The organism is Flexivirga aerilata (assembly GCF_013002715.1).
Classification (GTDB): domain Bacteria; phylum Actinomycetota; class Actinomycetes; order Actinomycetales; family Dermatophilaceae; genus Flexivirga; species Flexivirga aerilata.
On record NZ_JABENB010000001.1, the window covers coordinates 225,376 to 338,534 of the forward strand.

The 113,159-nt window shown below is 70.3% G+C and carries 106 protein-coding genes (2 of these 106 only partly in view); 43 read left to right on the plus strand and 63 right to left on the minus strand.

The window, feature by feature from the left end:
* From HJ588_RS01090 to katG, 4 genes are all read left to right on the plus strand, one after another.
* On the plus strand, nt 1-628 hold the 3' portion of the coding sequence (locus HJ588_RS01090; RefSeq protein ID WP_171151144.1) for a DUF5996 family protein. The gene continues 332 nt to the left of window position 1, outside the view; the window shows 628 of its 960 coding nt (coding positions 333-960); its start codon lies off the left edge, out of view; it ends in the stop codon at nt 626-628.
* Between the two features lie 70 nt (nt 629-698).
* Nucleotides 699-2,165, plus strand: a complete 1,467-nt coding sequence (locus HJ588_RS01095) for a bifunctional phosphatase PAP2/diacylglycerol kinase family protein (protein WP_171151146.1) — start codon at nt 699-701, stop codon at nt 2,163-2,165.
* Nucleotides 2,166-2,460: 295 nt separating this feature from the next.
* On the plus strand, nt 2,461-2,922 hold the full coding sequence (locus tag HJ588_RS01100) for a transcriptional repressor (protein WP_171151149.1): 462 nt from the start codon (nt 2,461-2,463) through the stop codon (nt 2,920-2,922).
* The gene (gene katG, locus HJ588_RS01105; protein ID WP_171151151.1) at nt 2,919-5,114 is read left to right on the plus strand and encodes a catalase/peroxidase HPI; all 2,196 of its coding nucleotides are present in this window, start codon (nt 2,919-2,921) and stop codon (nt 5,112-5,114) included. The genes HJ588_RS01100 and katG overlap by 4 nt, the downstream gene beginning before the upstream one ends.
* A 477-nt stretch (nt 5,115-5,591) precedes the next feature.
* Here katG and HJ588_RS01110 read toward each other — a convergent pair whose 3' ends face one another.
* Nucleotides 5,592-6,026 (minus strand): hypothetical protein, encoded by a 435-nt coding sequence (locus HJ588_RS01110; RefSeq protein WP_171151153.1) that lies wholly within the window; start codon nt 6,024-6,026, stop codon nt 5,592-5,594.
* Between the two features lie 162 nt (nt 6,027-6,188).
* Between HJ588_RS01110 and HJ588_RS01115 the strand changes: the two genes are divergently transcribed.
* From HJ588_RS01115 to menD, 6 genes are all read left to right on the plus strand, one after another.
* Nucleotides 6,189-7,481 (plus strand): CapA family protein, encoded by a 1,293-nt coding sequence (locus HJ588_RS01115; RefSeq protein WP_171151155.1) that lies wholly within the window; start codon nt 6,189-6,191, stop codon nt 7,479-7,481.
* 236 nt (nt 7,482-7,717) lie between these two features.
* Nucleotides 7,718-10,132, plus strand: a complete 2,415-nt coding sequence (gene treY / locus HJ588_RS01120) for a malto-oligosyltrehalose synthase (RefSeq protein WP_171151157.1) — start codon at nt 7,718-7,720, stop codon at nt 10,130-10,132.
* 5 nt (nt 10,133-10,137) lie between these two features.
* Nucleotides 10,138-11,949 carry a malto-oligosyltrehalose trehalohydrolase gene (gene treZ / locus HJ588_RS01125; RefSeq protein ID WP_171151160.1) on the plus strand — a complete coding sequence of 604 codons (1,812 nt, stop codon included), beginning with the start codon at nt 10,138-10,140 and terminating at the stop codon, nt 11,947-11,949.
* On the plus strand, nt 11,946-12,404 hold the full coding sequence (locus HJ588_RS01130; protein ID WP_171151162.1) for a flavodoxin family protein: 459 nt from the start codon (nt 11,946-11,948) through the stop codon (nt 12,402-12,404). The genes treZ and HJ588_RS01130 overlap by 4 nt, the downstream gene beginning before the upstream one ends.
* A gap of 194 nt (nt 12,405-12,598) precedes the next feature.
* On the plus strand, nt 12,599-13,255 hold the full coding sequence (locus HJ588_RS01135) for a MarR family transcriptional regulator (protein ID WP_171151164.1): 657 nt from the start codon (nt 12,599-12,601) through the stop codon (nt 13,253-13,255).
* A 30-nt stretch (nt 13,256-13,285) separates the two neighbouring features.
* Nucleotides 13,286-15,034, plus strand: coding sequence for a 2-succinyl-5-enolpyruvyl-6-hydroxy-3-cyclohexene-1-carboxylic-acid synthase (gene menD / locus HJ588_RS01140; RefSeq protein WP_171151166.1), 1,749 nt, complete (start codon nt 13,286-13,288; stop codon nt 15,032-15,034).
* Here the strand turns inward: menD and HJ588_RS01145 are convergent.
* Both HJ588_RS01145 and HJ588_RS01150 read right to left on the minus strand, forming a co-directional pair.
* Entirely contained in the window at nt 15,027-15,962 is a 936-nt protein-coding gene (locus tag HJ588_RS01145; RefSeq protein WP_171151168.1) for an aldose 1-epimerase family protein, read from the minus strand. The genes menD and HJ588_RS01145 overlap by 8 nt on opposite strands.
* Nucleotides 15,955-17,592, minus strand: coding sequence for an AMP-binding protein (locus tag HJ588_RS01150; protein ID WP_171151170.1), 1,638 nt, complete (start codon nt 17,590-17,592; stop codon nt 15,955-15,957). The genes HJ588_RS01145 and HJ588_RS01150 overlap by 8 nt, the downstream gene beginning before the upstream one ends.
* A 68-nt stretch (nt 17,593-17,660) precedes the next feature.
* Between HJ588_RS01150 and HJ588_RS01155 the strand changes: the two genes are divergently transcribed.
* Entirely contained in the window at nt 17,661-19,865 is a 2,205-nt protein-coding gene (locus tag HJ588_RS01155) for a helicase-associated domain-containing protein (protein WP_171151172.1), read from the plus strand.
* Nucleotides 19,866-20,001: 136 nt separating this feature from the next.
* Here the strand turns inward: HJ588_RS01155 and HJ588_RS01160 are convergent, their stop codons facing one another.
* The 3 genes from HJ588_RS01160 to HJ588_RS01170 form a co-directional block, all read right to left on the minus strand.
* Nucleotides 20,002-21,948, minus strand: coding sequence for a M13 family metallopeptidase (locus HJ588_RS01160; RefSeq protein WP_171151174.1), 1,947 nt, complete (start codon nt 21,946-21,948; stop codon nt 20,002-20,004).
* A gap of 98 nt (nt 21,949-22,046) precedes the next feature.
* Nucleotides 22,047-22,976: a hydroxymethylglutaryl-CoA lyase gene (locus HJ588_RS01165; RefSeq protein WP_171151176.1), complete on the minus strand. Its 930-nt coding sequence runs from the start codon at nt 22,974-22,976 to the stop codon at nt 22,047-22,049.
* A gap of 29 nt (nt 22,977-23,005) precedes the next feature.
* Nucleotides 23,006-24,517 carry a phytoene desaturase family protein gene (locus HJ588_RS01170; RefSeq protein WP_212755237.1) on the minus strand — a complete coding sequence of 504 codons (1,512 nt, stop codon included), beginning with the start codon at nt 24,515-24,517 and terminating at the stop codon, nt 23,006-23,008.
* Between the two features lie 132 nt (nt 24,518-24,649).
* Here HJ588_RS01170 and HJ588_RS01175 point away from each other — a divergent pair, with 132 nt between their 5' ends.
* The gene (locus tag HJ588_RS01175; protein WP_171151180.1) at nt 24,650-26,299 is read left to right on the plus strand and encodes a DNA repair helicase XPB; all 1,650 of its coding nucleotides are present in this window, start codon (nt 24,650-24,652) and stop codon (nt 26,297-26,299) included.
* Between the two features lie 135 nt (nt 26,300-26,434).
* Nucleotides 26,435-28,090, plus strand: coding sequence for a substrate-binding domain-containing protein (locus HJ588_RS01180; RefSeq protein ID WP_171151182.1), 1,656 nt, complete (start codon nt 26,435-26,437; stop codon nt 28,088-28,090).
* A 229-nt stretch (nt 28,091-28,319) separates the two neighbouring features.
* On the opposite strand, the gene HJ588_RS01185 is transcribed toward HJ588_RS01180, so the two are convergent.
* Nucleotides 28,320-29,792: an NCS2 family permease gene (locus tag HJ588_RS01185; protein ID WP_343036541.1), complete on the minus strand. Its 1,473-nt coding sequence runs from the start codon at nt 29,790-29,792 to the stop codon at nt 28,320-28,322.
* A gap of 35 nt (nt 29,793-29,827) precedes the next feature.
* On the opposite strand from HJ588_RS01185, the gene HJ588_RS01190 reads away from it, so the two are divergent.
* Complete coding sequence (locus HJ588_RS01190; protein ID WP_343036542.1) at nt 29,828-30,058, plus strand: DUF2530 domain-containing protein; 231 nt, start codon at nt 29,828-29,830, stop codon at nt 30,056-30,058.
* A 15-nt stretch (nt 30,059-30,073) separates the two neighbouring features.
* Here the strand turns inward: HJ588_RS01190 and HJ588_RS01195 are convergent, their stop codons facing one another.
* The gene (locus tag HJ588_RS01195; RefSeq protein WP_171151184.1) at nt 30,074-30,247 is read right to left on the minus strand and encodes a hypothetical protein; all 174 of its coding nucleotides are present in this window, start codon (nt 30,245-30,247) and stop codon (nt 30,074-30,076) included.
* A gap of 74 nt (nt 30,248-30,321) precedes the next feature.
* On the opposite strand from HJ588_RS01195, the gene zwf reads away from it, so the two are divergent.
* Complete coding sequence (gene zwf, locus HJ588_RS01200) at nt 30,322-31,767, plus strand: glucose-6-phosphate dehydrogenase (RefSeq protein WP_171151186.1); 1,446 nt, start codon at nt 30,322-30,324, stop codon at nt 31,765-31,767.
* A gap of 216 nt (nt 31,768-31,983) precedes the next feature.
* Here zwf and HJ588_RS01205 read toward each other — a convergent pair whose 3' ends face one another.
* The 6 genes from HJ588_RS01205 to HJ588_RS01230 form a co-directional block, all read right to left on the minus strand.
* Entirely contained in the window at nt 31,984-32,733 is a 750-nt protein-coding gene (locus HJ588_RS01205; protein ID WP_171151188.1) for a DUF3027 domain-containing protein, read from the minus strand.
* Between the two features lie 4 nt (nt 32,734-32,737).
* The gene (locus HJ588_RS01210; protein ID WP_171151190.1) at nt 32,738-33,121 is read right to left on the minus strand and encodes a cold shock domain-containing protein; all 384 of its coding nucleotides are present in this window, start codon (nt 33,119-33,121) and stop codon (nt 32,738-32,740) included.
* Between the two features lie 172 nt (nt 33,122-33,293).
* Nucleotides 33,294-33,899: an HAD family hydrolase gene (locus HJ588_RS01215; protein ID WP_212755239.1), complete on the minus strand. Its 606-nt coding sequence runs from the start codon at nt 33,897-33,899 to the stop codon at nt 33,294-33,296.
* Nucleotides 33,896-34,477 (minus strand): hypothetical protein, encoded by a 582-nt coding sequence (locus tag HJ588_RS01220; protein ID WP_171151192.1) that lies wholly within the window; start codon nt 34,475-34,477, stop codon nt 33,896-33,898. Before HJ588_RS01220 ends, HJ588_RS01215 begins: the two co-directional genes overlap by 4 nt.
* A gap of 158 nt (nt 34,478-34,635) precedes the next feature.
* Nucleotides 34,636-35,319: a hypothetical protein gene (locus HJ588_RS01225; RefSeq protein ID WP_171151193.1), complete on the minus strand. Its 684-nt coding sequence runs from the start codon at nt 35,317-35,319 to the stop codon at nt 34,636-34,638.
* A 35-nt stretch (nt 35,320-35,354) separates the two neighbouring features.
* On the minus strand, nt 35,355-37,226 hold the full coding sequence (locus HJ588_RS01230) for an ABC transporter ATP-binding protein (RefSeq protein WP_246241734.1): 1,872 nt from the start codon (nt 37,224-37,226) through the stop codon (nt 35,355-35,357).
* 92 nt (nt 37,227-37,318) lie between these two features.
* On the opposite strand from HJ588_RS01230, the gene HJ588_RS01235 reads away from it, so the two are divergent.
* The gene (locus HJ588_RS01235) at nt 37,319-37,789 is read left to right on the plus strand and encodes a MarR family winged helix-turn-helix transcriptional regulator (protein WP_246241735.1); all 471 of its coding nucleotides are present in this window, start codon (nt 37,319-37,321) and stop codon (nt 37,787-37,789) included.
* On the opposite strand, the gene HJ588_RS01240 is transcribed toward HJ588_RS01235, so the two are convergent.
* Both HJ588_RS01240 and HJ588_RS01245 read right to left on the minus strand, forming a co-directional pair.
* Nucleotides 37,748-38,341, minus strand: a complete 594-nt coding sequence (locus HJ588_RS01240) for a TetR/AcrR family transcriptional regulator (protein ID WP_171151195.1) — start codon at nt 38,339-38,341, stop codon at nt 37,748-37,750. The genes HJ588_RS01235 and HJ588_RS01240 overlap by 42 nt on opposite strands.
* Before the next feature lie 88 nt (nt 38,342-38,429).
* On the minus strand, nt 38,430-39,362 hold the full coding sequence (locus HJ588_RS01245; protein ID WP_343036543.1) for a 1,4-dihydroxy-2-naphthoyl-CoA synthase: 933 nt from the start codon (nt 39,360-39,362) through the stop codon (nt 38,430-38,432).
* A gap of 31 nt (nt 39,363-39,393) precedes the next feature.
* Between HJ588_RS01245 and HJ588_RS01250 the strand changes: the two genes are divergently transcribed.
* A complete protein-coding gene (locus HJ588_RS01250; protein ID WP_343036544.1) occupies nt 39,394-40,407 on the plus strand; it encodes an o-succinylbenzoate synthase in 1,014 nt (337 codons plus the stop codon).
* Nucleotides 40,408-40,416: 9 nt separating this feature from the next.
* On the opposite strand, the gene HJ588_RS01255 is transcribed toward HJ588_RS01250, so the two are convergent.
* On the minus strand, nt 40,417-41,241 hold the full coding sequence (locus HJ588_RS01255) for an inositol monophosphatase family protein (protein ID WP_343036545.1): 825 nt from the start codon (nt 41,239-41,241) through the stop codon (nt 40,417-40,419).
* Nucleotides 41,242-41,284: 43 nt separating this feature from the next.
* Nucleotides 41,285-42,031, minus strand: a complete 747-nt coding sequence (locus HJ588_RS01260) for an SDR family NAD(P)-dependent oxidoreductase (protein WP_171151202.1) — start codon at nt 42,029-42,031, stop codon at nt 41,285-41,287.
* A 31-nt stretch (nt 42,032-42,062) separates the two neighbouring features.
* On the opposite strand from HJ588_RS01260, the gene menE reads away from it, so the two are divergent.
* The gene (gene menE / locus HJ588_RS01265; protein ID WP_171151204.1) at nt 42,063-43,208 is read left to right on the plus strand and encodes an o-succinylbenzoate--CoA ligase; all 1,146 of its coding nucleotides are present in this window, start codon (nt 42,063-42,065) and stop codon (nt 43,206-43,208) included.
* Between the two features lie 48 nt (nt 43,209-43,256).
* Complete coding sequence (locus tag HJ588_RS01270; protein ID WP_171151206.1) at nt 43,257-44,141, plus strand: 1,4-dihydroxy-2-naphthoate polyprenyltransferase; 885 nt, start codon at nt 43,257-43,259, stop codon at nt 44,139-44,141.
* A gap of 52 nt (nt 44,142-44,193) precedes the next feature.
* On the opposite strand, the gene HJ588_RS01275 is transcribed toward HJ588_RS01270, so the two are convergent.
* From HJ588_RS01275 to HJ588_RS01315, 9 genes are all read right to left on the minus strand, one after another.
* Nucleotides 44,194-45,405, minus strand: a complete 1,212-nt coding sequence (locus HJ588_RS01275) for a S1C family serine protease (RefSeq protein WP_171151207.1) — start codon at nt 45,403-45,405, stop codon at nt 44,194-44,196.
* A 105-nt stretch (nt 45,406-45,510) separates the two neighbouring features.
* Nucleotides 45,511-45,753 (minus strand): DUF4229 domain-containing protein, encoded by a 243-nt coding sequence (locus tag HJ588_RS01280; RefSeq protein WP_171151209.1) that lies wholly within the window; start codon nt 45,751-45,753, stop codon nt 45,511-45,513.
* A complete protein-coding gene (gene ccsB, locus HJ588_RS01285; protein WP_171151212.1) occupies nt 45,753-46,775 on the minus strand; it encodes a c-type cytochrome biogenesis protein CcsB in 1,023 nt (340 codons plus the stop codon). The genes HJ588_RS01280 and ccsB overlap by 1 nt, the downstream gene beginning before the upstream one ends.
* Nucleotides 46,776-48,473 (minus strand): cytochrome c biogenesis protein ResB, encoded by a 1,698-nt coding sequence (gene resB, locus HJ588_RS01290; protein WP_171151214.1) that lies wholly within the window; start codon nt 48,471-48,473, stop codon nt 46,776-46,778. It lies immediately after the preceding gene.
* Nucleotides 48,474-48,486: 13 nt separating this feature from the next.
* Nucleotides 48,487-49,230: a cytochrome c biogenesis protein CcdA gene (locus tag HJ588_RS01295; RefSeq protein ID WP_171151216.1), complete on the minus strand. Its 744-nt coding sequence runs from the start codon at nt 49,228-49,230 to the stop codon at nt 48,487-48,489.
* Nucleotides 49,231-49,295: 65 nt separating this feature from the next.
* Nucleotides 49,296-49,895: a TlpA family protein disulfide reductase gene (locus HJ588_RS01300; protein WP_246241736.1), complete on the minus strand. Its 600-nt coding sequence runs from the start codon at nt 49,893-49,895 to the stop codon at nt 49,296-49,298.
* The gene (locus tag HJ588_RS01305; protein WP_171151219.1) at nt 49,892-50,551 is read right to left on the minus strand and encodes a histidine phosphatase family protein; all 660 of its coding nucleotides are present in this window, start codon (nt 50,549-50,551) and stop codon (nt 49,892-49,894) included. Before HJ588_RS01305 ends, HJ588_RS01300 begins: the two co-directional genes overlap by 4 nt.
* 79 nt (nt 50,552-50,630) lie before the next feature.
* Nucleotides 50,631-51,962 carry a glutamate-1-semialdehyde 2,1-aminomutase gene (gene hemL, locus HJ588_RS01310; protein WP_171151221.1) on the minus strand — a complete coding sequence of 444 codons (1,332 nt, stop codon included), beginning with the start codon at nt 51,960-51,962 and terminating at the stop codon, nt 50,631-50,633.
* Nucleotides 51,963-51,997: 35 nt separating this feature from the next.
* On the minus strand, nt 51,998-52,516 hold the full coding sequence (locus tag HJ588_RS01315) for a MarR family winged helix-turn-helix transcriptional regulator (protein WP_171151223.1): 519 nt from the start codon (nt 52,514-52,516) through the stop codon (nt 51,998-52,000).
* A gap of 135 nt (nt 52,517-52,651) precedes the next feature.
* On the opposite strand from HJ588_RS01315, the gene HJ588_RS01320 reads away from it, so the two are divergent.
* Entirely contained in the window at nt 52,652-53,182 is a 531-nt protein-coding gene (locus HJ588_RS01320) for a YceI family protein (protein WP_171151225.1), read from the plus strand.
* Nucleotides 53,183-53,363: 181 nt separating this feature from the next.
* Here the strand turns inward: HJ588_RS01320 and HJ588_RS19165 are convergent, their stop codons facing one another.
* The 11 genes from HJ588_RS19165 to HJ588_RS01375 all read right to left on the minus strand — a co-directional run bounded on the left by HJ588_RS19165 (nt 53,364) and on the right by HJ588_RS01375 (nt 65,751).
* A complete protein-coding gene (locus HJ588_RS19165; RefSeq protein WP_171151227.1) occupies nt 53,364-56,144 on the minus strand; it encodes a ricin-type beta-trefoil lectin domain protein in 2,781 nt (926 codons plus the stop codon).
* Nucleotides 56,145-56,320: 176 nt separating this feature from the next.
* On the minus strand, nt 56,321-57,340 hold the full coding sequence (gene hemB / locus HJ588_RS01330) for a porphobilinogen synthase (RefSeq protein ID WP_343036546.1): 1,020 nt from the start codon (nt 57,338-57,340) through the stop codon (nt 56,321-56,323).
* The gene (locus tag HJ588_RS01335) at nt 57,337-58,971 is read right to left on the minus strand and encodes a bifunctional uroporphyrinogen-III C-methyltransferase/uroporphyrinogen-III synthase (RefSeq protein WP_343036547.1); all 1,635 of its coding nucleotides are present in this window, start codon (nt 58,969-58,971) and stop codon (nt 57,337-57,339) included. Before HJ588_RS01335 ends, hemB begins: the two co-directional genes overlap by 4 nt.
* The gene (hemC, locus tag HJ588_RS01340) at nt 58,968-59,984 is read right to left on the minus strand and encodes a hydroxymethylbilane synthase (protein WP_171151229.1); all 1,017 of its coding nucleotides are present in this window, start codon (nt 59,982-59,984) and stop codon (nt 58,968-58,970) included. The genes HJ588_RS01335 and hemC overlap by 4 nt, the downstream gene beginning before the upstream one ends.
* A 120-nt stretch (nt 59,985-60,104) precedes the next feature.
* Nucleotides 60,105-61,409: a glutamyl-tRNA reductase gene (locus HJ588_RS01345; RefSeq protein ID WP_171151230.1), complete on the minus strand. Its 1,305-nt coding sequence runs from the start codon at nt 61,407-61,409 to the stop codon at nt 60,105-60,107.
* Nucleotides 61,406-62,101 (minus strand): redox-sensing transcriptional repressor Rex, encoded by a 696-nt coding sequence (locus HJ588_RS01350; RefSeq protein ID WP_171151232.1) that lies wholly within the window; start codon nt 62,099-62,101, stop codon nt 61,406-61,408. Before HJ588_RS01350 ends, HJ588_RS01345 begins: the two co-directional genes overlap by 4 nt.
* Nucleotides 62,102-62,312: 211 nt before the next feature.
* Nucleotides 62,313-62,552, minus strand: a complete 240-nt coding sequence (locus HJ588_RS01355; protein ID WP_171151234.1) for a glutaredoxin family protein — start codon at nt 62,550-62,552, stop codon at nt 62,313-62,315.
* Nucleotides 62,553-62,559: 7 nt separating this feature from the next.
* The gene (locus HJ588_RS01360) at nt 62,560-64,104 is read right to left on the minus strand and encodes a lysophospholipid acyltransferase family protein (RefSeq protein WP_343036548.1); all 1,545 of its coding nucleotides are present in this window, start codon (nt 64,102-64,104) and stop codon (nt 62,560-62,562) included.
* Complete coding sequence (locus HJ588_RS01365; protein ID WP_171151236.1) at nt 64,097-65,077, minus strand: NAD-dependent epimerase/dehydratase family protein; 981 nt, start codon at nt 65,075-65,077, stop codon at nt 64,097-64,099. Before HJ588_RS01365 ends, HJ588_RS01360 begins: the two co-directional genes overlap by 8 nt.
* A 143-nt stretch (nt 65,078-65,220) precedes the next feature.
* Entirely contained in the window at nt 65,221-65,319 is a 99-nt protein-coding gene (locus HJ588_RS01370) for a 30S ribosomal protein bS22 (protein ID WP_082775156.1), read from the minus strand.
* 231 nt (nt 65,320-65,550) lie between these two features.
* Nucleotides 65,551-65,751, minus strand: a complete 201-nt coding sequence (locus tag HJ588_RS01375) for a helix-turn-helix domain-containing protein (RefSeq protein ID WP_171151238.1) — start codon at nt 65,749-65,751, stop codon at nt 65,551-65,553.
* A 269-nt stretch (nt 65,752-66,020) separates the two neighbouring features.
* Here HJ588_RS01375 and HJ588_RS01380 point away from each other — a divergent pair, with 269 nt between their 5' ends.
* Both HJ588_RS01380 and phaZ read left to right on the plus strand, forming a co-directional pair.
* Nucleotides 66,021-67,748: a PHA/PHB synthase family protein gene (locus HJ588_RS01380; RefSeq protein WP_171151240.1), complete on the plus strand. Its 1,728-nt coding sequence runs from the start codon at nt 66,021-66,023 to the stop codon at nt 67,746-67,748.
* Entirely contained in the window at nt 67,745-68,584 is an 840-nt protein-coding gene (gene phaZ, locus HJ588_RS01385; protein ID WP_343036549.1) for a poly(3-hydroxyalkanoate) depolymerase, read from the plus strand. Before HJ588_RS01380 ends, phaZ begins: the two co-directional genes overlap by 4 nt.
* A 470-nt stretch (nt 68,585-69,054) precedes the next feature.
* Here phaZ and HJ588_RS01390 read toward each other — a convergent pair whose 3' ends face one another.
* The 5 genes from HJ588_RS01390 to HJ588_RS01410 all read right to left on the minus strand — a co-directional run bounded on the left by HJ588_RS01390 (nt 69,055) and on the right by HJ588_RS01410 (nt 73,442).
* Nucleotides 69,055-70,188: an acetoin utilization protein AcuC gene (locus HJ588_RS01390; protein WP_171155261.1), complete on the minus strand. Its 1,134-nt coding sequence runs from the start codon at nt 70,186-70,188 to the stop codon at nt 69,055-69,057.
* Nucleotides 70,189-70,304: 116 nt separating this feature from the next.
* A complete protein-coding gene (locus tag HJ588_RS01395) occupies nt 70,305-70,844 on the minus strand; it encodes a GNAT family N-acetyltransferase (RefSeq protein WP_171151242.1) in 540 nt (179 codons plus the stop codon).
* Nucleotides 70,845-70,914: 70 nt separating this feature from the next.
* Entirely contained in the window at nt 70,915-71,757 is an 843-nt protein-coding gene (gene proC / locus HJ588_RS01400) for a pyrroline-5-carboxylate reductase (protein WP_171151244.1), read from the minus strand.
* Nucleotides 71,758-71,762: 5 nt separating this feature from the next.
* Nucleotides 71,763-72,716: a proline dehydrogenase family protein gene (locus HJ588_RS01405; RefSeq protein WP_425483524.1), complete on the minus strand. Its 954-nt coding sequence runs from the start codon at nt 72,714-72,716 to the stop codon at nt 71,763-71,765.
* A gap of 243 nt (nt 72,717-72,959) precedes the next feature.
* Nucleotides 72,960-73,442, minus strand: a complete 483-nt coding sequence (locus HJ588_RS01410) for a MarR family winged helix-turn-helix transcriptional regulator (protein WP_171151246.1) — start codon at nt 73,440-73,442, stop codon at nt 72,960-72,962.
* 71 nt (nt 73,443-73,513) lie between these two features.
* On the opposite strand from HJ588_RS01410, the gene HJ588_RS01415 reads away from it, so the two are divergent.
* Nucleotides 73,514-74,023, plus strand: coding sequence for a carboxymuconolactone decarboxylase family protein (locus tag HJ588_RS01415; RefSeq protein WP_171151248.1), 510 nt, complete (start codon nt 73,514-73,516; stop codon nt 74,021-74,023).
* A gap of 2 nt (nt 74,024-74,025) precedes the next feature.
* Here HJ588_RS01415 and HJ588_RS01420 read toward each other — a convergent pair whose 3' ends face one another.
* Complete coding sequence (locus HJ588_RS01420; RefSeq protein WP_171151250.1) at nt 74,026-74,835, minus strand: sugar phosphate isomerase/epimerase family protein; 810 nt, start codon at nt 74,833-74,835, stop codon at nt 74,026-74,028.
* A complete protein-coding gene (locus HJ588_RS01425) occupies nt 74,835-75,761 on the minus strand; it encodes a Ppx/GppA family phosphatase (RefSeq protein ID WP_171151251.1) in 927 nt (308 codons plus the stop codon). The genes HJ588_RS01420 and HJ588_RS01425 overlap by 1 nt, the downstream gene beginning before the upstream one ends.
* A gap of 132 nt (nt 75,762-75,893) precedes the next feature.
* Between HJ588_RS01425 and HJ588_RS01430 the strand changes: the two genes are divergently transcribed.
* Together HJ588_RS01430 and HJ588_RS01435 are read left to right on the plus strand one after the other, a co-directional pair.
* The gene (locus tag HJ588_RS01430) at nt 75,894-76,736 is read left to right on the plus strand and encodes a DUF3109 family protein (RefSeq protein WP_171151253.1); all 843 of its coding nucleotides are present in this window, start codon (nt 75,894-75,896) and stop codon (nt 76,734-76,736) included.
* Nucleotides 76,733-77,446, plus strand: coding sequence for a class I SAM-dependent methyltransferase (locus HJ588_RS01435; RefSeq protein ID WP_171151255.1), 714 nt, complete (start codon nt 76,733-76,735; stop codon nt 77,444-77,446). The genes HJ588_RS01430 and HJ588_RS01435 overlap by 4 nt, the downstream gene beginning before the upstream one ends.
* 8 nt (nt 77,447-77,454) lie before the next feature.
* Here HJ588_RS01435 and radA read toward each other — a convergent pair whose 3' ends face one another.
* Nucleotides 77,455-78,840, minus strand: a complete 1,386-nt coding sequence (radA, locus tag HJ588_RS01440; RefSeq protein ID WP_171151257.1) for a DNA repair protein RadA — start codon at nt 78,838-78,840, stop codon at nt 77,455-77,457.
* Between the two features lie 101 nt (nt 78,841-78,941).
* Between radA and disA the strand changes: the two genes are divergently transcribed.
* Nucleotides 78,942-80,027, plus strand: a complete 1,086-nt coding sequence (gene disA / locus HJ588_RS01445; RefSeq protein WP_171151259.1) for a DNA integrity scanning diadenylate cyclase DisA — start codon at nt 78,942-78,944, stop codon at nt 80,025-80,027.
* Between the two features lie 23 nt (nt 80,028-80,050).
* Nucleotides 80,051-80,953 carry an HhH-GPD family protein gene (locus HJ588_RS01450; protein WP_171151261.1) on the plus strand — a complete coding sequence of 301 codons (903 nt, stop codon included), beginning with the start codon at nt 80,051-80,053 and terminating at the stop codon, nt 80,951-80,953.
* A 2-nt stretch (nt 80,954-80,955) separates the two neighbouring features.
* On the opposite strand, the gene HJ588_RS01455 is transcribed toward HJ588_RS01450, so the two are convergent.
* On the minus strand, nt 80,956-81,501 hold the full coding sequence (locus HJ588_RS01455; protein ID WP_171151263.1) for a gluconokinase: 546 nt from the start codon (nt 81,499-81,501) through the stop codon (nt 80,956-80,958).
* Between the two features lie 82 nt (nt 81,502-81,583).
* Between HJ588_RS01455 and HJ588_RS01460 the strand changes: the two genes are divergently transcribed.
* From HJ588_RS01460 to HJ588_RS01480, 5 genes are all read left to right on the plus strand, one after another.
* The gene (locus HJ588_RS01460; protein WP_171151265.1) at nt 81,584-82,387 is read left to right on the plus strand and encodes an ABC transporter permease; all 804 of its coding nucleotides are present in this window, start codon (nt 81,584-81,586) and stop codon (nt 82,385-82,387) included.
* Nucleotides 82,384-83,277, plus strand: a complete 894-nt coding sequence (locus HJ588_RS01465) for an ABC transporter permease (protein ID WP_246241737.1) — start codon at nt 82,384-82,386, stop codon at nt 83,275-83,277. The genes HJ588_RS01460 and HJ588_RS01465 overlap by 4 nt, the downstream gene beginning before the upstream one ends.
* Nucleotides 83,247-84,212: an ABC transporter ATP-binding protein gene (locus HJ588_RS01470; protein ID WP_171151267.1), complete on the plus strand. Its 966-nt coding sequence runs from the start codon at nt 83,247-83,249 to the stop codon at nt 84,210-84,212. The genes HJ588_RS01465 and HJ588_RS01470 overlap by 31 nt, the downstream gene beginning before the upstream one ends.
* Before the next feature lie 283 nt (nt 84,213-84,495).
* Complete coding sequence (locus HJ588_RS01475; RefSeq protein ID WP_171151269.1) at nt 84,496-85,878, plus strand: MFS transporter; 1,383 nt, start codon at nt 84,496-84,498, stop codon at nt 85,876-85,878.
* Nucleotides 85,879-86,049: 171 nt separating this feature from the next.
* Nucleotides 86,050-86,496 (plus strand): hypothetical protein, encoded by a 447-nt coding sequence (locus HJ588_RS01480; RefSeq protein ID WP_171151271.1) that lies wholly within the window; start codon nt 86,050-86,052, stop codon nt 86,494-86,496.
* Between the two features lie 36 nt (nt 86,497-86,532).
* On the opposite strand, the gene HJ588_RS01485 is transcribed toward HJ588_RS01480, so the two are convergent.
* Nucleotides 86,533-87,024 carry an amino-acid N-acetyltransferase gene (locus HJ588_RS01485; RefSeq protein ID WP_246241849.1) on the minus strand — a complete coding sequence of 164 codons (492 nt, stop codon included), beginning with the start codon at nt 87,022-87,024 and terminating at the stop codon, nt 86,533-86,535.
* A 158-nt stretch (nt 87,025-87,182) separates the two neighbouring features.
* Here HJ588_RS01485 and HJ588_RS01490 point away from each other — a divergent pair, with 158 nt between their 5' ends.
* Nucleotides 87,183-87,566 (plus strand): VOC family protein, encoded by a 384-nt coding sequence (locus HJ588_RS01490; protein ID WP_171151275.1) that lies wholly within the window; start codon nt 87,183-87,185, stop codon nt 87,564-87,566.
* Nucleotides 87,567-87,785: 219 nt separating this feature from the next.
* Here the strand turns inward: HJ588_RS01490 and HJ588_RS01495 are convergent, their stop codons facing one another.
* The gene (locus HJ588_RS01495) at nt 87,786-90,311 is read right to left on the minus strand and encodes an ATP-dependent Clp protease ATP-binding subunit (protein WP_171151277.1); all 2,526 of its coding nucleotides are present in this window, start codon (nt 90,309-90,311) and stop codon (nt 87,786-87,788) included.
* Nucleotides 90,312-90,554: 243 nt separating this feature from the next.
* Between HJ588_RS01495 and HJ588_RS01500 the strand changes: the two genes are divergently transcribed.
* On the plus strand, nt 90,555-91,772 hold the full coding sequence (locus HJ588_RS01500; RefSeq protein ID WP_171151279.1) for a hypothetical protein: 1,218 nt from the start codon (nt 90,555-90,557) through the stop codon (nt 91,770-91,772).
* Here HJ588_RS01500 and HJ588_RS01505 read toward each other — a convergent pair.
* Nucleotides 91,724-92,254, minus strand: coding sequence for an arsenate reductase/protein-tyrosine-phosphatase family protein (locus HJ588_RS01505; protein WP_171151281.1), 531 nt, complete (start codon nt 92,252-92,254; stop codon nt 91,724-91,726). The genes HJ588_RS01500 and HJ588_RS01505 overlap by 49 nt on opposite strands.
* Nucleotides 92,255-92,467: 213 nt before the next feature.
* Here HJ588_RS01505 and HJ588_RS01510 point away from each other — a divergent pair, with 213 nt between their 5' ends.
* Nucleotides 92,468-93,982: a tyrosine-protein kinase domain-containing protein gene (locus HJ588_RS01510; RefSeq protein WP_171151283.1), complete on the plus strand. Its 1,515-nt coding sequence runs from the start codon at nt 92,468-92,470 to the stop codon at nt 93,980-93,982.
* Nucleotides 93,983-94,085: 103 nt separating this feature from the next.
* Here the strand turns inward: HJ588_RS01510 and ku are convergent, their stop codons facing one another.
* A complete protein-coding gene (ku, locus tag HJ588_RS01515) occupies nt 94,086-95,144 on the minus strand; it encodes a non-homologous end joining protein Ku (protein ID WP_171151293.1) in 1,059 nt (352 codons plus the stop codon).
* Nucleotides 95,145-95,202: 58 nt separating this feature from the next.
* On the opposite strand from ku, the gene ligD (HJ588_RS01520) reads away from it, so the two are divergent.
* Together ligD (HJ588_RS01520) and ligD (HJ588_RS01525) are read left to right on the plus strand one after the other, a co-directional pair.
* Nucleotides 95,203-96,162: a non-homologous end-joining DNA ligase gene (gene ligD / locus HJ588_RS01520; protein WP_171155265.1), complete on the plus strand. Its 960-nt coding sequence runs from the start codon at nt 95,203-95,205 to the stop codon at nt 96,160-96,162.
* Entirely contained in the window at nt 96,155-97,069 is a 915-nt protein-coding gene (ligD, locus tag HJ588_RS01525; RefSeq protein WP_171151295.1) for a non-homologous end-joining DNA ligase, read from the plus strand. Before ligD (HJ588_RS01520) ends, ligD (HJ588_RS01525) begins: the two co-directional genes overlap by 8 nt.
* Nucleotides 97,070-97,083: 14 nt before the next feature.
* Here the strand turns inward: ligD (HJ588_RS01525) and HJ588_RS01530 are convergent, their stop codons facing one another.
* From HJ588_RS01530 to HJ588_RS01560, 7 genes are all read right to left on the minus strand, one after another.
* On the minus strand, nt 97,084-97,410 hold the full coding sequence (locus HJ588_RS01530; protein WP_171151297.1) for a histone-like nucleoid-structuring protein Lsr2: 327 nt from the start codon (nt 97,408-97,410) through the stop codon (nt 97,084-97,086).
* A 200-nt stretch (nt 97,411-97,610) separates the two neighbouring features.
* Nucleotides 97,611-97,793 carry a hypothetical protein gene (locus tag HJ588_RS01535; RefSeq protein WP_171151299.1) on the minus strand — a complete coding sequence of 61 codons (183 nt, stop codon included), beginning with the start codon at nt 97,791-97,793 and terminating at the stop codon, nt 97,611-97,613.
* 37 nt (nt 97,794-97,830) lie between these two features.
* Nucleotides 97,831-98,328 (minus strand): methylated-DNA--[protein]-cysteine S-methyltransferase, encoded by a 498-nt coding sequence (locus tag HJ588_RS01540; RefSeq protein WP_171151301.1) that lies wholly within the window; start codon nt 98,326-98,328, stop codon nt 97,831-97,833.
* The gene (locus HJ588_RS01545; RefSeq protein WP_171151303.1) at nt 98,325-99,860 is read right to left on the minus strand and encodes a DNA-3-methyladenine glycosylase 2; all 1,536 of its coding nucleotides are present in this window, start codon (nt 99,858-99,860) and stop codon (nt 98,325-98,327) included. Before HJ588_RS01545 ends, HJ588_RS01540 begins: the two co-directional genes overlap by 4 nt.
* A gap of 66 nt (nt 99,861-99,926) precedes the next feature.
* Nucleotides 99,927-100,787: a pantoate--beta-alanine ligase gene (gene panC / locus HJ588_RS01550; protein WP_171151305.1), complete on the minus strand. Its 861-nt coding sequence runs from the start codon at nt 100,785-100,787 to the stop codon at nt 99,927-99,929.
* Nucleotides 100,784-101,692 carry a Rossmann-like and DUF2520 domain-containing protein gene (locus HJ588_RS01555; protein WP_171151307.1) on the minus strand — a complete coding sequence of 303 codons (909 nt, stop codon included), beginning with the start codon at nt 101,690-101,692 and terminating at the stop codon, nt 100,784-100,786. Before HJ588_RS01555 ends, panC begins: the two co-directional genes overlap by 4 nt.
* Nucleotides 101,693-101,839: 147 nt before the next feature.
* Nucleotides 101,840-102,793 carry an alpha/beta hydrolase gene (locus HJ588_RS01560; RefSeq protein ID WP_171151309.1) on the minus strand — a complete coding sequence of 318 codons (954 nt, stop codon included), beginning with the start codon at nt 102,791-102,793 and terminating at the stop codon, nt 101,840-101,842.
* A gap of 122 nt (nt 102,794-102,915) precedes the next feature.
* On the opposite strand from HJ588_RS01560, the gene HJ588_RS01565 reads away from it, so the two are divergent.
* The gene (locus HJ588_RS01565) at nt 102,916-103,863 is read left to right on the plus strand and encodes an SAM-dependent methyltransferase (protein WP_171151311.1); all 948 of its coding nucleotides are present in this window, start codon (nt 102,916-102,918) and stop codon (nt 103,861-103,863) included.
* On the opposite strand, the gene HJ588_RS01570 is transcribed toward HJ588_RS01565, so the two are convergent.
* The 3 genes from HJ588_RS01570 to HJ588_RS01580 form a co-directional block, all read right to left on the minus strand.
* Nucleotides 103,856-104,770: a DUF8017 domain-containing protein gene (locus HJ588_RS01570; protein WP_171151313.1), complete on the minus strand. Its 915-nt coding sequence runs from the start codon at nt 104,768-104,770 to the stop codon at nt 103,856-103,858. The two genes, HJ588_RS01565 and HJ588_RS01570, sit on opposite strands and share 8 nt — an antisense overlap.
* Nucleotides 104,771-104,873: 103 nt before the next feature.
* Complete coding sequence (locus tag HJ588_RS01575) at nt 104,874-105,860, minus strand: DUF8017 domain-containing protein (protein ID WP_171151315.1); 987 nt, start codon at nt 105,858-105,860, stop codon at nt 104,874-104,876.
* 21 nt (nt 105,861-105,881) lie between these two features.
* Complete coding sequence (locus HJ588_RS01580; protein WP_171151317.1) at nt 105,882-106,421, minus strand: CGNR zinc finger domain-containing protein; 540 nt, start codon at nt 106,419-106,421, stop codon at nt 105,882-105,884.
* A gap of 87 nt (nt 106,422-106,508) precedes the next feature.
* On the opposite strand from HJ588_RS01580, the gene HJ588_RS01585 reads away from it, so the two are divergent.
* The 3 genes from HJ588_RS01585 to HJ588_RS01595 all read left to right on the plus strand — a co-directional run bounded on the left by HJ588_RS01585 (nt 106,509) and on the right by HJ588_RS01595 (nt 109,944).
* A complete protein-coding gene (locus HJ588_RS01585; RefSeq protein WP_171151319.1) occupies nt 106,509-107,471 on the plus strand; it encodes an EamA family transporter in 963 nt (320 codons plus the stop codon).
* A gap of 100 nt (nt 107,472-107,571) precedes the next feature.
* Complete coding sequence (locus HJ588_RS01590; RefSeq protein ID WP_171151320.1) at nt 107,572-108,732, plus strand: NADH-quinone oxidoreductase subunit D; 1,161 nt, start codon at nt 107,572-107,574, stop codon at nt 108,730-108,732.
* 174 nt (nt 108,733-108,906) lie between these two features.
* A complete protein-coding gene (locus HJ588_RS01595; RefSeq protein ID WP_171150725.1) occupies nt 108,907-109,944 on the plus strand; it encodes a DUF6801 domain-containing protein in 1,038 nt (345 codons plus the stop codon).
* A gap of 65 nt (nt 109,945-110,009) precedes the next feature.
* On the opposite strand, the gene HJ588_RS01600 is transcribed toward HJ588_RS01595, so the two are convergent.
* Entirely contained in the window at nt 110,010-110,759 is a 750-nt protein-coding gene (locus tag HJ588_RS01600) for a sugar isomerase domain-containing protein (RefSeq protein ID WP_171151322.1), read from the minus strand.
* 33 nt (nt 110,760-110,792) lie between these two features.
* Complete coding sequence (locus tag HJ588_RS01605) at nt 110,793-112,385, minus strand: class I adenylate-forming enzyme family protein (protein WP_171151324.1); 1,593 nt, start codon at nt 112,383-112,385, stop codon at nt 110,793-110,795.
* 116 nt (nt 112,386-112,501) lie between these two features.
* Here HJ588_RS01605 and HJ588_RS01610 point away from each other — a divergent pair, with 116 nt between their 5' ends.
* Nucleotides 112,502-113,134, plus strand: coding sequence for a TetR/AcrR family transcriptional regulator (locus tag HJ588_RS01610; RefSeq protein ID WP_343036551.1), 633 nt, complete (start codon nt 112,502-112,504; stop codon nt 113,132-113,134).
* Nucleotides 113,134-113,159, plus strand: partial view of a TIGR03084 family metal-binding protein gene (locus HJ588_RS01615; RefSeq protein WP_171151326.1) — the 5' end (the start) only. Its footprint extends 805 nt past the window's final position; the window shows 26 of its 831 coding nt (coding positions 1-26); its start codon is at nt 113,134-113,136; its stop codon lies off the right edge, out of view. The genes HJ588_RS01610 and HJ588_RS01615 overlap by 1 nt, the downstream gene beginning before the upstream one ends.

Genomic DNA, 113,159 nt, shown 5'->3' on the forward strand with positions numbered 1-113,159 from the left:
GCGCCTGCGCTGCGACATCGTGCCCAGCCCCAACGAGGTCGACCCGGCGGTGCCGTTCGCCGAGGACACCGAGGACCGCCCGTACGACGCGCAGGCGGTGCAGACGTTCTGGCGCCAATTGGTCGCTGTGCAAAGGAGTTTCATGATCTGGCGGGCCGGTTTCGCCGGCAAGGACAGCCCGATCCAGCTCTTCTGGGGGTCACTCGACCTGTCCTGCGTGCGGTTCTCGGGCCGGGGCGCGCCGAAGCCGCCGCCCGCGCTGCACGTGCCCAACCTGCCGTCGTGGGTGATGGACGAGGCGGAGAGCCGGGAGAACTTCGCGGCGGGCTTTTGGGCCGGGGGCTCGCCTGAGGGGTCGTTCTACTCCTACGCCTACCCCGAGCCCGACGGCTTCCGGAGCGGCAAGGTCAGCGTCGGCAGGTTCGACGACACGCTGGGCGAGTGGATCCTGCCCTACGACGAGGTGCGCACCAGCGACGACCCGGACACCATGGTGCTGACCTTCCTCAACGAAACCTATGGATTGGCAGCCGATCTCGCCAAGTGGGACCGCAAACTGCTCGACGTGGACCCCCACCGGCTCGACGCGGAGATCTATCACGGCGCCGACCGGTCGCCCCTCTACTGACCCACTCCCATTGACCCGTTCCCACTGAACCATTTCCTACTGACCTCTTACCCGGAAGGCGCCACCACCGATGCCCGACTGGACAGCCCGCATCGTGCAGGACGTCGACGACCTCGACGTCTCGGTGTTCGAGGCGTTGGCCACCACCGACAGCCCGCTGCTCGACCGCCTGATGCCCCGGCTCACCAATGCTGCCGACCACTCCAAGCTCTGGTTCGGCATCGCCGCCCTGCTCGGGGTGAGCCGCAAACGGCGCGCGCAACGTGCGGCGATGCGTGGTGTCGCGACCATCGCGGTGAGCAGCCTGATCACCAATCAGATTGCGAAACGGACCAATCGGCGCCCGCGGCCGTCGTTGCGCTCGGTGCCACTGAGCCGGATGTCGCGGCGACTGCCGACCTCGACCAGCTTCCCGAGTGGCCATGCCGCAAGTGCGGCCGCGTTCGTGACCGCGGTGAGTCTCGAGCTGCCGGCCCTCGCCTACCCGCTGCGCGCACTCGCCGGACTGGTCGGGGTGTCCCGGGTCGCGACCGGCGCGCACTACCCGTCGGACGTCGTCGCCGGCTGGTTCCTCGGCAGCACGGTGGCCCGCATCGGCGGCAAGCTCGTGCCACCGGCGGCGCCACCTGAGAAGCACCTGCACCACCGCGCTCCCCTGCAGCTCGGCGAGCGCCCCACCGGCCGCGGCGTCGTGCTCGTGGTCAACCCCGCGTCGCACAGCGGGCAGGGCGCCGACGTGCTGCGCAAGGTGCAACGCAAGCTGCCGGACGTGGAGGTCGTCGAGCTCCGCAAGGAGGACGACGTTGAGCAGGTGATGCGCCAATCCGCCTCTCGCGCACAGGTGCTCGGCGTCGCGGGCGGCGACGGCACCGTCCGCTCCGCGGCGTCGGCCGCGATCGCGGCCGACGTGCCGCTCGCGGTCTTCCCCGCCGGCACCTTCAACCACTTCGCCAAGGACGTCGGCGCGTTCGGCCTGGACGCCGCGATAACGGCAGTCAAACGAGGCACCGCGGACAAGGTCGACGCGGCATACCTCAACGACAAGATCTTCCTCAACACCGCGAGCATCGGCGCCTACACCGACTTCGTGCAGATCCGAGAGAAGTACGAGGGACGCGTCGGCAAGCCGCTCGCCGCGGTGTGGGCGGCGCTCGTCGTCAAGGACCGCACCCTGCGGGTGCGGGTGGACGACACCACCAGCGAGATCAACCTACTCTTCCTCGGCAACGGCAGGTATCAGCCGAGCGGCTTCGCGCCGGCCTTCCGGGAGCAGATGAGCGACGGCCTGGTCGACCTTCGCATGCTCGACGTCGCCGGACCGATCGGGCAGCTGAAAGTGTTGGCAGCGTTGCTGACCGGGCAGCTGGCGCGCAACAAGCGCTACCACGAACTCAGCGCGCCGGAGCTGCAGATCGACGTGCTGAGCGGGCCGGTCCGGGTCGCCCGCGACGGCGAGCTCGGCGAGACGACCGACGCGCTGCACGTGCGCGTCGACCGGCGCGCGCTCACGGTGTTCTGTCACGACGCGGCGTTCTGAGCGCGGCTCGTCTCGATAGGAGGCTGGGTCTCGATACGCCGTCCCCCGCTGCGCTCCTCCCGGCTACTCGACCAGCACAGCTTCGCTGATCGAGCGGCAGTCTTCGCTGATCGAGTAGCGGCGAGGAACGAGCCGCGTATCGAGATCAGCCCAGCAACGACCCCGCGAAAGCCGCCGGTGGTCTCGATACGCCGTCCCCCGCTGCGCTCCTCCCGGCTACTCGACCAACAAGACCCGGCTACTCGACCAGCGCAGAAGACTTGACTTGGTCCAGAAAACCCGAAAGGGTGATCACGTGCCGGGCCACTTCGAGGAGACGCTGCGCGGGGCCGGTCTGCGCGTGACGCAACCTCGCCTCGCGGTGCTGAGTGCCGTGCACGACCACCCGCACGCCGACAGCGCGGTGATCGCCGAGGCGGTCCGCGAGCAGTTGCCGGCCGTCTCCCGGCAGGCGATCTTCGACTGCCTCAACACCTTCGCCGACAGCCGGTTGGTGCGACGCATCCAGCCGGCCGGCTCCAGCGCGCGCTACGAGCTGCGTGTCGGTGACAACCACCATCATCTGGTCTGCCGCTCCTGCGGCGCGGTCGTCGACGTCGACTGCGCCGTGGGCGAGGCCCCGTGTCTGCACACCCCGGACGACCACGGCTTCCGCATCGACGAAGCCGAGGTCATCTACTGGGGGGTGTGTCCCGATTGCGCTGCCGCGCAACGAGTTTCGCCCACCCTTCAGCAGGACACCGAAAGGAAGTCATGAGCACCACCGACGAACAGCCTCTGGCTGAGATCAACGATGAGGATGCGGGCGGCAAATGCCCGGTCATGCACAACCTCATCCCGCCGACGCAAGGTGACGCCAACCAGCAGTGGTGGCCGGAGCGCCTCAACCTGAAGATCCTGGCCAAGAACCCCGCGGTCGCCAACCCGCTGGGCGAGGACTTCGACTACGCGGCCGCGTTCGAAAAGCTCGACCTCGCAGCGGTCAAGGCCGACATCAACACGATGCTCACCGACTCGCAGGAGTGGTGGCCGGCCGACTTCGGCAACTACGGCCCGCTGATGATCCGTATGGCGTGGCACAGCGCCGGCACCTACCGCGTCCAGGACGGCCGCGGCGGCGGTGGCACCGGTCAGCAGCGCTTCGCCCCGCTCAATTCCTGGCCGGACAACGTGCTGCTCGACCGCGCCCGCCGCCTGCTGTGGCCGGTCAAGAAGAAGTACGGCCAGGCGCTGTCCTGGGGTGACCTGATGATCCTGGCCGGCAACGTGGCGCTGGAGAACATGGGCTTCAAGACCTTCGGCTTCGCCGGCGGACGGCCCGAGGCCTGGGAGCCGGACGACGACGTCTACTGGGGCCCAGAGACCGAGTGGCTCGGCGACGAGCGCTACACCGGCGACCGCGACCTGGAAAACCCGTTGGCCGCAGTGCAGATGGGTCTGATCTACGTCAACCCCGAAGGCCCGGAGGGCGAGCCCGACCCGCTGAAGTCCGCGATCGACATCCGCGAGACCTTCAGCCGGATGGCGATGAACGACGAGGAGACCGTCGCCCTCATCGCCGGCGGCCACACCTTCGGCAAGACCCACGGCGCCGCCCCGGCCGACGAGGTCGGCCCCGAGCCCGAGGGCGCCCCGATCGAGCAGAACGGCATCGGCTGGAAGCAGCCCTTCCAGACCGGCAAGACCGTCGACGTCATCGGCTCCGGCCTGGAGGTCACCTGGACCTACCACCCGACCCGCTGGGACGACGAGTTCTTCCACATCCTGTTCGGCTACGAGTGGGAGCTCATGGACTCCCCCGCCGGCGCCAAGCAGTGGCGCCCGGTCAACAACGGCGGGGCCGACATGGTCCCGGAGGCGTCCGGTGACGGCAAGCGCGAGCCGCGCATGCTGACCTCCGACCTCGCGCTGCGCTTCGACCCGGCATACGAGAAGATCTCGCGCCGGTTCATGGAGCGCCCGGAAGAGTTCGCCGACGCGTTCGCGCGTGCGTGGTTCAAGCTGACCCACCGCGACATGGGCCCGAAGTCCCGCTACCTCGGACCGGAGGTGCCGGCCGAGGACCTCATCTGGCAGGACCCGGTGCCGGCGACCCAGGCACCGAGCCCGGAGGCGGTCGCCGCCGCCAAGCAGCAGATCGCCGACGCCGGCTTCTCGGTGTCCGACCTGGTCAAGACCGGCTGGGCGGCCGCTGCGTCATACCGCAACTCCGACAAGCGAGGCGGCGCCAACGGCGGCCGGCTGCGCCTGGAGCCGCAGAAGTCGTGGAAGGTCAACGACCCGGCGGCGATCGGCCCGGTGGTGGCCAAGCTGGAGCAAATCGCGCAGGACACCGGCATCTCCTTCGCCGACGCCACGGTGCTCGCCGGCAACGTCGGCGTCGAGCAGGCGGCCAAGGCCGCCGGGCACGAGGTCGAGGTGCCGTTCACGCCGGGTCGCGGTGACGCCACCCAGGAGCAGACCGAGGTCGAGTCGGTGGCCTACCTGGAGCCGCGCATCGACGCGTTCCGCAACTACACCGACTTCGAGCCGGTGGCCCCGCTGGAATACCACCTGATCGACCGGGCCAACCTGCTCAACGTGAGCGCCCCGGAGATGACGGTGCTGATCGGCGGTCTGCGGGTGCTCGGCGCCAACACCGGCGACAACAAGGACGGTGTCTTCACCGACCGCGTCGGCCAGCTGACCAACGACTTCTTCGTCAACCTGCTGGCGCTCACCACCGACTGGAAGCCCGGCGACACCAAGGGTTCGTATGTCGCCACCGGCCCGGACGGCCAGGCCTGGACCGGCAGCCGCGCCGACCTGGTCTTCAGCGCGAACTCCGAGCTGCGCGCGATCGCCGAGGTCTACGCCTCCGACGACGCCGCCGAGAAGTTCGTGCGGGACTTCGTCGCCGCGTGGGCGAAGGTCATGGACAACGACCGGTTCGACGTGAAGAAGAAGTAGTCGCACCACCTGCAACGGCGAAGGGTCCGCGGTATCCGCGGGCCCTTCGCTGTCTCCCCGCTGGTTTCCCGGCCCGTTCCCTCGCCCGTTGTCTGACCGCTTCCTCCCAACGGGTGGCGGCCGCGGCATATCGTCGGACGCATGACCGACAGGGGGAAATGTCAGCAGCCGCGCCGGCCCGGCGGTCCCGCATGGCGAGGCCAGTGCTGCGCGAGGGAGCCATGGCGGCGTCGGTCGTCGCCGGCGGCTTCGCCTGGGTGTCCGCGCGACGGATGCGCCCCAGGGCGGTGGACCTGCCGGGCGCGGTGCGCAGCGGCGTGATCGCGATCGTCATCCTGCTGATCGGCCCCAACACCCTCGGTGCAACACGATCGAGCTGCTCGCCCTGGTCGCGCTGGAGGTATGGCGCAGGCCGGCCGCGGAGTCCGCGACCGCCTGAAGCGCCGGGCGTCTACGCTGCGCCAAACCGCTGGGGGTCTACCGCTGGGCGCGGCCGTCGCGGTGCGCCACGTCGTACTCGTGCTGCTTCTCGGCTGCCCGGAAGAACAGCGCGCCGCCGCCGAAGCCGACGAAGAAGGTGGCGAGCGTCTGGCCGATCCACTGGGCGTCGCCCTGGAAGAACTCGCAGAGGATGACCAGCACCAGCACGACCCCGGGCACCACCCAGGACTGCACCTGCCAGCTGCGCGGCTTGACCAGCAGCGAGGCGATGATGCCGACCACGAAGCCGATCACCGGGCCGGTGAGCCAGGTCGGACCGGGCAGCGAGGACGTGTCCGGCTGGAAGATGAAGTTGAGGAAGAGCAGCAGGAGGAAGGAGCCGAGGGTGACGACTACCCAGAGGAGCCCCTCCTGCTTAGCGTTCAGGTCAGAGCCGGGCGCGGCCTTGACGGGCGAGCTGAAGATTCCCATGCGCACTCCTCGGACGGGGATCATCCCCCGTACTGATCGGTCACTTACCCGGAAGTTACCGCAGATCGGGCTGCTGTGGTGTGCCTTACACGTCCCGAGGCGGTAACGGCGCGCGTCGCGGGCGAGCAGTCCGGTCAGCCGGCCCGGTTACCATCGGCGGCCATGAGGGCACATTTCGGGGGAAGCCGCCGCGTGCTCGCGGCGGTCGCGGCCACCGGTCTGCTGGGGTTGACCGCCTGCAGCGGCGGCGGCTCCGGCGCGGGCGCACCGGCGTCGGCGTCGGGTGGCGGGGCGACGTCGCAGGGCGCCGCGGGCGGTCCTTCGACAGCTCCGGGTTCATCGGCGCCGGGTTCATCAGCTTCGGCGTCGTCGGGTTCGTCAGGTTCGGCAGAATCGTCAGGGCCTGCCCAGCCCGCTCCCCGGGTCACCGGCAAGCCCGCGTCGGTCACCGTCCTGGTGTCGGGCGACGAGTTGCCGCACCCGCAGCTCATCGCCGACGCGCGGCGCAACGCCGGCGGCAAGGGTTACGACTTCTCCCCGATGTTCGCGGGCGTGAAGGACACGGTGAGCGCGGCCGATGTGGCGATCTGCCAGATGGAGGCGCCGCTGACGCGGACCGACACCGATCTGTCCCACGGCATCAGCATCAACGGTCCGCACGAGTTCGCCACCGCGATCAAGGGCGCCGGGTATGACGGCTGCAGCACCGCCAACAACCACGCCTTCGACCGAGGACTGGCCGGGGCGCGGTCGACGCGGGAGATCATGCAGGAGGTCGGGCTGAAGGCGGCCGGGCCGGGGCCGGACGCCTCGACCCCGGGACAGCCGGTCTTCTACGAGGCCAAGGGGCTGAAGATCGCGCAGCTGTCCTACAGCTGGACGCTGGACAACACGATCGGCAACCAGACCAAGCTGCCCAACGGCGCTCCGTGGTTCGGCAAGAACCTTTACTTGGTCGTGGGGGTCGCGGGCATCGTCAACGATGCCAAGGCCGCCCGCGCGCAGGGCGCGGACCTGGTGCTGGTCTCGATGCACTGGGGCATCGAATACACACCGCAGGTCAGCCCCGAGCAACGGCAGTTCGCCACCGGCATCCTCAACTCCGGCCAGGTCGACTACATCATCGGCAACCACCCGCACGAGGTGCAGCCGTGCGAGAAGATCAACGGCAAGTTGGTCAACTACAGCCTCGGCAACGCCATCTCCTCGCAGGGTGCCGGCGTGCTGAGCCTGCCGGCCGCGACCCAGGACGGCGTGCTCATGAACGTCACCTTCAACCGGGACGCCGCCGGCAACGTCAGCATCAGCGAGAAGTTCCACCCGACCTACGTCGACCGTTTGCGCGGACACGTCATACAGCTCGTCACGCCCACCTCCAATCCGCAGTCGTGGCAGCGCACTACGTCGGTGCTGACCGCGAACGGCAACCCCTGCGGGGCGCAGGCGGTGCAGTAGCGGGGTAGTGCTGGGGCTGCTGGTTGCGCGGCGTCGCTGGTTGCGCTGGTTGCGCTGGTTTCGATACGCGCTCCTCCGCTTCGCTCCCCCGCGCTACTCAACCAGCGAGAGTGGTCGCTCCCCCGCGCTACTCGGGCCAGCGAGAGTGGTCGCTCCCCAGCGCTACTCGGGCCAGCGAGAGTGGTCGCTCCCCTGCGCTACTAGGGCCAGCGTCGGCGCTTCGGCATGATGGGCACATGGCTCGAGGAGTGACCGGCACCTACCGGCTGCAGCTGCACGCGGGGTTCACCTTCGCCGACGCGGCAGCGCAGGTGGACTATCTCGCCGACCTCGGCGTCTCGCACCTCTACCTGTCGCCGATCCTGCAGGCGGCGCCCGGCTCGATGCACGGGTATGACGTCGTCGACCACTCCCGCGTGAGCGACGAACTGGGTGGCCTCGCCGGCTTCGAGGCACTGGCCGCCGCGGCGCACGAGCGCGACCTCGGCATCGTCGTGGACGTGGTGCCCAACCACATGGCGTTCGTGGCCCCCGAGGTGCTCAACGGGCAGGTCTGGCAGGTGCTGCGCGACGGCCGCGACGCCGCGACCGCCGACTGGTTCGACATCGACTGGAAGGCCGGCGGCGGCCGCATCGGCCTGCCGGTGCTCGGCAAACCGCTCGACGAGGTGCTCGCCGACGGTGAGATCACCCTCGAGAAGGAGCCGGACGGCGACGAGCCGGTGTTGCGCTACTACGACCACGTGTGGCCGCTCGCGCTCGGCACCGACACCACGGACGACGTCGCCGAACTCCTGCAACGCCAGCACTATCGACTCACGTCGTGGCGCGACAAGGACGAGGTGCTCAACTACCGCCGGTTCTTCGAGGTGGACGGGCTGATCGCGGTCCGCGTCGAACTGCCGGAGGTCTTCGACCAGACCCACCGGCTCCTGCTGCAGCTGCACCATCGCGGGCTCATCGACGGCTTCCGCATCGACCATCCCGACGGGCTCGCCGACCCGACCGCTTATCTCGAACGCCTCACCGCGGCCTGCGCGAAGGGGACGCCGATCTGGGTCGAGAAGATCCTCGAGCCGGGCGAACGCCTGCCGTCGTCGTGGGCGTGCGCCGGCACCACCGGGTATGACGCGCTGCGCGTCGTCCAGGAGGCGCTCACCGACCCGGCCGACGCGTCCGTGCTCCGCGACACCTGGGTCGCCGCCGGTGGCGACCCCGACTACGCGCACGTGGTGGAAACCGCCAAACGTCAGGTGGTCGACAAGTCGCTCGGCCCCGAGGTGGACCGACTCACCCGGCGGGCTCGCGAGACGCTGCCGGACCTCGACCCGGAGCGCCTGCGGGAGGCGGTCGTCGAGCTGCTCGTGGCCGGCGAGGTCTACCGCGCATATGTGCGGCCCGACCATCGACTCTCGGCGACGGCGCGCGCCAGGCTGAGCGACGCCTTCACCGAGGCCGTCAGCCGCCGCCCGGACCTGCGACCCGAGCTCGATGCTCTCGTCCCCCTGACGACGTTGGCCGAAGACGAAGCATCCGCAACGGATTTCGGCGTCCGGCTGCAGCAGACCTGGGGTCCGGTGATGGCGAAGGGCATCGAGGACACCACGTTCTACCGCTGGCACGAGTTCATCGCCCTCAACGAGGTCGGCAGCGACCCGAGCCGCCTGCCGATCTCCTCGCCGGGAGCCCTGCACGACTGGGCACTGGACCAGCAGGAGCACTGGCCGCGCACGATGACGACCCTGTCCACCCACGACACCAAGCGCAGCGAGGACGTGCGCGCCCGGCTGCTGGCGGTGGGTGGCGATCCGCAATCGTGGCAGTCGATTTCGGCTGCCTCGCTGGCAGCTGCCGAGGCCGCGGGGGTGGACGGGCCGACCGCGCACTTCGTGTGGCAGACGCTGCTCGGCGTCGGGCCGATCGGCGAGGAGCGACTCTCGGCATACCTGGAGAAGGCGCTGCGTGAGGCGAAGCTGCACACCGCATGGGTCGACGGCGACCCCGAATATGAGCGCCGCGTCATCGATTTCGCGCTTGCCGCCGCGACCGGTGGACCGGTGCGGGAGGCGATCGACCGGGCGCTGGCGGCCAACGCCCGCGCGATCCGCGCCACGGTGCTCGGTGCCAAAATGCTGCAACTGACCATGCCGGGGATGGCCGACTCCTACCAGGGCGCCGAGCTGGTCGACCTCTCGCTGGTCGACCCGGACAACCGGCGACCGGTCGACTACGACCGGCGGCGCGAGTTGCTGGGCCGGCCCGGCGACGGATCGCTGGACGCGGAGAAGCTGCACGTGGTGACCACCGCGTTGCGTGCCCGCCGTGAGCATCCGCGCGTGTTCGGGGCCGAATCGTCATACCGACCGGTCGAATCCAGCTCCGAGCACCTGCTCGGCTTCAGTCGGTCGGCGCATGCCGGGCGGCTCGCCGAGGCCTTCGGGCGTGGCGGCCGCAAGACGTTCATGACGCTCGCGACGCGCGCTCCGGCACGGCTGTCACGCAGCGGCGGCTGGGCCAATGCGACCTTCCAGCTCGGCGCCGGCAGGTGGCGCGATCGCATCTCCGGCGTCACGCACGTCAGCGACGGGCATCTCGGCGTGGCCGATGTGCTCGGCACCTGGCCCGTCGCGCTGCTGGAGAACGAGGACTAGGACCGATGACCGCATTCGCAGTCTGGGCACCACTCGCCGAGCGTGGCGTCGATCTCGTGCTCGACGGCACGCGCGTCCCCATGGCGGGCGAGGACGGGTGGTGGCGCGCGAACGTCGAGGCGGCGCCCGGCGCGCGCTACGCGTTCAGCGTCGACGGAGGCGACGAGCGGCCCGACCCGCGGTCGCTGTCCCAGCCGGACGGACCGCACGCGTCGTCGGCTCTGGTCGACCTGGACGCTCATCGGTGGAGCGACACCGACTGGCCGGGCACTCCCCTGCAGGGCGCGGTCATCTACGAGTTGCACGTCGGCACGTTCACCGAGGGCGGCACGTTCGATGCCGCGATCGAGCGACTCGATCACCTTGTGCGGCTTGGCATTTCGATGGTCGAGCTGATGCCGGTGGTCGGCTTCCCGGGTGAGCGCGGCTGGGGTTATGACGGGGTGTCTCCCTACGCGGTGCACGAGGCGTATGGCGGAGCGGCGGGCCTGCAACGGTTCGTCGACGCCTGCCACGCCCGGGGACTCGGCGTGTGCCTGGACGTCGTCTACAACCACCTGGGACCGAGCGGCAACTACCTGCCGGTCTACGGCCCGTACTTCACCGACCGCTATCAGACGCCGTGGGGCTGGGCGGTCAATCTCGACGGACCCGAAAGTGACCAGGTCCGTGGCTATTTCATCGACAACGCCCTGATGTGGTTGCGCGACTTCCACCTGGACGCGCTGCGGCTCGACGCGGTGCACGCGCTCTTCGACGAGCGTGCGGTGCACTTCCTGGAGGAGCTCGCGGAGCGGGTCGACGACCTGTCGGCGGCGCTTCGCCGTCCGCTGTCGCTGATCGCCGAGTCCGATCGCAACGACCCGCGCACGGTGAGCCCGCGCGACGGCCACGGCGCCGGCCTCGGTCTGCACGGACAGTGGGCGGATGACGTGCACCACGGGCTGCATGTCGCCCTGACTGGCGAATCCCAGGGCTATTACGCGGATTTCGCGCACACCGACGCTCTGGCGAAGGTGCTCACGACGCCGTTCTTCCATGACGGCACCTGGTCAAGCTTCCGTGGACGACACCACGGCCGGCCGGTCGACCTGGCCACGGTCGCACCGTGGCGTTTCGTGGTCTCGCTGCAGACCCACGACCAGGTCGGCAACCGGGCGACCGGGGACCGGCTCTCCCAGCTGGTCGGCACCCGCCGCCTCGCCTGCGGTGCGGCGTTGCTGCTCACCAGCCCCTACACCCCGATGCTCTTCATGGGCGAGGAGTTCGGCGCGTCCACGCCGTGGCAATACTTCACCGACCACCAGGATCCAGAGCTCGCCGACGCGGTGTCCAAGGGCCGTCGCGCGGAGTTCAGTGAGCACGGCTGGTCGGCGGATGTGCCTGACCCGCAAGCACTTTCGACGTTTCAGGACTCCAAGCTCCGGTGGTCCGAAGCCGACGAGGGCGAGCACGCGCAGCTTTTTGCCTGGTATGCCGAACTCATCCGGTTGCGTCGCGAGATCCCGGCACTCGGCAGCGGACATCCGGGGCGTCCCGTTGCGTTGCCGGTCGTGCGCCTGGCCGGCAGCGGCGTCACCGTGCGCCGCGACGACTACCTCGTGGTGTGCAATCTGGGCGACTACGAGATGGCGTCCCCCGGTGACCTGGTCGCCGCTTTCGGCGACGTCGACGCGGCCGATGGTGCGGTGACGGTCGGCGCCGAGTCGGTCGCGATCGTGCGGCTATCCGACCACGCGAGTCCCGCGAGCGTGCAGTCCGACCACGCAAGTCCAGCGAGCGTGCCGTCACCCGGCACCGCCGATCCGGCCACGTGAGCGCGCAACTGCTGGTGCTGCACCACTCCCCGACGCCACTGCTGCGCGACCTGCTCGACGCGGTGCTCGCCGGGGCGACGCTCGATGAGATCGAGGGCGTCGACGTCCGCGTCGTCGAGGCGCTGTCGGTCACCATCGACGACTTCCTGGACGCCGACGGCTACCTGCTCGGGACGCCGGCCAACTTCGGCTACATGTCCGGCGCGATGAAGCACGCCTTCGACTCCACCTACGACGACACCCGCGGCAAGGTCTCGCGGCGGCCGTTCTCCTTCTGGATCCACGGCAGGTCGGACACCACCGGCGCCCGCCGCTCGCTGGAGTCGATCACCACCGGGCTGGAGTGGCGCCTCGCCGCCGAACCGGTCGAGATCCTGCGCGCACCCACCGACGCGCAACGCGAGGCACTGGTCGAACTCGGCGGCACCCTCGCCGCCCTCGTCGCGGCCGGCTGAGCGCTCTCCCACGCCGATCTCTCACCGGAGTCGGATACTTCTCGCCGCGATCCGCAACCTGGTTGCGCCGGCCGCAACCAGGTTGCCGATCGCGGCGAGGACTGCATCGTTCCGGCGGCCGCGCGGCCTGCTCGCGAACGCCGGGCCCTGTGGACAACCGATTTCGCCGGTCGCACCGGAGCACAATCGACGGGATGACCCACCACCCCGAGGGGCGAGGACCCGAGCTGCACAAGGCACCGGCGCTCGAGCCGATCACCGGGCCCGAGCCACTCCCCGGGCCGGCGCCGATCCCGATGCCAGAGGAGTTGCTGTCGCCGAACAAGCGATTCGTCATACCGGATGTCTGGGAGCACCTCGATCCGGCGGACCGGCGCGATGGCAATCTCGAAGAGCGGCCGACCCTGGACGACCTGCCCTTCTACCTGCGGGCGGCGCGGGACGCCCTGGACAACGCGATGCTGCAGGACGCCGCGACGTTCGTCGGCGCGGACGGCTCGACCTATGCGCAGCTGACGTTGTCCGATGTGCGCGTCATCGAGGCACTGGGCATCCGTAGCCGCGCCATCTCCGAACTCGCGCAGGGCTTGCGGGTCTCCCGGCAGGCGGCGGGCAAGCGCGTGGCACGCCTCGAAGAGTGGGGCTTGCTGTGGCGCAAGGAGTTCTACGTCGGCGCAGGCGACCGGATCGAGCTGACGCGGCAGGGTGACGCGCTGGCACGGCACCTTCGGCAGAAGCTGATCCGGCGCACTTCACTGGCGTGGAAGGCGCTGCCGATGGGTGCCGACCGGCTCGTGCTCGTCACGCTGGGACTGATCTCGGGGTGCGACTACCGCTGGGTGTCCGACTGACGCAGCGAGCCGGTGCGGCAGGATGCTCGGGTGAACCCTTCCACCGCGATAGCGACCGTGCTGCTCGACGAGTTGATCCGGCAGGGAGTCCGCGAGGTCGTCCTGGCTCCGGGCTCACGCTCGGCTCCGCTGGCGTATGCCGCGGAAGCCGCCGAGCGGGCCGGTCGGCTGCGGCTGCACGTCCGCGTGGACGAACGCTCGGCGGCGTTCCTCGCTCTCGGCCTCGGCAAGGCGACCCGCGTGCCGGTGCCGGTGATCACCACGAGCGGGACCGCGGTCGCCAACCTGCACCCGGCGGTGCTCGAGGCGGCACAGGGTTATGTCCCGATGATCCTGCTAACCGCCGACCGCCCGCAGGAGTTGCGCGGCACCGGCGCCAACCAGACCACCGACCAGGTGAAGCTCTTCGGCGGCGCGACCCGGTGGTTCCACGAGTTCGGCACCCCGGAGCGGCGCGACGGACAACAGGGCATCTGGCGGTCGGTCATCGGGCGCGCCATGGCCGAGTCGCAGGGGTATCCCTCCGGAGACCCGGGACCGGTGCACCTCAACGTGCCGCTGCGCGACCCGCTGGTGCCCGACGCCCTCGCCGATGTCGGCGACACCGAGCCCTCCGACTGGCCCGAGTCACTGAGCGGCCGGCCCCACGGCGAGGCCTGGCTCAGCCTGCGAAACCCGCACTCGCACAAGAAGTCCGCGGTCGAGGGACCGGGCATCGCGCCGGTGCCGCGGACCCTCGTGCTGCTCGGCGACCTGCCCGACCCGCAGGACGCGGCGGAGCTGGCCGAGCTCGCCGACGCGGCCGGCTGGCCGATGATGGCCGAGCCGTTCGGTGCCTACCGACGCGGCCGGGTCACCCCGCACGGTCCGCTGCTGTTGCGCGCACACGGCTGGGTCGAGCAGCAGCTGCCCGAGCGCGTGCTCGTCGGCGGCCGGGTCACGCTGGACCGTGCGGTCGTCGCGCTGCTGCGCAACCCGGCCGTCACCGTCGAGGCGGTCACCCCGCTGACGTCATGGTCCGACCCGGGTCACGTGGTGCGCCGGGTGCACGACTGGGACGACATCGAGCGCAGCCACGAGGCGGTGTCGTCGTGCGCCGACCGGGCGTGGGCGTCCGCGTGGCGCTCCGCCGGCCAGGTCGTCTCGGCCACGGCCGCGCCGCTGATCGAGGCGAGCTGGCCGAGCGGGCCGGCAGTCGCGCGCACCGTGGCGCGAAGCCTGCCGGAGCGCGCCGGCATCTACCTGGGCTCGTCCAACACGATCCGTGACCTGGATCTCGCACGGGACCCGCGCGAGATCGCCCGCGGCGTGGTCGCGGTCGCCAACCGCGGTCTGGCCGGCATCGACGGCGTCGTCTCGTCGGCGATCGGTTTCGCACTCGCCCGGGCGCCGCACCCGACCGTCGCCATGATGGGCGACCTGACCTTCCTGCACGACGGCAACGCGCTGCTGATCGGGCCCGACGAACCTCGCCCGGACCTGACGATCGTCGTCATCAACGACAACGGCGGCGGCATCTTCGGCACCCTCGAGTCCGGCAAGCCGGATCTCGCCGCCCCCTACGAGCGCATCTTCGGCACCCCGACCAACACCAGCATCGAGCAACTCTGCGCGGCGCACGGCGTGACCCATGAGGTCATCAGCGATCAGGAGACCATGAGCGAGCGGATCAGCAAGCCGGGCAAGGGGATTCGGGTGTGCGAGGTGCGCGTGCCGCGCACCGGGCAGCGCGAGTTCCGCGCGTTGCTCGGCGACGCCGTGGCCGCCGCGCTCAGCTGACGGCACCGGCCTGCACGCCCCATGCGGCCGACCAGGTCTGCCCCGGTTGAAGCACGATCAGCCCCTCACCGGTCGCGAAGGCACCCGCCGGGCAGGTCATCGGCTCCACCGCGACACCGGTATGCCGGGCACGCCCGGCCGGCAGGCTGTCTCCGGTGAAGACCTGCGCATAGCCGAAGTCGGCCGCGTCGGCCCACAGCGTGGTGCGCCACCGCTCGTCCGACACGCTGATCCGCCACCGCCCGTCGTCGCCGGCGGCCAGGCCGGTGAAGGCCGTGTCGATCACGGCTGCCCCGATCTGACGCGGCGACCGGAAGTCGACGTCACTTCCGGCGACCTCGGCCCGCCCGGTCGGCAACAGCCGGTCGTCCACGGTGAGATATTGCCCGGCCGGTAGCGAGAGGGTGAGCTCGTCCACCGACCCCTCGCCGACCGTCAGGTAGGGGTGCGCGCCGAAGCCGAACGGCGCCGGGCTCGTGCCGACATTGGTGGCCGACGGGGTGGCCGTCAACCCGTCGTCGCCGAGCTCGTAACGCACGGCCAGGTCCAGGATGCCGTCCCAGCCGGGGCTCGGCATTAGCCGGTGCGCGACGGTCAGCGCGGCATCGGTCTGCTCGACCAGCTGCCAGGTCGCCCACCGCACCAGACCGTGAGAGGCGTTGTGTTTGGCCGGTTCGGTCAGCGGCAGCTGCTGGTCCTTGCCACCGAAGGTGTAGCGCCCGTCGGCGATCCGGTTGGGCCAGGGCACCAGCAGCTGTCCGCGGCCGGCGTCCGCCTTCGCATCGGCCGGGTAGCCGAACAGTGCCGGGCGACCGGCCACGTCATACGAGCGGATGCCGCCTCCGACGCCGACCACCGTGAGCCGCTGGTCGCCGCGCTCGATGACCCACTGCTCCCCGGACGGCGAAACTGCTTGTGTGTCAGGCATTCCCGAGGATCTCCCTCGCCTGCTCGCGCATCTCCACCTTGCGGATCTTGCCGGTCACGGTCATCGGGAACGCGTCGGTGACGTGCACATACTTCGGGATCTTGTAGTGCGCGAGCTTGCCGTCGGCGAACTTCCGCACGGCATCGGCGTCGAGCGGCGGCTCGCCGGACCGCATGATGATCCAGGCCATCAGCTCCTCGCCGTACTTCGCGTCGGGCACCCCCACGACCTGCACGTCGGCGATCGCCGGGTGGGTATAGAGGAACTCCTCGATCTCGCGGGGGTAGATGTTCTCGCCGCCCCGGATCACCAGGTCCTTGATCCGGCCGACGATCGCGACGTAGCCGTCGTCGTCCATCGTGGCGAGGTCGCCGGTGTGCATCCAGCGAGCCTGGTCGATCGCCTCCGCGGTCTTGTCGGGCTGCTCCCAGTAGCCGAGCATCACGCTGTAGCCGCGGGTGCAGAACTCGCCGGTCGCGCCGCGCGGCACGGTCAGCCCGGTCGCCGGGTCCACCACCTTGACCTCGAGCATCGGCATCACCCGGCCGACGGTCTCGGTGCGGCGCGCGAGGTCGTCGTCGGTGCGGGTCATGGTCGACACCGGCGACGTCTCGGTCATGCCGTAACAGATCGCGACCTCACCCATGTTCATCTCGGCGATGACCCGCTTCATCACCTCGACCGGGCACGGCGAGCCGGCCATGATGCCGGTCCGCAGCGTGCTCAGGTCGTATGACGCCTCGCCCTTGTCCAGGAGCGCGAGCTCGGCGATGAACATCGTCGGCACACCGTAGAGCGACGTGCAGCTTTCTGCCGCAACGGCTTCCAGTGTTGCGGCCGGCTCGAACGACGGGGCCGGGATGACCATGCAGGAGCCGTGCGAGGTCGCCGCGAGGTTGCCCATCACCATGCCGAAGCAGTGGTAGAACGGCACCGGCAGACAGATGCGGTCCTGCTCGGTGTAGCCGACGAGCTCACCGACGAAATAGCCGTTGTTGAGGATGTTGTGGTGCGACAGCGTCGCGCCCTTGGGGAATCCGGTTGTGCCCGAGGTGTATTGGATGTTGATCGGGTCGTCGGCGGACAGGCCGGCGGACCGGGTCGCGAGGTCGTCGTCGGTCGTCGACGACGCCTTGGCCAGCAGCTCGTCCCAGCTCGGGTCGCCGATGTATACGACCTGCTTGAGGCCGCGCACGTCGGGGCGCACCTGCTCGACCATCGCGCGATAGTCGGAGGTCTTGTGCTGGGTGGCACTGACGAGCATCGACATGCCGGACTGCTTGACGACATAGGCCAATTCGTGTGATCGGTAGGCCGGGTTGACGTTGACCAGGACGGCACCGATGCGCGCGGTGGCATATTGCAGCAGGGTCCACTCGGGGCAGTTGGGCGACCAGATGCCGACGCGGTCGCCCTTGTCGATGCCTGCCGCCATGAGCGCCTTGGCGAGCTCGTCGACCGCCGCGTCGAACTCGGCGTAGGTCCAGCGACGACCACTGGGCAGATCGACGAGCGCGTCACGCCCGGAGTGCTTCTCGGCGGTGCGCCGCAGGTTGTCGGCGATCGTGTCGCCGAGCAGCGGGGTGTCGGAGATGCCGCTGCTGTAGGACGGCTGGGCGGTGGTGGACATGCTGACTGCTCCTCATGTGACCGGCGACACGTTCAGCTTAGGCGCGGTCGGCGGCATAGGCTTCCGGGGTGCCCCGATCCGCACGCAGCTTCGCCGACGACATCCGGGCGCGCAGTGACGACCAGCTGCGCGCCCTGCTGCGCGCACGCCGCGACCTGGCCCGGCCCGCACCGGCCGACCTGACCGCACTCGCCGCGCGGGCGGCAACCCGCGCCAGCGTGCAGCGCGCACTCGAGAGCCTCACCGCCGACCAGCTCCGGGTGCTCGAGGCACTCGTCGTCGGCGGCCCCGACGATGTCGCGAAGCTGCTGGACGCACCGGCCCGGTCCGTGCGCGCCACCCTCACCGCGCTCTGGGACCTCGCGCTCGTATGGCGCAGCCCGGAGGGCTTCCGCGCCGCGCGGGCGGTCCCGGAGATCCTCGGCGCGCCGGCCCGGCTCGGTCCGACCGCCCGTGAGCTCGGCGTGCGCGACCGGAGCGCCGACGCATCGGCTGCGGCCGAAAACCTTTCGCCTGCAGCCCGATCGGCGATCGACCGACTGCGCTGGAACCATCCGCGCGCGAGCTTCGACGGGGAGTCGGCCCGGGCCATCCGGGACGAACTCGTCCAGGCGGGTCTCGCGGCGCCGACCGACGACGGCATCGTCATACCCCGGGAAGTGGGCGTGGCCCTGCGCGGTGGGCGGCTCTACCGCGACGGGCTGACCCCGCCGACCGCGCCGGAAGCCGTGCTCGCACAAGCGGATGTCGATGCGGCGGCCGGCGCCGAGGCCCTCGAACTGCTCTGGCGCGTGGAGGCGCTGGCGCTGCGGTGGGAGGCCGAGCCACCGCGCGTGCTGCGCTCCGGCGGCCTCAGTGTGCGCGATCACCGGGCGGTCGCCACCGCGCTGGAGGCGACACCCGAACTCGCCGCATTCGTCATCGAGATCGCGTATGCCGCCGGCCTGCTCGGACCGGACGGCGACTTCGAGCCGAGCTGGCTGCCCACCCGGTCGTATGACGAATGGGCCGCGGCCGCCCCGGCCGAGCGCTGGGCGGCACTGGCGGAGGCGTGGCTGGACACCGCTCGCGCGCCGTCTCTGGCGGGCACCAGCTCGGCACAGGGCGGCGTGATCAATGTGCTGAGCACCGACGTCGGCTGGCCGATGATGCGCAACCGTCGCCTGGATGTGCTGCACATCCTCCACGACCTCGACGAAGGCACAGTCGCGGCAACGGAATTCACCGACGCGATGCTCCACTGGCGCAGGCCGCTCCGGCTGCCGGAGGGAGCGCCGACGCGCGCTCACGAGGTGTTGCGGGAGGCGGCCTGGCTCGGCGTCACCGGGCGTGGCGCGCTGTCGACCCCGGGTCGTGCGCTCATCGACGGCCGCGACGCCGCAGCTGCCATGGCTGCCGCGTTGCCGGTCGCGGTGGATCACGTGCTGTTGCAGGCCGACCTGACGGCGATCGCTCCCGGACCGCTCACCGAGGACCTGCGGCGGCTGATGCAACTTGCTGCCGATGTCGAATCCCGAGGTGGCGCAACGGTTTACCGCTTCACCGAGGGCAGTGTGCGGCGGGCACTCGACACGGGCCTGCCAGCCGCGGAGTTGATCGCCAAACTGACCGATGCGAGCCGCACCCCGGTGCCGCAGCCGTTGGAATATCTCGTGCTCGACGCCGGCCGCCGGCACGGTCAGACGCGCATCGGCGCGGCCGGCTGCTACCTGCGCAACGACGACGTGGCGGCACTCGACGCGGTCGTCGCCGACCGGCGACTCTCGCCATTGCAGCTGCACAAGATCGCGCCCACGGTGGTCGTCTCCCCTGCGCACCCCGGTACAGTGCTGGAAATGCTGCGCCAGCACGGATATTCGCCGGTCGCCGAGGGCGCGGACGGGCACGTCGTCCATGCCGGCCGGGACCACCCGCGCGCGCCGCAGCGGCGGGAGAGCGCGGCAGGCATCCGCCTGGACAGCGTCGACGACCGGGTGATCGACCAGTTGCTGACCCGGCTACGCCAGGGCGACGCCGTTGCGGCGCAGGCCGCGCAGAAGGAAGGTCCGCGCATCCCCTCGACCGACCCGACCGTGACGCTCACCCGCCTGCAGGACGCGGTGGCCGACCGGGCCCCGGTCTGGATCGGCTACGTCGACACCGACGGCGAACTGCGCCGCACACTCTTCCGGCCCGAGCGCGTCGAGGGTGGCCGGGCGACCGGGTCGGTCGGCGAGGGCAACGACCGGCGGACCTTCTCGATCCACCGCATCTCCGGCGTGGTGCCCGCCTAGCGCCTCCCCGCGCGGCCGGCCGTTCGCCACGGGTCAGCGACTGACGCCCTTCGCCGCCCACTGACGTCCGCGGCAACGAGTGACGTCGTTGCACGGACGTCACTCGTTGCGAACGACGTCACTCACCGGGCAGCCCTCAGAAGATGCGCACGCGCTGGTCCTCGGGCAGGGCCATGCCGTCGCCCTCACCGACGCCGAACGCCTCGTCGAACTCCGTCAGGTTGCGCGCGACGTTGGCGCGCGCGTCGATCGGCGAGTGCGGGTCGATCGTGAGCAGTCGCTTGGCCTCCGCCTCGCGCGCCTTGCCGCACCAGACCTGCGCCCAACCGACGAAGAACCGCTGCTCGGGGGTGAATCCGTCGAGCTCGGGCGACTTCTCGGCCTCCTGCGCGATCTGGAACGCCTTGTAGCCGATCGTCAGGCCGCCGAGGTCGCCGATGTTCTCGCCGACGGTGAGCGCGCCGTTGACGGTGTTGCCCGGTGCGTCCCGCGGCTCCACTCCGTTGAACTGCTCGATCAGCTTGCCCGCCAACGCATCGAAGCGCTCACGGTCGCCGGCGGTCCACCAGTCGGTGAGGTTGCCGTCGCCGTCATAGCGGGACCCCTGGTCGTCGAAGCCGTGGCCGATCTCGTGCCCGATCACGCCGCCGATGCCGCCGTAGTTGACCGCGTCCTCGGCGTCGACGTCGAAGAACGGCGGCTGCAGGATCGCGGCCGGGAAGACGATCTCGTTCATCACCGGCATGTAGTAGGCGTTGACCGTCTGCGGGGTCATGAACCACTCGCCGGAGTCGACGTCGTCCCCGACCCGGTCGACCATCCGGTCGACCTCCCAGGCGGTCGCGGCGGCGATGTTGCCGATCAGGTCGTCGGGGCGAATCTCTATGGAGGAGTAGTCCTTCCACTCCTGCGGGTAACCGATCTTCGGGGTGAACTTGGCGAGCTTCTCCAGCGCCTTGGCACGGGTCTCCTCGCCCATCCACGGCAGCGTCTCGAAGTCGCGCCGGTAGGCCTCGACGATGTTGGCGACCAGCTGCTCCATCCGCTCCTTGGCGTGCGGCGGGAAGTGCTTGTCGACATACAACTGTCCGGCGGCCTCGCCGATGAGCCCCTCGACCAGGGCGACGCCACGCTTCCAGCGCTCCCGATTTTCCGGGATGCCCGACAGGGTGCGTCCGGCGAAGTCGAACCGCTCGTCGACCATCGCCTGGTGCAGGTATGGCGCACGCTCCGACACCAGCCGCCAGGTCAGCCAGGCCTTCCACTTCTCCAACGGCTCGTCCCGCAATGCCTCGGCGAATCCCGTGAGATATGAGGGCTGTTCGACGTTGACCGGGTCGAGGATGCGTGCCTCGGCACCGACCCCGTCGAGCCAGGCGTCCCAGTCGACGCCCGGGCTGAGCTCGTCCAGCTCGGCCCGCGTGAGCTTGTTGTAGGTCTTCACCGCGTCACGCGAGGCGACCCGGTCCCAGTGCGCCTTCGCCAGCCGGGTCTCGAGCTCCATCACCTGATCGGCAAGCGACTCGTGGATGCCGGCCAGCCCGAGCAGCCGCCGCATGTGCGCGACATACTTGTCCCGCGTCTCGGAGTGCTGCTCCTCGCGGTAGTAGGACTCGTCGGGCAGGCCGATGCCGGCCTGCATGACGTAGAGGATGTAATGCGCCGAATCCTTCGCATCCGCAACGGAATAGAAGCCGACGAACCCGTCGACGCCGCGGCGGGTGAGCTGTCCGGAGACGCGCAACAGGTCGGAGGTGGACTGCACCTCGTCGATCAGCTCCAGCTCCTCGGCGATCGCGCCGGCACCGAGCTTCTCGATGCGCTCGGTGTCCATAAACGACGCGAAGAGGTCACCGACCTGCCGGCGCGGCGTGCCCGGCTCGGAGTTGCTCGCCGCAGCCTCCTCGATCAGCTCGTGCACCGCCTGCTCGGCATCCTCACGCAGCTTGTCGAAGGTGCCGTATCGCCCACGGTCGGAAGGGATTTCGTTGTTCGCGACCCACCCGCCGTTGACGAACCCGAAGAGGTCGTCCTGCGGGCGGACCGAACGGTCGAAATTCTCCAGGATCACGCCGGACTTCATCTGCTCACTCCTACTTCGAGGTATGACGAGGCACGCTGCTCGTTCAACCTACGTGGTCGGCTCGGGGTTCCGCAGCCGGTATCAGGTGGGGGCGGTGGTCAGCCCGCGAGCGCCTTGACCACTCGCGACGGCGAAGGCCGGCCGAGCTGCTGCGCCATCCAGGTAGAGGTCTGCACCAGCTTGTCCAGGTCGACGCCGGTTTCGACGCCGAGCCCGCGGCACATCCAGACCAAATCCTCGGTGGCGAGGTTGCCGGTGGCCGACTTGGCGTAGGGGCACCCGCCGAGTCCGCCGGTCGATGCGTCGACCACGGTGACTCCGTGGCCCATGGCAGTGACGGTGTTGGCGAGCGCCTGGCCGTAGGTGTCGTGGAAGTGGACGGCCGTGGACTGCGCCGGGATGCCCTGGGCGTCCAGCGCCGCGAGCAGCTCGGTGACATGCCCCGGCGTACCCACGCCGATCGTGTCGCCCAGGCTGAGCTGGTCGCAGCCGAGATCCATCATCCGCCGCGACACGTCGACGACCTGGTCGACCGGCACCGGGCCCTCCCACGGGTCGCCGAAACACATGGAGACATAGGCGCGCACCCACAGCCCCGCGTCCCGCGCCCGCTCGACCACCGGCGCGAACATCCGGATCGACTCCTCGACCGACCGGTTGAGGTTCTTGCGGGCGAAGGTCTCAGTCGCCGACCCGAAGATCGCGACCGCGCCGACCCCGGCCGCGAGCGCGCCGTCCAGACCCCGCTCGTTGGGCACCAGCACCGGCCGCTTAGGGCCGCGGCAGACCTCGCCGAGCTGCGCCAGCAGGTCGGACGCGTCGGCCAGTTGCGGGATCCACGAGGGCGGCACGAAGGAGGTGGTCTCGACCGTCTCCAGTCCTGCGTCGACCAGTCGTCGGACGAACTCCGCCTTCACGTCGGTCGGGACGACCGCCTTCTCGTTCTGCAGTCCGTCCCGCGGTCCGACCTCGTAGATCGTGATCGCCTCGGGCATCGTCGGCATTGACGCAACCTGTGGCAAGTCCATGTCGCCATGGTCGCACCACGTGCTCGACGTCACACCGGCGACGTCACAGCTGGGACGTCATGCCGGCGTCGCCGCAGCCGCCGTGCATCGGCGCGCACGTTGTCGGCGACGATCCGGCTGCCGAGCACGCAGGCGACGGTGCCGACGCCCGGCCACACCGAGTCGCCCACGAGATGCACGCCGCGGATCCCGAGGTGGTGCGGGATCGCACGCCGGTTGCTGTTCGCGGGTGACTGCCGCACTCCGCCGACGGCTCCGTCCGGGCGTCCCGCGAATCGGGCGAACGCCCGCGGCGTGGCGACGCTGAGCACGTCGGCATTGTCGCCGAGGCCCGGGTAGGCCCGCCGGGCCTGTGTCAGGAGCTCCTCGCCGATCCGCTTCTTGGCGAGGTGGTGATCGGACTCGCTCAGGCCGCGCCAGTCGTCGAGCTCGACATGGGTCGAGATCATCACGGCGCGCCGACCCTCCGGGGCGCTCACCCGGTCACCCGCAGCGGAGACCGAGACGAACATGTTGTTGCCGCTGCCGAGCGGTCTGTCGTAGCTGTGCATGAACTGGTGGTGGGTGAACTCCTGGTCGGCCACCTCCGCGTCGGGGACGCCCAGGAACAGCACCACGGCACCGCCGTACGAGCGCTCATCCCGTTGCAGGTATGACGAAAGTCGTTGCGCGACAAGCCCGCCGAAGATCCGCGAGGTCGTCTCCGCGGGCAGCGCCGAGACCACCTGGACGGCGTGGTGTTCCCCGCGTGAGGTCGCGACGACATACTCCCCAGGGCGTCCCGAGACCGCCTGCGCCACGGTTGCGACGCGCAGGTCGCCCCCGAGCGCCCGGTAACGAGCGACGAGACGTCGCCAGAAGCCGCGCATGCCGCCGGTGTGCCGGGTGAGCCCGGCTCCGCGGATGGTGATCCCGAGCGCGGCGTTGATCAGCGGTGCGTCCTCGACGGTGGTGTGCACCGTGTCCTCGACCATCATGCTGAGCAGACCGCGCAGCGGTCGGTCGGCCGATATCCCGTGCCGCCGCATCGAGTCGGCGAGCGTGCGCGGCAGGTGCCGCACCGCCAGCGGGTGGTAACCCACTGCTCGCGCATTACGCAGCACATCCAGCGGCGTGCGCATCGGCAGCCGCACACCGCGGCGGCTCGCCGACCAGAAGGTGTCGGCCACCGTGTCGAGGTGTGCCCAGAACGCACGATGGGCCGGGTCATCGCCGAACACCCGGAGCCGCTCGGCATGCCAGCGTTCCCGTTCCCGGTGCAACCGGACCTCCCGGTCGGGCAGCCAGGCGAGGTAGCCGGGGAGCAGCTCGCCCTCGACCGGGCCGACGCCCACCTCGTCCAGCAGGTCACCGCCGACACCGCCCGGTTCGAAGTCGACCAGGGTGGTCGCGCCCACGTCGAAGGAGTAGCCGCGATGCGACCAATAGCCCGAGCAGCCGCCGGCATGACCGTGCGCCTCGATCAGCACGGTGCGGTAGCCGTCGGCCTGGAGGCGGAGCGCGGTCGCCATACCTGCCAGTCCGGCACCCAGGATCGCCACGTCATACACCACGGTTGCCCTCCGGTTGCTCGTCGGCACGGACGGCCGCGGGCGGACGTCCGGTTCCACTCGGAAGGATTCCCGACTGCCGGTCGTTATGGCTAGGCGGCTTTCTTCGAAGGGATTCATCACGTGACCGACGGACCACTCATCGTCCAGAGCGACAAGACCGTCCTGCTGGAGGTCGACCACCCGCAGGCCACCGAGGCACGCCGGGCGATCGCCCCCTTCGCCGAGCTGGAACGCGCCCCCGAGCACATGCACACCTACCGGGTGACACCGCTCGGCCTGTGGAACGCCCGCGCCGCCGGGCACGACGCCGAGCAGGTCGTCGACGCGCTGATCCGTTACAGCCGCTACCCGGTGCCGAACGCGCTGCTGATCGACGTCGCCGAGACCATGGACCGCTACGGCCGGCTGCGGCTGACCAAGGACGACCAGGGCCGGCTCATCCTGACCTCGACCGACCAGGCCGTGCTGGCGGAAGTGTTGCGGCACAAGAAGATTGCGCCGATGGTCGGCGAGATGACCGGCGACTCGTCGGTGCTGGTGCACCCGTCGGAGCGCGGCGCGATCAAGCAGCAGCTGATCAAGGTCGGCTGGCCCGCCGAGGACGAGGCCGGTTACGTCGACGGCGAGGCGCACGCGATCGCGCTGCGCCAGAACGGCTGGTCGTTGCGGCCCTACCAGCAGCAGGCGGTCGACGGCTTCTGGCACGGCGGGTCCGGTGTCGTCGTACTCCCCTGCGGCGCCGGCAAGACCCTGGTGGGCGCGGGCGCGATGGCGCAGGCCCAGGCGACCACGCTGATCCTGGTCACGAACACCGTCTCGGCTCGGCAATGGCGCGACGAACTGCTCGCCCGCACCAGCCTCACCGAGGACGAGATCGGCGAATACTCCGGCGCCCGCAAGGAGATCCGGCCGGTCACGATCGCCACCTACCAGGTGCTGACCCACAAGCGGAAGGGCGTCTTTCCGCATCTCGAACTCCTCGACGCCCGCGACTGGGGCCTCATCCTGTATGACGAGGTGCACCTCCTGCCCGCACCGATCTTCCGGATGACCGCCGACCTGCAGGCCCGGCGCCGCCTCGGCCTCACCGCGACCCTGGTGCGCGAGGACGGCCGTGAGTCCGACGTCTTCTCGCTGATCGGGCCCAAGCGCTACGACGCGCCGTGGAAGGACATCGAGTCGCAGGGCTACATCGCGCCGGCCGACTGCGTCGAGGTCCGCGTCACGCTGGACGACAGCGACCGGATGGCCTACGCCACGACCGAGCCCGACGACCGCTACCGGTTCGCGTCCTGCGCCGGCGTGAAGGACTCGGTCGTCGAGCAGCTCGTGGCCCGCCACAAGGGCGAACCCACGCTCGTCATCGGGCAGTACCTCGACCAGCTAGAGACCCTCTCCGAGCGCCTCGGCGCGGAGTTGATCACCGGCGAGACCCGGGTCGCCCAGCGGCAGAAGCTGTTTCAGCAGTTCCGCGACGGTGAGATCAGCACCCTGGTCGTGAGCAAGGTGGCCAACTTCTCGATCGACCTGCCGGAGGCGAGTGTCGCGATCCAGGTGTCGGGCACCTTCGGCTCCCGGCAGGAGGAGGCGCAGCGCCTCGGCCGGGTGCTCCGCCCGAAGGGCGACGGCCGCGCCGCCCGCTTCTACACGGTCGTGACGCGCGACACCGTCGACGCCGAGTTCGCCGCCCACCGGCAGCGCTTCCTCGCCGAGCAGGGCTACGCCTACCGCATCGTGGACGCCGGCGACCTCGACAGCGCCCTCGCCTGACCCGGGCCCGGGGCCGTTCGGCTCACGGTCCGGACGCTTCTGTCTCATTTCGGCGCACGCCGACCCCGTCGTGTCCTAGGTTGACACCTGACCAGCGCCTGCTGGTCAGCGAATACCTCACGGAAGGGGTGGCGTATGTCTCCCGGTCACGGTCGGCACCGCGCCCGCACGGGTCTGCCGACAGCCATGAAGGCGCTGCTCGTCGGGGCCTGCGTCGTCGCTCTGGTGGCGGCCGGGCTGCTGATCACCCGCCCGTGGGAGGGCGGCTCGACCACGGCCGGGCCGTCCGGCTCGGGCCGGCCCGGCTCGGACCCGGCGGGCTCCGACACCCCGGTCGTCGCGGTCTGGACCGGCACCCCGAACGACCCCATGGTCACCAAGCTCGCGGCCAAGCTGGGCAGCTCGTCATACCACCTGGTCGCGGCGGGCTCGGAGTCCGACGCCGACCTGCTGCTGACCACCGGCACGACCGCCGGGCCGGCACAGGTGGCGACCACCCCGGTCGTCCTCGCGATGCCGCTGCCGATGCTGCAGGTCGCCGGGACGCCGACACCGCAAAATCTGCAGGCCTGGATGAACGGCAAGAAGACCTGGGCCAACCAGGGCAAGCCGGGCTGGGGCAGGTTCACGCTGACCGTGCCCGACCCGAAGTCGAACCCGCTCGGCGCCGTCGCCTATGGCGCATTCACCACGATGGTCAACGGCGGGCCGATCACCGGCCAGCCCAACCTGCTGCAGCCCAGCGACACCGAGCTCGCCGTGCTGCACGCCGGCCAGGTGATGAACCCGGTGGCGACCACCCAGGCGGCCGACGCGACCCTCAACGCCTCCTCCGTGGACGCCTTCGCCGCCAAGACCTCCGGTGTGCTCACCACCGAGCAGGCCGTGATGGCCCACAACGGGGCCCGCGGTGCGCTGCCGTTCGTCCCGGTGCCGCTGCTCGGCGGGGTGGCCGCGATGCCGGTCAACGCCGCGGTCGCGCCGAAGTCGGACAACCGGCAGACCGCCGCCGCGGTGCTGCGCGACCTGCGCTCGTCGGCGGGTGCCGCGGCGCTCAAGGCGGCCGGTTTCCGCGGGCCGAAGGGCGAAGCGCCCGACTCCCCCACGGCGCCGAAACTGACTGCGCCCCAATTCTTCTCGGACACCCAGCTCGCGTCCGCACGCAAGGGCTTCGCGCAGGCGCAGCGGCGCAACTCGATCCTCGCCGTGCTCGACCTGTCCGGCTCGATGAACGACGACTTCAGCAACAGCGGCAAGAGCAAGATCAGCCTGCTGAAGCAACTGACCGCCCTCTCCTACTCGGTCGCCTCCCCGAAGTCGGTGTCGAGCGTCTGGTTCTTCGCCAGCCGGGGCGGCAAGGACGAGGTGTATGACGAGGCGCCCCTCGCCGAGAACGACAAGGTGATCAACGGCAAGCCCCACGCCACCACGGTCATCGCGCAGACCCAGCAGCAGACGGCGGTCGGCGGCACACCGCTCTACCTGGCGATCGAGCGCGCCTACGACTACGCGGTGAAGCACTACACACCGGGCATGACCAACCAGGTGCTGGTGCTCAGCGACGGCGCCGACCAGGACAACTTCAACTCGTTGTCGGTCGACCAGACCGCGGCCTACGTCGCGCAGCGCTACGACCCCAAGAAGCCGGTCCAGCTCACCCTGCTGCTCACCAGCCCGAAGGAGAACGGCGCCGAGCTGTCCAAGATCGCCGCCGCCGGCCACGGCAGGGCGGTGCCGGTGACCTCCGTGGCCGACGTGCCGAAGATCTTCGCCGCGGCGTTGCAGAGCTGACGCGGGCGACTCGTCACGCCATACCCCGACTTGTCACGTCGTACCCCGACTTGTCACGTGAAAGCCGACTTGTCACGTCATACGGGGACTTGTCACGTGCTCTAGCACGTGACAAGTCCACCCAAGACGTGACAAGTCCACCCAACGTGTGACAAGTCCACCCAATACGTGACGAGTCCGCCGTGAGTGGTACCAGCCACGCATGCGCCGCTCAGCAGCTGCCGTCGCGTCAGAAGATGCTGTCGAGCACGTTCTGCACCGGGTCGATCGCGAAGTAGAGCACGAACAGCGCGGCGATCAGCCACATCAGCGGCGGCACCTGATTCACCCGGCCGCGCGCGATCTTGACCACCACGAACGCGATGCAGCCGGCGCCGATGCCGACGGTGATCGAGTAGCTGAAGGGCATCAGCACGATGGTGAGGAACGCCGGGATCGCGATGTCCCAGTCGCGCCAGTCGATGGCGCCGACCTGCTGCATCATCAGGAAGCCGACCAGCACCAGCGCGGGCGTCGCCGCCTCGTAGGGCACCATCTCCACGATCGGTGCGAGGAAGGTTGCCAGCAGGAAGAGCACCCCGGTGACGATCGCGGCGAGGCCGGTGCGCGCGCCCTCGCCGACGCCTGCGGTGGATTCGACATAGCCGGTGTTGGAGCTGACCGCGGCGGCGCCACCAGCAGCGGCCGCGACCGAGTCGACGATCAGGATCTTCTGCGCGTCGGGCGGGTTGCCGTCCTCGTCGAGCAGGTCGGCCTCGGCACCGATCGCGACCATCGTGCCCATCGTGTCGAAGAAGTCGGCGAGCACCAGCGAGAAGATCAGCAGCAGCGCGGTGATCACACTGATCTTGCTGAACGACCCGAACAGGCTGAAGTGCCCGATCAGACCGAAGTCCGGCGTGGCCACCCAGTTGTCCGGCACCTTGGGCACGTTGAGGCTCCAGCCGGTCTCGTTCTTGCCGTCCGGGGTGCGTGCGCCGAGGTTGCCGACCGCTTCGACGATCAGCGCGAGAACTGTGGTCGCCAGGATCGCAATCAGTATGGCGCCCTTGACTTTTCGCACGTAGAGCGCGATCACCAGGATCAGCCCGATCGCGAAGACGAGCACCGGCCAGCCGTTCAGCTGACCGCCGATGCCGAGCTGCACCGGGGTGCCGGCGCCGGCGCGCACGAAGCCGGCGTCGAACAGCGCGATGAAGGTGATGAACATGCCGATGCCCACGCTGATCGCGGTCTTCATCGGCGCCGGCAGCGCCTTGAACGCCGCCACCCGGAAGCCCGACACCACCAGCACGAGCATCACGATGCCCTCGAGCACGACCAGGCCCATCGCGTCGGCCCACGTCATACCGGGCAGGGCGGCGATCGAGAAGGTGACGAACGCGTTGAGGCCGAGGCCGGTCGCGATCGCCAGCGGGTAGTTGGCGATCGCGCCCATCGCGATCGTCATCACCCCGGCGACCAGACAGGTCGCGGCGGCGATCATCGCCAGGTGCGGAGTGCCGGTGCCGCCACCGAGAAGCTCGCCCTTGCCGCCGTTGTCGCGGACGGTGCCGATGATCAGCGGGTTGAGCACGATGATGTAGGCCATCGCGAAGAACGTCACCAGGCCGCCGCGGATCTCGCGGCCGATGGTCGAGCCACGGGCGCTGATCTTGAAGTAGCGGTCGACCTGGTTCAGGGCGGGGGCAGGCGCTGACACGGGCTAAAGATTAGGGCCCCAGTAGGCTGCTGCGTGTGACGGATCCGGAACCCGACGAGCTGCTGCCCGTCAAGGTGGACGTGCTGCGGGTGGTCGAGGTCGGCATCGCGCTGTGGGTCGTCGCGCTGATCGTGACCCTCGTCATACCGTCGCTGCACTCGGGTGACCGCGACTGGTGGCCGTGGACCTGCGCGACCGGCGCTGGGCTCGGGGCGCTCGGCTGGGCCTACGTGCGGCGCGGCCGCGGCAACGCCTCGGCGGCCTGACGGCGGGACGCGGGCTCAGCTGCCGCCGCCACCGATCAGCACGGCACGGCGCTTGCGCAGGGCGCGGTCGGCCGCCCTGTCCGCCTCCTCCGGCGTCTTGCCGGCAGCGATCGCCTTGTCGTAGGCCCGCTGCCGGATCCGGGCGATGCGCGCCTGCCGGCGCTCCTTGACACCACTGAGAAATCCCATGGCGTCCGACCCTACGCCCCGGCGGCATCGGCAGGACTTGCCCGGGCGCTCGCGGCGGGTGCCACAGTAGAGCCATGACGCAAGCGCCCACGACGCAGGAAACCTCCACCACCGTCGTGCTCTTCGGAGCCACCGGCGACCTCGCCCGCCGCAAGCTGTTGCCGGGGCTGTTCCGTCTCTTCGCGACGCATCTGCTCGGTGACCTGCGGGTCGTCGGCACGTCGATGGAGGACCTGACCCGGGACGAATTCATCGACTTGACGCGCAAGTCCATCGACGATTTCTCCAAGCATGCGGTCGACGAGAAGATCTGGGGCGCCTTCGCCAAACGCCTTTACTACGTGCCGAGTTCGGCCGGTCCGGCCGCGCTGGAGAAGACCGTGCGCGAGGCGGAGGAGGGTATGCCGGAGCCGATCCAGCTGCTGCACTACCTGAGCGTGCCGCCCAAGGCGGCGCTCGACGTCATCGGCACGTTGCGCGAGGCGGGCCTGGTCAAGGGCGCCCGGGTGATCATGGAGAAGCCGTTCGGCACCGACCTGGCGAGCGCGCGTGCGCTGAACGCCGCGGTGCACGAGGTCTTCGACGAGCAGCAGATCTTCCGGATCGACCACTTCCTCGGCAAGGAGGCGGCGCTGAACATCCTGGCGTTCCGCTTCGCGAACGGTCTGTTCGAGCCGATCTGGCATCGCAACTTCATCGAGCACGTGCAGATCGACGTCCCCGAGGAGCTCGGGCTCGAGGGCCGCGCCGGGTTCTACGAGGGCACCGGCGCGTTCCGCGACATGGTCGTCACCCACCTTTTCCAGGTGCTGGGGTTCACCGCGATGGAGCCGCCGACGTCGCTGGAGCCGGAGGCGATCACCGAGGAGAAGAACAAGGTCTTCCGGTCGATGCTGCCGCTGGAGCCGATGGACGTGGTGCGCGGGCAATATCAGGGTTACCGCGACGAGAAGGGCGTGCACCCGGAGTCGGAGACCGAGACGTTCGTCGCGCTGAAGTGCCGCATCGACAACTGGCGGTGGGCCGGCGTGCCGTTCTACCTGCGCACCGGCAAGAAGATGGCCGAGGGGCAGCGCATCATCTCGATCGCGTTCCGCGAACCGCCGAAGTCGATGTTCCCGCAGGGCTCCGGTGTCGGCCAGCACGGGCCGGACCACCTGACGTTCGACCTGGCCGACGAAGCGCGAATGTCGTTGTCGTTCTACGGAAAGCGTCCCGGGCCGGGCTTCCGGCTGGACAAGCTGTCGATGCAGTTCGCGGTGCACGACACCGACTGGGCGGGTTCGGTCCTGGAGGCCTACGAGCGGCTCATCTACGACGCCGTGCGCGGTGACCGCACCTTGTTCACCACGGCCGAGGGCATCGAGCGCCTGTGGGAGATCAGCCAGCCGCTGATCGACAACGAACCCCCGGTGCGCCCCTACGCGCCCGGGTCCTGGGGTCCCAACCAGATCCACCAGCTCGTCGCGCCGCGCACCTGGCGGTTGCCGTTCGAGCGGAAGTGGCGCGAGAAGCACTGAGCGGCGGGGTGGTTCGCGCGGCGCGGCGAGCCGTCATACCTCGCGACCGTCGCGACTTCTGCACGCCACCAGCGGCACCCGCGGCCGCCGGACATTTCTCGACCCTCGGCACTGCAACGCGCCGAGGGTCGGGAGTTTCTCGGCGCGTTGGTATGCCGAGGGTCGAGAAATGCTGGGGTGACCCCGGAAAAGCAGGGGTCACCCGAAAGGGCGGGGTCAGCTCGAGACGTCGACCGCGAACTCGTCGAGCACGGGCGCGTCGACCGGTTCGGGGGCGTGCTGGGGAGCGTCGCTCTCGCTGTGGGCGCCGCAGCCGTGGTCGAGGGAGACGACCCGGCCGTCGTCGGGCGACCACTCGTTGGCGCAGACGCCGAAGACACGGCGCAGCGCGCCGGGCATCGGCACGAAGAAACCGCAGGTGGTGCAGTGCATGCTGGCCTGCTCGGCGACGTCGGTGTGCGGGCCGGAGCTGCCGTCATACCAGCGCTGGGCGGCGGCGTCGCGGCCCTCGGCCGACAGCACCCGCGTCCGGCCGAGGCCGAGCTCGAAGAACGCCGTCTGGTCCACGTCCTCCTCACCGGTCGCCTCGAAACCCTGCTCCAGCAGCGGGTCGTCGGCGATGTAGGGGCGCTCGTCGCCGGCGCCGAGGTCACCGGGTGCGAGGCGCTCGACATAGGGCACCCAGTCCGGGGCGAGCACGGCGGCGTCGGTCGGCAGCAGGCTGGTCTCGCACACGGTCGCGAACTTCTGCCGCGGCGCACGCGCCACCGAGATCGCCCAGTGCCAGCCGACGTAGCCGCGGGACAGACAGGTGAAGTAGTGCATCGCGATGCGGTCGCCGAGCATCACCGAGCCGGCGTGGTCGCCGACGGTGCCCGGCTCGGCGATGTCGAGGGCAGCGTCACGGGCCAGCTCGACCGCCCCGAGCAGCACCTTGTCCGACTTGATCTTCTCCGCCTTGGCCATGGCCTCAGACCTCGAGGTCGTCCGCGACCGCGCGCAGCACGGCCACGATCTTGGCGCCGTGGCGCTTGTCGGGGTAGCGCCCGCGACGCAGGCCGTTGCCGAGGTCGTCGAGCAGCTTGATGAGGTCCTCGACGATGACCGCCATGTCGTCGGCTGGCTTGCGGTGACGGGCGGCGAGCGAGGGGCCCTGGTCGACCAGGGTCACGCTGAGCGCCTGCGCGCCGCGGCGGCCCTCGGCCACCGAGTATTCGACGCGGGTGCCGCTCTTGACCGCGGTCGTGCCGCTCGGCAGCGCGCTGGAGGGCAGGAAGACGTCCTGGCCGTCGTCACCGGAGACGAAGCCGAAACCCTTGTCGGCGTCGAAGAACTTGACCTTGCCGGAAGGCACCGTGCCACCTACTCGTGAATGTCGTCGGGAAAACGTTGTCGTCGGGCCGGACGCGCCGGCGCTCCCCCGTGCTGCTGGCCGGCGGTCGGCCGGCCGGGACGCTGCGCATGTCCAACCGCGCAAGATTAACGCGTCGGTGCGCCCACCCACGAATCCTTTGGCCGTATGCCGGTCACCCGGCGAGCTCGGCGACCCGCCCGGTGAGTTCGGTGAGCGAGCCCACGACCAGCTGCGCGCCGGCGTCCCGCAACGTCTCGGCGTCGTGCGGCCCGGTCGTGACACCGACCGCCAGCGCGCCGGCGGCGTGCGCCGCCTGCTGGTCACCCACGTGATCGCCGACGTATGCCGTGGCCGCGTGCTCCCGCAACGGCCCCGCCTTGTCGTGCGCGAACAGGTCGCCGACCACGACGTCGGGCCGGATGCCGACGTGCTCCAGCACCGCCTCCACCGCGACCGGGTGCTTGGCGCTGACGACGAGCACCGTGCCCCCGGCGGCGTGGATGGCGTCGACGAGTTCGACGGCGCCGGGCATCGCGACGGTGACCTCGACCGCGTGCTCCAGGTAGTGGGCGCGGTAGTCGGCGGCCGCCGATGCCACCTGGTCGGCGGGCAGGAAGTGCGCGAGGTTGTCCCGCAACGGCGCCCCCAGCAGCGGCCACAGCTGCGCGTCCGAGGCGTCGACCTCGCGCGCCCGCAGCACGTGCTGCATGCAGTCGAGGATGCCCCGGCTGGAGTCGACCAGAGTCATGTCGAGGTCGAAGCCTACGGTCAGGCTCACCGGTCGGCCCGCCTCGTGAGCCGGTCGCGTAATCTCCGGGGGTGCCGGATCGGGGCGGGTTCTGGGGCGGGCGTCACGCCGCGCACTCGGGTGCCGTGCATGCGGTCGATCATCGCCTCAGCGCACCAGGGGACGAGCGTCGGGTTGCGCAGCCAGGTCACGCCGAGCTGCCCGAACGAACGAATACGCCCGGGTATCAACCGGATCCCGCGACAGTGGGCGTCATACCCGAGGTCGATCGTGAAGCGCTCCGCGATGACGTCCGGTGAGATGCGCGGCCCGCGGATCGAGTTGGCGATATTGCTGCCGTGCACGATCTGCAGCCACATCGGCGGCGTGCGGACGCGCAGCTGCGGGCCGACGGTGCGCACGAAGGTGTGCTGCGGGTGGCCGAAGATCGTGTAGGGCAACCGACCGGGCTGGCGCCGCTCGATCAGCGACTGGAACGCCGCCGACGGCTGGTCGTGCAGGTAGACCGCGCCGGTGCGGTCTACCTGCACCTCGCGCGCGCCGGTGTGGACCCACGAGATGTTCCTTGCTGCCCTGCCGCGGGTGGTCGCAGCGGGCGACTGCGACATACCTGATCACGACGCGGGTCGACAGCGACGACGCGCTCGCGGTCGGCTTCGTCGAAACCGTGCAAACACAGTTCGATCGGCAGGATCGGCTGTATGTCGACTTCGGCGCGAAGACCGCGCTGAACCGCGCGACGACGACATGGTCGAAGTCGCCCGGCTCACCGGGCATACGGGTCATCGGGGTTGCCGGGGTTGCCCGGCTTCTGCGGCGGCTGCTGCCCGTGCTGTTCTGGGTAACCCTGCGGCGGGTAGTAGCCACCGGGGTAGTAGCCGCCGGCGGCCTGCTGCGCGAGGCGGCGCTCCTTGCCGGAGTTGGACAACTTGACGATGCCGACCACCAGCATGATCACGCCGGCGATGAAGCTCAGGGCGGCGGCGCCGATGCCGATCCCGAGGGGCACCAACACTTTTCGGCTGATGTCGTTGGCGAGCGTGGTCCGCACGACCTTGGCGGACTCGCCGCAGTCGATCCGGTAGTCGCCCTCGCCGCGCGGGGTGAAGACGGCCGCCTTGTGATAGGACGCGTCGCCCCACTCGACCGAGAGCTTGCCGGTGGGTTCGGCGACCGGCACCTGGCTGCCGTCCGGCGCCGTGACGCGGCAGGTGGGCAGCGGCGTCGGGGCCGCCTCGTCATACGACCCGGCCACGAGGATGGTGCGCTCGGCACTGTCGTCGACCCGGTAGGTGCTGCCCGGCGGCAGGTCGTCCTGGTTGTTGAGTTCGTCGACGCCGCCCGCGACCCCGCGCCAGATCCCGATCGCGAGCGCAGCAGGGGCGAGGATCACGATCAGCACGGCGCCGATCACGGTGAGCGCGACGCCGCGTCGCTTGGGCAGCTGCATGGTTCCCCCTCCGGTGGTGCGGTGCGGTCAGCAGATCACGCGGACTGGGCGCGCCACAACCTCGCGTAGGCACCGTCGGCGGCGAGCAGTTGCTCGTGCGTGCCGCGCTCGACGATGCGCCCCTGGTCGAGCACCACGATCAGGTCGGCGTCGCGCACGGTCGACAGCCGGTGCGCGATGGTCAGGGTGGTGCGTCCCCGGCTCACCTCGTCCAGGGCCAGCTGCACGGCGCGCTCGGTGGCGTTGTCGAGTGCGCTCGTCGCCTCGTCGAGCACCAGCACCGGCGGATCGCGCAGAATGGTGCGGGCCAGCGCTATACGTTGTTTCTCACCGCCGGAGAAGCGGTGGCCGCGGGCGCCGACGACGGTGTCGTAGCCGTCCGGCAGCTCCATGATCAGGTCGTGCACTTGGGCGGCGCGGGCGGCCCGCTCGATCTGCTCGTCGGTGGCGTCCGGCCGGGCGTAGCGCAGGTTGTCGCGGATGGTGGTGTGCAGCAGGTAGGTCTCCTGCGAGACGACGCCGACCAGGCCGGCGACGTTCTGGAGGGTCATCTCCCGCAGGTCGACGCCGTCGATGCGCACGGCGCCGGTCGCCGGGTCGTGCAGCCGCGAGACCAGCCCGGCGAGCGTCGACTTGCCCGACCCGGTGGCCCCGACGAGGGCGACCTGTGCGCCCGGCCGGATCGTCAGGTCGATGCCGGTGAGCGCGTCGCGGTCGGCGCCGTCGTAGCGGAAACCGACGCCGGTCATCGTCACTTCGCCGCGAGCCGTGGCGGTGTCGACCACGACCGGGTCGGCCGGGTCGTCGATGTCGACGGGCAGGTCGAGGTATTCGAAGATGCGGCTGAAGAGGGCCATCGAGGTGACCACCTCGGCACCGACGTTGAGCACCCCGAGCACCGGACGGAACAGCGCCGCCTGCAGGCCGGTGAACGCGACGAGCGTGCCGATCGTCATCCCGCCGCCGGTGGCGGGCAGGCCGGCGGCCAGGTAGATCAGCGCCGGGATGGCGGCGAAGATGATCGCCATCGTGCCCATCCGCCAGCGGCCGGCCAGCTGCGACTGCACCTCGAGTGCGGTGAGATCGGTGGAGGTTTCGCGAAATCGCCGTGCCAGCGCGGGCCCCGAGCCGACGGTCTTGGCGAGCGTGACGCCGCTGATCGACAGCGACTCCTCGATCTGGGTCTGCAGGTCGGCGAGCGCCCGCTGCGCCTTGTTCTGTATGGCGCGCCGCAGCCGCGCCACGCGACGGGTCAGGTAGATCGCCGGCGGCAGGATCAGCAGGCTGAGCAGCGACAGCCGCCAGGACAGCACGACCATTGCGACGGCGGTGCCGACCGCGGTGGTGACGTTGGTGGCGATCGACGTCGCAGTGTTGGTGACCACGCCCTGCATGGCGTTGACGTCGTTGGTCAGCCGTGACTGGAGTTCGCCGCCGCGGGTGCGGGTGAAGAAGCCGAGCGGCATGCGCTGCAGGTGGGTGAACAGGTCGGTCCGCAGTCCGTGCATGACGCGCTGACCGATGCCGGTCGCAAGGTAGGTCTGCACGATGCCGAGCGCCTGGGTGACTACGGTGACCGCGAGCATGGCGCCGACGAGGGTGAGCAGCAGCCGCACGTCCTGCTGGGGGATCGCGGTGTCGATCAGGTGCTTGGTGAGGAACGGCGTGACCAGCCCGACCAGCGAGCTGACCACGATGATCGCGGTGACGACGGCGAGCGGCACCCGGTGCGGCCCGAAGAGGCCGGCCACCCGGCGCAGGGAGACCGGGTGTTCGGTCAGTTGCTCGACGTCCTTGGGGTCCTTGCGGCGACTGGCGCGGGTGCCGGTCGGCGGGCCCGACCGCTCACCGGTCGCGCGGGACGCTGTCATGCCCGGCGAGCCGGGGAGTGTGGGCGTGGCCGTCATGCGGCATCACCTGCCCTTCGCAGTGTGTGGAAGTCAGTTAGTGAGGTTACCTCACATTGCTGCAACCGCCGCAATCGCCGTACTATTCCGGCATGACGTCCGGTATGACGCGAGACCTTGACGAGCCGGCCCGCAACGAGCTCGGCCAGCTCGTGCAGCGGACGGCCCGGATGCTGCGGCGGGCCAACCTCTCGGAGCTGGAGCCCTACGGGCTGTCCCCCCACCAGTCGCGGGCGCTCGGGGTCGTCAGCCGGCATGGTGCCGACGGCAGCCTGCGGCTGTCGACCGTGGCCGAGCACCTCGACATCGCACCGCGCTCGGCCACCGAGGTCATCGACGCGCTCGAGGAGCGCGGGCTGGTGCGGCGCACCCCGGACCCGGCCGACCGGCGGGCGGTGCTGATCTCCCTGACCGACGACGGCCGTGCCCTGCGGCGACGGCTCGACCGGGCGCGAGCGCGCCGCAGCGACGAGGTGTTCGGGGCGTTGACGACGAAGGAGCAGCAGGTGCTGCGGGACTTGCTAGTGCGCGTCCTCGACCACGGCCGAGTCGCCGGCGACTGACGCCGGCAGGCCGAAAACGAATGGTGCCCAGTCGGTTTCGCCCTCTCGCCCGAGCAGCTGCATCGCCAACGCCGCGTTGATCAGCATGCCGCGGGCGAGGAACGCGCTGAGCTCCTGGTCACCCGCGCCACCCTGCTCGCGCAGCAGCTGCACGATCTCGAGGAAGAGCCGCCGGGCCTCCTGCGCGATCCGCGGCTCGTCGGCCGCAGTGAACGCGTTGAAGATCATCAGGCTGAGCTCCGGCCGGCGCATCACCAGGTCGGTGTAGGTGCGGCCGACCGACTGCGCGTCGAAGGGTGGCCGCAGATTGGCGGCGAAGGCCTCCAGCATGAGGTCGCCCGCGTAGCGGTGCGCCTCGAGGAAGAGCTCGAGCTTGGTGCCGAACACCTGGATGATGCGCGGCTGACTCACGCCTGCGTATCGCGCGACCTCCGCCGTCGTCGCGCCGTGATAGCCGCCGCGGGCGAATGCCTGCACCGCCGCATCGAGCATGCGGCGGCGGCGAATGTCGGCGCCGGAATCGATTTCTCCGGCTCGGGGGCGACTGTGCATCGAGGCAGTGAAACACGTGGAGCCTGGAGTCGCATCATCGGCGGCGGGCGTGTTCCCGAGGCGCAGCGAACTCTTGACGGCTGGAAAGTCAGAAATACCAGGGGAATCCGGACCAGTCGGGGTCACGCTTCTCCAGGAAGGAGTCGCGGCCCTCGACGGCCTCGTCGGTCATGTAGGCGAGGCGGGTCGCCTCCCCGGCGAAGACCTGCTGCCCCATCAACCCGTCGTCGGTGAGGTTGAACGCAAACTTCAGCATCCGCTGCGCGGTCGGGCTCTTGCCGTTGATCTCGGCCGCCGCGACCAGCGCCTCGTGCTCCAGCTCCGCGTGGTCGGCCACGATGTTGACCGCACCCATCCGCTGCATGGTCTCGGCGTCATACGCCCGCCCGAGGAAGAAGATCTCGCGGGCGAATTTCTGGCCGACCTGCTTGGCGAGGTAGGCCGAGCCGTAGCCCGCGTCGAACGAACCCACGTCGGCGTCGGTCTGCTTGAAGCGGGCGTGCTCCCGCGAGGCGATCGTGAGGTCGCAGACCACGTGCAGCGAGTGGCCGCCGCCGGCCGCCCAGCCGTTCACGACCGCGATCACGATCTTCGGCATCGTGCGGATGAGCCGCTGCACCTCCAGGATGTGCAGCCGGCCGCCCTGCGCCTTCACGCGTGCCGCGTCGACGGTGTCGGCGGTCTCGCCCTCGGCGTACTGGTAGCCCGAGCGGCCGCGGATGCGCTGGTCGCCGCCGGAGCAGAACGCCCAGCCGCCGTCCTTGGCGCTCGGGCCGTTGCCGGTGAGCAGCACGCAGCCGACGTCGGGCGTCATGCGGGCGTGGTCGAGCGCGCGGTAGAGCTCGTCGACCGTGTGCGGCCGGAACGCGTTGCGCACCTCCGGGCGGTTGAACGCGATGCGCACGGTGCCCTTCTCGGGGCCCGGGCGCACGCACCGGTGGTAGGTGATGTCGGTGAAGTCGAAGCCCTCGACCGGCTCCCATGCCGTCGGGTCGAAGATCTCGCTGATCTGGTCACTCACGCCCTGGAGCTTATGACTACCGTCGTATGCCGTGAGCGACACTCCTGCCGACGGCCTTGCCGAGGGCCCGGTCGACCTCGACACCCTGTTGTCGACGATGCGCGTGGTGAGCATCCCGATGCGGGTGCGCTTCCGCGGCGTGCTGCATCGCGAAATCGCTGTGCTCCCAGGGCCGTCCGGGTGGGGTGAGTTCTCGCCGTTCCTGGAGTATGCCGCTCCCGAGGCGGCTCGCTGGCTCGGCGCAGCGATCGACGCCGCGTGGGGTTCCTGGCCGGTGCCGGTGCGCGAGTCGGTGCCGGTGAACGCCACGGTGCCGGCGGTGCCGGCCGCCGAGGTGCCCGCCGTGCTGGCCCGCTATGACGGCTGCACGACCGCGAAGGTCAAGGTCGCCGAGCGCGGGCAGTCGCTCGATGACGACCTCTCCCGGGTGGCGGCGGTGCGTGAGGTGATGGGTGCCGGCGGTCTCGTGCGGGTCGACGCGAACGGCGGCTGGTCGGTCGACGACGCGCTGGACGCCCTTGCGCGGCTCTCGTCATACGGCCTGGAATATGCGGAGCAGCCCTGCGCGACCGTGGACGAGCTGATCAGCCTGCGAAAAGCATTGGCACAGCGCGGGATCGACGTGCCGATCGCGGCTGACGAGTCGATCCGGAAGGCGGACGACCCGCTGCACGTCGCGCGCGTCGGCGCCGCGGACGTGGCGGTGGTGAAGGTCGCGCCGCTCGGCGGCGTGCGCGCCGCGCTCGAGATCGCGCAGGAGGCAGGGTTGCCGACGGTGGTGTCCAGCGCGATCGACTCCTCGGTCGGCATCGCCGCCGGGCTGGCCCTCGCCGCCGCCCTTCCCGACCTGCCGCACGCCTGCGGCCTTGGCACCCTGGGGCTGATGGACGGCGATGTGGTCACGGATTCGCTGGTGCCGCAAGCCGGTTCGCTGCGCGTGCGCCGGCCGGCACCGTCGCCCGAGCTGCTCGACCGATACGCCGCCGCGCCGGACCGGGTCTCCTGGTGGCGGCAGCGGGTGGCCGACTGCCACCCGCTGCTCTAACGCCGGGCGTCATTCGACCGGCAACGACGACTTCGCGGTCGGGTGCAACTGACGCATCGCGTCACTGCCGGGGAGCGCGTCACGCACGCGCGCGGAGACGTCGGGGTCGCCCGCGGAGATCAGCGGACCGGACACACTCGTGGGGTCGTAGAGCTGCCCGCTCGGGTAGGTCGTCACTCCCCCGGCCTCGGCGACGAGCAACGACCCAGGCGCGTGGTCCCAGGGCATCGCATTGCCGTAAAGCAAGTATTCGCAAGCGTTTTCGGCCAGCTTGGGGTAGTCGATGCCGCAACTCACCCAGGTCAGCTCCAGCGGCGGCAGGTCACCCAGCCGGGCACCGACCAACGACCGTCGCGAGGTGCGCCCGCGCGCCGCTGCCGCATCCCGCGGGGCCGCGCTCAGGCGTTCGTCGCCACGCCACGCGCCGGCGCCGCGCTCGGCGACATAGGCCAGCTCGTGCTCGGGCTGCCAGATCCAGCTGCGCACCACCTGCGGGCCGCGCAGCTCGGCGACCATCACCGCGTGGTCGGGTGAGCCGTGCACGAAGTTGCGGGTGCCGTCGACCGGGTCGACGGTGAACCAGTGGTCGGCGTCGGCCGCGGCCTCCAGGATCGCCCGGTCGGCGGCCACCGCCTCCTCCCCGACGATCAGCGCGTCCGGGTAGGCGTCCCGCAGCCGGCGGGTGATCTCGATCTCGGCCTCGCGGTCGGCGACGGTGACCAGGTCACCGGGGTTCTTCTCCATCACCTCGCCGTCGGCGAGCGACCGGAATCGCGGGGTGATGACGTCGGCGGCGACTTCTTGCAGCAGGGTCAGGACCTCGTCAGTCTGCACACCCTCACTATGCCCTGCCGCCGCGCGCGCCCGCGCACCCGTCTCAGTCCGTCGGCTCCCGGAAGACCTTGTGCGCCGCGGCCTGCGCCCGCGGACGGACCACCAGCTGATCGATGTTGACGTGCTCGGGCACCGTCGCGGCATACGCGATGCAGTCGGCGATGTCCTCCTGCGTCAACGGCTGCCGCACGCCCGCGTAGACCTGCTCGGCGCGCTCGCGGTCGCCGTGGAAGCGCACCAGGGAGAACTCATCGGACTTGACCATCCCCGGGTCGACCTCGCACACCCGCACCGGCTGGTCCCACAGCTCCAGACGCAGCGACTGCATCATCGAACGCACCGCGGCCTTCACCCCGCAGTAGCCCGCGCCGCCCTCGTATGCCGTGAGGGCCGCGACCGACCCCACGGTGACGATGACGCCGTGCGCGCGGGTGAGCGCCGGCAGCAGCGCCTGGATGCTCGCGGCGACCCCGATCACGTTGGTGTCGTACATCGTGCGCCACTCGGCGAAGTCCGCCTGCGCGACGTAGTCGGTGCCGAGCGCGCCGCCGGCGTTGGCGACCAGCACGTCGACCCGGTCGCCGGCGGCTTCGGCGAGCCGCGCGATGTCCTCGGGCCGGGTGACGTCGCAGGTCACGGCCCGGCCGCCGATCTCCCGCGCCAACTCCTCAATGCGGTCGGTGCGGCGCGCCGCACAGATCACCTCGAAACCGTCCTGCGCCAGCCGGCGCGCGGTCGCCCGCCCGATGCCGCTGCTCGCCCCGGTCACGACTGCGATGCGTGTGCTCATGGGGCACACGATAGAGACGTAACCTTGACCGGTGCCGACCCTGCTCCCCTACCTCGTGCGCCCCGGTGAGCTCGCTTCCTACCGCTCGGCACTCGCGGCGGCGCTCGACGGCACCGGCCCCCCGCTCAGCCCGTATGCCGAGCCGACCCCTCCCCCGGACGCGGCCGAAGTGCCCGACGACATCGCCCTGGTGGTCAGCACCTCGGGCTCGACCGGCACTCCGAAGCGCGCGATGCTCAGCCGGGCCGCGCTCGTCGCGAGCGCCGACGCCACCCACGAGCGCCTCGGCGGCCCCGGCCAATGGCTGCTGCCGATGCCGCCCCAGCACATCGCCGGCACCCAGGTGCTCATCCGCTCGCTGCGTGCCGGCGTGGCACCCATCACGCTGACGATGTTCGGCGTCGACGAATTCATATCCGCCACAAGGGCGCTCACGGGTGCACGGCGCTACACCTCACTGGTGCCGACCCAGCTGCGTCGGCTGCTCGACGCGGGTCCGGCAGCCCGGGAGGCCCTCGCCGCCTACGACGGGCTGCTGCTCGGCGGTGCCGCGTCGGCGCCGTCGCTGCTCACCGAGGCCGCGGACGCCGAGGTGCGGGTGCTGACGACCTACGGGATGAGCGAGACCTCCGGCGGCTGCGTCTATGACGGCGTCCCCCTCACCGGTACGAGCGTGCGACTCGACGACGACGGCCGGATCACCCTGTGCGGCAACACGATCGCCTCGGGCTACCTCGACGCGCCGGAGCTGACCGCCACGGTCTTCGGCGAGCTGCCCGACGGCACCCGCACCTTCCGCACCGACGACATCGGCAGCTGGGAGCAGGACCGCCTGCACGTGCTGGGCCGGGGCGACGACCTGATCAACACCGGCGGCCTGAAGGTCGCGCCACGCGTCGTCGAGGAGGCGGCGACCCAGCTGCCCGACGTGATCGAGGCGGTCGCCCTGGGCTTGCCGGACGACGAGTGGGGCGAGGCCGTCGCGATCGCGGTCCGGGCCCGGAAGCCGTTGGAGCTGGCCGAGATCCGCGCCGCGCTGCGGGAGCGACTCCCGTCATACGCACTCCCGAAGCGACTGCTGCTGGTCGAGGAGTTGCCGCTGCGCGGCCCCGGCAAGCCGGACCGTGCCGCGCTCGCGCAGTCGCCCGGGTGGCAGAATCTGCCTGCCCCCCGCTGAGGCGCACGCCGCAGCGTTCGCGCCTCCCGGAAGTTGTCGCACAGCACCATGGCCACGCTCAACGAATGGATCGGCGGATCCCGTCCGCGCACCCTGCCCGCTGCCGTCGCGCCCGTCGTGGCCGGCACCGGATCGGCCTACGCGATCGGCAAGGCCAACCTCGGCTACGCCCTGCTGGCGCTGCTGGTCTCGCTCGCGCTGCAGGTCGGGGTCAACTTCGCCAACGACTACTCCGACGGCATCCGCGGCACCGACGAGAAGCGGGTCGGCCCGGTGCGTCTGGTCGGCCAGGGCCTGGCCACCCCGGCCAGCGTCAAACTCGCGGCATTCGGCTGCTTCGCGTTCGCCGGGCTGTGCGGCCTCGCCCTGGTGGCACTGACCGGGAAGTTCTGGCTACTGCTGGTCGGCGTGGCCGCGATCATCGCCGCCTGGAAGTACACCGGCGGCGATAACCCTTACGGTTACTTGGGTCTCGGCGAGGTCTTCGTCTTCGTCTTCTTCGGCCTCGTCGCCACCCTGGGCACGACCTACACCCAGGCCGGCACGCTCGAGTCGTCCAGCTGGGCTGCGGCCGTCGGGGTGGGCGCGATCGCCTGCGCGATCCTGGTCGCCAACAATCTGCGCGACATCCCCGGCGACACCGTGTCCGGCAAGCGCACGCTCGCGGTGCGTCTGGGCGACCGGAAGACCCGCCTGCTCTACGCCGGCTTCGTGGTCGTCGCGCTGGTCATGGTCGGCCTCGCCGCGCTGCAGCACCCGTGGGCCGGCATCGCGGCGGTCGGCCTGCTGCCGGCCGTGCGCCCGGCCGTGCAGGTGCTGCGCGGCGCCCAGGGCCGCGACCTCATCCCGGTGCTCGCCGGCACCGGCATGACGATGCTCGCCTACGGCGTGCTCTTCGGGCTCGGGCTCTACCTGGCCCACCGCACCGCCTGAGCGAGCGAGCGAACTCAGCCGCGACGGGCCGCGACATCGGGAGCGGCGGCCGTCAGTTCTGCGGGCTGGTGCCGAGGGTGACCTTGGCGGTGTGTGCGGCACCGTTCGCGTCGACCCAGGTGACGCTGACGCTGTCGCCCGGATATTTGTCCTCGATCAGCGTGCCCAGCGCGTCGGCAGACGTGACCCGCTGACCGCCGATCGAGGTGATCGTCGCCCCCGCCGCGATGCCGGCGTTCGCCGCGGCACTGCCCTCGGTCACCCCGATCACCGACGCACCCGCGGTCGAGCCGCCGTAGCCGCTCCCGCTCGTGCTCGAGGACACCTGCACACCGAGTGCCGCCCGCGCGCCGATGTGCACCGACCCGGAGCGGGTGCCGGCCTCGATCTGCTGCGCGATCGACACCGCCGACGTGATCGGGATCGCGTAGCCGGTGATCGGTGTCGAGGACGACGCAGCGGTGTTGATGCCGATCACCTCCCCGTCGCTGTCGAGCAGCGCGCCACCGGAGTAACCCGGCACGATCTGCGCGTTGGTCTCGATCAGCCCGGTGAGCGACTCCGAGGAGCCGCCGTCCTCACCGCGGGCGGTGATCTGCCGGCCGGTGCCGGTGACGGTGCCGCCGGTCTGGTAGAGCGTGCCGCGGCCACCGCCCTGACCCACCGCGGTGACCTTCTCGCCGAGCACGGCACTGGCGGTGTCGAGCTTCGCCGTCGTCATCCCGCTCGCGCCCTCGAGCTTCAGCACCGCGATGTCGCGCTGCTCGTCGTGCCCGACGACCTTGGCGGTGTAGGTCTTGCCGCCGGCGGCGACGACCCGGATCTGGGTCGAGCCGTCGACCACGTGGTAGTTGGTGAGCACGGTCCCGTCGGAGGAGAGCACGACGCCCGTGCCCGCGCCCTCGCCGTTCATCAGCACGGTGTCGATCATCACCACGCCGGGCGAGGACGAGATCGGCGTGCCGGACACCGAGTTGCTGGCCTGCTGCGACCACGGATTGGCCTGCTGGCCGTCCGAGCCGCTCGATCCACCTGAGCCGTTCGACCCGCTCGACCCGTCCTGCCCACCGCCGTATGACGGGGCGTCGCTCGAGCCCGAGCCCGGGCTGAGGCCGGGGATCTGCGGCACGCTCGGGATGGTCACCGAGGGCGCGGAGGCGGAGAGCGAGATGCCGCCACGGGCCGCGAGGTCGGCCGCCACACCGGTGGGGACGAGCGCGACAGCGGTGATCGCCGCTGCGGCGAATGCGAGACGACGCGACATCAGGGACTCCTTCGAGGCAAGAAATGATCTACCCCGTAGTCAAGGAGTTCACCCCATGGCCGGACCCGGGGGACGTTGTGGGCCGGCTGTGGAGGCGCGCCGCCCTCAGTCGTCGAGGTCGTCGTCCTCGGCGCTGCGATAGGTCTCGGCGCGCTTCTGCCGCTCGGCGACCTTGCGCTCCAGCTGGCTGGCGAACTGCTCCCGCGGTCCGCGCAGCACGAAGAAGGACACCACCAGCGAGACCAGCGCGGCGAGGATGAGCAGCGGCCAGCCGCGCAGCGACACGGCATACAGCACCAGCACGACCGCGAAGAAGATCAGCAGCCGCATGATCGAGTAACGAACCATCACATACCTGAGTAGGAGTGCATGCCCACGATGAACATGTTGACCACGGTGAAGTTGAAGATGACGCAGACGAAGCCGGCGACCGAGATGTAGGCGGCCTTCTTGCCGCTCCACCCGGCCGTCGCGCGTGCGTGCAGGTAGGCCGCGTAGACGACCCAGATGACGAGCGTCCAGACCTCCTTGGGGTCCCAGCTCCAGTAGTGCCCCCAGGCGATCTGCGCCCAGATCGCGCCCGCGATGAGGGTGAACGTCCAGAGCGGGAAGGCGATGATCAGCAGCCCGTAGGTCGTGCGGTCCATCGTCGCCGAGTCGGGCACCGCGTCCATGAACTTGTACTTGGTGTCGCCGATGTCCTCGCGCCACTTCTGCACGAAGAACAGGATCGTGGTGGAGAAGGCGATGGTGAAGAAGGCGACCGACAGGATCGCGACCGTCACATGGATGGTCAGCCAGTAGTTCTTCAGCGACGGCAGCAGCTGGCTGGCGGCGGTGTAGAAGACGAGCGCGGCGAGCATCTCGGTCAGCAGGGTCGGGCCGACCACGAAGATGCCGAGCGAGCGCACGTCGCGGCGCAGACTCCAGATCAGGTAGGCCGTGATGACGAAGAACGAGCCGACGATGGAGAACTCGTACATGTTGCCCAGCGGCGGCCGGCCGACCGAGACCGCGCGCAGCACGACGCAGGCGCCGAGCAGCAGCGCACCCAGCCAGCTGAGCGACAGGCCGATGCCGGCCCACTGACGCTTCTCCGGCGGCACGTCCGCGACCGGCGCGGTGGTGCGCTCCAGCAGCGCCGTGCCGCCACCGTCGCCACCGGCTGCCGCCACGCCCTCGGCCGCCTTCGCCCGGCGGGCCGCGGCGCGTTCGGCGCGGGCCGGGTGTCCGGCGAGGTCGGCGGCGAAGGCGAGCATCGCCAGCGCCAGCACGACGGCCGAGGCGTAGAGGAAGTTGTTCGACGTGTTGGCCAGGCCGATGTTGGTGGCGTGCCCGCCGAGCGAGAGATCGCTGGTGAGGGAGTTCATTTACGAGCCTGCCTGCCTCGTGGTCGGGGGACTTGCCAGCCGCTGTCCGACTCCTTCGAGCAGGGAGTCGAGCGCGACCTGCAGGCGTGGGTCCTCGCCCTTGGCGAGTGCGCCCGCGGTGATCAGGGTACGCGGCGAGCCGGTGGAGCCCGGTGCCGCGTCGTCGTCGGGCTCGGTGCCGACCTTGACGAAGATCCGCCGGCGACGCAGCGTCATCGACATGATGAGGCCGGCCAGGCCGATGAGCGCGGCGACCAGCGCGGTCGTCTTGCCGGGGTCGTAGCGCGCGGAGAGCCCGGCCCAGCGCGGGATCTGCTTGTCGAGGCTGATCGTGGTGCCGTCGGGCAGCGTGGCGCTCTGCCCGGCATACACGACCGCCCTCCACGGCTGACTGCCGTTCATCACCTGCGTCATCTTGCGGGTGTTGAGTGTGTAGACCGACTGCGGCAGCGAGTCGGGGAAGAGGTCGCCCTGGTAGGCGCCGAGCACCAGCGCCGGCTTGTCCGGGGCCGGGAAGGTCGAGATCGGTCCCTGCTTCTCGTCGAAGGCCGCCGTCGGCAGGAACATCCCGAAGAAGCCGAGCTCCTTCGGGGAGGCGGCCGGCACCTTGATCGCGCCGACCGACTTGTAGGTGTTGCCCTGGGAGAGGAACGGCGTCGCCTGGTGGTAGAGCACCTTGCCCTTCGGGTCGCGCACGGTGACCATCGGCGCGTAGCCGTTGCCGAGCAGGTAGACCGAGGTGCCGCCGAGGTTGACCGCGCCGTTGACCGCGAGGGTCTGGTTGACCGGCTTGCTGCCGAGCGGGTCCTGGGTGGTCACGGACGCCACGAAGTCACGCGGCTGGCCGTACTGCGGGGAGTCCGGTGAGACGTTGCGCTCGAAGGTCACGTCGAGGCTCTTGACGTCGAGGCTCCACGGCTTGATGTCGCTCGAGTTGACCCACGGGCCGAGGTTGAGGGTGTTGTAGGCGCCGGCCGTGCTGACGAACGGCTGCCCGCCCTCCGGCACGATCACGTCGCCGCGCCAGCCCATCAGGTGGTCGGCGGCGACCGCGAGCACGACGACGATCAGGCAGGTGTGGAAGAGCAGGTTGCCGGTCTCCCGCAGCCGCCCGCCCTCGGCGACGATCGCCTGGGTGCCGTCGGCCGGCTCGTCGACGCGCACCCGGTAACCCTTGCGCCGCAGGACCGCCCTGGTCGCCTCGACGACGTCGGAAGGCGTTGCGGCAGAGACGCGTTCGGCCGACGCGGGCAGTCGGCCGAGGCGGCGCGGCACCCGGGGCAGCGGCGAACGCAGCGCCTTGAGGTGCACGCCGATGCGCGGCACCACACAGCCGATGATCGAGACCAGCAGCAGCAGGTAGATCGCCGCGAACCACGGCGCGCTGTAGACGTCGAACATGCTCAGCCGGTCCAGCCACGGCCCGACGGTCTTGTGGTCCTGCAGGTAGGTCGTCACGCGCGGCGCGTCGATGCTGCGCTGCGGGAAGATCGAACCCGGCACCGCGGCCACCGCGAGCAGCAGCAGGAGGAAGAGCGCGGTCCGCATCGAGGTCAGCTGCCGCCAGAGCCAGCGCAGCGTGCCGAGCAGGCCGAGCTTCGGCTGGTTGGTGGGCGTCGGACGCGCGGATCCGCCCTTATTGGCGGGCCTTTCACGCCCCGCGGCCGCGGTGGAGTCCTTCTCGGTTTCGGTCGACATAGCTCAGATCAGCTCAGATCACCGGTACGAAATTCTCGGAGCCGGTCAGTCGGGTCTGCACCCAGGTGATGAGGTCCAGCCACTGGCCGGAGATCATCACGACCCCGACCGCCAGCATGAGGGCACCGCCGACCAGTTGGATCGGGCGGTGGTGGTCGCGCAGCCACCGGGACGCCTTCTCCGCGCGCGACCAGCCTGCCGCGATGAGCAGGAAGGGGAGGCCGAGCCCGAGGCAGTAGAACGCCGCCAGCACGACGCCGCGGCTCGCGCTGCCCTGCCCGATCGGGTTGGCAAGGTTGAGGATTGCGCCATACACCGGGCCGACGCAGGGGCTCGCGCTCAGCCCGAAGACCGCGCCGAGCAGGGGCGCCCCGAGCAGCCCGGCCGACGGACGCCACCGCACCGGGATGCCGCGCTGCCCGATGAAGCCGAGGTAGACCAGCGCGAGCAGGACGACGATGACGCCGCTGATGCGGATCATCGCGTCCTGGTGCAGGTAGCGCAGGTTGGTCACCCAGCTGTATGCCGCGGCGACGCTCACCAGCACGACCGAGAAGCCGACCACGAACAGGAACGCACCGGTCACCAACCGGGTGCGGCGGCGCTCGTCGGTCAGTCCGGTGACATAGCCGAGAAAGCCTGGCACCAAAGGCAATACGCACGGCGACGCGAACGAGACGACTCCGGCGACCACCGCGAGCGCGACTGCGATCGGGAGGCTGCCGGAGGCGACCGTCTGGGCTGCGTCAGCTGTCACTGCGGGGCCTCCGGGAAGTATCGCGGAGGAGCGCAGCGGGGGAAGCGAGCTTCGTGGGGCATGCGTCAGCCCTTGCTCACGACGTCCTGGACCAGGCCGGTCAGGGTGGTCGTGGTGGTGGGGCCGCTGACACGCGCGGCGATGCGGTGCTGGGTGTCGAGCACGAGCGTCGACGGGGTTGCGGTCGCCTTGCCCTGCAACGCCACCAGCGCCGCTCCCCCGTCGTCCTGCAGCGACGGATAGGTGACCCCGGCGGTCTTGAGGTAGGCCGCGCCCGTCTCCGGGCTCTCCTGCCGGTCCACGCCGATCATCACGACATTGCCCTTGGGCTGGAAGGACTCCCACGCCTTCTGCAACGCGGGCATCTCCTCCTTGCACGGCGGGCACCAGGAACCCCAGACGTTGATCACGACGATCTTGCCGGCCGCGTCCTTGCCCGACGACCACGGTGTGCCGTCGAGCAGCTTGCCGGACAGCTGCACCGGCTTGCCGCGCTTGTCGGGCGCGAGCTGCTCGATGCCGCCGTCGCCGGAGATGTAGTTCTTGTCGTCGCCGGCCTTGGCCTGCTTGGCGATCGAGCTGTCGCCGCCGGAGCCGCACGCGCTCAGCCCGAGAGCGGCGGTGAGTGCGAGGGCGCCGCCGACGACGGCGCGACGGGACATCATGCTGACTTCCTTCCGGTCGCCGATCCGGCGGCCTCGGTGGCCTTGGGCAGCAAGTCGCGGGCCGGCTCGTGGTAGTCGACGCCGGCGAAGGAGTCACCCTCGAAGCGCAGGCTGGTCACGGACGCGAGCGTGCACTGGCGGCGCCGCGGGTCGTGCCACAGGCGCTTGCCCTCGAAGTGCTGACGGGCGATCCACACCGGCAGCTGGTGGCTGACGACGACCGCCTGGTGTCCCCTCGCCGCGGCGCGCGCGTCGGCGACGGCTGCCGACATACGGGCCGCGATCTCGGCGTAGGGCTCGCCCCAGCTGGGCTTGAGCGGGTTGGTGAGTTTGCCCCAGAAGCGTGGTTTCAGAAGCTGTTTGGGGTGTTTGCCGACCGTGAGGCCCTCGAAGTCGTTGCCGGCCTCGATGACGCGCTCGTCGACGGTGACCGACTGCCGCAGCGCCTCGGCGAGCGGCTCCATCGTCTCCTGCGCGCGCTCCAGCGGCGAGGACACCAGATAGGTCACGTCCTCGTCCTGCAGGTATGACGCGACGCGCTGCGCCATCTGGCGGCCCAGTGCGGACAGGTGGAAGCCCGGCATGCGCCCGTAGAGGACGCCGCCGGGATTGTCGACCTCGCCGTGTCGCACGAGGTGCACGACGGTGGTGGTCATGCCCGCATCACCGGCACGGAGTCCTTGCGCATTGGCGGAGTGTCGCATTTCAGTCTGTGTCGTCTCTCGGGGTGCCCGCTCAGCCGGCGGCGGCCGCCCGGGCGGCGGCGGGCAGCGCCTGCAGCACGTGGCCGATCGCGTCGTCGTCGTGCGACGCGCTGACGAACCAGGCCTCGAACGCACTCGGCGGCAGGTGCACGCCCTGGTCGAGCATCGAGTGGAAGAACCGGCCGTAAGCGGCGGTGTCCTGCGCCTTGGCGCCGTCGTAGTCGCGCACCTCGTCGCCGGTGAAGAACACCGAGAACATCGAGCCCGCCCACTGCACGGTGTGCGGCACACCCGCCTGCGCCAGCGCGACCGACGCGGCGTCGGCGATGGTGTGGGCGACGACGTCGAGGCGGTCGTAGACCTCGGGCGTGCAGTGCTGCAGCGTGGCAAGCCCCGCGGCGGTGGCGATCGGGTTACCGGCGAGCGTGCCGGCCTGGTAGACCGGGCCGTCCGGTGCGAGGCGGGCCATCAGGTCGGCCCGGCCGCCGAAGGCCGCCGCCGGGAAGCCGCCGCCCATGACCTTGCCGAAGGTGAACAGGTCCGGGGCGCCGCCGTCCGGCTCGCCCTCCAGGCCGTACCAGCCGGCCGGCGAGCAGCGGAACCCGGTCATCACCTCGTCGGTGATCAGCAGCGCCCCGTGCTCCCGGGTGATCCTGCGCAGCGCGCTCGTGAAGCCCTCGGCGGGCGGCACCACGCCCATGTTGCCCGGGGACGCCTCGGTGATCACGCAGGCGATCTCGTCGCCGTGCTCGGCGAAGGCGGCCTCCACGGCGGCGACGTCGTTGTAGGGCAGCACGATCGTCTCGTGCGCGCTCGAGGCGGGCACCCCGGCGGAGTCCGGCAGCGCGAACGTGGCCACGCCCGACCCGGCCGCGGCCAGCAGCGGGTCGACGTGCCCGTGGTAGCAGCCGGCGAACTTGACCACCTTGCTGCGGCCGGTCGCGCCGCGCGCGAGCCGCAGTGCGGACATGGTGGCCTCGGTGCCGCTGCTCACCAGCCGCACCTGCTCGACCGGGTCGACGCGGCGGACGATCTCCTCGGCGAGCGCGACCTCGTTCTCACTCGGCGTGCCGAAGCTGAACCCGCGCGCGGCAGCCTGCTGCACGGCGTCCATGACCGCGGGGTGCGCGTGGCCGAGGATCATCGGGCCCCACGAGCAGATCAGGTCGACGTAGCGGTTGCCGTCGACGTCGGTCAGCCAGGGGCCCTGCGCCGAGGCGATGAAGCGCGGCGTGCCGCCGACGGCACGGAAGGCCCGGACCGGGGAGTTGACGCCACCCGGGGTCACCGCGCGGGCGCGCTCGAGCAGCGCGGCGGAGCCGGTGGTCTCGGTGGAGGTGTCGGAGGGTGATGCCTGCGTCATACCTCTAGTTTCGCAGGCGGCCGGAGCGCCTTCTCCTACGGCCTGTAGTGGCCGTTGAGGTGCTCTCGCACCCGCGTCATCGCGACGCCGAGAGCGTGGAAGAGCATCGGGTCGAGTTGCCGCACCAGATGGTCCTGCACACCTTGCACGTGGATCAACGCCGCCGCCTCGACCGCCTCCAAACCCGCTGGGGTCAGGACGAGTTCGATGCCCCGGCCGTCGTGGGGCGCCGGGCGCCGCTGCACCCAGCCGCGACGCTCGAGCCGGGTCGCGGTGTGCGTGACGCGGCTGCGGGACTGGATGACGAGGTCGGCGAGCTGGCTCATCCGCATCGAGTGGGCGTCGGCCTCGGACAGCATCGACAACAGTTCGTACTCGGCGAGCGACATCCCGGCCTGTTGCAGCTCGGTGTCGAGGGTCAGCTCGAGCGCGCGACTGGCCCGCAGGTAGGCGCGCCACGACTTCTGCTCGTCGTCGGTGAGCCAGGCGAAATCGCCACCGGTCTCACGCCCGGAGGACGGCGGCGGTAGGGCAGGCTCGGATGCGGCAGGCATGACCCCTCAAGCATAAGTGGCGATCAGCCGCCGAATGGGGAATAATTGAAATATCAATGAAGTTGTGTCGTGCGGTCGCGTCGAGCGGCCACCCACGAACAGCATCAACCGATGACCTTTTTGACAAGGAGCGCCATGACCACGCTGCAGAACCTCACCCCCGGCACCTGGAACGTCGACCCGGCCCACAGCCAGGTCGGCTTCAGCGTCCGCCACCTCATGGTGAGCAAGGTGCGCGGCAAGTTCGAGGACTTCACCTCGACCCTGACCGTCGGCGAGAGCCTGGAGGAGTCGAGCGTCGAGGCGACCGTGCAGATGGCCTCGATCAACACCGGCGTCGCCGACCGCGACAACCACCTGCGCACCAACGACTTCTTCGAGGTCGACAAGTTCCCGACGATGACCTTCAAGTCCACGGGCATCACCTCCTCGACCCTGACCGGTGACCTCACCATCAAGGGCGTCACCCACCCGGTGAGCTTCGAGGTCGACTTCGGCGGCGTCGGCGGCGACCCGTGGGGCGGCACCCGCGCGGGCTTCGAGGCGACCACCGAGATCAACCGCAAGGAGTTCGGCGTCACGATCGACATGCCGCTCGAGGGCGGCGGCGCCGTCGTCGGCGACAAGGTGAAGATCATCCTCGAGCTGGAGTTCGTGAAGGCCTGACCCTCCCAGCGGCCAGGAGGACACGCGATGTTGTGCTCTCCGTGACCGTGCCGTAATCTCGGCAACCGACCCGCGAGCGGGACCTGCGCATACCCCCGAGTGTTCAGGTCCCGCTCGTGTTGTCTTCCGGCGGCTTTTTTCGCCGGCCCGGCGGCTTTTTCGCCGGCCCGGCCGGCCCCGTCTACCGGAACAATCCCATCGCGCGCGGCGTCCACCGCTGCCCGGTCGTGGTGCTGCAGACCGCGACGTTGACCGTCTGCCCGTTCACCTGCACGCACCGGCCGTCGATGCTGCTGGCGAGGCGCTGCGCGGCGTCATACGCGAACTGCTGGGCGACGGAGCCGTTGCAGCCGGCGGTGACCAGGCTGTAGTTGGTCCAGAGCCACATGCGCGCCTTGTTCACCTGCAGGCAGGTGCTGGTGCCGGCCAGCTTGATCGCCCCACCGGACGCCTCCCAGCGCTGGGTGGCCGCGTTCGGGTCGCACCCCGCGGTGACGAGCGACGATGTGAGGCACTGGCCGTTGGCCGCGCTGACGTACTGCGTCGCCGGCGGCAGCTTGGGCAACTGCGCGCTGCGCCAGGTCCACTTCTGGTTGTTCTGCGATCCGCAGGTCCAGATGATCAGTTGGGTGCCGGCGGGCCGACCGCCGGGCCAGTCGAGACATTTGCCGGACTGCGGGTTGCGCAGCGTGCGGTCCGGCTGGATGGTCCAGACCTGGGCGCCGGTGCCGTTGCAGCCCCACACCTGCACCGTGGTGCCGTTGGCGGTGCCGCTGCCGTTGACATCCAGGCACAAGGCGGGATTGGCCGTCGGTGACACCACCCCGTTGGTGTACTGCCAGACCTGCTCCCGGCCGCTGCTGCCGCACGTGCGCGACGACACCGGCACCCCGTTTGCGAGGGACGACGCCGTGAGACAGGTGCTCGGATCCTGTGCGCTGACAACCTGATTGGGGCCCGAAGGCATCGTGACGACCGGATCCGGTCCACCCGGATCGGTGGCCGCGGGCGTGATCTGCAGCGACGCGGTGCGGTTGTCGAAGCTGGTCACCACGCGGACGCCTGCGCCATACATCTGGCACGTGCCGGTGAGGCCGGGGCCGCTGCACAGCCGCACCTGCCAGCCGTTCGCGACGTCGATGCCGCTCAGCTGCCCGGCGCCGTCGATGCCGCTCAGGCCGCCGTCGGCGGCGTCCCAGACACCGGCCTCCATCGCCTGCGGCTGCGTGGCGAAGGCCGCGTCGGCATACGCCAGCACTGGGGAGCCGCCGGTGCGCGCGGACGCGACCCGCGCCGCGCCCGCCGTCGGCCGGACCACCTTGACGATCGGTGCGACGTTGGGCACGCCGTTCTTGTCGACCGCGAAGAGCATGTAGTAGCCGCCGGGCGCCTGCGCGGTGTTCGGCGGTGTGTGGACCGTGATCGAGGTGCCACTGACGGTGTACTTCAAGGCGATGTAGCGCTGCCCCTGGTCCTCGCTGTGGGTCGGTGCGCCGAGCCGGATCATCCCGATCTTGGCGATGTCGGCCGCCTGCGGGGAGGTGACGGTGAACGCCGAGTCGACCTGCACCTGGGCGGGTGTGCCGGTCAGCACCGGGCGCGGCGCGAGCCCGGTGCCGTCCTTCTTGTAGAGGTAGGGCGGCGTGAAGATCTCGAGGTTCTTGGCCAGATAGCCGGCGCTCACGCATGCGCCGCAGATGCCTCCTCCGCCGGTGAAGATGCGGCCGTCGGGCAGCAGCAGCGCGGTCGAGTGGTAGAACCGCTTGATCGCAGCCGGCTCGTAGGACGTCCAGGTGTTGGTGTCCGGGTCCCAGCGCTCGGGCTTGAGCGCGGGGTTGTTGAGGTCGAGCAGCCCCTGCGTGCCCCAGGTGGTCTGACCACCGGTCGCGAGCAACGAGCCGTCCGGCAGGATCGTCAGATTGTGCTGGCGGCGCGGCACCGACATCGGTGCGGCCGGCCGCACCATGGGGGTGGCGCCCCGGGTGTCGACGATCGCGGTGGAGGCCACCGGGGTGCCGCCGCCGGCGACCAGGGTCAGGCCGGGCCGGTATTGCGCGTAGCCGGCGTAGTCGCGGGTGAGGCCGTCGCGGTTGGCCAGCTGCGTCACCGAGCCACCGCCCTGCCAGGTGTAGCGCAGCAGCTCCGGCTCGGGGCCGACCGACAGCACCCGGCCGTCGGGCTGGCCCTGGATGAAGGGGTAGAGCCGCGACGTCGGCCGCTGGAACGCGAGGGTGCGGAGGGTGCCGTTCGGCTCGCGCACGTCGACGGCGCTCGCCCCGCCGCCGATGATGATCGCGTCGTCGTCCATCAGCGCCGCGACCGACGGATACCACCGCTCCCCCGACATGTTCGGGCCGCGCTTCCACGACATGGTGGTCCAGTCGAAGACGTGGGTGAGGTTGGTGCCGTTGAACTGCTGGTCCTTGTTTCCGCCCGCGACCAGCACCGTGCCGTCGGCGAGCTGCACGAAGCCGGCGCAGAAGATGTTCGACCCGGAGAGGTCGACCCGCTGCTGCGCGCCGGTGGCCGGGTCGTAGACCTCGACCCGGGTGGAGGTCTGGTCGGCGTAGGACTCGGTGGCGCCGTCGCCGACCGAGTCCCACATCAGCAGCTTGCCGTTGGGCAGCAGCGCGGTGAACACCGGCACGACCTGGGTGGCGACCGGCGCCGCCCAGCTGCCGCCGAGCTGCGGCGCGATGCCTGCCCTGGCCCGCTGCAGCGACGGCCGGTCGGCGCGGGCGGCTGCCGGGTTGGCCTTCTTCTCGATCTGGGACATCGGCACGCCCGCCAGGTCACGCTCGGCGTGCGCCTTCGGGTCCTCGGTACCGGAGCCGGTGTCGCCGTGCGCGGCCAGTCCGGCCGCACGGGCCGGACTGCCGATGACGACCGCCGGCACCACGGCGAGCAGGAGCGCGGCGCAGGCGACGAGCAGCGCGCGCAGACGGTGGAGGTGTGCAGTCATGACGTCCCCTTGGCGTGAACCACGAGCCGTCCTGACAATTGTCCGGCTGCGATGAGCTACAGCCTGACGACTGTCCAGTCGATGCGCAACCGATTAGCCATATTTCACGTGTCGCCACGTTCCACATTTCACGGGGTGGCCCGTGGCGGTGATGTCCCGCGGATGTCCCGCGCGGGTCAGCGTGCCTGCAGCAGGCGGGCGACCTGGACCGCGTAATAGGTCAGGATGATCTGCGCCCCGGCGCGGCGGATCGAGGTCAGCGCCTCGAGCATCATCGCGTCGTGGTCGATCCAGCCGTTGGCGGCGGCCGCCTCGATCATCGCCATCTCGCCGCTGATCTGGTAGGCGGCGACCGGCACGTCGACGGCCTCGCGGACGTCGCGCACGATGTCGAGATAGGGCAGCGCCGGCTTCACCATCACCATGTCGGCGCCCTCGGCGAGGTCGAGTTGCACCTCACGCAGCGCCTCCACCCGGTTGGCGCCGTCCTGCTGGTAGGTGCGTCGGTCGCCCTGCAGGGTCGACTCGACCGCCTCACGGAACGGGCCGTATGCCGCGGAGGCGTACTTCACCGCGTAGGCGAGGATCGCGATGTCGGGGTAGCCGGCCTCGTCCAGCGCGCGGCGGATGACGCCGACCTGGCCGTCCATCATCCCGGACGGCGCGACGATGTGCGCGCCGGCCTTCGCCTGCGCGACGGCCATGTCGGCATAGCGGGCGAGGGTGGCGTCGTTGTCGACCCGGCCCTGCTCGTCGAGCACACCGCAGTGCCCGTGCGAGGTGAACTCGTCCAGGCACAGGTCGGACATCAGCACGGTCTCGTCGCCGAGCTCGTCGCGCAGGCGACGGAGCGCGACGTTGAGGATGCCGTCCGGATCCGTTGCGCCGGAACCGGTTTCGTCCCGCTGCTCCGGCACGCCGAAGATCATCAGGCCACCGACTCCGGCGTCGACCGCGTCACGCGCGGCCTCGACCAGGGAGTCCAGCGTGTGCTGCACGACGCCGGGCATCGACTGCAGCGGCACCGGCTCGGCGGCGCCCTCCTTGACGAACATCGGCAGCACCAGCTCGGCCGGGTGCAGCCGGGTCTCGGCGACCAGCCGGCGCATCGCGGGCGTCGGCCGCAGCCGGCGCGGACGGATCGCGCCGGGCGCCAGGGACCAGTCGCGGATTGCCGGATCCGGGGTGGTGCTCACCGCGACGCCTTGGCCTTCCGGCGGGAGGACGCCTTGCGCTCGCTCGGGCGGCGGACCGGCTCACCGGCCTCCTGCGCGGCCAGCGCGAGACCCCGGCCGTAGTCGGCGAGCGCGTCGACGAGTGCCTCGGCGCTCGGCTCGGCGGCCAGCACGTCGACCCGCAGGCCGTGCTCCTCCGCGGTCTTCGCGGTCGCCGGGCCGATGCACGCCACGACCGTGGTCGCGTGCGGCTTGCCGGCGATGCCGACCAGGTTGCGGACGGTCGAGCTGGAGGTGAAGCAGACCGCGTCGAACTTGCCGGTCTTGATCGCCTCGCGCACCTCGGGCGCCGGCGGGGCGGCCCGCACGGTCCGGTAGGCCGTGACGTCGTCGACCTCCCAGCCCATCTCCTGCAGACCGGCGACGAGCGTGTCGGTCGCGATGTCGGCGCGCGGCAGGAAGACCCGGTTGATCGGGTCGAGCACCTCGTCATACTCCGGCCACTCCTCGAGCATGCCGTTGGCGGACTGCTCACCGGAAGGCACCAGGTCGGGCTCGATGCCCCACTCGCGCAGCGCGTTGGCGGTGACGCCGCCGACCGACGCGATCTTCAGACCGGCGAATGCCCTTGCATCCAAACCGAATTCGACGAACTTCTCGCGCACGGCGCGCACCGCGTTGGCCGAGGTGAAGCCGATCCACTCGTAACGACCGGTGACCAGCCCCTTGATCGCACGCTCCATCTGCTGCGGCGTGCGCGGCGGCTCGACGCTGATCGTCGGCACGACGTCGTTGGAGGCGCCGTATGACGCGAGCCGGTCGGTCATCGTGCCGGACTGCTCCTTGGTGCGCGGCACCAGGACGTTCCAGCCGAAGAGCGGCTTGGTCTCCCACCACGACAGCTGCTCGCGCAGTGCCACCACGGTGCCGACGATCGCGAGCGCCGGGCTGGTGAGGGGGTGCCCCTTCAGCGCCGCGGCGACACCGCCGAGCGTGGTCACCTGGGTGGTCTGGCGGATCGTGGTGCCGTCGGAGCTGAGCGCGACCGGGGTCTCCGCGTCGCGGCCGGCGGCCTGCAACTTGCCGAGGCCGGCCGGGAGGGTCTCGACGGTGCCGAGCACGACCACGGTGCTGTCGGCGGCGACCGCGCCGGACCAGTCAGCCTTGTCGTCGGTGGCGGAGAGGACGTGCACGGCACGAGAACCGTTGGCCACCAACGGGATCCCGGCATACGCGGGGACCGCCGAGACGGCGCTGACGCCCGGCACGATCTCGAAGCCGATGCCGGCCTTCTGCACGGCGATGGCTTCCTCGGCGAGGCCGTTGAAGGTCGCCGGGTCGCCGTCCATCAGGCGTACGACGAGACGCTCGCCCTCGGCGCTCGCGGCCGCCTTCGCGGTGCGGACGACGAGCTTGGCACGGGACGCCGTGGTCAGCGTCTGCCCGGTCTCGCCGTGGCCGGCGTCGACGATCTCGACGTCCTCGCGGGCGAACGACGCCACGAACTCCTCGCGGGCGATCCGGTCGATGATGACCACATCGGCCGCGCCGAGCAGCTTGCTCGCGCGCACGGTCATCAGCGCAGGGTCACCGGGACCGGAGCCGACGAACGCGACCCGGGGAAGTGTCTTGGTGGTCTTGCTTGTGCTCACTGTTCACGCTCCGCAGCGCTGGTGGGGTGGATTGGGGTGACGGTGGCGGTCGCGGGTAAGACTCCGCCGGGCGCTGGATCCGGTGGGTCGCCGTTCGGCGACTCGAACGCGTCTCGCGCTCCGTCTTCCAACAGCAACGCGGCGAGTTCGTCACCGAGTTGCGCGGCACGGTCGACGGGGCCGGTCACTGACCGGCGCAGGTCGAACGTGCCATCGGTGCGACCCACGAAGGCCCGCAACGAAATCTCCAGGCTGCCGTCGAGCTCCTCGGACACCTCGGCGAGCGCGCCGAGTGGTGCCGAGCAACCGGCCTCGAGCGCGGCCAGCACCGCACGTTCGGCCGTGACCGCGGCTCGCGTGTCGGCGTCGTCGAAGGCGGCAACCACGTCGTACAACGCCGCGTCGTCGGACCGTATTTCCAGGGCGAGCGCGCCCTGACCGGGTGCGGGCAGCATCTGCACCGGGTCGATGGCCTCGGTGATCTCCGCGGTGCGGCCGAGCCGCGAAAGTCCGGCCTTGGCGAGCACGACCGCGTCGAGTGCGCCGTCCCGGACGTAGCCGACGCGGGTGTCGACGTTGCCCCGGATCGGGCGGATGTCGAGACCCAGGCCGAGCGCCGCGAGCTGCGCCTCCCGGCGGGGTGAACCGGTGCCGACCTTGGCGCCTTCGGGCAGTTCGCCGAGGGTGAGGCCGTCGCGGGCGACGAGCACGTCGCGCGGGTCCTCACGAGGCGGGATGGCGGCGATCGTCAGGCCGGGTGCGGGCGCGGTCGGCAGGTCCTTCAGCGAGTGGACGGTCAGGTCGATCCGCCCGGCCAGCAACGCTTCCCGGATCGCGGTGGCGAAGACCCCGGTGCCACCCATCTGGGCCAGCGGGGCCCGGTTGGTGTCGCCCTCGGTGACGATCTCGACGAGCTCGACGTCGTGGCCGAGCGCGCGCAGCCGGTCGGCGATCTGCCCGGCCTGGGTGGTGGCCAGTGCGCTGCGGCGGGTGCCGATGCGGATGGTGCTCATGCGGGGTCCTCGCGAAGTATCCGGCGGAGCGAAGCGGGGGAAGAACTTCGTGGGGTACTCATGCGGGGTCCTCGCGAAGTATCCGGCGGAGCGAAGCGGGGGAAGAACTTCGTGGGGTACTCATGAAGCATCACCCCCGGCGCCGGGTCCGACCTGCGGGATCTGTGAGACGCGGGACTCGTGCGGGTCGAGGTCGAAGAGCGTGCGCAGCAGCGCGGCATAGTCCTGGCCGCCCTGCTCCTCGCCGGCGAGCTGCTTGATGCGCACCGTCGGCGTGTGCAGGATCTTCTCGACCACCCGGTGCACGGTCATCTGCACTTGCGCCGCGTCGGCCTCGGAGAGTTCGGTGCGCTGCCCGAGCCGGGTCAGCTCGGCGGCGACCACGTCGGCAGCGCGGGCGCGCAGCGCGGCGACGGTCGGCGCCACTGCGGCGGCCCGCCGATTGACCAGGAACTCCGCGACCTCGGCGGTCACCAGGTCGGCGGCCGCCTCGACCTGGGTCTTCTCCGCGTCGTCGGCGACGCCGGCGCTGAGGTCCTCGAGGCTGAGCAGGGTGATGCCGGCCAGGTCGCCGAGTTCGACCGCGACGTCGCGCGGGAGCGCCAGGTCGACCAGCACCTTGGCGTGCTCGGTCGCGCCGACGTTGGTCTCGTCGAGCACGTGACCGACGGCGCCGGTGCAGGAGATGACCAGGTCGGCGTCCGCGACCGCGCCGGCCAGGTCGGCCCAGTCGCGTGCGGTGCCGCCGGTGGCCTCGGCCAGCCGCTGCGCCTTGGCCGGGGTGCGGTTGATGATCGTGATCTCGCCGACGCCGGCCCTGGCCAGCGTGTGCGCGGCGAGCCCGCTCATGGCGCCGGCGCCGATGACCAGCGCGCGCTGGCTGCTCAGCTCACCGAACACCGACTGGGCGCGCACCAGCGAACGCTCGACGAGCGAGCGGCTGACCGAGTCGATGTCGGTCTCGGTGTGCACCCGCTTGCCGACCCGCAGCGCCTGCTGCATGAGCGCCGACAGCGCCGGGGCGAGATGGCCGCCCTCCTGCGCGGTGCGCAGCGCGTCACGCAACTGGCCGAGGATCTGCGCCTCGCCGACGGCCACCGAGTCGAGACCGGCCGCGACGTTGAAGGCGTGCGCGACGGCCCGGTCCTCGAAGTGGACGTAGAGGTGGTCGCGCAGCGTCTTGACTGGCAAACCTGTTGCGACAGAAAGGGATTCGGTGATGCCGTTGACGGCTCCGTGGAAGGTGTCGACCTCGGCATACACCTCGACGCGGTTGCACGTGGACACCACGACCGAGGCGTCGACGTGCTCGTTGCCGCCGAGGGTGGTCTCGAGTTGCTCGGCCTGGCCGCGGCCGAGCACGACCTGCTCGAGCAGGTCGACGCCGGTGGTGCGGTGCGACATACCGATCACGATGAGGCTCACCGAACAACCTCCTGCTCGTACTTCCCGCCCGGCTCAAGTTCCCCGCGCTGCTCGTATTTCCCGCGCTGCTCGTGGAACGCCAAGATCTGCAACTCCGTCGCCAGGTCCACCTTGCGCACCTCGACGCCCGGCGGCACCGCGAGCACGCCGGGTGCGAAGTTGAGGATCGAGCGGACACCGAGCGCGATGGCCTGGTCGGCCGCGGTCTGCGCGGCCTCCGGCGGGGTGGCGATCACCGCGATGATGCTGTCCGGCTCGTGCTTCTCGAGATCGGCGAAGGTGATCACCTTCAGGCCGGCGATCTCGGTGCCGACGATCGCCGGGTCCTCGTCGATCAGCCAGCGCACCTGGAAACCGCGGGTGGCGAACCCGCTGTATGCCGCGAGCGCGTGCCCCAGGTTGCCCATGCCGATGATCGCAACCGACCAGTCGTGGTGCAGGCCGAGTTCGCGGGAGATCTCGTCGGAGAGGCGGGCGACGTCATACCCGACGCCGCGCACACCGTAGGAGCCGAGGTGGGACAGGTCCTTGCGCAGCCCGGCCGAGCGGACACCGGCCGCTTCGGCGAGTTCTTCGGAGGAGACGACGTCGACGCCGCGGGCGCTGAGTGCGCGCAGAGCGCGGAGATACACCGGTAGCCGAGCCACGGTGGCTTCGGGAATCTCCCGACGTGCGGCCGATGCGGTGCTCACAGGCGCTCCGGCTCCTCTCGCGAATGGGCAGGCGTATACCAAACGCCGGCGCCAGAGGATGACTGACCCCCCGACTGTAGGTCTTTGTGAACGCAGGCACAAAGTCGCAAATTCCGCAGAAAAGTGCTACACACCGACGCGCCCCGGTCCGCGCGGTGCACATCGCGGCCCATTCCACGCGATGTGTATGACGGGAGCCCCGCGGCGAGGCTCAGCGCAGCGCCCGGCGCAGCCGCGCCTCGTCCACCCGCCAGTAGTCGTGCTGTTTGCCGTCGACCAGGGTGACCGGGATCTGCTCGGCGTAGCGCGCCATCAGGTCCGGCTCGTCGAGGATGTTGCGCTCCTGCCAGCCGGCACCGGTGTCGTCGGCGACGCGGCGGATCACCTCGCGCGCGTCGTCGCAGAGGTGACAGCCGGGCTTGCCGATGAGAGTGATGCGCGGAGTCGTCATACCAAACCTAGAAGAAGACCGAACGGCGTTGCAGGAGTAGCGAATACAGCGACTGCTGGATGGTTTCGCGGACCTGGTCGGTCAGGTCGAAGACCAGCATCGGGTCCTCGGCGGCGGCCGGACCGAAGGCCTCGGTCTCGACGGGGGTGCCGAACTCGATGATCCACTTGCTGGGCAGCGGGATCACCCCGGCGAGTCCGAGCAGCGGGAAGAACGGTGTGATCGGGAAGTAGGGGAAGCCGAGCAGCCGCGCCAGGCCCTTGACGTTGCCGAGCATCGGGTAGATCTCCTCGGCGCCGACGATCGCGCACGGGATGATCGGCACCCCGGCCCGCAGCGCCGCCGAGACGAAGCCGCCGCGGCCGAAACGCTGCAGCTTGTAGCGCTCGGAGAACGGCTTGCCGACGCCTTTGAAACCCTCCGGCCAGACCGCGGTGAGTTCGCCCGCCCCGAGCAGCCGCTCGACGTCCGGGTTGGAGGCGAGGGTGGTGCCCGCCTTGCGGCTCAGCTCGCCGATCAGCGGCGACTCGAAGACCAGGTCGGCGCCGAGCATCCGCACGTGCCGGTGCTTGGGGTGCGCGTCGTAGATCGCGACCTGCGTCATCAGCCCGTCGAGCGGCAGGGTGCCGGAGTGGTTGGCGACCACGAGCGCGGCGCCCTCGTCGGGGATGTTCTCGATGCCGCGCACCTCGACCCGGAACCACCGCTTGTAGAGCGGCCGCAGCATCGGCAGCCACACCTGCTCGGTGAACTCCTTGTCGAAACCGAAGTCGTCGATCTCGTAGTCGCCGGTCAGCCGGCGACGCAGGAACGCCAGCGCCTGCGCGACCTTGCGCTCGAGGTCGTCGCCGCGCAGGCCGATCATCGAACCGCCGGTACGCAGCGCGCTCACCAGCATGCCGACCACGCCCTCGAAGTCGTCGGCGCTCACCGCACTCACCGCAGACGGCGCCGGCGGCTCCGGCGGGTCGGGTACGACGCGCAGCGTGCGCTCGCGCTGCTCGTCCTGGTATGCCGCAGGCCGCGCGACGGCCGGCGCCGGCGACACCTGGGCGGCTGCCGCGATGCGCCGCCGCGACGGCCGCTCCGCGGGCGCGCTCTGTGGCGGCGGGGCGGTCTTCGCCGCTGGGGCGCTCTTAACCGGCGGCGGGCTCTGTGCCGGTGGGGCGCTCTCGACCGCGGGCACACTCTCGGCCGGCAGAGCGGGCTCGACCAGCGGGGCGCTCTCGACCGCCGAGGCGCTCTCGATCGTCGCACGCTGCCGCGCCGAACCGCTCTTGGCCGCCGCTCTCTTCGCGGGTTGCGCCGTCGCGGACTGCGTGGTCGCGGACGCCTTCTTGACGGGCTCCTTCTTCGCCGTCGCCTTCTTCGCGGTGGCCTTCGTGGCGGTGGCTTTCTTCGCCGTCATCTTCGCCGCGCTCACCTTCGTGGCGCTCGACTTCTTCGCCGTCGCCTTCACAGGAGCCTTCTTCGCCGCCGCCTTCTTCGGGGCCGCCGTCCCGGTTGCCTTCCCGGCCGGCTGCACGACCAGCCGGACGTCGTCGTCAGACACGGGAACCTCCGAGTGCGAGGAGCGGGTTGCGGGCACCGAACACGGCGGTGAACGCCTCACGAGTCGTGGCGGCCGGCTCGAAACCGAGCACGGTGCGCATGCGGGTGGTGTCGACCCCGCGGCCGAACTGCAGGAACTGCATCTGCTCGGCGTCGAACGCGCCGTTGCCGCCGAGCAGTCCGCCGAGTTGCTGCACCAGCCCACCGGCCTGCGGCAGCACCGGGACGGTCGGCTTGCCGGCGAGACGGGCCGCCTGACGCAGGGTGAGCATGCCGTCGCCGGCGACGTTGACGGTGCCGGCCGCGGGCGCGACGGTCGCCCGCTGCAGCACCCGGACCGCGTCGTCGATGTGCAGCACCTGGAAGCGGCCGTCGTAACCGAGCGGCACGGGAAGTGCCGGCATCGCGAAGTATTCGGAGAACGTGGTGCGCAGGCCCGGGCCGACCAGGTTGGCCATCCGCAGCATCGTCACCTCGATGTCCGGCCGGCGCCGCGCGAGCCCACGCACGTAAGTCTCGACCTCGACCGAGTCGCGCCCGAATCCGCCGGTCGGGTTGCGCCGCGCGCTCATGTCCTCGGTGAACATCGCGGGGTCGCGCGGCGAGGAGCCGTAGATCGACGACGACGACTTGACCACCAGCCGCTGCAGCGAGTCGGCCTTCTGGCACGCGGCGAGCAACTGCATCGTGCCGATGACGTTGATCTCCTTCTGCAGGGTGCGGCCCCCGGCCTGCTTCGGGGTCATGATCACCCCGAGGTGCAGCACGGTGTCGACGCGTTCCTGGCTGAGGATCTTGCCGATGATCGGGTTGCGGATGTCGGCGCGCACGAAGTCGGCGCGGCCGATCCCGTGCAGCGGCGGCACGGTGTCGACGGCGATGACGCGGTCGATCTCCGGGTCCGCGGCGAGCGCGCGCACCGTCATACCGCCGACGAGTCGGGACACGCCGGTGACCAGCACAACGCGGCTCATCTTCTCCTCCGTCGGGTATGGCGGGCAGCTGCCCCGCGATCGTAACGCCGCCACCCGGGAGCGCGCTTGCCAAGTCGCGCAGGGACGGCAAAGCCCCGGTCATCGCCAGTGGCGACCCGGGGCTGATGCGGTCGAGCTACCGCTTACTTCTTGTTGCGGCGCTGGTGACGCGTCTTGCGAAGCAACTTGCGGTGCTTCTTCTTGGCCATCCGCTTGCGGCGCTTCTTGACGACGGAACCCATGCGTAGTGCTCTTTCCTGACGAACTGATGGAACGACGAACTGATCGAACGACGACCGGTGGACTGCGAGCGCCCCGCCGGTCGCGAAGCCGAATCCGGCTGCTCACCCCGCGAGGGCGGCAGCGGTCCGGCCAAGGTTACGCCATGGCGGCGTCGCCATACCAATCGGCGGCCCTGGGGCCGCGATGACGGGGCGGTTCCCGACCCGGACGAGACCGGCTGCCGGACGGCTTCAGGCGGTGCCCATGTAGGACTGCTTGAGGTAGTCCGACACGGCGTCCTCGGGCACCCGGAAGGAGCGCCCGACGCGCACGGCCGGCAGCTCGCCGGAGTGCACGAGGCGGTAGACGGTCATCTTCGAGACCCGCATGATCGCCGCAACCTCGGCAACCGTCATGAAGGTGACGTCACCCGGCTGACCCTCTTTCGGCATGACGGTAGTCGCCCCTTCGTCGAACGTGCCTTACGGACGGGCGAGCAGGCTGGACGCCGCTCACCACTGTTACTGCTGGGACACGATAGGGGGTCCGGGCAGTCTGTGGAAAGTCTGAGAGTGACGATTGTCCACCCGACACGCCGACGAACTGCGGTCGACCTGCTCGATTTGTCGACTCTTGTCGACGCAATCGCTGTGTGAACCTCGCTCGAGGGGCATGCTGGGGAGATGACTCAGTGCCGAGTCGGGAAGAGGCGCAGACGACCATGACGAGCACGGCCCGCACCCACGAGAACAAGCCTGCGCCGGACGACGCCGACGACCCGATCGCCGCCGCCGCGGCACCGCTCGACCTGCTGCTCGCCGACGCGGCGCTCGGCCCGTGGCGCCGCTTCACACCGGGTATGGCGGGGGTCCGCGCCGTCGCCAACGCCGCCGCCAAACCGCTCTCGCTCGCCCACCATTCGACCGACCTGGCCGCCGAACTCGGCCGGATCCTCACCGGCCGCTCGGACCTGGCACCCCACCCGAAGGACCGCCGGTTCGCCGACGAGCAGTGGTCGAAGAACCCGCTGCTCAAGGCGACACTACAGGTCTACCTGGCGACCGGCCGGACGGCGAAGGATCTCTTCGACGACATCGAGCTCGGCTGGCGGGACCGCGAGCGCCTCGGCTTCCTGCTCGACAACGTGATCGAGGCGTCGGCGCCGAGCAACCTGCCGCTGGTCAATCCGGTCACCTGGCGGGCGGCCGCCTCCACCCAGGGCCGGAGCCTGCTCGCGGGGCTGAAGAACCTGCTCGGCGACATGATCACCGCCCCGCGGGTGCCGAGCATGGTCGACGCCACGGCGTTCTCGGTCGGCACCGACCTCGCGGTCAGCCCGGGGCAGGTGGTGCTGCGCACACCGGTCTTCGAGCTGATCCAGTACGCGCCGACCACGCCGACCGTGCGCCGCACCCCGCTGCTGATGGTGCCGCCGGTCATCAACAAGTACTACATCGTCGACCTCGCGCCGGGCCGCAGCATGGTCGAGTACCTCGTGAGCCAGGGCCAGCAGGTCTTCGTGATGTCGTGGCGCAATCCCGATGCCCGACACCGCAATTGGGGCTTCGACACCTACGGCGAGTCGATCGTGGAGGCGATCGACGCGGTCACCGCGATCACCCGCAGCAAGCAGACCCACCTGATGTCGATGTGCTCCGGCGGCATCCTCGCCGCGATGGTCGCCGCCCACCTCGCCGCGACCGGGGCGGCGGAGAAGGTGGCGACCTTCAACCTGGGTGTCACCGTGCTGGACCAGCAGGACGCCGGGTTGCCGGCGGCGGTGCTGGACAAGCGGGTCGCCCGGGCCGCGATCAGCGCCTCCGCCCGCAAGGGCTTCCTCGACGGCCGGTCGCTGGCGGAGATCTTCGCCTGGCTGCGGCCGTCGGACCTCATCTGGAGCTACTGGGTGAACAACTACCTGCAGGGCAAGAAGCCACCGGCGTTCGACGTGCTCTATTGGAATGCCGACACCACCCGCATGCCCGCGGCGCTGCACCGCGACTTCGTCGAGATGGCGGTCGACAACACCACGGCCCACCCGGGCGAGGGCGCAATGCTCGGCACGCCGGTCGATCTCGGTGACGTCGACGTCGAGTCCTACATCGTCGCCGGGATCGGCGACCACATCTGCCGGTGGCAAGCGTGCTATCGCAGCACCCAGCTGCTGGGCGGCAAGAACACCTTCATCCTGTCCACCGCGGGGCACATCGCCTCCCTGGTCAACCCGCCGACCAACCCCAAGAGCTCCTTCCGCACCGCCGACCACAACCCCGCCGACGCCGAGCAGTGGCTGGCCGAGGCGGACACCGAAAAGGGTTCGTGGTGGCCGCATTTCGCCGACTGGCTCGGGGTGCGCAGCGGCGGGGAGAAGCGTGCGCCGCGCACGCTGGGCAACAGCAAGTTCGAGCCGCTCGAGGCGGCTCCCGGCACCTACGTGTTCGACCGGTGAGCGCGCCGACCCGAGGCACCCCCCGGCGCGGGGATGTCGAACACACCCGCGTCGTGCGCGCCATCGGTCACGACATCCGGGTGCGGGTGCGGCCCGGCACCGGCGACGGCCCGGTGCTGTTGCTGTGCAACGGGATCGGCGCGAGTCTGGAGGTGTTGCAGCCGCTCGTCGACCACCTCGACCCGAGCATCACCGCGGCGCGGTTCGACGTGCCCGGCGTGGGCGGCTCCCCCGACGCCCGGCTTCCCTACACGATGCCGGTGCTGGCGCACGGCCTCGGCATACTCCTCGACAAGCTGGGTTACGAACGGGCTGACGTCTTCGGCATCTCCTGGGGCGGCGCGCTCGCGCAGCAGTTCGCCTTCCAGCACCCGCAGCGGTGCCGCCGGGCGGTCCTGGTCAGCACCGGCACCGGCTCGATCATGGTGCCGGCCGGACCGAAGGTGCTCGCCAGGATGGTGACGCCGCGGCGCTATCGCGACCCCGACTACGCCCGGCAGATCGCCGCCGACCTGTATGGCGGCAGCACCCGCGACAACCCGGACGCGGTGCGGACGCTCGTCGGCTCCCACACCCGCGCCGGTTCGCGCCGCGGCTACCGGCACCAGCTGCTCGCCGGGGCGGGCTGGTGCAGCCTGCCGTGGCTGCGGCTGATCCGGCAGCCGACGCTGCTGCTCTTCGGCGACGACGACCCGCTGATCCCGGTGGTCAACGGCCGCATCCTGCAACGCGGCCTGCCGCACGGCGAACTCGTCGTCTACCCCGGCGGTCACCTCGACGTGGTCGTGCAGGCGCAGACCTACGGCCCGGTGATCTCGGAGTTCCTGTTGCGCTGAGTTGCGCGTGCACAACCGGCGACCGTCGCGACTTGTGCACGCCCCGGGCCGGTTTCGCGTGCACACCCCGCAACCGTCGCGACTTGTGCACGGCCCAGGCCCATCCGCGTGCGCACCCCGCAACCGTCGCGACTTCTGCACGCCTCGGCCGGCTTCGCGTGCACACCCCGCAACCGTCGCGACTTCTGCACGCCCCGGGCCGGCTTCGCGTGCACACCCCGCAACCGTCGCGACTTCTGCACGCCGCACCGCCGGCCCGCTGTTTCGCGTGCACAACCGGCGACCGTAGCGACTTGTGCACGCCCCCAGCCGGTTTCGCGCGCACACCCCGCGACCGTCGCGACTTCTGCACGCCCCCCGGCCCGATCCGCGGTTTCGCGTGCACACCCCGCAACCGTCGCGACTTCTGCACGCGCAGGCGACGGCCGAGGCCACAAGTCCCGCGAGGAGTCGGAGCAATCAAGCTCAGCTCAGTCGAACCAGACGTCGAGGCCGTAGTAGGGGAAGACGGCCTCGCGGGTGGCGATGACGGCGCGGTCGACGGAGTTCTCGGGGTCGGCGCCGCCCGCCCAGGAGCGATACCAGACCTGGTCGTGCTCGGCTTGGCCGTCACCCATGCGCGCGGGGCCGGGGCGGCCGAAGGTGGCCTGCACGTGGTCGCGCCAGGTCTGCGGGATCGCGGTGTCGAGCGGGACCGGGCGGTGGGCGGCGATCGCGGTCAGGTGGGACCAGGCCCGCGGCACGACGTCGATGAGTTCGTAACCGCCGCCGCCGAGGGCGATCCACTTGCCGCCGGTCATCTGGTGGGCGAGGTCGTGCAGGGTTTGGTATGCCGAGCGCTGCGCGTCCACCGACAGCGCCATGTGCGCCAACGGGTCGGAGTAGTGGGAGTCGCAGCCCTGCTGGGTGACCAGCACCTGCGGGTCGAACGCCCGCACCAGTTGGGGCACGACGGCGTGGAGTGCGCGCAGCCAGGGCCCGTCCCGGGTGCCGGGCGGCAGAGCGATGTTGATCGCGCTGCCGAGTGCGTCCGGTCCGCCGATGTCGCCGGGGAAGCCGGTGCCCGGGAAGAGCACCCGCCCGGTCTCGTGGATCGAGATGGTCAGCACGCGGGGGTCGTTCCAGAAGATCCGCTCGACGCCGTCGCCGTGGTGGACGTCGACGTCGACGTAGGCGACGCGCTCGGCGCCGTTGTCCAGCAGCCACTGGATGCCGAGTGCCGCGTCGTTGTAGATGCAGAAGCCGGAGGCGTTGCCGCGCATCGCGTGGTGCAGCCCGCCGCCGAAGTTGACCCCGTGGTCGAGGGTGCCCCGCCATACGGCCTCAGCGAGTTGCACGGTGGAGCCGGCGATCAGCGAGGACGCCTCGTGCATGCCGGCGAAGGCGGGGTCGTCCTCGGTGCCGAGGCCGTAGGCCTGGTCCGCCCGGGCGGGGTCGGCCGACGCCCGCCGCACTGCGTCGACGTAGTCGGGGTTGTGCACCCAGGTCAGGAAGTCGTCGGTGCCGCCGGGCAGCGACGGCGGCACGACCTCCAGGCCGGGTGCGTCGAAGACCCCGAGCTCACGGCACAGCCGCGCCGTCAGGTCGAGACGGATCGGGTTCATCGGGTGTTCGGGCCCGAAGTTGTATGCCGCGAGGCCTTCGTCCCAGACGACCTGCACCCGCGGATCTGCAGCACCCGCAGGCGAATTCACTGCTAGCTCCCGACGTCGGGCCGGCGTCAGAGGACCGCGCTGGGCACGGCACCCGGGTCGTCGCCGAGCGGGTAGATCATCGCCATCTCGTCCTCGGGGTCCTCGCCCTCCGGAGGCGTCGACGTCATCGGCCGGCGTCCGTCGGTGGGCCGGAAGCCGAAGCTGCTGGCGAAGGCGACGGCCCGGCCGTTGTCGGTGCCGACCCAGTAGATGACGAAGTCGTACTTGTCCTCGCGCGCCTGCTTCACGCCCGCGTCGACGAGCTTCCAGGCCACGCCCTTGCCGCGCAGGTCGGGGCTCACCCAGAGGCCGAAGAGCTCGCTGATGCGTTCGTCGTCGGTGGGGCGCCGCCCGACCGAGACGACGCCGACCACCTGGTCACCGGACTCGGCGACCAGGCGACGGGACCGGCCCATGCGCTTGCGCCAGAAATCCTCGTCGTACTTCTCTTCCTGCGAGGCCGACGCCGCAAAGGCGTCCGGTGCCTCACGCAGTGCTGCGAGTCGAACGTCGCGGTAGACCTGCCAATCCTCTTCCCCGAGGGCCCGCACCGAGATGTCAGTCATGGGCACAACTGTCGCACGCATCGCCTCGCGATGGTCATCAAGGTGTGCCCAACTGCACACCTGACAATCGTCAGACGTGGCCGGAGGCCAGGTCGTGCGAGCGCTTGGCGGCGGCCTCCATGGCGGTGAGGAACGCCGCGCGCACCTTGTGGTCGTCGAGTTCGCGCAACGCCGCCATCGTCGTGCCGCCGGGGCTGGACACCTGCTCGCGCAGGACCGTCGGGTGTTCGCCGGTCTCCTTGAGCATGGTCGCGGCGCCATACAGCGTCTGCACGACGAGCTCGGTGGAGGTGCCGCGCGGCAGGCCGAGCAGCACACCGGCCTCGATCATCGCCTCGACCACGTAGAAGATGTATGCCGGTCCGCTGCCGCTGATCGCGGTCACCGCGTCCAGCTGGTCCTCCGACAGCGAGACGACCTTGCCGCAGCCGCGCATCAGGTCCTGCGCCTCCCACAGGTGGTGGGTCTCGCAGTGCGCGCCCGCGCTGACGGCGGTCATCCCCTCGTCGACGAGCGCAGGGGTGTTGGGCATCACGCGCGCGACTGGTGTGCCCTCGGGCAGGTGCTCCTCCAGGAACGCCGTGGTGATGCCTGCGGCGATCGACACCACCAGCGCGCCCGGCTTGAGGTGCTGGCCGACCTCGCGCAACAGCCCGGCCATGTCCTGCGGCTTGACCGCGATGACGACCGTCGTCGCGTCGGCAGCCGCCTCGGGCCCGGATCCGACTGACACCGAATACTTTTCGGCGATCGCCATCAGGCGCTCGGGACTGCGGTCGGCGACCACGATCTGCGAGGCGGGCCTGCCGGAGCGCAGCAGGCCCGACAGCAGCGCCTCGCCCATCACGCCTGCGCCGATCAGGGCGACGCGACGATCGGCGAATTCGCCTTGGCGTTCGGTGGTTTCGGCCATTGGTGTTACCCCTTCGTGGCGAGTGCTCGGAGGAAGAACATGGTGTTGGCGGGACGCTCCGCCATACGACGCATGAGGTAGCCGTACCACTCGTCGCCGTACGGCACGTAGACGCGCATCTGATTGCCGGCAGCGGCGATCCGGCGCTGCTCGTCGGGCCGGATGCCGAAAAGCATTTGGAATTCGTAGGATTCGGGCGCACGCAGCTGCTTGTCGGCGAGCGACCGGGCGATCTCGATGAGTCGCGGGTCGTGGCTGGCGGCCATCGGATAGCCGTCGCCCTCCATCAGCACCTTCAGGCATCGCACGTATGACGCGTCGACGTCGTGGCTTTCCTGGTAGGCCACGGACTCCGGCTCCTTGTAGGCGCCCTTGCAGAGCCGGATGCGGCTGCCCTGGCCGGCGAGATCCCGGCAGTCGGCCTCGGTGCGGTGCAGGTAGGCCTGCAGGACCGCGCCCACCCACGGGAAGTCGGCGCGCAGGTCGCGCACGATGCCGAGGGTCGAGTCGGTGGTGGTGTGGTCCTCCATGTCGATGGTGACCGTGGTGCCGGCCTTGGCGGCCGCCTCGCAGATCTGGCGGGCGTTGTCGAGCGCGATCTTCTCGCCGTCCTGCGGCAGGGCCTGCCCGACGGCGCTGAGCTTGACGCTCACCTCGGCGGCGCCGGCCTTGGTCAGGTCGCGGGTGTGCAACTCCTGCAGCAGCGTCAGGTAGGCGTCGCGGGTGCGGCTGGCCTGTGCGACGTCGAGGGTGTCCTCGCCGAGGAAGTCGATGGTCGCGAGGCGCCCGTCGCCGACCAGGTCGGCGACCGCCTGCACGCATTCGGCGGTGCCGTCGCCGGCGACGAAGCGACGCACGACGTCGCGGCTGACCGGCGCCTTCTCGATCACCTGGCGCACCGCTTTGCTGCGGCTGAGGCCGAGCAGTCCTTGTCGCAGTGCAGCGCTGGCGTCGATCACGGGGGGCTCCTTCTGGGATGCGTGCGCGCCCGGTCGGGAGTGTGACCTGGGCTACCGAGCAGCGTAGGCAGGCGGTCCGGCACGGCGTACATCGGCCGGTGAAATTCGCCTCGCGTGCGCGCCGTCCGTGCTCGCTGTCCGTGCGCGCCCTTCCTCGCCCGCGCCTTTCCTCGCACCGACCAACCCTGACGGTCGGATTCACGTTTGACGGTCGAATTCGACCGTCAAACGTCAATCGGACCGTCAGGGAACGCGCGGACCGCCGCCCAGCCAGCCGATCGTGTCGGTCCGGATCACCGGGTCGCCGGTCAGACTTCGCAGCGACCGCTCGACACCCGCGAGCGCACTGTCCCCGATCCGGCCGGCGATCTCGCGGTGGATCTCGTCGAAGGCGTCCGCCGACGCGGCGAGCAGATCGCGACCACGACGAGTGAGGGTCACCGTGCGACGCCGGCCGTCGCCCGGATCGACAGATCGCTGCAGGTAGCCGCGCTCCCCCAACTGCTCGAGCGTCTTGCCCGCGGCCTGCTTGCTGACCGCGAGAGCGCCCGCGAGCTCCACCGCCGACGAAGCACCCGCCGAAATCGCCTGCAAGGCATAGCCATCCGCAGGGCGCGCATCCGGGAACCCACGCTCGGCAAGCCGCCGGTGGAGCTCGTCGACGATCATCCGGTAGCCGGCGAAGAGCAGCATCGGCAGTTCATGCCCACGTCCGGGTTCGGTCATTCCCCCACGATAGACAATCGAGTTGTCTATATGGTCAACTGAGTTGTCTATTTACGTTGTGGAGGTGCCGCATGACCGACCCGTTCCGGCCGCTCGATCCCGCCGAGGCCGACCCACCCCTCTCCGAGACCTTGCGCGCAGTCGCGCTGCCGGGCGGCGGCCTGCCCGAGGCCGTCGCGCGAATGGCGCACTCACCCGTCACGCTGCAGACGTTCCTGGCCGCCAACGCGCGACTGCAGGAGTCGGTGCTCCCGCCATACGACCGTGAGGTGGTGATCCTGACGGTGGCGGTCCGCAACGGCTGCGAAGTCTGCATCACCATGCACAGCAACGCGTTTCGTCGACTCGGCGCCGACGACCACCAACTCCGCCAAGCGATCGGCGGCGCGGGCGTCGACAGCCGGATCGGCGCGCTCCGGAGCTTCACGCTCGCGATGATCGACCGCACCGGCGCCGTCACCGACGACGAGCGCGACGCGTTCCTGCGTGCCGGCTACTCGCCACGAGCCGCTCTGGAGGTGGCGCTGATCATCGGCACCTACACGATCTCGACGTTCGCCAACCGACTCACCCGCGCCTGACCTCAGTCGGCCGCGGCGGCGAAGTGCAGGCGGGCGAAGGCGAGCGCCTCGGCGAGGTCGAGCTCGCGTTGCTCCTGGGTGACTTTGCGGGTGCCGACCTCGAGCACGATGTCGCCGTCATAGCCGTCGCGGGCCAGCCGCTCGAGCACCTCGGCGCACGGCTGGCTGCCGCGACCCGGCACCAGGTGCTCGTCCTTGAACGACCCGGACCCGTCGGCGAGGTGGATGTGCGCCAGCCGGTCGCCGAGGGCCTCCTGCATCGCGAGCGCGTCGGAGCCGGCGGTCGCGGTGTGCGACAGGTCGAGCGTGACGTGGTCGTAGTCGATCTCGACGGGGTCCCAGCCGGGCAGGTAGGCCTGCATCTCGCGCTGGCGGGCCCGCCACGGGAACATGTTCTCGACCGCGATCCGCACGTCGGTCTCGGTGCCGCGCTGCTTGATCCCCTCGACGAAATCGGCGGCGTAGTCGCGCTGCCAGCGGAAGGGCGGGTGGACCACGACGGTGTCGGCCCCGACCTCCTCGGCGAGGTTGATGGAGTTGTCCACCTTCGGCCAGGGCTCGGTGCCCCAAATCCGTTGTGTCAGAAGAAGAGTCGGCGCATGGATCGAGACAACCGGTATGCCGTAGTGATCGACCAGCTTGCGCAGGGCGCCCGGCTCCTGGCTGACCGGGTCGGTCCAGACCATCACCTCGACGCCGTCGTAGCCGAGACGGTCGGCCATCGCGAACGCGTCGACGACGCCGAGGGGGTAGACCGAGGAGGTGGACAGCGCGATCCGCGCTTCCGGCACCTTCACCTTGGCGGCGTCCATCACGAATCCAGCCAGTCCAGCCGCCGCAGGATGACCCCCTCGCGCAGCGCCCACGGACACAGGTCGAGGCGCGGCACGTCGAAGATGTCCATGGCCGCGAGCACGACCATCGCGCCGGCGAGCAGTTGCCGGGACCGGCTCACCGAAACGCCTGGGAGCGTTGCGCGTTCGGCGGCAGTCATGGTCGCGAGGCGAGGCACCAGCTCGCGCAGCGCCTCCCGGTCGAGAGAGCGCTCGACATAGGGGCCCTCGCCGCTCGGCGCCGCCCCGGTGACGCGCGCCAGCGAGCGGATCGTCTTGCTGGTGCCGACGTAACGATCGGGGGTGCCGACCTTGGTGACGTCGCGGGCGACGCGGGCGATGTCGGAGCGGATCTGTTTGCGCAGCACCTTGAGGTCGGCGCGGTCCGGCGGGTCGCCGGGCAGGTCGCGGGTGAGCCGGCCCGCACCCAGCGGCAGGCTGAGCGCGACGTCCGGCTCCTCGTCGATGCCGGCCGCGAACTCCAGCGATCCGCCGCCGATGTCGACCACGAGCATTCGACCCGCCGACCAGCCGAACCAGCGGCGTACGGCGAGAAACGTCAGCCGCGACTCCTCCGGCCCGCTCAGCACCTGCAGATCCACGCCGGTGCGTTCGCGCACCGCGGCGAGCACCGCCTCGCCGTTCGGGGCCTCACGGATCGCGCTGGTGGCGAAGGCGAGCAGGTCCTCGATGCCCTGGTCCTCGGCGATCGTCAGGCACTCGCCGACAAAGCCGATCAGCCGCTCGACGCCCTCGCGGGCGATCGATCCGTCGGCGGTGGTGTGCTCCGACAGCCGCAGTTCGCGCTTGTGGGAGCTGGCCGGCAGCGGGTGCGCGCCACGGTGGGCGTCGACCACGAGCAGGTGCACCGTGTTGGAGCCAACGTCGATCACCCCGAGCCGCATGCCGCCAACGCTAGTGCACGCGGCCGCCGCGGCAGTGCAGTCGTCCGCGACCGCCCCGCAACACTGCGAGCAACACGGCGGGCAACCGTCGCGCCGTCGGCACGCTCGAACTCGCCACCTACCATGGCGCCCGTGGCCGAGACACCGCTGGAGATTGCCCGCACCTGGGTCGAGTTCGACAACCCCGACGACCCGGCGGAACGCTTCCGATGCGACCTGACCTGGCTCACCTCGTCGTGGACGTGCATCTTCGGCGCCGGCTGCCAGGGCATCTACGCCGACGCCCCTGACGTCGGCTGCTGCACCCTGGGCGCCCACTTCGCCGACAAGGACGACCTGAAGAACATCAAGAAGGTCGTCGCCGAACTCGGTGAGGACGAGTGGCAGTACTACGACGAGGGCCACAGCAAGGCCGGCTGGCGCGAGAAGGAGGACGGCGACTGGAAGACCCGCGTGGTCGACGGCGCCTGCATCTTCCACAACCGCCCCGGCTTCCCGGCCGGCACCGGCTGCGCGCTGCACCAGCACGCGATGCTCACCGGTGTGCCGCCGCACACGATCAAACCGGAGGTCTGCTGGCAGCTGCCGATCCGCCGCACCTTCCGCACCGTCGAGCTCAACGACGAGACGTCCTACCTCGAGATCTCGATCGGCGAGTACGACCGCCGCGGCTGGGGGCCGGGCGGACACGACCTCGACTGGTATTGCTCCGGCAATCCCGAGGCGCACGTGGGGGTTTCGCCGGTCTACGTGTCCAACGAGGGCGAGTTGCGTCACCTCATGGGCGATGCGGCGTATGACGAATTGGCGATCCGCTGCGAGGCGCATCTGCTGCAAGCCACCGCGCTGCGCGAGGCGGGCCGTGGCGCCCGCAAGCTGCTGCCGCTCTTCGTGCACCCGGCCACCCTGGCTGCTGAGGAGGCCGCCGACGCCGCGGCTGCCACCACGAAGAAGCCGCGGAAGAAGGCTCGATGACCCGGCCGCCGTCCTACGACCCGATCCCGTCGCCGAACATCTGGGAACACCCCGACACCTACGAGATCGAGAACCGTGGCGTCGACCCCGACGGCCTGCTCTGGGCGGCGATGCGCCAGGTGCGCGACTGGGCGGGGGCCGACGTGCTCGACATCGGCTGCGGGTCCGGCTATCACTTGCCCTACTTCGCACGCACCGCGCGCCGGGTGATCGGCGTCGAACCGCACGAGCCCCTCACCCGTGCCGCGCAGTCACGGGTGCGCGGTCTCGGCCTCGCCGAGGACCTCGTCGACGTGCGGCTCGGCGCGGCGGAGGCCCTTCCGGTGGAAGATGATTCGGTCGACGTGGCGCACGCCCGGTGGTCCTACTTCTTCGGCGGCGGGTGCGAACCGGGCCTGGCGGAGCTGCAGCGGGTGATGCGGCCGGGCGGCGTCGCGTTCGTGATCGACAACGACGCGTCGCGGTCGACATTCGGAGAGTGGTTCCGCGCGGAGCTGCCGGCATACGACCCGGTGGGTGTCGAACGCTTCTGGCAGCGGCAGGGGTTCACCTCGACGCCGGTGACGATGCGGTGGGCGTTCGACACCCGCGCCGACTTCGAGTCGGTGGTGCGCATCGAGTTCACCCCCGATCACGCAGACCGCATCCTCGCCGAACACGAAGGCACCGGAGTCGATTACGCGGTCTTCGTGCGGTCGAAGACCTACTGAGACAAGACCTACGAAGAGACCGGCAACGCGATCGCCCTCGTCGCGGCGTGCACGTCGCGCACCTCGATCACCCGCATGCCCGCCGGCGCACTCTCGGTGCCGAGCGACCCGGCCGGGATGATCGCGCGCTTGAAGCCGATGCGGGCCGCCTCGGCCAGTCGCCGCGGCACTCCCCCGACGCCGCGGACGTCACCGGCGAGGCCGACCTCGCCGACCGCGAGCAGGCCGGGCGGCAGCGGTCGGCCTTCCTTCGCCGACGCGAGCGCCAGCGCGATCGCCAGGTCCGCTGCCGGCTCGGACAGTTTGGCGCCGCCGACTGTCGAGACGTAGCAGTCGTCGTTGCGCAGTGCGACACCCGCGCGGCGGTCGAGCACGGCCAGGATCATCGCGGTGCGCGAGCTGTCCACCCCGTTCGTCGTACGCCGGGCCGACCCGCCGTTGCCCGGCACCAGCAGTGCCTGCACCTCCGTCACGAGCGGCCGGCGGCCCTCCAGCGTCACGCTCACGCAGGTGCCCGGCACCGGCTCATCCATGCGGGAGAGGAACAGCCCGCTCGGGTCCGGCAGACCGACGATGCCGAGCTCGGACAGGTCGAAACAACCGACCTCGTCGGTCGGGCCGTAGCGGTTCTTGACCGCGCGCACCAGCCGCAGCCGGGAGTGACGCTCCCCCTCGAACTGCACGACGACGTCGACCAGGTGCTCGAGCACCCGCGGTCCCGCGATCGAGCCGTCCTTGGTGACGTGCCCGACCAGCAGCGTCCCGATGCCGTGCCGCTTGGCGACCTGCAGGATCGCCGCGGCGACCTCGCGCACCTGGCTGACATTGCCGGGTGCGCCGTCGATCTCCGCCGAGGCGATCGTCTGCACCGAGTCGACGATCAGCGGCTCCGGCTCGACCCGGTCGATCTGGGCGAGCACGGTCGCCAGATCGGTCTCGCTCGCCAGATAGAGATCGCGAGCGAGAGCCTCGATGCGCTCACCCCGCAGCCGCACCTGCGCGGCCGACTCCTCGCCGCTGACGTAGAGCACGCGCTTGCCGGCGCGGGCGGCCCGCGCGGCGACGTCGAGCAGCAGCGTCGACTTGCCGATGCCCGGCTCCCCTGCCACCAGCACCACGCCACCGGGCACCAGCCCGCCGCCGAGGACGCGGTCGAACTCACCGACGCCGGTCGGCTGCGCCTCCGCGCGGGTCGCGTCGACCTCCCCGATCGGTCGGGCGGGGCGCTCGACGGTCGCCGCCGGGGCGGTGCGCACCCGGGTCTGGCCGACCTCCGTGACCGTCCCCCAGGCCTGGCACTCACCGCAGCGCCCGACCCACTTCACCGCCTGCCAGCCGCACTCGGTGCAGCGGTAGGTCGGGGCCGGTGCCTTCTTGCGCGCGGTGGTAGCCATGGAGGACAAGATATTTCGACGCACCGACAACACCGACAACGCCGAGCGGCGCGCCCCCGGCGACGGGATACCGGTCGCAACACTTCAATACACTGACCTGCGTGAACCGATCCGACGAGTCCGACGAGGACCTGCTGCGCGACACCCTGGCGGCTGTTGCGCCGGGCACCGACCTGCGCGACGCGCTCGAGCGCATCCTGCGCGGCCGCACCGGAGCGCTGATCGTGATCGGTCATGACCCGGTCGTCGAGCAGATGTCGACCGGCGGCTTCCCGATGGACATCGAGTTCTCGGCGACCCGGGTGCGCGAGCTCGCCAAGATGGACGGCGCGATCGTGCTCAACAACGACGGGACCCGCATCCTGCGCGCCGCGACCCAGTTGGTGCCCGATCCGTCCATCGAGACGCGCGAGTCCGGCACCCGCCACCGCACCGCCGAGCGGGTCGCGAAACAGACTGGCTTCCCGGTGGTTTCGGTGAGTCAGTCGATGCACATCAGCGCGCTCTATGTCGGCAACCTGCGGCACGTCATCGAGGGCTCCAACGCGATCATGTCGCGCGCCAACCAGGCCCTGCAGACGCTCGAGCGCTACAAGTCGCGGCTCGACGAGGTGACCGGCACGCTGTCGGCGCTCGAGATCGAGGACCTCGTGACTGTGCGCGACGTCGCCAGCGTGCTGCAGCGGCTGGAGATGGTGCGGCGCATCAGCGAGGAGATCAGCGAGTATGTCGTGGAGCTCGGCGTCGACGGCCGGCTCATCTCACTGCAGCTCGACGAACTCGTCGGCGGTCTCACCGACGACCGGGAGCTCGTGGTGCGCGACTACGTCGACGCCACCCGCTCCGAGCTGACCGTCGAGGAGACCCTCGAACGACTCGGCGCGATGAGCGCGACCGACCTGCTCGACCTCGCCGCCGGCGCGCGAGCGGCCGGCTTCAACGTGATCGGCGACGCGCTCGACATGTCGGTGAGCCCGCGCGGCTACCGGCTGCTCACGAAGGTGCCCCGCCTGCCCGCCACGATCGTCGACCGGCTGGTCGATCACTTCAGCACGCTGCAGAAGCTCCTGGCCGCCGACTTCGACGACCTGATGGCGGTCGACGGCGTCGGCGAGAGCCGCGCGCGAGCCGTCCGCGAGGGCCTCTCCCGCCTGGCGGAGAGCAGCATCCTCGAGCGATACGTCTGAGCCACAACACTTTTCGAGCCCCGATGAGCGACCTCAGCGCGCTGCACGACACCATCCTCACTTGGTATGCCGCACAAGCACGCGATCTGCCGTGGCGCCGGTCGCCGGAGGCCTGGCCCTGGCCGGAGGTCGACCGCCCGTGGGCGGTGCTGGTCTCGGAGGTGATGCTCCAGCAGACCCCGGTCGTGCGCGTGGAGCCGGTCTGGCACGAGTGGATGCGGCGCTGGCCGACGCCCGCGGCTCTCGCGGCGGCCGCGCCCGGCGACGCAGTGCGCGAGTGGGGGCGCCTCGGCTACCCCCGCAGGGCGCTGCGACTGCACGCCGCCGCGACCGCGATCGCGCAAGAGCACGGCGGCGTCATACCGGCCAATCTTGAGGATTTGCAGGCACTTCCGGGCATCGGCACCTACACGGCAGCGGCTGTCGGCGCGTTCGCCTTCGGCATCCGGTCGGCGGTCGTCGACGTCAACGTCCGCCGGGTGGAGGCGCGCCTGGTCACCGGTGCCGAGCATCCAGCTCCCAGCCTGAGCGCTGCCGAGACCCGGCTCGCGGAGGAGCTGCTGCCCGCCGGCGACCGCGAAGCCGCCACCTGGAACGTCGCGGTGATGGAGCTCGGCGCACTGGTCTGCAAGGCGAAAACGCCACAGTGCGAACGCTGCCCGGTCCTCGATGCATGCGCCTGGGTGCTCGCGGGACGGCCGGCGCACGACGGTCCGCGCAAGCGGGTGCAGAAGTGGGCCGGCACCGACCGGCAGGTGCGCGGCAAGCTGCTGCACGTGCTGCGCGACGCGAGCGGCCCGGTGCCACGCAGCAAGCTCGATGTGGTGTGGCCCGACGCTGCGCAACGCGACCGGTGCCTCGCCTCCCTCATCGAGGACGGACTGGTCGAACCCCTTGCGCGCGAACGGTTTCGGCTGCCTGCCTGAGCTCAGCCCTTGGGCAGCGGCTTGACCGCGGTCAGCCCGAGGCCGTCAAGCACCTCCTGGAGCACCTGCGCCGGGTTGCCCCGCGCCTCGACGACGACACCCGGCTCGCCGGCCTGCAACGGCTCGAGCGTGGCGAGTTGCGACGGCAGCAGCGACGGCGGCATGTAATGGCCGGTGCGCTGGGCGAGCCGCTCCTTCAGCACGTCCTCGGGGACGTCGACGTGGCAGAAGCGCACATTGGGTCGCCCCTCGCGCAACAGGTCGCGGTAGACCCGCTTCAGCGCCGAGCAGGTCACCACCGCGCTGCGGCCGTCGCTCTCGTGCTCGTCGATCCAGGTGCCGATCGCGCGCAGCCACGGCCAGCGGTCCTCGTCGGTCAGCGGGATGCCGGCGGCCATCTTGTCGACGTTGGCCTGCGGGTGGAAGTCGTCACCCTCGGCGAACAGCCAGTCCATGACCTGCGCGATGCCCTTGGCCACCGTTGTCTTGCCGGACCCGGACACGCCCATCACGATCACGAACTGCGAACTCGCCGTGGTTTCAGTCATGACGGCCACCATAATCCAGGCCGATCGTCGATCGGGTGTTGCCATCGGTCTTGCGAGCGGGTAAGTTCTCGCGTTTGTGCCCGTGGTCGCGCTCCACCCGTACATCCGTCTCCTGAAAGCCGGCTTCCGGCAGCAATCGGCATACCGTCTTGCCGCCTTCGGCGGGCTGGTCGCCAACCTCACCTTCGGCTTCCTCAAGGTCGCCATGCTCTTCGCCACCGTCCGCGCGGGCGGCGGCACCGTGCAGGGCTACGACATCGGCTCGATGAGCGCCTACATCTGGATCTCCCAGGGTCTGCTCGGGTCGATCAACCTCTCCGGCCGCATCGACCTGGCCGACCGCATCCGCACCGGCGACGTCGCCGTCGACTTCCTCCGGCCGCTCGACGTGCAAGTCGGCACGATCGTCACCGAGGTCGGCCGGGCGTTGTTCGCGCTGATCCCGCGGGGGTTGCCGAGCGTCGCCATCGGTGCGCTCACGGTCGGTATGACGATGCCCACGACTCCCGGGCCCTACCTGCTCGGCGCGGTGAGCCTGGTCACCGGCATCACCATCTCGTTCGCGACGGTCTACCTCGTCGCAGTCGCCGGCTTCTGGCTGATCGAGACCCGCGGCATCCAGATCCTCTACATGGTGCTGTCGGGGTTCTTCGCCGGGCTCTTCGTGCCGATCTCGCTCTTCCCCACCTGGCTGCTGGTCGTCGCCGAGGCGACGCCGTTTCCGTCGATGATGATGTATCCGATCGACATCCTGACCGGCCGCGTCACCGGATGGGCCTCTGCCGGCTTGTTTCTCGTGCAGCTCGGCTGGCTCGCGGCGATGCTGCTGGTGGGTCGCCTGCTGACGCTCGCCGGCCGGCGCAAGCTGGAGGTGCAGGGCGGATGAGCGGGAATCTCCACCAGACAAGTGATGCCTCCAAGACCTCCCGGGCCGACCAGGCACCGGGGCGCCTTGCGGCATACCGCGCGGTGCTCGCCTCGCGCATGCGGGCGCAGCGCAGCTATCGCAGCAACTTCGTGATCGACCTGATCAGCTCGGGTCTGGTCGGGCTCATCGAGCTGGCCGAGGTGTGGCTGCTCTTCCACCAGGTGGGGCTGCTCGGCGGCCTCACCTTCGAGCAGGTGCTGCTGGTCTTCGGCATCGGCGACCTGTGCTTCTCCCTGGCCGACCTTTTCGTCGGGCACCTCGACAACATCCCGACCTACATCCGCAAGGGCACGCTCGACGTCTTCTACCTGCGGCCGCAGCCGCTGCTGCTGCAACTGATGACGAGCGACATCTCGTTGCGGCGTCTCACCCGCGCCGCGATCGGCCTGGCCTCCATCGTGATTGCGTTGAGCATCAACCCGATTCAGTGGTCGCCGGCCAAGGTCGCGCTGCTCGCACTGACGATCGTCTGCGGGCTGGTCACCTACGCCTCGCTCTACGTGTGGGCGGCCGGCGTGCAGTTCTTCATGGTCAACGGAGCGGAGTTCACCAACGCGTTCGTGTATGGCGGGCGCTACGCCTCGACCCAGCCCGCGGCGGTCTGGTCGGCACCGCTGAAGGTGCTCTTCGGTTTCGTCTTCCCGGTGGCACTCGTGGCCTACGTGCCCACTCTGCGACTGCTCGACCTGCCCGGACCCGCCGGCTTCCCGACCTGGCTCGCGTGGTGCACCCCCCCTCGCGGCGCTGTGGATGGCGGGCTTCGGCCTGACGATGTGGCGCTTCGGCGTACGGCACTACCAAGGAGGGGGCGGCTGACATGGACTCGGTTGTCGAAACACACGGTCTGACAAGGGAATTCGTCCGCCGCGGTAAGGGCGCGAAGCTGCTGACCCGGTCCGCGCTGCGAGCGGTGGACGACCTCAGCATCACCATCGCACCGGGCGACTCCGTGGGCTACATCGGCGCGAACGGCGCCGGCAAGTCCACCACGATCAAGATGCTGGTCGGCATCCTGGTGCCGACCAGCGGCACGGTGCGCACCTGCGGCCTCGACCCGCTGAAGCAGCGTCGCGAGCTCGCCGCGCGCGTCGGCGTCGTCTTCGGCCAGCGGTCGCAGCTGTGGTGGGACCTGCCGGTGCGCGAGTCGTTCGAGATCCTCTCCGCGATCCACCGGTTGCCGCCGAGCCGCTCCCGCGCCCGCACCGACGAACTCGTCGACCGTCTCGAGCTCGGGGAGTTTCTCGCCACCCCGGTGCGACAGCTCTCGCTCGGCCAGCGGATGCGGGCCGAGGTCGCGGCCGCGCTGCTGCACCAGCCGCAGCTGGTGATCCTCGACGAGCCCACGATCGGCCTGGACGTGTTGTCCAAGCAGCGGTTGCGAGAGTTCCTGATCGGGGAGCGGCGGTCGCACGGGACGACGCTGCTGCTCACCACCCACGACATGGGCGACATCGAGCGTCTCTGCGACCGGGTGCTGGTGGTCGACCACGGGCGGGTGGTGCACGACGGCGACCTCGACGGGCTGGCCCGTGCGGCCGGCGCCGGCCGCACACTGGTGGTCGACCTGACCGGTGCGACGCCGGACCTGACCGGCATACCCCACACGACCCATGTGAGCAGTGAGGTCGACGGCGCCCGGCAGCGGCTGGGTTTCGACTCCGAGTCCACGACCGCCGCAGCCGTGCTGGCGGCGGTCAGCGAGCGCGCCGAAGTGCGGGACCTGTCGATCGAGGAACCGGACATCGAGGACGTCGTACGACGCATCTATCGCGCACGTCGCTGACCGCCAAAAGCCCCGCGATTGCAGCGTTTTCGCCGGCCTCATCCGATCGGGTGACCGGCTACTGATCGGTCGCTTAGTTCATCGATCAGCTAAACTCAATGGCCGCACGACGAGATCCACCACCGAAATCGAGGGTCTCTGGGAAGCGCCCGGCGGCCCCGATCTCACGGTTCCACGAGGTCAGAGCGAGGTTCGCGAGCAGGTCACCGGGCGGGCTCAGAGATCCTCGCCAACGATGTCTCGCGGCCCCGCCCTCAGGCGGAGCCGCGGGGCGAGGAGAACCGTGACCACGACTGTCGGCACTCGACCCGACCACGACGCGCCACTCACCCCGAAGGCGCGTCACTTCCTGCAACGACTGACGCTCGCCACCGGCGGCGGCATGTTCATCGACGGCTTCGTCTTCGCCACCTTCGCCTCGGCGATGGCCGGCAAGGCCAAGTCGGAGCTCGGCGTCAGCACGGTGTGGGAGAGCTGGATCTCCGCATCGGTGCTGATCGGCACCTTCTTCGGCGGCCTGCTGCTCGGCTACATCACCGACCGCATCGGCCGGAAGCCGATGTTCACCTTCGACCTGCTGCTGTTCAGCGTCTGCGCGCTGCTGCTGTTCTTCGTCACCGCGCCGTGGCAGGTGTTCGTGCTCGGCATACTCATGGGCCTGGCGGTGGGCGCCGACTACTCGATCGGCTCACCACTGCTCGGCGAGTTCGCCCAGCGCAAGACGCGCGGGCACTACCTGGGTTTGCTCGAGATCGGCTGGAACGTCGGCTACGTCATCGCCTACCTGATCGGTTACCTGATCAACACCTACGAGCCCGGCTGGTGGCGCATCATCCTCGGGATGAGCATCGTGCCGGCGGTGATCAGCCTGATCATCCGGCACGGCCTGCCGGAGTCGCCGCGCTGGCTGGTCAGCAAGGGCCGCACCGACGAGGCGGTGGCGATCTACCGCGACGAGCTCGACCTGCAAAACCCCGGCGACCTGCTCGACGAGCCGGAGCAGGAGACCCGCTGGACCGTGCTCTTCTCCAAGCAGTACATCCGGCGCACGCTCTTCGCGTCGTTGTCGTGGAGTGCGATCGTGATGCCCTACTTCGCGCTCACCTTCTTCGGGCCGGACATCCTCAAGTCACTCGGGATGGGCAGCGACTCCCTGCTCGGCGCGCTGCTCGGCACGATCATCGCGCTGATCGGCGCCGCCATCTCCTGGAAGCTGGTCGACCGGGTCGGGCGACGCATGGTCGTCATCTGGCCGATGTTCGGCTGCGCGATCGCGTTGTTCCTGGCCTCGATGTACATGCACCTGCCGATCATCTTCGGCATCGTCGCCTACTTCGGCTACCTGTTCTCCTACGGGATCATGAGCATCACCACCGGCATCTACCCGGAGGAGATCTTCCCCAGCTCGGTGCGCGCGTCCGGCGTCGGCCTCGCCAGCTCCATCAGCCGGATCGCCGCGGCGATCGGCACCTGGGGGCTGCCCTACGTGCGCGACGGCTTCGGGGTGTCGACGGTGCTGATCATCCTCGCGGTGGTGTCGGCGCTCGGTGGCGTGCTGTCCTACGCCTGGGCGCCGGAGACCAACGGCAAGGCGCTCACCGAGACCTCGCACGAGAACGACCCGCACACCTACCAGCGCAGGTCGCGCACCGCACAGCCGGCCTGACAGTCGTCCAACCAATGTGACGTTCGTCGCACCCGCCGGATCGACGATCCGCGTCGTGCGCTGAGTGCTGCGGCATACCCATCGGTAGCCGAAGCACGCCGCGCACGTCCGGCATTTTTAGGCCAGTTGACCAAGTGGTCACACGGGCACCTAGGCCTTTATGGTCGTTTCGTGGTCACCAGCCGGCCCCGCCGCCGTCCCGTTTCCCGCGCGCTCGCCGCCGGCAGCCTCGTGCTCGCCGCGGGCGGGCTGCTCAGCGGATGTGACATCGGCGACCGCGCCGAGGCGAAGACCCACTGGACCGAGGTCTCGACCCCTCCGGCCCCGACGACGACCACGGCGTCGACCAGCCCGCTGCGTGACCAGCCGGTCGATTCACCCGATGTCTGCGGGAGCGGCGCCGGCCTGCCCGTGCTGGTGATCAGTGGTTCGCTGACCTGTGCCGAGGCGCTGCGCGTGGTGCGTGAGAACGCCGGCCAGGTGCAGACGATGCAGCAGGAGCACCGGTCGGGCGGCGTCGGCGAGTGGCTGTGCGAACCGATCGGCCGGGCCGCGGTGGCCGCCTCGGCCAACCCGATCATCTGCTCGGCCCGCAACAGCACCGTGCAGATCGGCTGACGCACCACCTCCCCGAGACCGGGCGAGACCGGCCGGTCAGGCGGGGAAGGTCAGCAGCATGCGGTGGTTGCCGAGCGTGTTGGGCTTGACCCGATCGAGGTCGAGGAACTCCGCGACGCCCTCGTCATACGACTGCAGCATCTCGGCGTAGACGTCCGGGGTGACCGGGTCGCCGTCGATCTCGGCAAAGCCGTGCGCGGCGAAGAAGCCCACCTCGAAGGTGAGGCAGAAGACCCGCCGCACCGACAGGTCCCGCGCCCGCTCCAGCAGGGCGGCGAGCAGACTGCTGCCGATCCCCTGGCCCTTCTCGTCCGCGTCGACCGCGAGCGTGCGGACCTCCGCGACGTCCTCCCACATCACGTGCAGCGCCCCGCACCCGACGATGCGCCCGGCGCGCTCGACGACGAGGAACTCCTGCACACCCTCGTAATAGGCGACCACCGGCTTCGGCACGATCGCCCGCGCATCGACGTATGGCGCAACAAGCTCGCGGATGCCGCGCACGTCAGTGGCGCGGGCGGGCCGCATCGTCAGCTCCGGGTCCCTCACAATCGCGCAGCGTACTGAAGCCGCCGGCGACCCCATCCGGCCGCACCGATGACCGCACCGATGAGTTCGGCACGCGGGCACGGTCTACTTGGGCGCACCGCATCACCACCGACATCACATTCGACCTGGAGGGCACCATGAGCGACACCGGAATCCAGCAGTTCAGCCTCGTCTGCATCGTCACCCCCGAGCAGGACAAGGCGGTCGAGTTCTACGAGGGCCTCGGCTTCGAGAAGCGGGTCGACCAACCGTTCGGCGGCGGCTACCGCTGGATCGAGGTCTACCTGCCGGGCGGCGAGACCGGGGTGGCGCTCGCGCCGCCGCCGGAGGGGCACGAGTTCCAGCCGCAGAACACCGGCATCACGTTGACCACCAAGGACATCGACGCGACCTACGAGGCGATGAAGAAGCAGGGCGTCGACGTCGACGCCGAGATCATGCGCGGCGAGGGCCCGGTGCCGTCGCTGTTCTGGTTCCGCGACCCGTCCGGCCACACGCTGATGGTCGTGGAGTCCGAGTAGGGGCCCCGGCAAAAGTCGACCCTCGGCATACGAACACGCCGAGGATCACGGCTCACGCGGCGTGTTCGTATGCCGAGGGTCGAGAAACGCCGGTCGCAGGGCGGTCGAAACGCCGGTCGGAGAGCTGCCGACGGCGACCTAGAAGCGCCGGCATACGCAAAGGGTGGCCGGGCTGAAGAATCAGCCCGGCCACCCTTTCGTCGCGTATGCCGGTGGGACTTACTCCTTGCCGAGGTCCACGCCGCCGGCGGTCTCGACGGTCAGGCCGTCGGGCGCCTCCGGCTTGGGGCTACCGGTGAAGGTGAAGGTGGCTTCCTTGCCCTCGCCCTCGGTGTCGACCAGCACGATCTCGCCGGCACCCAGCTCGCCGTAGAGGATCTTCTCGGAGAGCGCGTCCTCGACCTCGCGCTGGATGGCGCGACGCAGCGGACGAGCTCCAAGGGCCGGGTCGTAACCGCGCTCGGCCAGCAGCTTCTTGGCCGCGGGCGTGAGCTCGATCGCCATGTCCTTGTCCTTGAGCCGGTTGTCCAGGTCGGCGATGCGCAGATCGACGATCTGCATGATCTCCTCCTGGGACAGCTGCGGGAAGACGATGGTGTCGTCGACGCGGTTGAGGAACTCAGGCCGGAAGTGCTGCTTGAGCTCGTCGTTGACCTTGGCCTTCATCTTCTCGTAGCCGGTCGCCGTGTCGTTGCCCGGCGCGAAGCCGAGCGTGACGCCCTTGGCGATGTCCCGGGTGCCGAGGTTGGTGGTCATGATGATCACGGTGTTCTTGAAGTCGACCACCCGGCCCTGGCTGTCGGTCAGGCGACCGTCCTCCAGGATCTGCAACAGCGAGTTGAAGATGTCCGGGTGCGCCTTCTCGACCTCGTCGAAGAGCACCACCGAGAACGGCTTGCGGCGCACCTTCTCGGTCAGCTGGCCACCCTCTTCGTAGCCGACATAACCGGGAGGCGAACCGAACAGCCGCGACACGGTGTGCTTCTCGGAGAACTCCGACATGTCGAGGGTGATCAGCGCGTCGTCGTCGCCGAAGAGGAACTCCGCGAGCGACTTGGCCAGCTCGGTCTTACCGACACCGGTGGGGCCGGCGAAGATGAACGAACCGCCCGGACGGCGCGGGTCCTTCAGCCCGGCGCGGGTGCGCCGGATCGCCTGGGACAGCGCCCTGATCGCGTCGTCGTTGCCGACGATGCGCTTGTGCAGCTCGTCCTCCATCCGCAGCAGGCGGCTGGACTCCTCCTCGGTCAGCTTGAAGACCGGGATGCCGGTGGACGCGGCGAGCACCTCGGCGATGAGCTCCTCGTCGACCTCGGCCACGACGTCGATGTCGCCGGCCTTCCACTCCTTCTCCCGTTGCGCCTTGGCGTTGATCAGCTTCTTCTCGTCGTCACGCAGCGAGGCGGCCTTCTCGAAGTCCTGCCCGTCGATCGCCGACTCCTTCTCGCGGCGGACGTGCGCGATCTTCTCGTCGAACTCGCGCAGGTCCGGCGGAGCGGTCATCCGGCGGATGCGCAGTCGCGCGCCCGCCTCGTCGATCAGGTCGATCGCCTTGTCCGGCAGGTGCCGGTCGTTGATGTAACGGTCGGCCATGTTGACCGCACCGACCAGAGCCGCGTCGGTGATCGTCACCCGGTGGTGCGCCTCGTAGCGGTCGCGCAGGCCCTTGAGGATCTCGATCGCGTGCGGGATCGTCGGCTCCTGCACCTGGATCGGCTGGAAGCGGCGCTCCAGCGCGGCGTCCTTCTCGATGTGCTTGCGGTATTCGTCGAGCGTGGTCGCACCGATCGTCTGCAGCTCGCCACGAGCCAGCATCGGCTTGAGGATCGACGCGGCGTCGATCGCGCCCTCGGCGGCACCCGCACCCACCAGGGTGTGGATCTCGTCGATGAACAGGATGATGTCGCCGCGGGTGCGGATCTCCTTGAGGACCTTGCGCAGCCGCTCCTCGAAGTCACCGCGGTAGCGGCTGCCCGCGACCAGCGAGCCGAGGTCGAGGGTGTAGAGCTGCTTGTCCTTCAGCGTCTCCGGCACCTCGCCGCGCACGATGTCCTGGGCCAGGCCCTCGACGACCGCGGTCTTGCCGACGCCGGGCTCACCGATCAGCACCGGGTTGTTCTTGGTGCGGCGGGAGAGCACCTGCATGACGCGCTCGATCTCCTGGTCGCGCATGATGACCGGGTCGAGCTTGCCCTCACGGGCGGCCTGGGTCAGGTTGCGGCCGAACTGGTCGAGCACCAGCGAGCCGGCGGGGGTGCCGCTCTCCTGGCCCGGCTGGCCGACGCCCGCGCCCTGGGGCTCCTTGCCCTGGTAGCCGGAGACCAACTGGATGACCTGCTGGCGGACCCGCGACAGGTCGGCGCCCATCTTGACCAGCACCTGCGCGGCGACGCCCTCACCCTCGCGGATCAGGCCGAGCAGGATGTGCTCGGTGCCGATGTAGCTGTGCCCCAGCTGCAGGCCCTCGCGCAGCGAGAGCTCCAGCACCTTCTTGGCGCGCGGGGTGAACGGGATGTGCCCCGACTGGGTCTGCTGGCTCGGGCCGATGATCTCCTGCACCTGCTCGCGCACCGCGTCGAGCGAGATGCCGAGGCTCTCCAGCGCCTTCGCGGCGACGCCCTCACCCTCGTGGATCAGGCCCAGGAGGATGTGCTCGGTGCCGATGTAGTTGTGGTTGAGCATGCGCGCCTCTTCCTGAGCGAGCACCACAACTCGCCGGGCGCGGTCTGTGAACCGTTCGAACATCTCAACTCCTGAAGGTAGCTGTCGCCACCATTGATGCTAATGCGCCGACCTGCAGGCGTTTGACGGCGCATGCGGGCCGGCGGGACTTGTCGGTCACAACGCCACCGGTGTCCAGCATGTTCCACCCGAGTAGGTCGCCGGAACCGGTGTTCGCGCACGGCGAACACGGGGCGTATGGCGACCGCGTCCGGTCGCCTCCGAGTCGCCTCACGAGTCGCCCAGGAGTCGCCTAAGATCCGGCCCATGACAGGGGACGTCCGCCTATCCGTGCTGGGCTCGGTCTTCTCGGTGCCCGGAGCGGCGGACGACCTGGCCCGCTGGCGGTCCCAGTGGTCGCGCTGCCTCGCCGCGGACGGGGCGACGCCGGTCGAGCGGGTCCGCCCCGCGGACCAGGAGGATCCCGACCGGCTGGACTACTCGCTCGCGAGCGCGCTCACGATGGCAGGCATCCAGCAGGCCGCCGGATCCCGCCTGATGCTGCACGCGTGCGGGGCGGCCGACCCGGCGACCGGCGACGTCGCCGTGCTCGTCGCCGCGTCCGGCACCGGCAAGACCACCGCGGCGCACCGGCTGTGCGGTGCGGCCGGGTTCGGTTACGTCACCGACGAGACCGTCTCGATCGGCGAAGGCCTCGACGTACTCCCCTATCCCAAGCCGCTGTCGGTGGTGATCGCCACCGACGACCCCGGTCACAAGTCGCAGCACGGGCCGGACGAGCTGGGCCTCGCCCCGTGCCCGCCCGACCCGCACGCGACCCGGTTCGTCCTGCTGCAGCGCGACGCCGCCGCCGGCGACCCGGTCACGCTCGAGCAGCTGCCGCTGCTCGACGGCCTGCTCGAACTCATCCCGCACACCTCCGCGCTGCCGGCGATGCCGCAGCCGCTGTGGACGCTGGCGTCGGCCGTCGCGGCCACCGGCGGCGTATGGCGGCTGCACTATCGCGAGATCGACGACGCGGCCGGCACGGTGCGCGAGGCGCTGCGCGCGCGACCGACCGAGCCGGCGCACCTGCAACACCACGGCGCGATGGGCGCCGACACGGTGCCGGACCGTTACTTTCGGCTGCCCGAGCCACCCGGCGACGAGCGCGACGACGAGACCGGCCGACTCGACGACCGCGAGACAGCGGAGTCACTGGAGACACCCGGCCTCGTGCGACGCACGCCGTACACCGACGCGGTGAGCATCGACGGCGAGGTGCTGCTGCTCGTCGGCGCCTCACCGGTGCGGCTCAGCGGTCTCGGGGCGACGATCTGGGTGCAGAGCGCCGAGGACACCCCGCTGGAGGAGCTGGTCGGGGCCTGTGTCGCCGAGCACGGCGACCACCCCGACGCCGCCGGGCTGGTGCGGGCCGCGGTGCGATCGATGCGCGACCACGGGGTGCTCGACGGCGCACCCGCGGGTGCCGTGACTCAGTCGGCCAGCCGCGGGACGAGCTCGTCCAGCAGACCGGCGATCTGACCCGCCACCTCGTGGGCCACCTCCGGGCTGCGGCGGTAGGGGTCGCGGATGTTGTCCTCGTCGCGGGCGCGGTGCCGGAACGCGCCGATCTGACCGAGCAGATCTGCGCCTTTGACCTCCGCCGGGTAGTCGCGGGCGATGCGGGCGAGCTGGCCGAGGGTGAAGGTGCGCCGCACGAGCGCCGGGAAGTCGTCGAGCACCACCGAGCGGTGGAAGGTCTCCATCGCCACGATGAGGTCGGCCTCGTTGATGACGTCCCGGGTGAGCGAGCGCGCCCGGAAGCCCTCGGGGTCGCCGCCGAGCGCGACGAGTTCGCGCGACATCTGGTCCTCCATGCCGGAGCCGACCATGGCGCCCACGCCGGCACTGGCGAAGTCCCAGTCCCCCAGGCCGGGGTGCTGCTGCGCGAGGTGGCGGGAGTAGCGCTCGGCGAACGGTGACCGGCAGATGTTTCCGGTGCAGACGAACAAGACAGTTGACATGGAGCGGGAGTCCTCGGGGCAGGCGGGGCGAGATGGGCAAATCCCCCAGATCCTCGCACGAGCGCCGGGTCCCGCGACCGCGTGCCCGCTGGACCGCATGCCATATACTCGGGGCGTTTTGTGACGTTGTTGGGGGCGGCGCTGCTCCCACCCGCGCCAGGGTTCGGCCTCCCCTCCGTGATCCTGGACCTCTAACCGGTCATGGAGAGCACGTTGACTCTGGAAGATCTCTGGAAACTCACCCGCAGGTATTGGATCCTGTTGCTCGCCTGCGCGTGCATCGGGCTGGCGCTCGCCGCGGCATACACCTGGACCCGCACCAAGCAGTACACCGCGACCTCGCAGGCGCTCGTCGCGGCGCCGAACTCCTCGGGCAACAGCTCCAGCGGCGCGGCATACAGCAGCGGTCTGGTCGCGCAGCAGCGCGCGGCGACCTGGGCCGACCTGGCGACCAGCCAGCAGGTCACCTCGCAGGTGATCGCCAAGGAGAAGCTGAAGCTCTCCAACAGCGAACTCGCCTCCAAGATCAGCGCGACCGTGCCGCAGGACAAGCCGATCATCACGATCGACGCCACCGCGAACACCGCCTCGCAGGCCAAGGCGATCGCCAACTCCGTGGTCAACGTGCTGACCACCTACGTGCAAAAGACCGACCCCAACACCGGCGTCGCGATCAAGAACACCTCGAGCGCCGCGCTGCCGCAGTCGCCCTCCTACCCCAAGCCGGCCCGCATCCTGCCGATCGGTCTGCTCGCCGGGCTGGTCATCGGCTACCTGCTCGCGCTGATCCAGCACCGCCGCGACACCCGCATCCGGTCGACCGAGGACGTCGAGGAGCACCTCGGTGCCAGCGTGCTCGGCGTCATCCCGGGCAACCGCACCCTCGCGGCCGCCGACCGCTCGCTCGGTGACCAGAAGGACTTCCAGACCCGCGAGGCGCTGCGCCAGCTGCGCACCAACCTGCGCTTCGTCGATGTCGACCACGACCCGCGCAGCATCGTGATCACCAGCGCCCGCATGGGTGAGGGCAAGTCGACCGTCGCCGCGTCGCTGGCCTGGGTGCTCGCCGACTCCGGCGACCAGGTCGTTCTGATCGACGCCGACCTGCGCCGCCCGACCGTCGCCGGCATCTACGACCTCGACTCCTCAGTGGGGCTCACCCAGGTGCTCGCCGGCACCGCGACGCTGAGCGACGCCCTGCAGCCCACCGACAAGGCCGGGCTCTACGTGCTGACCGCCGGCCAGATCCCGCCCAACCCGAGCGAGCTGCTCGGCTCGCAGCGCATGCACCAGCTGATCGAGAAGCTGACCGAGACCCACCGGGTGATCCTCGACGCCCCGCCGCTACTGCCGGTGACCGACGCGGCCCTGCTGTCGGCGAGCGCCGACGGCGCAGTGGTCGTCGTCGCCGCGTCCGACACCCGGGCCGAGCACCTGCAGCGCGCCGCGCACAACCTCAACGCGGTCGGCGGCCGGGTCCTCGGCGGCGTGCTCAACCGGGTGAACACCAAGCGCATCAACCGCATCATGTATGGCGATTCGCAGTACGGCTACGGCGCGTACGGCACCTATGCCGGTGAGAAGTACTACGGCGAGTCGCCGGCGAAGAGCGCCTCCTCCACCGAGACGGTCAACGGATCGGCCGAGCAGGTCGACGGCAGCACGCTGAACGGCAAGGTCCGCGACCACGGTCCCCGGGCGTCGCGGCGCCGCGAGCGCGCCCGCTGAGCACGGCACCGCCGCAGACGTAGAAAGAGAACCCGCCGCCCGATGGGGCGGCGGGTTCTTGTGTCTGCCGTTCGTGCGTCGCTCGGACGTGCGGGCGGCGTGCTCAGGCGGACTTCTTCGTCGCTTTCTTCGCCGTCGACTTTTTCGCCGTCGTCTTCTTCGCAGCCGACTTCTTGGTGGTGGCCTTCTTGGCGGCCGGCTTCTTGGCTGTGGTCTTCGCAGAGGCCTTGGCAGCCGCCTTCTTGGCGGTGGACTTCTTCGCCGGCGCCTTGGCGGTCTTCGTGCCGGAGTCAGAGTCGGAATCAGAGTCAGCGTCGGAGTCAGAGTTAGATTCGGAGTCGGACCCGCCCGCCGACGGCACGTCGTCGGCCGGTTCGCCACGGGCCGCCTTGGCTCGTGCCACGCTCTGCTGCAGGGCCGCGAGCAGGTCCAGCACCTCGCCGCCCTCGTCCTCGGGCTCCTCCGGGGTGGTGACCTCGCCGCCCTCCAGCTTGGCGCGGACGACCGCCTTGACGGCCTCCTCGTAGTCGTCGGTGTATTCGGCCGGGTCGTAGTCCCCGGACAGCGACTCGACCAGCATGTGCGCCATCGCCAGCTCGGCGGGCTTGGCCTCGTCGGCGGCGGCGTCGTCGAGCACCCCGAACTCCGCGGCCCGCACCTCGTCCGGCCACAGCAGGGTCTGCAGCACGATCACGTCGCCGCGCACGCGCAGCACCGCCACGGTGGTGCGGGTGCGCAGCGCGACGGTCACCAGCGCGACCCGGTCGGTCGACTCCAGCGCCTCCCGCAACAGCATGTAGGGCTTGACCGCGCCCTTGTCCGGCTCCAGGTAGTAGCACTTGTCGAGGTAGAGCGGGTCGATCTGATCGCTCGGCACGAACTTGTCGACCGCGATCTCCTTGCTGGTGCTGATCGGCAGGTCGGACAGGTCCTCGTCGGTGAGCACCACCAGCTGACCGTCGTCGGTCTCGAAGCCCTTGGCGATGTCGTCATACGACACCTGCTCGCCGTCGATCGAGCAGATCCGCTGATATTTGATGCGGCCGCCGTCCTCGCGGTGCACCTGACGGAACTGCACGTCGTGGTTCTCGGTCGCCGAATAGAGCCGGACCGGGACATTCACCAGCCCGAACGACACGGCACCTTTCCAGATTGCACGCACCAGGCAAGATTGCCTCATGAAGTTGGTTCTGCAAAGGAGCGGGTGAGCGGTGCGCCCGATGCTCGCCACCCCGGCCGAGACCGTGCCGGCCGGCGACGCGTGGATCCACGAGGTGAAATGGGACGGCATGCGACTGCTCGCGCAGGTGCAGGGCGAGCAGCTGCGGCTCTTCTCCCGCACCGAGCGTGAGGTCACCGTCGCGTTTCCGGAGCTGGCCGGGTCCGCCGCCGGCCTGACCGGGTATGACGACCTGCTCCTCGACGCCGAGGTCGTCGTGCTGCACGACGGGCGCCCGTCCTTCGCGGCCCTCGCCGAACGCTTCAACGTCGCCGACGCCGCGACCGCGGCCCGCCTGGCCGGTCAGTCACCGGTCACCCTCATGGTGTTCGACGTGTTGCGGGCGATGAACACCCCGACCATCGGTCTGCCGCTGCGGCAGCGCCGGCAGTTGCTCGAGGGTTTGGAGCTGCAGTCGCGCTACGTCCAGACACCCCCGGTGTTCGAGGACGGCGCCCAGTTGCTCGCGGCGACCGCCGACCAGGGCATCGAGGGCGTGGTGTCCAAGCGACTGGCTTCGCCATACCAGCCGGGCAGGCGGAGCCTCGACTGGCGCAAAACCGTTAACCGCAAAGCGGATTCGTTCGTCGTGTGCGGGTGGTTGCCGGAGCGCGAGAACGACGACCGGCTCGGCGCGGTGCTGCTCGCGACGCCCACACCGGACGGCCCGCTGCTCTATCGGGGCCGGGTCGGGTCGGGCCTTGCGGGGTCCACCGGGCAGGCGCTGCGGACCCGCCTGCAGGCGCTGGCCGTGCCGGCGTCGCCCCTGCCGCAGGGGCTGCCGCCGGAGGTGACTCGCGGGGTGCGCTGGGTGCGCCCCGAACTCGTGGCCGACGTCGAATACCTCGGCGTGACCGACGGCGGCCAGCTACGACAACCGTCCTGGCGCGGCCTGCGCGCCGACCTGACCGTGCCGGACCTGGTGCGCACCGAGGTGCCCGATGAGGTGACTGATGAGTGAGTCCGAGCAGCTGACCGTCGAGGTCGACGGGAAGCGGCTGAAACTGAGCAATCTGAGCAAGGTGCTCTACCCGGCGACCGAGACCACCAAGGGCGAGGTGCTGCACTACTACAGCCAGGTCGCAGGCCCGCTGCTCGCGGTGCTCGCCGGCCGGCCGGTGACCCGCATCCGGTGGCCGCACGGGGTCGCCGACCTGTCGTTCTTCGAGAAGAACCTCCCGCCGGGGGCGCCGGCCTGGCTGGACCGGGTCACCCTGCCGTCCAGCGGTTCTCGCGGGGGCGGCGACAGCGTCACCTATCCGCTGGTCGACGACCTCGCCGCGCTGACCTACCTGGCCAATCTGGCCGCGCTGGAATTCCACGTGCCCCAGTGGCGGCTGGCCGACGATCTGCCGGGATTGCCGGACCGCCTGGTGATCGACCTCGACCCCGGGGCGCCCGCGGGTCTCACCGAATGTGCGCGACTGGCATTACTGGTCCGCGACCGGCTGCACGAGGTCGGTATGACGCGCTGCGCGCCGGTCACGTCGGGCAGCAAGGGAATGCAGGTCTATGCGGCACTCGACGGCACCCGCACCAGCGATGAAGTGCGGGAATGGGCCCAGCAACTCGCACAGCAATTGACCAGGGAACACCCAGATCTGGTGGTGTGGAAGATGACCAAATCGATGCGACCGGGAAAGGTGTTGCTCGATTGGTCGCAGAACACCGCCGCCAAGACCACGATCGCGCCGTATTCGATGCGCGGCCGGGAACGGCCGATGGTGGCCGCCCCGCGCAGCTGGGAGGAGATCGAACGCGGCGCGGGGGAGGCCGGATGGCTACGCCAGCTGCCGTTCGACGAGGTCCTGGACCGGCTGGCCCGCGACGGTGATCTGTTCGCCCGGCAATTGTCGCCGGACGCCTGAGTGGGGCGGGTGGCTCAGCCGTTGGCCTTGGCGTAGGCGGCCTGGAGTTCGGCGGAGACGCGGCCTCGGTCGCTGACCTTGAAACCGTTGTCCCGGCCCCATTCGCGGACCTTGTTGAGGTCGCTGCGGCCGGTCGAGGGCTTTGCCGCGGCGCCGCGGGTGCGGCCCTTCACCTGACGGCCGTGACCGGTCCATTTGGCGAAGTCGTCCCGCAGACGAGCAGCGTTTGCGGCGGAAAGGTCAATCTCGTAGGACTTGCCGTCAAGGCCGAAAATAACGGTCTCGGAAGCCTCCGAACCGTCGATGTCGTCCTCGAGCAGGATTTGGACGCGCTGTGCCATTGGCTCTCCTGGGAAAAGGCGAAGAAGATGTAACGCCGAGAAGCTAACACAAGCGGGCCGAAATGTCGGCACCGCCTTACCGGCGGCTCTTACTTGCGATCTTCCCGATGCGTTACCGATGCTCTTGCCAGGGCTTAGTGGGACTTCCGGATCTCACGAATGTCTGACAGTTGTCACATTCGGGCGCATACGGCCGCGAGCTACGAATGCGAGCTTCCCTGTTGCCTTTTGCGGGCCAACTCTTCCTGCTCCTGCTCCCACTGCGCGTGCGCAATTCGCTCGCGCCGGTCGCCTTCCATCATGTGCTTGAGAATGACGTACAACAGGTAGAGCAACCCGATGGACGGCAGAAGAGTCTGGATGTAGGGCCACACGGCGTCCATGGTAAGCCCGGCCCGTCCGTGCCTCGCAGAGAGCGCGTCAGAAGAGCGCGGGCACCGCGCGCTCGAGCCCGAGCAACCACTGCTTGCGCTCGATGCCCCCGCCATACCCGGTCATGCTGCCGCCGGAGCCGATCACCCGGTGGCACGGGACCACGATCGAGATCGGGTTGCGGCCGTTGGCCAGACCGACCGCACGGCTGGCGCTGGGCCGGCCGATGTGGTGTGCGAGCTGTCCGTAACTCCAGGTCTGGCCGTAGGGAATCTCGCGCAGTGCCTGCCAGACGACTTGCTGGAATGCGGTGCCGTGCGACTTCAGGGGGAGGTCGAATTCGGTGCGTTCGCCGGCGAAGTACTCCTCCAATTGACGACGGGTCTCGAGCAGGAGCGGGTCGGACTGGACGCGCGGCCCGAAGTTGTCGATCTCCGGCTGGTGGCGGTGGGAGGCCATGTAGAGGCCGGTGAGGAAGTCGCCCTCCGCGACGAGGGTGAGCGGTCCGATCGGCGTCGGCTCCGTGATGAGGTGGCGGGTGGTCATGATGCGCTCCTGATGATTGCGGTGGTCGGTGCGGGGCCGGCGGCCGGTGCCGGCGGAAAGCGGTTGATCTCGTGGTCGCCGGTGGCCCAGAGGTGCTGCACGGCATACGCCCGCCAGGGGCGCCAGGGGACCGATGCGGTCATCGCCGCGGCGCCGCCATCGGGCAGGCCGAGTGAGGCCATCCCCTGACGAAGGCCGAGGTCGGTCGCCGGGAAGGCGTCGGGGTCGCCGAGGGCGCGCATCGCCACGCCCTCGACGGTCCAGGCGCCGATGCCGGGCAGCTCGCCGAGCAGCGCGCGGGCGTGCTCCCAGTCGGCTCCGGGCGAGAGGTCGATATCGCCCGCGGCGAGCAAGCTCGCCAGGCCACGCAGGGTCTGCCGGCGCCGCTCCGGCATGGCGAGCGTCTCATCGGCAGCGGTCGCGAGGGCCTCCGGGCGCGGGAAGACGTGGGTGAGCCCGCCCAGCGGGTCGTCCACCGGTTGTCCGTATGCCGTGACGAGACGCGCCGCGTGTGTGCGCGCCGCCTTGGTCGAAATCTGTTGTCCCAGAACGAGTCTCACCGCAAGCTCAGGCCCGTCGACGGTGCGGGGCACGCGACGCCCGGGGGCCGCGTCGACCAGCGGGCGCAGCCGCGGGTCGGTGCCGAGGTGCGCATCGATCGCGGCGGGGTCGGCGTCGAGGTCCAGCAACCAGCGGCACCGGCTGATCGCGACGGTCAGGTCACGCAGGTCGCTGAGCCAGAGCGCGGCGCTGATGTGCCCGTCGGCGGGACGCAGCGACACCAGGGCCGGCCCGTGTGGCAGGTCGAGGGTGCGGCGGTAGGCACCGTCGCGCCATTCCTCCACCCCCGGCACCGCGGTGGCCGCGAGATGCCCGAAGAGGTTGTCCGGGCAGAGCGGGGTGCGGTGCGGCAGGCGCACGGTGAGGAAGTGCCAGGCGTCCGGCGCCTCGCTCGTCCCGGCGACGCCGGCGGAGGTGCGCGCCCGCAGCTCGCGCGGGCTCAGCGCGAAGACCTCGCGCACGGTGTCGTTGAACGACCGGATGCTGCCGAAGCCCGCGGCGTGCGCGACCTCGGTCAGCGGGAGCGCGGTCGTCTCGATGAGCACCCGGGCGGTCTGGGCGCGTTGGGCGCGGGCCAGCGCGAGCGGCGAGGCGCCGAGTTCGGCGCGCACCTGACGCTCGATCTGCCGCACGCTGTAGCCGAGCCGTCTCGACAGGCCCGGCACGCCCTCGCGGTCGATGACCCCGTCGGCGATCAGCCGCATGGCACGGGCGACGAGGTCGGCACGGACGTTCCACTCCGGCGACCCCGGGCTGGTGTCCGGACGGCACCGCTTGCACGCGCGGAAACCCTGCGCCTGGGCCGCGGCCGCGCTCGGATAGAAAGTGATGTTGCGCGCCTTGGGCGGCGTCGCAGGACAACTGGGCCGGCAGTAGATGCCGGTGGTGCGCACGCCCGTCACGAACCAGCCGTCGAATCTCGCATCGCGCGACCGTACGGCGGTCAGACAGGTCTCTCGGTCGGTGAGCATGCGTCCAGTCTGCGCCCGCACACCGACAATGACTAGCAGAAAAACGACATGGCGATTTTCTGCCAGTCAGGCCGGCTCGGGGCCGATCTGCAGCGGCAGGTTGTCGATCAGGCGGGTGGTGCCGACCCGGGCGGCGACCGCGAGCAGCGCCGGGCCGCGATACCACTCGGGCACCTCTTCCAGCGTGTCCGGGTGCACCAGCACCAGGTAGTCGACGAGCGCGAGCGGCTCACGCACGAGCACGTCACGAGCGGCCCGCCGCACGGCCGCCGGACCGTGCAGCGACATCGCCTCACCCGCGTGCAGCGCGCGCGAAAGACTCTGTGCCACTTCGCGATCGGCGTCACTGAGGTAGGTGTTGCGCGAGCTCAGCGCGAGCCCGTCGGCTTCTCGGACGGTCGGCACGGCGATGATCTCGACCGGGAAGTCGAGATCCCTCGTCATACGCCTGATGAGGAGCAGCTGCTGGGCGTCCTTCTGCCCGAAGAGTGCGCTGTCCGGCCGCATCAGGTGCAGCAGCTTGGCGACCACGGTGAGCACACCGTCGAAGTGGCCAGGCCGCGAGGCGCCTTCGAGGACGTCGCCGAGTTTGCCCGCCGACACCCGCACCCCGGGCTCACCGTCGGGATAGACGACGTCCGGCGTCGGGGCGAAGATCAGCGAAACGCCTTCGCGGGCGCAGATTTTCACGTCGTCGTCCAGGGTGCGGGGGTAGCGCGAGAGGTCTTCGCCCTGCGCGAATTGCAGGGGATTGAGGAAGATCGTCACCGCGACGTGATCGGCGTGCCGCTTCGCCTGGCGGATGAGTTCGGCGTGCCCTTCGTGCAGCGCGCCCATCGTCATCACCACGGCCACCGTGCCGTCGAGACCGTCACGGGCCGGTCGCAGATCTTCGCGGGTGTGCACGAGCACGGGTTGGGCGGTCACGGTCGGCGTTCCCCTTCGGTCGGGTCGGTGGGGTCGAGCAGGTCGAGCAGCGGGCCGAGACTCTCGGCGGGCAGGGCGCGGCGGTTTCCCGCACGCTCGGCGGTCGCGGTCGCCATGGCGCGGTAAGCGATCCGGACGTCGGACGGCTGGTCCTCCAGCGCGGCCAGGTGGGCCGCGACCGTGCCGACGTCGCCCCGGACGACGGGCCCGGTCAGCGCCTTGTCGCCGCGCTCCAGCGTGTTGTCCAGCGCCGCTTCGAGCAGTGGCCGCAGCAGCCGGGACGGATCGTCGACGCCCACCTCGCGCAGCAGCTGCTGCGCCTGGGAGACCAGCGTCGTCAGGTGGTTTGCGCCGTGCGACAGCGCCGCGTGATAGAGCGGCCGGTCGGCGTCGGCGAGCCGGAAGGGTTCGCCGCCGAGGTCGAGGGCGAGCGCCTCGGCGACGAGGTCGGCGCCCATCGACGCGGTGATCGCGATCGGCGTGCCGGTGATGCGAGGCAGGTCGCGCTCGGTGCCGGTGAAGGTCATCACCGGGTGCAGCACGACCGCGTCCCCGCCGGCGTCGACCACCGGCTGCAGCGGCTCAAGACCGTGAAAACCACTGGTGTGTATGACGAGTCGGCCGCCCTCCCACGCGCCGCGCGCGTCGAGACCGGCGACCAGGGGTCCGATCGCATCGTCGGGCACCGCGAGCAGGATCACGTCGGCGGCCGCGACGACCTGGGGCACCTCGCGCACCGGCACCCCCGGGAGCAGACGGTCCGCACGTTCGCGCGACGCGTCGCTGACCGCACTCACCGCGACGACCTCATGGCCTGCCGCGCGCAGCGCCGCACCGAGCACGGCGCCGACCCGGCCCGCGCCGACCACACCGACGCGCAGGGTCGGACGCGTGAGGTCGCTCATCGGCGCATCCGCTCCGGGACCTGACCATTCACCCGCACGACGGTAATGCCCGCGTGACGGCACCGCCTCGCCACCCCGCTCGCACCGTCATACGAGCGTGGCACCCGGCACACCCCGCACGGACGGTGAAGGTGATGCTGACGTCGCTCAGTCGCGACCGGCGGCGTGGAGCAGGCCGAGGAAGTCGGCGATCGCCCGGTCGAAGAGCTCCCGTGCGGCGGGCACCGAACCCATCAGGTCGACCGCCCCGTGGGCCAGCGCCGGCTCGTCGAGGTGCGTGACCGGCACACCCGCGGCGGCCAGCCGCTGCGCGTAGTCGAAGTCCTCGTCCTGCAACGGGTCGTGTCCGACGCTCACGATGACCGCGGGCGCGACCCCGGACAGGTCGGGCGCCAGGATCGGCGACGCGAGCGCGTCGGTCACGTCGCCGGCCCCCTCGAGATAGAGCCGCGACGACAGCGCGATCGCCGGGAGGGTGAAAAACGGATGCTCGTCGCCGCGGGCCCGCGAGGGGTAGGGACCGGCACCCGGCCGGGCGTCCATCATCGGGTAGACGAGCAATTGGGCGGCCAGGGCCCCGCCTCGCCATTGAGGTTGCTGGGCGACCACGGCCGCAAGGTTGCCTCCGGCGCTGTCCCCGGCGACGCCGAGCGCGCTGCGGTCGGCCCCCAACTCTCCGATGTGGTCGGCCACCCAGCTCATCGCGTCGAGGCAGTCGTCGACCGCGGTCGGGAAGCGGTGCTCGGGAGCACGCCGGTAGTCGACAGCGACGACGACTGCACCGGCCGCCGCGAGTTCGCGGGCCGCCGGATCGGCGGTGTCGAGATCGCCGCTCACCCAGCCACCGCCGTGGATCCACAGCACGGTCGGCAACTGCCCTGCGCTTCCGGTCGCCGGTCGATAGATCCGGATCGGGATGGTCGCGCCGTCGCGGCCACGTCCCGCGCGATCCTCGCGATCGGCCGCCTGCCGGGTGCGCTCCGGGCTGTACTGCTCGACCTGCGCACTGTGATCGAGCCGCACCTGCTCGACCGTCGGCGCCGGCGCGTTCGGCGCGGCCGCCGGTCGCGCATCGACGATCCGCTGCAGTGCGAGGTCCATCGGGACTCCGCGGGCCGGTCGGTCCGTGGTGGGTTCGGGATCGCGCATCAGAATCGTGCCTCCGCGTTCATCAGCTCGCACCACCCACCATCCGTCGGGCCGCCAACCCTACGCTGAACGGCGTGAGTTGGCGGCCGTGGAGCGAGGTGTGGCAGGAGAGCCTGTATGGCGCAGCCGGCTTCTACCGCAGCGCCGCCGGACCGGCCGGGCATTTCGCGACGTCGGCGCAGGGCATCCCGGGCGGCGGGGCGATCCTCGCGAGCGCGGTCGAGGCGCTCGCCGCCCTGCACGGCTGCCGGGCGGTCGTCGACGTCGGCGCCGGCCGCGGGGAACTGCTCACCGAGCTGGCCGCACGCGGGTCACCGCGCACGCTCACCGGCGTCGACGTGGTCGACCGGCCCGCCGGGCTTCCGAGCGAGATCGACTGGCTGCGCTCCCCCGGCGGCAGCGCGCTGCCCGACGAGCTGGCCGGGCTGTCCGACGCGCTGGTGTTCGCCCACGAATGGCTCGACGTGGTCCCCTGCGAGATCGCGGAGTTCGACGGCACCCGGTGGCTCCGGGTCGAGGTCGCGGACGACGGCGGCGAACGCCTCGGCGACCCGCTCGACCCGGCGAATGCCGAGTGGCTGCAACGGCATTGGCCGACACCGACGGCCGCCGGCGAGCACGCCGAGGTCGGACACAGCCGCGACGTGGCGGCCGCCGGCCTGCGTGAGCGGATGTCGAGTGGCCTGCTGGTGATCGTCGACTACGGCCACCTGCGCGACGATCGCCCGCGTCACGGCACCCTCACCGGCTTCCGCGACGGGCGGGAGCAACCGCCGCGCCCGGACGGCTCGACCGACGTGACGGCGCACGTCGCCATGGACAGCTTGGGCGCGGATCGCCTTGTGTCCCAACGGGATCTGTTCGCCGAGCTGGGGATCGAGCCACCGAACCCGCCGATCAGCCTTGCCCGCAGCGATCCCCCGTCATACCTGAGGCAACTGGCCGAGCGGTCGGCCTACGGCCAGCTGACCGCGCGCGGCGGCCTCGGCGACTTCTGGTGGGCGCTGACGACCGTCAGCTAGCCGGGCGGAAGGTCGCGATGATCTTGTCGAGGTCGGCGGCCGGCAACTCCTTGCTCACTCCGAGCAGCCGGAAGGTGACCAGTTGCGCCGATTCGCCGCCGGTGGAGAAGGTCACCGTGCGGATCTCGTACTTCTTGCCCTTGCCGCACGCGTTGGGGTCGCCGATGTCGGTGGTGATCGTGTATTCGAGGGCCGGCAGCGTGCCCTGGTTGACCTTGACCTGCTTGGCGGGCGACAGCTTGCCCTGCGGTGCCTTCGTGCCGTCCTTCTTGGCCGCGAGGGTGTCGGCGAAGCGTTGCGCGATGTCGGGGCCGGCATCCGTGGGGTCCCGCTTGCCGATGTTCATCAGCGCGACCCAGGCGGCCTCCTGGTCCTTCTTGGCCGCGCAGAAGCCCTCGCCGTACCTCGCCGGCGCGACGGCGGTGATCGTCGTGTTGGTCTCGGGATTCGCATAGCCGGAGTAGGTGTCGGACGACGCGAGCTTCCAGCCCTCCGCCGGCACGTCGAACTGGCCGTTCGCGTAGGTGCTCGCGGTCTGCGACTGCCAGCCGGGTTGCAGCGCGCGGGCCCCCGCCGCCTGCGTGGGGTTGGTCCAGGTGGTGGCGGTCACCGGCGCGGTGTCGACCGACGCCGACCTGCGTGCCGCCGCGTCGTCGTCCGAGCCGCCGCGGCTGACGGCGAAGATCGCGGCCGCCGCGATCACCACGGCGAGCGCCGCCGCCAGGCCGGCGACAATCTTGCCTCTGCCCCGGCCGGGTTTCGGCTGCTGCGGCGCGGACACACCCTCGCCCGATGCCTGCGAGTAGCGGTTGTAGTAGGAGTCCTGCGGGTTGGCCATCGTCGGCCCGGTGTTCGGGCCGGTCGGCTGGTCGCCGGACAGGCCGAAGCCGCCCTGCTGGTCGCTCATGCGGACGGTGTCCCCCCTTGCTATCGCAGTATCCCGATATCGAGATATCGCGGTATCGCGCTCCGGCCGTGTGGCCCTGTGGCTGCGCGCCCGCTACCTCAGATCAGCTCTGCGGCCGAAGGGTTCCAATGATCTTGTCGGCGTCCGCGGCGGGCAGCTCCTTGGCCACCCCGAGACGGCGTATGACGACGAGCATCGCCGACTCGCCACTCGCGGAGTAGGTGGCGGTGCGCACTTCGTACTGCGCGCCCGGCTTGTCGCACTTGTCCGGGTCGCCGACCTGGATGGTCACGGTGTATTCGAGTGCGGGCAGCGCGCCCTGGTTGACCTTGATCTGCTTGGCGGCCGACAGCTTGCCCATGGGCGCCTTCGTGCCGTCCTTCTTCAGCGCGATCGCGTCGGCGAACCTCTGCGTGACGTCCGGTCCCGCGTCGGAGGGGTCCCGCTTGCCGATCTTGACCAGCCCGACCCACGCCGAGTCCGACTTCTTGTCCGCGGCGCAGAAACCCTCGGCATACCCGGACGGGGCGCGAGCGGTGATCAGCGGTTTGCCGTTGCTGTCCGCGTAGCCGCGGATGTCGCCCGGCTCCCCGAGCGTCCAGCCCGCGGTCGGCACGTCGTACTGGCCGCTCACGAAGGTGCTGCCGGACATCGACTGCCATCCCGCTTGCAGCGCTCGCCCGCCGGCCGCCTGCGTGGGATTGGTCCAGGTCGTCGCGGTCACCGGCGCCCGGTCGGGGGTCCGGCCGCCCGTCGATGAGCCGGCGGTCTGCGACGAGTCGTTGCCCCGGGTCAGCGCGAAGACCGCGACGGCGGCGACGACCACGGCGAGCACGACCGCGAGCGCGATCAGGGTCTTGCCGCGACTGCCCGTGCCGCCGGGGCCGCCGCCCGGCTTCGGGACGTCGATGCCCTCACCCGACTGCGCGGAGTAGCGGCTGTAATAGGACTCCTGCGGATTGGGCATCGTCGGGCCGGTGTTCGGTCCGGTCGGCTGGCCGCCGGTGTTCCACGGCTGCCCTCCCGACTGATGCGGTTGCCCGCCGGGCTGCTCCGGTGGCCCCTGCGGGCCGCCCCCTTGGTTGCTCACGGGCAGCAGGCTACCTGTCAGTCAGCGTTTCGCCCGGCGAGCGCGGTATGCCGCGACGTTCGCCCGGTTGCCGCAGCCCGCGTCGCAATAGCGCCGGGAGCGGTTCTTGGACAGGTCCACCAGCACGTTGTCGCAGTCGTCGGCGGCGCAGGTGCGCATCCGGCTGAGCTCGCCGGCCCGCACCAGGTCGACCATCGCCATCGCTGCGTCGAGCACCCACCGCGACGCGAGCGGTGCCTCGACCGGGGTGGCGTGCAGATGCCAGTCCCACTCGTCGTGCCGCACCAGCTGCGGCAGCGCGGCGTGCTCGCGCAGCATCGTGTTGACCCGGGCGACGATCTCCGCCTCGTCGCCGGACCACAGCTCGCGCAGGGCCGGCCGGATCGCCCGCACCCCGTCGCGTTCGGCCGCGTCGAAGCGCACCGGACCCGACCACTGCCACCGGGTGACGAAGTCGCGGAACGACGCCTCGTCGTCGAGCGGGTCGGGCCGCTCGCCGGCGGTGTTGACGAGCGCCGCGGCGGCGGCCAGCGACAACTCGGTGTCATAACCAAAAAGCACGTTGACTCCTGTCGGATGCCGCTTCTAGGATGACGGCATCGTCATACGTCATGACGCATTTTACTCATTACATCCCGGGAGGTGTGCATGTCGACGGTCGTGTCCGATGCCGAGGTCTTCGCGGTCGACGAGCGCCCCACCCACGAGTTCGGACCGGGCACCGTCGGCGTCGCGCTCGCCTCCGCAGCCGCGTTCGGCAGCTCGGGCAGCTGCGCCAAGGCCCTGATCGACGCGGGCTGGTCCCCCGGGGCGGCGGTGACCGCCCGCATCGCGATCGCCGCGCTGGTGCTGGCGATTCCGACCGTCGTCGCACTGCGCGGCCGGTGGCGGTTGCTGCGCGCGCGGGCGCTGCCGATCTGCCTCTACGGACTGACCGGCGTCGCCGGCTGCCAACTCGCCTATTTCTATGCGGTGGAACGACTTTCGGTCGGCGTGGCACTCATGCTGGAGTATCTCTCGCCGGTGCTGCTCGTGCTCGGTGCGTGGTTGTGGACCCGTCGCCGGCCCGCCGCGGCGACGCTCGCCGGCACGGTGGTGTGTCTCGCCGGGCTGGCCCTCGTGCTCGACGTCTTCGGCGACGCCCGCCTCTCGACCGCCGGTGTGCTGTGGGGCCTCGGCGCGGCCGTCTGCTCCGCCTGCTACTTCGTCATCGCAGGACGAGCCGACGACGACCTGCCGCCGATGGCCCTCGCCGGCAGCGGTATGGCGGTGGGCGCGCTCGCGCTGGGCGCCCTCGGAGCGGCCGGCCTGCTGCCGATGCACGCCACGGCAGCTGCGACGCAGTTTGCCGGGCGGCAGCTGCCCTTCTGGGTGCCGCTGATCGCGCTCGGTGTCATCGCCACCGCGCTCGCCTACTTCTCCGGGGTCATCGCGGCGCGCCGGCTCGGCCGCACCATCGCCTCCTTCATCGCGCTGTCCGAGGTGCTCTTCTCGGTGATCTTCGCCTGGCTGCTGCTCGGCCAGCTGCCGCTGCCGATCCAGCTGGCGGGCGGCGTGCTGATCGTCGGCGGGGTGGCGTTGGTGCGGCTCGGCGAGTTGCGCGGCCACTGACGGCGCCGACCGGCCGTCCGCGGCCCTCCTTCGGCCGGGCGGCATCCCGAGCGGTGGCGGCTGCCCGGCATACCGGCGCCGCTTTGGCAGACTGACCCGCATGCCTGAACGCGAGCTCACCGTCGGAGTCGGTGCGGGCGGCCTCGCGACCGCCGACATGGTGCTCAACATCGGCCCGCAGCACCCGGCCACCCACGGGGTGCTGCGGCTGCGGATCACCCTCGACGGCGAGCGCATCAAGATCGCCGAGCCGATCGTCGGCTACATGCACCGCGGCGCCGAGAAGCTCTTCGAGGTGCGCGACTACCGGCAGATCCTGGTGCTGGCCAACCGGCACGACTGGCTGTCGGCCTTCAGCAGCGAGATCGGTGCCGCGCTGATCGTCGAGCGCATGCTCGGCATGGACGTGCCCGAGCGCGCCACCTGGACCCGCACCCTGCTGGCCGAGCTCAACCGGGTGCTCAACCACCTGATGTTCCTCGGCTCCTACCCGCTCGAGCTCGGCGCGATCACGCCGATCTTCTACGCCTTCCGCGAGCGCGAGGAGCTCCAGGCGGTTATGGAGGAGGTCGCCGGGGGCCGGATGCACTACATGTTCGGGCGCATCGGCGGTCTGCGCGACGACCTGCCGATGGGCTGGACCGGTCGCGCGCAGGAGGCGATCGACGCCGTGCGCCGCCGGCTGCCGGACCTGGAGCACATGCTGGTCGGCAACGAGATCCTGCAGGCACGGACGCGCGGCGTCGGCATACTCGACCCCGAAACCATTACTGCGTATGGCGTTTCGGGCCCCATCGCCCGGGCGTCCGGAGTCGACGTCGACCTGCGTCGCGACCAGCCCTACCTCGCCTACGGCGAGCTCTTCGCGCCTGGGGGACCGGGCCGCGTCGTGACCCGGGAGGCCGGCGACTGCCTCGCCCGCCTGGAGGTGCTGCTGGAACAGGTGCACGTCTCCCTCGACCTAGCTGAGGCGTGCCTGGAGCGGATCGAGTCGCTCGGACCGGGACCGGTGAACGTCAAGCTGCCCAAGGTGCTCAAGGTGCCGGAGGGCGCGGACTACCTGGCGACCGAGAACCCGCTCGGCTTCAACGGCTACTACCTGGTCTCCCGCGGCGACAAGACGCCCTGGCGGCTGAAGCTGCGGTCGGCGTCGTTCAACAACGTGCAGGTGCTGAGCCACCTGCTGCCGGGGACCCTGCTCGCCGACATGGTGGCGATCCTCGGCTCGATGTTCTTCGTGGTCGGCGACGTCGACAAGTAGGCGGACAGGCAGAGATCGACACGTAAAATCTCTGGCAAGTCACTTGACAAACGACTCGATGAGCAGCGGTCCTAGCGATTTATTTATCGACCAATTTGCCGTGTGACCTTGACCACTCCCGCTTTTTACGGTGGAGTAACTACCGCCAAGTAACTTCCCAGGGAGGGTTCTTCCGTGCCTGCATTCACCCGCCGCCTCGCGGCCACCTGCGCCGCTGCCGGCGCCGTCACCCTCAGCGCGGGCGCGTTCGCCCTCGCCTCTGCGCCCAGCGCACACGCCGCCGAGATCAACAAGGACATGAGCTTCGGCTGCAACGCCTACCTCGGCACCGGCCCTTCGCCGTACCAGGTGTGGTACAAGCCCGGCGCTCCAGGGGCAGGTGCTGACAACCAGGCTCCGTTCCCGGTCTCGATCAGCGCGACCGCCCCCGACGCGATCTACGCCGGCCAGTCCTACAGCACGAGCATCGCGGCGAAGGTGTCGATCCCCGCCGGCCTGTCCAACGCGACGCGCGAGCTGCTGCAGGGCAAGAGCATCGCCGGCACCAGCACCGCGACCGTCATCGGCGTGGTCAACGGCACCGAGAAGCAGACCATCACCGGCAAGCTGAACATCCCGAGCACCCCGGTGCCGACGGCGAAGGACTCGCAGATCGTCACCACCGCGACCGGTTCCGCGTCGGGCCTGTCGGCCAAGACCTCCGGTGAGCTGGTCATCTCGGCGCCGGGCTTCACCGCCCAGACCGTCGTCACCAAGGCCGACGGCAGCACCTCGGACGTCTTCCTCGACTGCTCCGCGCAGGGCTCCGACGTGGTCGGCACGCTGACCGTGCTGCCCGCGCAGACCACCTCGCCGACGACCACGCCGACGAGCACCCCCACCACCACCAAGCCGACCACCACCCCGACCGGCACCGGCACCACGACGCCGACCGGCACCGGCACGACCACCCCGACGGGCACCGGCACCACGACGCCGACCGGCACCGGCACGGGTACGACGACGGCGACCGGCACCGGGACGACCACGGCGACCGGCACCGAGACTGCGACCGGCCCCGACACCACGACCGGCCCGCCGATCATCACCGACGGTGGCTCCGACGGCACCAACGCCAACACCTCGCTCATCGCGGGTGCGGGTGTTGCCGCCGCGGGTGTCGGCGTGCTCGCCTACGGCGCGCGTCGCCGACTGGGCAGCCGCCGCAAGTAGGACCACAGCGCAAAAGCCCCCGACGCACAGGCGTCGGGGGCTTTTGCGCTGTGCAAGAACGAGATTCAGGCGCCGCGCAGCAGCCGGTCGCCGTAGGCCGCCTCGAGCCCCTGGTTGCGTTCGTGACCGCCGGGCACATTCGCGGAGATGTAGACCGGCGGCTCACCGGAGCGCGCCAGCTCCTCGACCACCCCGAGCGTGAGCAACTGGGCGATGTAGGCGGCGGTGATCGACGACACGGCGCCCACGCCATACCCCTGGACCTCGAGGGTGGTGTCGCCGTATGGCGCGAGGTTGTCGATCACCACGTCGGCGATCTCGCTCAGGCGTTTGCCGCTCGGGTGCTTCGGCTCGACGGCCGCGGTGTGTTGCAGGCTCGTCACCGCGATCACCGGATGACCGGCCTCCTTGGCGGCGAGTGCGAAGCCGACGATCGAGCCGTTGACGCCCGAATTCGACGCAATGACAACGACATCCTGCGGCGACGCGGGCACCAGCGACCAGAGCTTGGCCGCGATGTCGGGGTCGCGTTCCAGCAGCCCGTCGCCGAGCATTGATCGATCCGCGCCGCCGCGCAGCACGAGATCGCGCAGCGCGATCTTGTTGGTCGGGATGAGGCCGCCGGCCCGTCCGGCGAGCTCCATCGCGAACGCCTCGGAGTGCCCGGTGCCGAACGTCTGGATGATGCCGCCGGCCGCGACGCAGCGAGCGAGCAGGCCGACCGCCTCGTCCAGACCGCCCTCCTGCGCGAGTCGTTCGATCCGGTCCAGGCGGCTGGTCACCTCGGTCAGCAGGTTGCCCGCGTGCTCGATCATGGTGCCGAGGCTACCGAGCACCGCCGGCAGCGATCAGCGCAACTCGACCTTGCGGATCTTGCCGGTCGCGGTCTTGGGCAGCGCCTCGACCTGCTCGAACGCCTTCGGCACCTTGAAGCCGGCGAGCCGCTCCTTGCAGTGTTCGCGGAGGGCGTCGGGGTCGATGGTCGCACCGTCGGCCGGCACGACGTATGCCGTGACCGCCTCCCCCCAGCGCTCGTCCGGCCGTCCGACGACCGCACACTCGGCGACCGACTCGTGGCCGAGCACGACGCGCTCGACCTCCACCGAGGAGACGTTTTCCCCGCCGGTCTTGACGATGTCCTTGGCGCGGTCGGTGAACCACACGACACCGTCCTCGTCGAGGTAACCGATGTCGCCCCCGTGGAACCAGCCGTGCGCGAAAGCCTCGGTGTTGGCGTCGGCGTTGTGCCAGTAACCCTCCATCAATTGCGGTGTGCGATAGACGATTTCGCCTTCTTCGCCACGGGGCAACAGGTCGCCGTGCGGCCCCATGATCTGCACCTCGGTCGCGGCGACCGCCGGACCCCACGAGTCGTCCTTGACCCCCTGATGACCGGACCACTGCACCTGGGAGGCCGGCGTGGTCTCGGTCTGCCCGGAGCCGAGGATGATCGCGGCGTTCGGGAAGCGCTCGCGGAGCGCGGCGAGCAGCGGCGCGGGCATCGGCGCCATCGCGTAGAGCCCGGTGACCAGGCTGTCGGTGTCGCCCTCGGCGAGCGCCGGTTGCGCCAGCAGGGCTGCCCACATCGCGGGCAGCATCGTCAGGTGGGTGATCGCATGCCTGCCGAAGTCGGCGGCGACCGCGGCGGGGTCGAATCCGCGGTGCAGGATCACCGTGCTGCCGGCGAGCAGTGCGGGCAGCAGCAGCGCGTCGAGTGCGGTCACGTGGAAGAGCGGCAGCACCAGCGGCGTCGCGCCGGGGTCGACGTCGGGCCGCAGTCCGAGTGCGACTGCCGCACTGAGCGCCGAGAGTTGCACTGCGACATGGCTGGTGAGCACGCCCTTGGGCAGTGAGGTGGTGCCCGAGGTGTAGAGGCAGTGCACGATGTCGCGGTCCTCGACGATGCTCTCGAAGCGGCTGCCGTCGCCCGCGGCGAGCGGCGCCCAGCCGGTCGCCGGCACGCCGCCGACGGCCTCCGGCGCAGTGCCGACGACCCACACCTGGCGCACCTCGTGGTCGGCCCCACGCAGCGCGGCCTCGGCCGCCGGCAGTAGCGCGTCCTCGGTGACCAGCGCCACCGACCCGCTGTCGGACAGCTGATAGGCGATGTCGGTCGGCGCGAGCGCCAGGTTGAGCGGGAGAGCGATCACGCCGAGCTTCGTGCAGGCGAGGAAGGTCACGACGTTCTGCCACCGGTTCTGCAGCTGTATGGCGAGCCGGTCCCCTCGCGTCAGGCCCGCCTCCTGCAGCCCGCGCGCGACCGAGTTGGCGAGTCGCTCCAGCTCGACGTAACTGACGGTCGTGTCGTCGTCGATCAGTGCGGGGCGCTCGCCATACGTGATCGAGGCGCGGGTGGGCAGATCGCCGATGCACACCCGGTGGGTGAGATTGACGGTCAGCGGGTCGACGCCGGACAGGTCGGGACGCATCGCTTCGGGCATGGCTGGCTCACTTCCGCGGAGTGTGACGTGATGCACACATCGTCGTCCGGGGCGCCATCGAAATCAAGATACAAACAACCTTGACTGTTTTTATGTTCGTCGGACATGCTGGCCGGGTGACCGTTCCCGCTCAGCGCACGCCGCAGCCCGAGCGCACCCGCGTCATGCGGGCGCGGCTGATGCAGGCCACGATCGACTGCCTGGTCGAGCGCGGATGGGCGGGGACCACGACGACGCTGGTGTCCGAACGGGCCGGTGTGTCCCGGGGCGCGCAACTGCACCACTTCCCCTCCAAGCGAGAGCTCGTGGTCGCCTCCGTGCAGCACCTGGCCGATCAGCTCAACGGCGACCTCCAGCGCCGGCATGACGAAGCCATCAACGGCCGCGGCCACAGCACCCGAAAGACGCTGGGCCTGCTCGCCGACCACTTCACCTCGGCGATCTTCGTCGCGTCGCTGGAGCTGTGGGTCGCCGCGCGCACCGATGCCGAGCTGCTCGAGATCGTGCAGCCGATGGAGCGCCGGTGGGGTCGCGAAGAACACCGGCTCGCCGTCGAGCTGCTCGGTGTCGACGACACGCACCCGCCGACGCGGGCGCTGGTGCAGGGCACGCTCGACATGATGCGCGGCTTCGGCCTGGCCAACACGCTGAGCGACGACAGTCGCCGCCGGGGTCGCATCCTCACCGAGTGGGCCGAACTGATCGACGCCAACGCCCGACCGGCCGCTCCTACCGGAAAGACAGGCTGATGCTCGACACCTTGCTGGACGATCT

What these genes read in the sequence shown, in the direction of transcription:
- HJ588_RS01095 (WP_171151146.1), top strand. Translation starts at nt 699, where the DNA reads ATGCCCGACTGGACAGCCCGCATCGTGCAGGACGTCGACGACCTCGAC.
- katG (WP_171151151.1), top strand. Translation starts at nt 2,919, where the DNA reads ATGAGCACCACCGACGAACAGCCTCTGGCTGAGATCAACGATGAGGAT.
- HJ588_RS01110 (WP_171151153.1), bottom strand. Translation starts at nt 6,026, where the DNA reads ATGGGAATCTTCAGCTCGCCCGTCAAGGCCGCGCCCGGCTCTGACCTG.
- HJ588_RS01115 (WP_171151155.1), top strand. Translation starts at nt 6,189, where the DNA reads ATGAGGGCACATTTCGGGGGAAGCCGCCGCGTGCTCGCGGCGGTCGCG.
- treY (WP_171151157.1), top strand. Translation starts at nt 7,718, where the DNA reads ATGGCTCGAGGAGTGACCGGCACCTACCGGCTGCAGCTGCACGCGGGG.
- treZ (WP_171151160.1), top strand. Translation starts at nt 10,138, where the DNA reads ATGACCGCATTCGCAGTCTGGGCACCACTCGCCGAGCGTGGCGTCGAT.
- HJ588_RS01135 (WP_171151164.1), top strand. Translation starts at nt 12,599, where the DNA reads ATGACCCACCACCCCGAGGGGCGAGGACCCGAGCTGCACAAGGCACCG.
- HJ588_RS01145 (WP_171151168.1), bottom strand. Translation starts at nt 15,962, where the DNA reads ATGCCTGACACACAAGCAGTTTCGCCGTCCGGGGAGCAGTGGGTCATC.
- HJ588_RS01150 (WP_171151170.1), bottom strand. Translation starts at nt 17,592, where the DNA reads ATGTCCACCACCGCCCAGCCGTCCTACAGCAGCGGCATCTCCGACACC.
- HJ588_RS01160 (WP_171151174.1), bottom strand. Translation starts at nt 21,948, where the DNA reads ATGAAGTCCGGCGTGATCCTGGAGAATTTCGACCGTTCGGTCCGCCCG.
- HJ588_RS01165 (WP_171151176.1), bottom strand. Translation starts at nt 22,976, where the DNA reads ATGGACTTGCCACAGGTTGCGTCAATGCCGACGATGCCCGAGGCGATC.
- HJ588_RS01180 (WP_171151182.1), top strand. Translation starts at nt 26,435, where the DNA reads ATGTCTCCCGGTCACGGTCGGCACCGCGCCCGCACGGGTCTGCCGACA.
- HJ588_RS01195 (WP_171151184.1), bottom strand. Translation starts at nt 30,247, where the DNA reads ATGGGATTTCTCAGTGGTGTCAAGGAGCGCCGGCAGGCGCGCATCGCC.
- zwf (WP_171151186.1), top strand. Translation starts at nt 30,322, where the DNA reads ATGACGCAAGCGCCCACGACGCAGGAAACCTCCACCACCGTCGTGCTC.
- HJ588_RS01205 (WP_171151188.1), bottom strand. Translation starts at nt 32,733, where the DNA reads ATGGCCAAGGCGGAGAAGATCAAGTCGGACAAGGTGCTGCTCGGGGCG.
- HJ588_RS01220 (WP_171151192.1), bottom strand. Translation starts at nt 34,477, where the DNA reads ATGTCGCAGTCGCCCGCTGCGACCACCCGCGGCAGGGCAGCAAGGAAC.
- HJ588_RS01225 (WP_171151193.1), bottom strand. Translation starts at nt 35,319, where the DNA reads ATGCAGCTGCCCAAGCGACGCGGCGTCGCGCTCACCGTGATCGGCGCC.
- HJ588_RS01230 (WP_246241734.1), bottom strand. Translation starts at nt 37,226, where the DNA reads ATGACGGCCACGCCCACACTCCCCGGCTCGCCGGGCATGACAGCGTCC.
- HJ588_RS01235 (WP_246241735.1), top strand. Translation starts at nt 37,319, where the DNA reads ATGACGTCCGGTATGACGCGAGACCTTGACGAGCCGGCCCGCAACGAG.
- HJ588_RS01240 (WP_171151195.1), bottom strand. Translation starts at nt 38,341, where the DNA reads ATGCACAGTCGCCCCCGAGCCGGAGAAATCGATTCCGGCGCCGACATT.
- HJ588_RS01260 (WP_171151202.1), bottom strand. Translation starts at nt 42,031, where the DNA reads ATGAGCACACGCATCGCAGTCGTGACCGGGGCGAGCAGCGGCATCGGG.
- HJ588_RS01270 (WP_171151206.1), top strand. Translation starts at nt 43,257, where the DNA reads ATGGCCACGCTCAACGAATGGATCGGCGGATCCCGTCCGCGCACCCTG.
- HJ588_RS01275 (WP_171151207.1), bottom strand. Translation starts at nt 45,405, where the DNA reads ATGTCGCGTCGTCTCGCATTCGCCGCAGCGGCGATCACCGCTGTCGCG.
- HJ588_RS01280 (WP_171151209.1), bottom strand. Translation starts at nt 45,753, where the DNA reads ATGGTTCGTTACTCGATCATGCGGCTGCTGATCTTCTTCGCGGTCGTG.
- ccsB (WP_171151212.1), bottom strand. Translation starts at nt 46,775, where the DNA reads ATGAACTCCCTCACCAGCGATCTCTCGCTCGGCGGGCACGCCACCAAC.
- resB (WP_171151214.1), bottom strand. Translation starts at nt 48,473, where the DNA reads ATGTCGACCGAAACCGAGAAGGACTCCACCGCGGCCGCGGGGCGTGAA.
- HJ588_RS01300 (WP_246241736.1), bottom strand. Translation starts at nt 49,895, where the DNA reads ATGATGTCCCGTCGCGCCGTCGTCGGCGGCGCCCTCGCACTCACCGCC.
- HJ588_RS01305 (WP_171151219.1), bottom strand. Translation starts at nt 50,551, where the DNA reads ATGACCACCACCGTCGTGCACCTCGTGCGACACGGCGAGGTCGACAAT.
- hemL (WP_171151221.1), bottom strand. Translation starts at nt 51,962, where the DNA reads ATGACGCAGGCATCACCCTCCGACACCTCCACCGAGACCACCGGCTCC.
- HJ588_RS01315 (WP_171151223.1), bottom strand. Translation starts at nt 52,516, where the DNA reads ATGCCTGCCGCATCCGAGCCTGCCCTACCGCCGCCGTCCTCCGGGCGT.
- HJ588_RS01320 (WP_171151225.1), top strand. Translation starts at nt 52,652, where the DNA reads ATGACCACGCTGCAGAACCTCACCCCCGGCACCTGGAACGTCGACCCG.
- HJ588_RS19165 (WP_171151227.1), bottom strand. Translation starts at nt 56,144, where the DNA reads ATGACTGCACACCTCCACCGTCTGCGCGCGCTGCTCGTCGCCTGCGCC.
- hemC (WP_171151229.1), bottom strand. Translation starts at nt 59,984, where the DNA reads ATGAGCACCATCCGCATCGGCACCCGCCGCAGCGCACTGGCCACCACC.
- HJ588_RS01355 (WP_171151234.1), bottom strand. Translation starts at nt 62,552, where the DNA reads ATGACGACTCCGCGCATCACTCTCATCGGCAAGCCCGGCTGTCACCTC.
- HJ588_RS01365 (WP_171151236.1), bottom strand. Translation starts at nt 65,077, where the DNA reads ATGAGCCGCGTTGTGCTGGTCACCGGCGTGTCCCGACTCGTCGGCGGT.
- HJ588_RS01370 (WP_082775156.1), bottom strand. Translation starts at nt 65,319, where the DNA reads ATGGGTTCCGTCGTCAAGAAGCGCCGCAAGCGGATGGCCAAGAAGAAG.
- HJ588_RS01375 (WP_171151238.1), bottom strand. Translation starts at nt 65,751, where the DNA reads ATGCCGAAAGAGGGTCAGCCGGGTGACGTCACCTTCATGACGGTTGCC.
- HJ588_RS01380 (WP_171151240.1), top strand. Translation starts at nt 66,021, where the DNA reads ATGACGAGCACGGCCCGCACCCACGAGAACAAGCCTGCGCCGGACGAC.
- HJ588_RS01390 (WP_171155261.1), bottom strand. Translation starts at nt 70,188, where the DNA reads ATGAACCCGATCCGTCTCGACCTGACGGCGCGGCTGTGCCGTGAGCTC.
- HJ588_RS01395 (WP_171151242.1), bottom strand. Translation starts at nt 70,844, where the DNA reads ATGACTGACATCTCGGTGCGGGCCCTCGGGGAAGAGGATTGGCAGGTC.
- proC (WP_171151244.1), bottom strand. Translation starts at nt 71,757, where the DNA reads ATGGCCGAAACCACCGAACGCCAAGGCGAATTCGCCGATCGTCGCGTC.
- HJ588_RS01410 (WP_171151246.1), bottom strand. Translation starts at nt 73,442, where the DNA reads ATGACCGAACCCGGACGTGGGCATGAACTGCCGATGCTGCTCTTCGCC.
- HJ588_RS01415 (WP_171151248.1), top strand. Translation starts at nt 73,514, where the DNA reads ATGACCGACCCGTTCCGGCCGCTCGATCCCGCCGAGGCCGACCCACCC.
- HJ588_RS01420 (WP_171151250.1), bottom strand. Translation starts at nt 74,835, where the DNA reads ATGGACGCCGCCAAGGTGAAGGTGCCGGAAGCGCGGATCGCGCTGTCC.
- HJ588_RS01425 (WP_171151251.1), bottom strand. Translation starts at nt 75,761, where the DNA reads ATGCGGCTCGGGGTGATCGACGTTGGCTCCAACACGGTGCACCTGCTC.
- HJ588_RS01435 (WP_171151255.1), top strand. Translation starts at nt 76,733, where the DNA reads ATGACCCGGCCGCCGTCCTACGACCCGATCCCGTCGCCGAACATCTGG.
- radA (WP_171151257.1), bottom strand. Translation starts at nt 78,840, where the DNA reads ATGGCTACCACCGCGCGCAAGAAGGCACCGGCCCCGACCTACCGCTGC.
- HJ588_RS01450 (WP_171151261.1), top strand. Translation starts at nt 80,051, where the DNA reads ATGAGCGACCTCAGCGCGCTGCACGACACCATCCTCACTTGGTATGCC.
- HJ588_RS01455 (WP_171151263.1), bottom strand. Translation starts at nt 81,501, where the DNA reads ATGACTGAAACCACGGCGAGTTCGCAGTTCGTGATCGTGATGGGCGTG.
- HJ588_RS01465 (WP_246241737.1), top strand. Translation starts at nt 82,384, where the DNA reads ATGAGCGGGAATCTCCACCAGACAAGTGATGCCTCCAAGACCTCCCGG.
- HJ588_RS01470 (WP_171151267.1), top strand. Translation starts at nt 83,247, where the DNA reads ATGGACTCGGTTGTCGAAACACACGGTCTGACAAGGGAATTCGTCCGC.
- HJ588_RS01485 (WP_246241849.1), bottom strand. Translation starts at nt 87,024, where the DNA reads ATGCGGCCCGCCCGCGCCACTGACGTGCGCGGCATCCGCGAGCTTGTT.
- HJ588_RS01490 (WP_171151275.1), top strand. Translation starts at nt 87,183, where the DNA reads ATGAGCGACACCGGAATCCAGCAGTTCAGCCTCGTCTGCATCGTCACC.
- HJ588_RS01495 (WP_171151277.1), bottom strand. Translation starts at nt 90,311, where the DNA reads ATGTTCGAACGGTTCACAGACCGCGCCCGGCGAGTTGTGGTGCTCGCT.
- HJ588_RS01500 (WP_171151279.1), top strand. Translation starts at nt 90,555, where the DNA reads ATGACAGGGGACGTCCGCCTATCCGTGCTGGGCTCGGTCTTCTCGGTG.
- HJ588_RS01505 (WP_171151281.1), bottom strand. Translation starts at nt 92,254, where the DNA reads ATGTCAACTGTCTTGTTCGTCTGCACCGGAAACATCTGCCGGTCACCG.
- ligD (WP_171155265.1), top strand. Translation starts at nt 95,203, where the DNA reads ATGCTCGCCACCCCGGCCGAGACCGTGCCGGCCGGCGACGCGTGGATC.
- ligD (WP_171151295.1), top strand. Translation starts at nt 96,155, where the DNA reads ATGAGTGAGTCCGAGCAGCTGACCGTCGAGGTCGACGGGAAGCGGCTG.
- HJ588_RS01530 (WP_171151297.1), bottom strand. Translation starts at nt 97,410, where the DNA reads ATGGCACAGCGCGTCCAAATCCTGCTCGAGGACGACATCGACGGTTCG.
- HJ588_RS01535 (WP_171151299.1), bottom strand. Translation starts at nt 97,793, where the DNA reads ATGGACGCCGTGTGGCCCTACATCCAGACTCTTCTGCCGTCCATCGGG.
- HJ588_RS01540 (WP_171151301.1), bottom strand. Translation starts at nt 98,328, where the DNA reads ATGACCACCCGCCACCTCATCACGGAGCCGACGCCGATCGGACCGCTC.
- HJ588_RS01545 (WP_171151303.1), bottom strand. Translation starts at nt 99,860, where the DNA reads ATGCTCACCGACCGAGAGACCTGTCTGACCGCCGTACGGTCGCGCGAT.
- HJ588_RS01555 (WP_171151307.1), bottom strand. Translation starts at nt 101,692, where the DNA reads ATGAGCGACCTCACGCGTCCGACCCTGCGCGTCGGTGTGGTCGGCGCG.
- HJ588_RS01560 (WP_171151309.1), bottom strand. Translation starts at nt 102,793, where the DNA reads ATGGACCTCGCACTGCAGCGGATCGTCGATGCGCGACCGGCGGCCGCG.
- HJ588_RS01570 (WP_171151313.1), bottom strand. Translation starts at nt 104,770, where the DNA reads ATGAGCGACCAGCAGGGCGGCTTCGGCCTGTCCGGCGACCAGCCGACC.
- HJ588_RS01585 (WP_171151319.1), top strand. Translation starts at nt 106,509, where the DNA reads ATGTCGACGGTCGTGTCCGATGCCGAGGTCTTCGCGGTCGACGAGCGC.
- HJ588_RS01590 (WP_171151320.1), top strand. Translation starts at nt 107,572, where the DNA reads ATGCCTGAACGCGAGCTCACCGTCGGAGTCGGTGCGGGCGGCCTCGCG.
- HJ588_RS01600 (WP_171151322.1), bottom strand. Translation starts at nt 110,759, where the DNA reads ATGATCGAGCACGCGGGCAACCTGCTGACCGAGGTGACCAGCCGCCTG.
- HJ588_RS01605 (WP_171151324.1), bottom strand. Translation starts at nt 112,385, where the DNA reads ATGCCCGAAGCGATGCGTCCCGACCTGTCCGGCGTCGACCCGCTGACC.